Source organism: Jatrophihabitans lederbergiae, assembly GCF_031845305.1.
Taxonomy (GTDB): Bacteria; Actinomycetota; Actinomycetes; order Mycobacteriales; family Jatrophihabitantaceae; genus Jatrophihabitans_A; species Jatrophihabitans_A lederbergiae.
In genome coordinates this window covers 1-115343 of the sequence record NZ_JAVREH010000010.1, presented here as the reverse complement: position 1 = coordinate 115343, position 115343 = coordinate 1, and the positions used below count along the sequence as shown (strand labels likewise).

Sequence of the window (115343 nt, the reverse complement as noted above, 5' to 3'; positions counted from 1 at the left end):
CTGGCACCGACGGGGCTGTCCAGCGACTGGCGTGCCACGTCCACCGAGTTCGTCCCGGCCGGCCCGGACAGCGCGGCGACCTTCCGGATCGGCTACGTCAGCCCGAACGGGCAGTACGCCGAATTCCTCGAGGGCGGTGACGCCCCGGACGCCGTCGCGGCGCAGTACGGCCCGTTGTCGGTGGACGGCACGGCCACCATCGCCGGTGCGGTCTGGCAGCAGTACCAGACGGCGAATTCGCGGCGGCTGTTGCGGCGTACGGTCGGCAAGGTCACCGTCGTCGTGACCGGCAGCGCGCCGCAGGCCGAGCTGGAGCAGCTGGCGGCCTCGCTGCGCTGAGCGGGGGATCGCTGACCCGCTGCTGCTCCCGCCACGCGGCTGGCCTCAGCGCTTGCCCCGGTTGGCCGCGGCCGGTGCTTCGTCGGCCGCGTCCGTGGCGGCGATGGCGGCGTCCAGCCGTACCCTCGCGCCATCCAGCCACCGCTGGCACAATCCCGCCAGTTCTTCGCCGCGCTGCCACAGCGCCAGGGACTCTTCCAGCGGCTGGCCGCCACTTTCCAGCGCCTGGACGATCTCGCGCAGCTCGGCGCGGGCCTCCTCGTAGCTGAGTTCTGGCTCGGGATTCTCGGTCATCGTCGCTCAGATTAGCCTTCCGCCGGGTTATCTGCAGTTACCAGGCGTCCGCGCATCCGATGTCATGCCAACGACACGGGGGCCTGCCAAACGGTGAAGGTCACGCGAAGACCGTCTCCCAGCTTCGATTGGATCATCTCTGATCGAGCGACGCGGTATCGGTCGGAAAGTGAACAGGCCCTTCCATAGGCTCTGTTCTCGGCCTGCAAGTGGGACGAGTCGAAACAGGTGAGAGAATTCGTCCCGCGGTGTCCGCGGTGTCACCCAGCGGTCTCGGCTCAAGTGCCGACTGCGCTGACATAGGCCGCGAGGTGCTCGCCGGTGAGGGTGCAGCGGGCGGCGACGAGGTCGGCGGGTGTGCCCTCGAAGACGATCCGGCCGCCGTCGTGGCCGGCGCCGGGGCCGAGGTCGATGATCCAGTCGGCGTGCGCCATGACCGCCTGGTGGTGCTCGATGACCAGAACCGACTTGCCGGAGTCGACGAGCCGGTCGAGCAGGCCGAGCAGGTTCTCGACGTCGGCGAGGTGCAGGCCGGTGGTCGGCTCCTCCAGGACGTACACGCTGGGGGCGCCTCCCTTCTCGGCCATCCGGGTGGCCAGCTTGAGCCGCTGCCGCTCGCCGGCCGACAGCGTGGTGAGCGGCTGGCCCAGGCTGAGGTAGCCGAGTCCGACGTCGGCCAGTTGGGTGAGGATCCTGTGGGCCGACGGCGTCTTGGCCGCGCCGTCGCCGAAGAACTTCTCGGCCTCGGACACCGACATCGCGAGCACCTGGCTGATGTCCTTACCGCCGAAGGTGTACTCGAGCACGTCGGCCTGAAACCGCTTTCCGTCGCATACCTCGCAGACCTCTGCCACCCCGGCCATCATCGCCAGGTCGGTGTAGCTGACGCCGGCGCCGTTGCAGTTCGGGCAGGCGCCCTCGGAGTTGGCGCTGAACAGCGCCGGCTTCACGCCGTTGACCTTCGCGAAGGCCTTGCGGATCGGATCGAGTAGTCCGGTGTACGTTGCCGGGTTGCTGCGCCGCGAGCCCTTGATCGCGCCCTGGTCGACCGACACCACACCGTCCCGGCCGGACACCGAGCCCTGGCTGAACCTGCCGTTCGCTCCGCAAGCTTCGCGAATCAGCGAGCTCTTGCCGGACCCGGCCACGCCGGTCAGCACCACCAGCACGCCGAGCGGTATGTCGACATCGACGTCCCGCAGGTTGTGGGTGCTGGCCCCCCGCACCTTCAGCACTCCCGACGGTGTCCGCACGGACGGCTTCAACGAGGCCCGGTCGTCCAGATGCCGACCGGTGAGCGTGCCGCTGGATCGCAGCCGGTCGACGGTGCCTTCGAAGACCACCTCACCGCCCTCGGTGCCGGCGCCGGGGCCGAGGTCGACGACGTGATCGGCGATCGCGATCGCCTCCGGCTTGTGCTCCACGACCAACACCGTGTTGCCCTTGTCGCGTAGCTGCAGCAGCAGGTTGTTCATCCGCTGGATGTCGTGGGGATGCAGGCCGATCGTCGGCTCGTCGAAGACGTAGGTGACGTCGGTGAGCGACGAGCCGAGGTGCCGGATCATCTTGGTGCGCTGTGCCTCGCCGCCCGACAGCGTGCCCGACGGCCGGTCGAGCGAGAGGTAGCCGAGCCCGATCTCCACGAACGAGTCAAGGGTGTGCCGCAGCGACGCGAGCAGCGGCGCAACGGATGGTGCGTGCAGAGCACGCAACCACCCGGCGAGGTCGCTGATCTGCATCGCACAGGCGTCAGCGATGCTGATCCCCTCGATTTTCGAGGACCGGGCCGCCTCGGACAGCCGAGTGCCGCCGCACTCGGGGCAAACGGTGAAGGTCACCGCCCGCTCCACGAAGGCGCGGATGTGCAGCTGCAGCGAGTCGACGTCCTTGGAGAGCATGGACTTCTGAATCTTCGGGATCAGCCCCTCGTAGGTCAGGTTGATGCCGTCGACCTTGATCTTCGTCGGCTCCTTGTGCAGCAGGTCGTGGAGCTCCCGCTTGGTGAACCTGTGGATCGGCTTGTCCGGGTCGAAGAAGCCGCAGCCGCTGAAGATGCGGCCGAACCAGCCGTCCATGCTGTAACCGGGGATGGTGAGCGCACCGTCGTTGAGGGACAAGCTGTCGTCGTACAACGCAGACAGGTCGATGTCGGTGACCGAGCCCCGGCCCTCGCAGCGTGGACACATTCCGCCGGTGATGCTGAAGCTACGACGCTCCTTGACGGTCTGTCCGCCGCGCTCGATGGAGACCGCACCCGCCCCGCTCATCGAGGCGACGTTGAACGAAAACGCCTGCGGGGAGCCGATGTACGGCTGCCCGAGTCGGCTGAAGAGGATGCGCAGCATCGCGTTGGCGTCGGTGGCGGTGCCGACCGTGGAACGGGCGTTGGCCCCCATCCGCTCCTGGTCGATGATGATCGCGGTCGTCAGCCCCTCGAGGACGTCGACGTCCGGCCGCGCCAGCGTCGGCAGGAAGCCCTGCACGAAGGCGCTGTAGGTCTCGTTGATCATCCGCTGCGACTCCGCGGCGATCGTGCCGAACACCAGCGAGCTCTTGCCCGAGCCGGAGACACCGGTGAACACCGTCAGCCGGCGCTTCGGGATCTCGACGCTGACGTCGCGGAGGTTGTTCACGCGCGCGCCGTGCACGCGGATCCAATCGTGGCTGTCGGCAACGTGTAGCGCAGACGACTGCGGGTCCGTCCTGGTGGCCATGCTCATCGTGTCTCCATCTGTTAGGCGGGGCCGCCTTCGTTGGCCGTTCGTCTAACCGGGCCCAGCCCGGTTAGAGCAGGAGGACCACCGGGACCACCTCCGGGCGGTCGCGATAGAAGGCCCGGGATGCGTCCGGGTCGTCGTGCGGGAGAAAGCTCGCGGAAATGATGATGTCCATGGCGGTCAGGCTAGTTGCGGCTCGGTGACCGGCGCTTCTCGATTCCTGATCGACTCGCGTATCCCGTCGTCAGCACGTTCGTAGACCACGACGCGTTTCGCGGCGGCGGACGGCAGAGCGACCATCCACAACAGAGACCCGCGACGCTCAAACGCTCTCTCGTCGTCGTTACAGTCGACTATCCGTTGGTACCGGATAAGCGGCGACGGTGACGCCGAACTCGCCCTGAGCGACCCGGACCTGCAGCAACTCATCGGCCGAGACGTCGGACGCTGCCCGGACGAGCGCGCCGTCGGTGTTCCACAGCACCGCATAACCCCGGTTGAGCACGGCCTGCGGTGACAGGCTGACGACCCGCGCCAGCAGTTGGGCATTGTCGGCCTCAGCCAGCTGCAACATGTTCGCGAGGCGGCTGCGCATCCGGGTCACCGAACGCTCGCACTCGTCCTCGCCGGCGGAGATCAGCCGGCTGACGCCCTGGCGCAACCGCTCCGGCAGGCCCGCGATCAGCTGCTCCTCGGTGTCGAGGCGGCGGTGCACGCTGGCTCGGAGCCGGGTGCGGAACTCCGCGACGTGCGCCAGTTCGGCTTGCAGGTCCGGCACGATCCGCTTGGCCGCGTCGGTGGGAGTGGACACCGCCAGATCCGCGACCAGGTCGAGCAGCGGCTGGTCGGTTTCGTGCCCGATGGCACTGACCACCGGCGTCCGGAGCGAGGAAACGGCTCGTAACAGTGCTTCGTTGCTGAACGGCAGCAGGTCCTCGACGCTGCCGCCACCGCGGGCGATCACGATCAGGTCGACGTCGGGATGCGCGTCCAGCCGGTGCAACGCCGCCACCATTTCGCTCACCGCGGCGTTGCCCTGGGTGGCGGTGTTCTCGATGGCGAAGATCGCCCCCGGCAGTCGGCGCCGGGTGTTCTCCACGACATCGCGCTCAGCCGCGCTGGCGCGTCCGGTGATCAGGCCGATCGTGTGCGGGAGGAACGGCAACCGCAGCTTGCGGTGCGCGGCGAAGAGTCCCTCAGCAGCGAGCACCTTCTTCAGCCGCTCGATCCGAGCCAGCATCTCGCCCAGGCCGACCTGCCGGATCTCGGTCGCCCGGAGGCTCAGCGTGCCGCGCTCTGCGTAGAAGTCCGGCCGCGCCCGGAGCACGACCCGGGCCCCCTCAGCGAGCGGCTCCTGCAGCACCGACCGGTGGCAGGTGACCTGGATGGAGAGGTTGGCGTCGGTGTCGCGCAGCGTGAGAAAGCAGGTGGGGACGCCTGGGCGCTGGACGAACTGCGCCACCTGGCCCTCTACCCACACCTCGCCGAGACGGCCGATCCACTCGGCCAGCGCCTGGCTGATCCGGCGGAGTGGAAGCGGGTTCTCCGGGCTGGAGTCGAGCCTGCTCACTCGTCGGTGGAGTCGGCCTCGTGGGCCTGCACGATCTCGGCGGCCATCGTGGACGGGGTGGGCCGGGTCGCGCGCCGAGCCTTCTTCGCGGCGACCTCGAGTGGCTCGCTGGTGCGGCCGGCCCGCTTCTTGGCCGGCGCCTTCTTGGCGGGTGCGGCCGTGGGAAACTCCTGCTCGGCCGGGCCGACCTGGGCCGGGGCGGTCTTTTTCGCCGGGGCTGTCTTCTTGGCCGGGGCTGTCTTCTCGGCTGGTGTTGCCTTCTTGGTCGGAGCCGGCTCTGCCGCGACAACCGCCGTAGCGGGCGCGGGAAGCAGATCGGTCGACTCCGACTCGCCCGGCGCCCCATCCTCGGTGACGGAGCTGAGGTCGTCCGGAAGGTCGGTGAGGCTCGCGTTCTCCGCCAGCGCACCGGTGACCTTCTCCTGTACGAGCACTTCGGCGATCCCGAGGGCTACCCCGGTAACGCCTGACCCCGCGCCGACGGCGTCCCAGCGGCCATCCTCGTCGTCGTCGCTCTCCACGAACCCGGTGGCGTCGTAGTCGATGCGATCGAACGCGGCCAGCGGCTGCTCCGAGCCGCCACTGTCCGCTTCGCCGTCTGCCTCGTCGTCTGCCTCGTCATCGAACGTCGCCCACGCGGGCGGTTCGGACGGCGTGCCGCGGAACTCGCTGAGCACCTGATCGCCCTTGGCTGTCAGCGTGGCGATGCGCTGTTGCATCCGCATGGAGGCCCGCATAGCTAAAGACACCGCGACCACAGGCACCGTGGTCACTGCCTGCGGCAGCGTCTCAGGGAGTTTCCGGGCCTCTTCCACAGCTGTGGCGGCGAGTCCGAGGGCTGCTCTGATGGGGATCGGAATGTTCGGCATCTCCTCAGCCTGCCCGAACACCTAGGCGGATGCGAGTGACAGCGTCAGATAGGTGCGCTGATGTGGGATGGGACAAAGGCGGCCACGGGCGCGGCTGGCATGGTCGGGAGTCCGTAGGATTGGGGTATGCCTCAAGCCGCGCACGCCTCCGAGCCCGCGAAGCGGGTGCTGCTCGCCAAGCCCCGCGGCTATTGCGCGGGCGTCGATCGTGCGGTGCAGGCCGTCGAGTTGGCGCTGGCGCACTACGGGGCGCCCGTCTACGTGCGCAAGCAGATCGTGCACAACGCCTACGTGGTGCGCACGCTCGAAGCGGCGGGTGCCGTCTTCGTCGAAGAGACCGACGAGGTGCCCGAGGGCGCCGTGGTCGTGTTCTCGGCACATGGCGTTGCGCCGGAGGTCCACGCGGAGGCGGCGACCCGCAACCTCAAGACGATCGACGCGACGTGCCCTCTGGTGACGAAGGTGCATCACGAGGCGCGCCGTTTCGCTGCTGAGGACTACGACATCGTGCTCATCGGCCACGACGGGCATGAAGAGGTCGTCGGCACGACCGGCGAGGCTCCGGACCACGTCCGCCTGGTTGACGGACCGGCCGATGTGGCTGCTGTGAGCGTCCGCGATCCGGAGCGGGTGGTCTGGCTCTCGCAGACGACCTTGTCGGTGGACGAGACGATGCAGACGGTGGACGCGCTGCGAGAGAAGTTCCCGTCGCTGCAGTCGCCACCGAGTGACGACATCTGTTACGCGACGCAGAACCGGCAGGCCGCGGTGAAGGCGATCGCGCCGCAGACGGATCTGTTCCTGGTGGTGGGCTCGCAGAACTCGTCCAACTCGGTGCGGATGGTCGAGGTGGCCAAGGCTGCGGGGGCGCGGGCGGCGTACCTGGTCGATGACGTCCACGCCGTCTCGCCGGAGTGGTTGAGCGGTGTCACCACGGTCGGACTGTCTTCGGGAGCGTCGGTACCCGAGATCCTGGTGCGAGAGGTCGCGGGCTGGCTGGCCGAGCGCGGCTACGGCGAGCCGGAAGAGGTGGCGCACACCGAGGAGCGCCTGACGTTCGCACTGCCGCAGGAACTGCGCCGGGACCTGAAGCTGTCCGCCAAGTCCTCCTGAGCCGTTACCTGCTGCGCAGCGATCCGTCCTGCTGAGCGGTCCGTCTGGCTGGTCGACGCGCCCTACCGCCGGACGGCCAGCCGGATTCCGGCGATGACGAGCACCACCGCTGTGGCACCGGCGATCGCCGGGAACCCGTAGACCACCCAGTTCGTCGCGGCGTCGTACAGCTTGCCTCGGTTGTGTAGGCCGCCGGTCCGCACGTAGAGCAGGCCGGCTGAGGCAACGAAGTACACCAGCGGCGGCGCCACGATGACGCCGAACATCTTGGACCGTTTGACGGCGAGGATCGCCACCAGCGAGGCGAAGACCAGGCCGTAGTTGAAGGCGCCCTTGATGACGGTCCCGCTGATGGAGTCGATCAGGCCGCCGACTCCGGCGATCGCGATGAGCAACAGGACTGCCGCCCAGCCGGGCAGTCCCCGCTCCCTGCTCGACCGCTGGTCCCGGGCGTCGCCGGAGTCGTAGGGCAGCGGCTCACTTCCGCGGCGGGTGCCGCGGGACGGCTCCGACGACGGCGGCTGACCAGCGACGCGGGAATACGACGTCTCTGGTTGATCCGGCACGAAAGTGGCTCCGTTCGCAGGTTGCACGGAGGCTTACGGTACCTGGCTGGCGAACTCCTCCGAGGTAAGAGCACGGGTAACTGCCAGGATCTGATCCGCTTCGGCCAGCTCGCCGTCGGTTTTGGGATCGGCGACGGCAAGATCGGACAGCCGTCGCGCGCTGACCATGACTCGCCGCTCCAGGGTCCCCACCGTGCTGTTGAAACTTTCCACCGACGCGTTGAGGGACCGACCCAGCTTGTCGAGGTGGCTGCCCATGGTGGCCAGGCGTTGGTACAGCTCCCGGCCGAGCTTGCTCACCTCGGCGGTGTTGCGGGCCAGGGCTTGCTGGCGCCAGGTATAACCGATGGTTCGCAGCATGGCGACCAGGGTGCTGGGCGTGGCGAGCACGACGTTGCGGGCGAAAGCGTGCTCGAAGAGGGCCGGGTCCTCTCGCAGAGCGGCGTCGAGAAAGGTGTCGGCCGGAATGAAGCAGACGACGAACTCGGGTGAGGGCGTGAACCGACTCCAGTAGTCCTTGGAACCGAGATCGTCCACATGGCGACGCAGGTGGCGGGCATGTGCCTTCAGGCGGTTGGACCGGATGGTTGCATCCGGTGCCTCCATCGCTTCCAGGTAGGCCACGAACGCCACCTTCGAGTCCACCACGATGTTCTTGTCGCCGACGAGCTTCACGACCAGATCCGGGCGCAGGGTGCCGTCCTCGCCGGTGGAACTGGCCTGCGTCACATAGTCGATGTGCTCCACCATCCCGGCGGCCTCGACGGCCCGTTCGAGCTGCAGCTCGCCCCAGCGGCCGCGGATCTGCGGAGAACGCAGGGCGGTCACCAGCTGCGCGGTCTCGGTGCGCAGGCCGGCAGCGGACTCGCGCATGGCAGAAAGGTGCTCGTCCAGTGCGGCAGAGGCGGCGAGCCGGTCCCGCTCGGAGGCGTGCAACTGGGTCTGGACCCGCTCGAGGGTGTCGCGGATAGGTGAGACCAGGGACTCGATGGAGTGCTGGCGTTCGTTGAGATCGGCGGCGGCCGAGCCGCGAGCGGCATCGACCTGTGCTTGTCCGAGCGCGGACAGCGCGGCCCTGGTGCGTCCGAAGAGAAAGCCTACGGCGGCGCCCAGAACGAGCCCGATCAGGAGCAGCAAGAACGAAGTGGCGGTCATGGCGCCATGGTGCGGGATGCCTCCGACAATTCTGACTCGCCGGGCGTGATGAGGGCCTGCAGAACCGGTCCGTACCAGGTGGCGACCTCGGCTGCGGAGGCCTGGGCTAACGGCTCGATCTGCAACACGTACCGCAGACTCGCCATCCCGATCAGCTGTGAGATCAGCAGGCTCGCGCGGAGCTCCCGCTCCTGGTCGCCGTCGATGGCATTGGCGAGCGTCACCAGCACCACGCCCCGCAGCACCTTCAGCATCGGGGCGCTGCGGTCCGCGGAGGCGACCGTGGTGCGGATGAGGCCGGTGAAGACGTCTCGGTGCGCGTCCCAGGCGTTGAGGAAGGCGGTCACCAGGCGCTCGCCGAGCCTGTCGGTGCCGCGCTCCAGCAGGCTGCTCAGCAGGTGGACGAGGTCGACAGGGAGTTGCATGGTGGCCACCAACAGCCCCGACTTGTCGCCGAAGTAGTGCCGGATGAGGCTGGCGTCGACGCCCGCGTCGCTGGCCACCGCCCGTAGCGAGGTGCCGTCGAAACCGTCGTCGGCGAAGCGCTGCCGCGCCGCGGCGATAATCTGGCCTCGCGTGTCGGCGTTGCTGTCGGCGCGGGGACGGCCCCGTCCGCGACTGCGGTTGGGTCTCGATGAGCCATCCGGCCGGTCAGGCGCCGCCTGCATGGAACTTAATGTCAACTTAACCTCGCGCATGCGGTCATTGAAGCGCACATTGAATTCGCGCGCAGCCGATGGGCCAAAATCGGTGGCACTCGAACGCCGTAGACTGCACGTCCGTGGCTCTCACTATCGGCATCGTCGGTCTTCCCAACGTCGGCAAGTCGACGCTGTTCAACGCGCTGACGCGCAACAACGTGCTCGCGGCGAACTACCCGTTCGCGACGATCGAGCCCAACGTCGGCGTGGTGGGTGTGCCGGACGAGCGGCTGGACGTGCTCGCCAAGATCTTCTCCTCCGCTCGGATCTTGCCCGCGACCGTGAGCTTCGTCGACATCGCCGGCATCGTCCGGGGCGCGTCCGAGGGCGCCGGTCTGGGCAACAAGTTTCTGGCCAACATTCGCGAGGCCGACGCGATTTGCCAGGTGATCCGCGCGTTCACCGATCCCGACGTCGTGCACGTCGATGGAAAGGTGTCCCCGGCCGACGACATCGAGACCATCAACACCGAGCTGATCCTGGCCGACATGCAGACCGTCGAGAAGGCGCTGCCGCGACTGGAAAAAGAGGCGCGTACGGCCAAGGACCGGCTGCCCGCCGTCGCCGCCGTCAAAGAGGCGCTCAAGGTGCTCGAAGAGGGCCGGACCATCTTCGGTGCCGGCTTGGACCTCGAGCCGCTGCGCGAGCTGCACCTGATGACAGCCAAGCCGTTCCTGTACGTCTTCAACGTCGATCCGGACGAGCTCGAAAACGAGGAGTTCATCGGCTCGCTGCGCGCCATGGTGGCACCCGCCGAGGCGATTTTCCTCGACGCCAAGACCGAGGCCGAGCTGGTCGAACTCGAGCCGGACGAGGCCCTGGAGCTGCTCCAGTCCATGGGTGTCGAGGAATCCGGGCTGGACAAGCTCGCCCACGTGGGATTCGGCACGCTGGGGCTGCAGACCTACCTGACGGCGGGGCCCAAGGAGGCTCGCGCGTGGACCATTCCCAAGGGGGCGACCGCGCCGCAAGCTGCCGGAGTGATTCACACCGACTTCGAGCGGGGCTTCATCAAGGCCGAGGTGGTCTCGTTCTCCGACCTGGTCGACGCCGGTTCGATGTCCGAGACCAAGGCGCGCGGCAAGGTTCGTATCGAGGGTAAGGACTACGTCATGGCCGACGGCGACGTCGTGGAGTTCCGCTTCAACGTGTGAGGGGACTCAGAACCCACGCCGCGGACCACGCGGCGCATAGATATGTGAGCGTGTCCTGGCGATTGCCAGCATCACACCCCTAGGATGTAGTTAGATGTACTACAAATAGGAAGGCGGTTATGGCTACCGTTACCGCAGCTGAGTTCAACCAGCGCCCGAGCCAGGTCAAGCGCGCGGCTGAGGAAGAAGCGGTGGTGATCACAGAGCACAGCCGTCCGTCCTTCGTGCTGTTGACCTACGCCGAGTATCAGCGTCTCCTTCGCACGCCCGGCGACCTGGCCGAGTGGCTGGAGATGGACGAGGACATCGAGTTCGAGATCGACCCGATCGGCCTGGACATCCGACCCGCGAACGTGTGATGTACCTGCTCGACACCAACGTCGTCAGCGAACTCCGAAAGCGGCGCGGCGACCCCGGGGTCAAACAGTGGGTGGCCAAGCAGAGCGCGGCTGACCTTGCCATCAGTGTCGTGACTGTCATCGAGATCGAGACCGGGATCCTGCGGAAAGGGCGGACCGACCCCGACCAGGCCCGGATCCTGGCCCGATGGTTCGAGCAGAACGTGCTCACCGGATTCGCGGACCGTATCCTCCCCCTCGATCTGCCCGCCGCCCGCCGCGTCGCTTCGCTTCACGTACCCGACCAAGCGCCCCCGCACGACGCGCTGATCGCGGGCACGGCGCTTGCCCGTGCCCTGACCGTGGTCACCCGCAACACCCGAGACTTCGAACGCGCCGGCGTCGAGTACCTCAATCCCTGGTCAGATAGTTGACTTCCGGCAGCCGCTGCGCCCAACCGTTCCGCGGGAAGCGTGCGACGATGGGCTCCTAGTTCCCCACCGTCCCCCGGGACTGGTGGGGCATTTTCGTTGGAACCGATCGAAAGGACGGCGTTGGCCACACCGGCAGGGTTCGAGAACAAGGTCGCGTTCATCTGGAAGATAGCCGACAAGCTGCGCGGTCATCTGAAGCCGCATGAGTACGGCTCGGTGATGCTGCCGACGCTGGTGCTGTTCCGGCTGGACGCGGTGCTGGAGCCGACGAAGCCGGCGGTGCTGGCCCGCAAGGACGGCCTGGACTTGAACAGCCCGGCGGCAGATGCGCTGCTGAAGCGGGCCGCGGGTGGGCTGCCGTTCTACAACACCTGCCCGCTGTCGATGAAGACCATGCTGTCTGACGACAAGAACATCGCCACCCAACTGCAGACCTACGTGGCCGGGTTCAGCCCCGCGGCGGCTGATGTGCTGGACGCATTCGGCTACCAGCAGACGATCGCGAGGCTCGACAAGGCCGGCGTGCTGTACGCGGTGCTGGGCGACTTCGCCGACGTCGAGCTGCACCCGGACGTCGTGTCGAACGAGGCCATGGGTTACATCTTCGAGGCACTCCTGCGGAAATTCTCCGAGATGAGCAACGAGACGGCGGGTGAGCACTACACGCCGCGCGAGGTCATCCGGCTCATGGTCGACCTGCTGTTCGACGAGGACGCCGACGCGCTCACCGGGCAGTCCCCGGTCCGGACCGTCTACGACCCCGCAGCCGGCACCGGCGGCATGCTCACCATGGCCGACCAGCGGCTGCGCGAGCTCAATCCGGCCGCGACGGTGGAGATGTCCGGGCAGGAGCTGAACCCCGAGACGTGGGCGATCGCCTGCTCGGAGCTGATGATGCGCGGCGTCGCGCCGGAGCGGATGGCGCCGGGCAACTCACTGGTCGACGACGCGTTCCGCGGGACGCGCTTCGATTACATCCTGGCCAACCCGCCCTACGGCGTGGACTGGAAGGCCTACGCCGACCCGATCAAGTTCGAGGCGCTGACCGCGGGTGGGTCGAACCGCTTCCATGCCGGGCTGCCGCGGATCAGTGACGGGTCGTTCCTGTTCCTGCAGCACATGATCAGCAAGATGAAGCCGGCCTCTGCGGCCGGTGGCGGGTCGCGATTGGCGATCGTGCTGTCGGGTTCGCCGCTGTTCTCCGGTGGCGCAGGTTCGGGGGAGTCGGAGATCCGGCGCTGGATCATCGAGAACGACCTGCTCGAAGGCGTCGTCGGCCTGCCCGACCAGATGTTCTACAACACCGGCATCTCCACGTACGTGTGGATCGTGACCAATCGCAAGCCCGCCGAGCGAGCGGGCACTGTGACGCTGGTCGACGCGCGAGAGCTGGGTACAAAGATGCGCAAGTCGCTCGGCGGCAAGCGCAAGGAACTCACCCGCGACGCGATTGACGAGATCGCCCGGCTGTTCCGCGACGCTGTTGAACTCGACGGCTCCGACGTGCGGGTGAAGGTGATGCGCAACGAGGACTTCGGCTTCGCGCGACTCACCGTCGAACGGCCGATACGACGGACCTGGCGGGTGGACGAGACGACCACCGCCGCGCTGTTACCGGAGCTGGCGGCTGCCGTTACTCCGCTGCTCGGCACGTCGTGGACGGACGAGAAGAAAGCACGCATAGCAATGTCGGCACGTGGTCTGGACACGAAGCAGATCGCGACCGTCCTGAAGTCGATCGCCGTGTTCGACGCAGAGGCCGACCCGATCAAGGCCAAGAAGGGCGGCGGCTACGAGGCCGACGCCGACCTGCGCGACCAGGAGAACATCCCGCTGCCCGACGGCTATCTCGGGCTGTCGCTTGCCGAGCAGGTCAATGCTGTGCGCGCGGCGGCCGAGAAGCACCTGGTCGACGAGATCCACCCCTACGTGCCCGATGCCTGGATCGACCACGACAAGACCAAAATCGGCTACGAGATCCCCTTCACCAGGCAGTTCTACGTCTACACGCCGCCACGCCCGGTAGCCGAAGTCCGCGCCGAAATCGACGCACTCGAAATGCAGATCCAGCACTGGATGAACGGGCTTGCCACGTGACGAAAGTTGCCTGGGCGACCTCACGTTGGCCGCTTGCGCCGGTGGGGTCGATGGCGCGCCTGGAGAACGGGTATCCGTTCGACAGTGAGCTCTTTTCCGCTGAAGGGGACGTGCCCCTTGTGCGGATTCGTGACCTCACGGCAGATACTTTCGAGACGTTCGTTCCGGCGCCAGTGTCACCGCGAGTGATGCTGCAAGACGGTGACATCGTCATTGGCATGGACGGCGACTTCAACGCCGTGCGATGGGGCCGGGGCCCGGCGGCGCTAAACCAGCGCTTGTGCCGCCTGCGGCCGGCGCCTGGTTCGGATATTCGGTTCGTGGAGTACACTCTGCCGACGCCGCTGAAGTGGATCAACGAGGCCCAGTATGCAACAACGGTCAAGCACCTGTCGTCTGGCGAGGTGCTCGCCGCGAGGATCCCGTGCCCGCCATACGAAGAGCAGCGGCGGATTGCTGACTTCCTCGACGACCAGGTCGCCCGCATCGACAACATCATCACCGCCCGTCGTCGTCAGTCATCTGCGATTCGTGAAGCGATTCGTGAAGCGATCGCAAGTGGAGTGGAAGCCGATGCAAGCGCGTACGGATGGATCCCGCTGCGCCGGTGGGTCACCGCTGTAGATCAGGGCTGGAGTCCGCAGTGCGACAGCGTTCCGGCTGGTCAGGGTGAACCTGGCGTGCTGAAGCTGAGCGCGGTCCGTGATGGACGTTTCGACCCCACCGAGAACAAGGCGATGCTGCCCGAGTCGGAGCCTGATGCGCGCTACCTCGTTCGCGCTGGAGACTTGTTGATGAGCCGGGCAAATACCCCTGAGCTCGTTGGCGACTCGGCCGTTGTGAGCGGTGAATGTCGTGACCTGTATCTGCCCGACCTCCTGTACCGGGTAGCCCTGAGCATCAACGAGCCAAGCTATGTTTGCGGCGCTCTTCGCACGCCAAGAGTGCGCGGCTTGCTCCGCGTGATCGGCCGAGGTACCTCGTTGTCGATGGCGAAGATCCGCGGAGAGGACATTCGTGCTCTTCCGGTGCCAGCTGCGCCACCGGCGGTTCGAGTCCAGCGCGCACATGAGTTCGATCTTGCCGAGCGGGACTCAATGGAGGGAATTGCGCGCCTCGCGCTTTCGATTGGGCGGCTTGCCGAACTGAAGCGGTCGTTGATCACGGCGGCGGTGACTGGGGAGTTTGACGTCTCGGCCGCCGATGGGTCGCGAGCGCAGGCATGACTGTTGCCGGACCTGCACACAGCGTGCCGCCGGGTGATCCAGCAAGTATGGTGAACGGTATGGATGCTCCGAAGGCGAAGATCACGATCACGCTGCGACCTGAGGTGCTGGCCGACATCCGTGAACGTGTGGCGGCGGGGCAGGCCCGCAGCGTCTCGGCGTACGTCGAGCACGCGATCGTGGGGCAGTTGGCTGCCGAGGCCGACTTCGACGCCCTTCTCGCTGAGGTGCTGGCCGAGACCGGCGGCCCGCTGACCGACCAGGAGCGTGCGTCCGCGCGGCGGGTGCTGCACGGCGGCGCCGCGTGACGGCCTGGACCGGCTCCGGTGCCGTATTCGACACCGGAGCCCTGATTGCGTTGGACCGCCGCTCCCGGGAGGTCGCCGCGATCGTGGACGAGGCGCGGCGCGGCAACGCCAGGATCTCGATCCCGGCGGGATGTGTTGGGCAGGCATGGCGTGATCCCGCTCGGCAAGCGCGGCTTGCGTCGCTGTTGCGGTTGTCGAACGTCGACATCGTCGCGCTCGATGACGCCGAGGCACGGCGGGTCGGTCTGCTCCTGGCGGCGCGACGCGGACGCGATGTGGTGGACGCCCACGTGGCGATCGTCGCGTCCCGGCTGCGGCAGACAGTGGTCACCAGCGACCCGGACGACATTGCGCGGCTCGCGCCCTCGGTCCGCACCCACCGGGTCTGACGGGACTGCGATGGCCAAGGTGACGTCGGAGTTGGCGTTCGAGGACTCGATCGAATCACACCTGCTCGCGAACAGCTGGTTGAAGGGCGACCCGTCCGGCTACGACCGCGCCCTCGGGCTCGACCCGGCCCAGCTGGTCGCGTTCCTGAAGGCGTCGCAGCCGGATGAGTGGGAGCAGCTGACCCAGCGGCTCGGGGGTGTGGGGAGCGCGGAGGAGCGGGTCGCCAAGTACGTCGCCGATCAGCTCACCCAACGTGGCACGATCGATGTGCTGCGCGGCGTGACGAAGATGAACGGGGTCTCGTTCCGGCTTGCCTTCTTCGCCCCGGCGAACGGGCTGACCGCGAGTCTGTGGGAGCGGTACCGGGCGAACCGGCTGACGGTGGTTCGGCAGCTGCATCACAGCGAGTCGAACCCGGCAGACTCGGTCGACCTGACCTTGTTCGTGAACGGCATCCCGACAGCGACGGCCGAGTTGAAGAACCCGCTGACTCAGCAGCGCGTCGGCCACGCGATCCGGCAGTACCAGCGTGATCGCAATCCGTCCGATCTGATTTTCCGGGCGCGGACCGTCGTCCACTTCGCCGTCGACCCGAACCAGGTCTACATGACCACCCGGTTGAAGGGGGAGCAGACGCGGTTCCTGCCGTTCAACCAGGGCTCCGGGGGCGCAGGCCAGAAAGGTGGTGCCGGCAACCCGGCCAACGCCGACGGCTACGACACCGCCTACCTGTGGGAGCAGGTGTGGCAGCCCGACGCCTGGCTCGGCCTGCTCGGTGAGTTCGTCCACGTCGAGGACGTCTACGACGCCGGCGGGGGAAGGCAGAAGACCGGCGAGACCACGACGCTGTTCCCGCGCTATCACCAGTGGGACGCGGTGCAGCAGCTGCTCGCGGCGACGAGGCAGGCCGGCCCGGGAACGAATCGGTTGGTCCAGCATTCGGCCGGGTCGGGCAAGTCGAACACCATCGCCTGGACGGCGCACCACCTGTCGCGGCTGCACACCTCGTCGTGGCACGGCGAGCTGACCGACGCGGTCAGGGCGGCCGGGTTGGGCGTCGACCAGCCGATCTTCAACAAGGTCATCGTCATCACCGACCGCGTCGTGCTCGACCGGCAACTGCAGTCGACGGTGGCTGGATTCGTGCACACGCCGGGCACGTTCCTGAAGATCGACGAGGACTCCGCGCAGCTGCGGGCAGCGCTGGCAGGCAACACCGCGCGGATCATCATCACCACGCTGCAGAAGTTCCCCGTGGTCGCCGAGCAGGCCGGCTCGGTGGCTGGCAGCCGGTTCGCGGTGATCGTCGACGAGGCGCACTCGTCCACGTCGGGCGAGGCCATGAAGGACATGAAACGCGTTCTCGGCGCAGCGTCGACGCTGGTGGCGGCCGACGCCGATCCGCTAACCGTGGCCGAGCAGGCCGAAGCGAAGATCGAGTCCGAGACCGACGACACCGTCGACTTGATCGCGTCGTCGATGACCGCCCGCGGCGCGCAGGGCAATCTCGCGTTCTTCGCGTTCACCGCCACCCCGAAGCCGAAGACGCTGGAGTTGTTCGGCGACCTCGTGACCGGCGCCGACGGTGAACCCGTGCGGGTGCCGTTCCACCTGTATTCGTTGCGGCAGGCGATCGAGGAGGGCTACATCCTCGACGTCCTCGCCAACTACACGACGTATGACACCTACTACCGGCTCGCCAACACCGAACCGTCCGAGGACCCGGACGTCCCCACCAGCAAGGCATCCGCTGCGCTGGCCCGGTTCGTGTCGCTGCACCCGACCAACCTGGCGCAGAAGGCCGAGATAATCGTCGAGCACTTCCGGCAGAAGACCGCTGGCAAGATCGGTGGCCGGGCGAAGGCGATGGTCGTCACCCGGTCGCGGTTGCATGCCGTCCGGTACAAGCAGGCGATCGACGCCTACATCGCCGCGAAGGGCTACGACCGCGGGCCGGGCCGGATCGCTGCGCTGGTGGCGTTCTCCGGAACCGTCGTCGACCCGACCGATCCGGCGGTCAGTTACACCGAGCCGATGATGAACGGCTTCGGTGAGGGGAAGTTGCCGAAGCGGTTCGCCTCCGACGAATACCAGGTCCTCGTCGTCGCCGAGAAGTACCAGACCGGCTTCGACCAGCCGCTACTGCACACGATGTACGTCGACAAGAAGCTCGCCGGGGTGAAGGCTGTGCAGACTCTGTCGCGGCTCAACCGCACCCACCCCGGCAAGACCGACACCTTCGTCCTGGACTTTGCGAACAAGGCCGAGGAGATCCAGGACGCCTTCGAGCCGTTCTTCGAGCAGACCTCGGCCGCGCCCACGGATCCGAACCTGCTCTACACGCTGGAGCACACCATCGCGGCCGGGCACGTCATCCACCCCGACGAGCAGAAGGCCGCCGTCGACGCGCTGCTGGCCGGCGGCTCGGTGAACCAGAAGATCGTCTACGCCAACGTCAACCCCGCGGTGGGGCGTTTCGTCGGGCTCGACGAGGAAGCGCAGGACGTGTTCCGCGACGCCTTGAAGGCATTCGTGCGGACGTACTCGTTCCTGGCCCAGGTGATGCCCTGGACCGACCGTGACCTCGAATCGCTCTACCTCTACGGTCGCGCGTTGCTGCCACTGTTGCCGACCGCACCCGGGGAGCCGCTGCCGCAGATCAGCGAGTCGGTGCTGCTCACCCACCTGCGCACCGAAGCCCAGGGCGAGGAGGAGAACCTGTCGCTGACGACGGGCACCGACGAGCCGGGCGTCGCGCTGCCCGGCGGCGGCACCGGCAAGGCGTACGAGTCGCCGATGGAGAAGCTGTCGCAGCTGATCGAGCACCTCAATCAGCGCTACGGCATGAACCTCGACGACGCCGACCGGGTCTGGTTCGAGCAGCAGAAGCAGGCCATCAAGTCCGACGAACAGATGCGCGTCGTGGCGCTCAACAATGACCGCGACCAGTACGGCGTCGTGCTGCAGAAGAAGGCCGAGAGCATGATCGTCGACCGGCACGAGGCGAACGGGCAGCTGTTCAACGCGTTCTTCGAAAAGCCCAGTTTCCGCGAGGCGCTGCTGAAGTACCTCGCCGAGTCCTACGACGAGATCCGCGACGAGGACGTGTCGTAGGTCGGCGCCGGTCAGCAACGATCGCTTCTCGCGCGATCCCTGCTCCGGGGGATCGGCTTGTTGCCGAAGCCGCGGGCGTAGTCGATCTCCGGTGGGCGAGGCTGCGCCGGCTTCGGTTCATCGACACGAGGGCGCGCAACGACGCACAGGGTCCGCGCGGGCACAGTCTTGTCCGCATCGACGTCCCGTTTGGTCTTGCTCGCGGCGATGGCGTCGACGAGGCGCCAGCGCAGCGCGGCGGCGGGCTGGTCGTCGGATAGCGGCCGGGCGGGCGCCCGACGGGTGCGAGCGGCGATGTCGTGGCCGTCGCGATGCGATGTCGAGCTGCCGCTCCAGCGCGGGCCAGTGTGCGTCCCGTGTTACCCGGGGATCGATGGTGTCGGCCAGTTCTCGCGACGAGAATTGTGGTTGGGCGGAGCAGCGAGGACACCTCTTTCGGCTTCCCGGTCGAGGTGGGTCTGGCTGCGCCAGCCGGCCAGGTCGCGGTCGCGTCCGGCGAACCGAGCGGCCCACGCTGGTGCGGTCTCGGCTGTCCACACCGCCGCCTCGGCCCGGCACCGGTCAGCGTCCCGGACCAGCAGCTCGATGCGTCGCCCGAAGTAGCCGCCCCAGTCGGGCGCTGGGCAAGCGTCGTGGGCACGGGCGGCAGGCCGCGGGCAACGGTCCGGGCGTGCGGGACTCCTCGTACTGCAGCCGCCAGGCCAGCACCGCCGTGGTGTCGGTGGCAGTCTCGACTCGAATCCAAGCTGGCGCGGATCGAACTCGAGGCGGCCTGGGGTAGTTCCGATGGCCGCCACACCGGAGGCGACTCTCTCCGCCGACGCGTTCCCCACCAATTTCGCATCTTGTATCTGGACGAGGTCGAAGCAAACCGTCCGGACTCACTCTGCGATTCACAGCAACATCGAGACGACGATCGCAGCCTTCGGCCGGACGAGACAGCTGCTGCTGCTGTTGGGCTGGTCGAGCGCGCGGGATGCTCCCGGGTGGTCAGCGCGTGCTTGGCTACTCTGGCTATCGGTGTATCGGGGCCGTGCGCGTTTAGCTGGCTTGAATGGGACAGACTTCGGCGTGTGCCGGCCGATTGATCTTGGGGCCTCGGAGGACACTGCCCTCATGGCGATCAGCGACGACATTCCCATGCGGCCCGAGCTCGCGTACTACTATCCGGAGCCCTACTGGGTGGCCCACGAAAGCTCGTGGATCAAGTCGCTGTTGCTGTTCTTTGACGGCGTGGCGATTCTCCTGCCGAATTACATGACCGGACGGGAGTTGGTAGCCGACCCTTCGCTGGCCGAGCCGCTGGCCGACCTCGGCTTGCTGACTGTGCTCGAACCAGAGTGGTTCGTTGACGACCAGCTCTCCAACCGTCTTGCAGAGGGCATGGTCGAACTCATCACGGGCGGCGCATTCGACGGCGGCACCGGGGATCCGGCTCCGTTTGACGCCCTCTCGATGAGCCGCATGGGCTTCGCTGAACTGTCCATGTCACGCATGGGCTCTCGCGATCGCGGTGTGTTCGACATGATCCACGACGAGCTGAAGGCGCGAGGCCTCGCCCGCGATACGGAGGATGGACTGTCGATCCCCCTTCGGCGCGACGTCAGACAGGTCTACCTTCTGCTGCTCGCTCAGGAGGCACGGGAGGCCGGTCAGAGGCAGGGCCTGGATCTCCAGCCGATAACCAACGGCAGAAACATGGAGGAGGTGATCCGCAGATTCCTTGAGCTGGCGCCGATGCCCTCGCGCGAGGACGTCGTGGCGTTCGATTTGGCAACCGCATCTATCGATCTTGATGCCGTTCCGCTCGATGAGGTGCTTGACTTTCGGAGCCGACACCGCGATGAGCACCGTGACTACATGCTGAACCTGCGGCTGTTCATCGCCGACGTTTCTGCCGCTGATCCGGCTGACAGAAGTCGCCTGCTGCAACAACGGCAAGCGCGCCTCAACGACCAGGCGCGAGGTCTGACAAAGCTCACCTTCGCTGCATTTAAGAGACCAACCGACGCTGGTGGCTTCGGTCTCGGACTCACTGGAGCCGCCTGGAGTCTCGCGGCAGGCAACCCTGTGCCAGCTGGGCTCGCTGCACTCGGCGCAGCGCTCCGGATCGCTCCAAGCCGGGAAGCTGGCTCGGCATACTCCTACATCTTCCGCGCACACAGGCAGTGGGGCTAACCGGGCTGATGGTGGGTAAGGTTCAGCTCTCTCGTGACGGTCAGGATCTACAACAGCGAAGCGTCGCGCTAATCGGCTCGTGGCTCCGTCCGTTGCGTCGTCGTCGCTGGGCTCGTCGACCCCTATCGGCGGCGCACACCGACGGCCACGGCCTGTCGCGCATCTCGCCGCAAGGCGCGCCGGTGCGATTCACTGTGGCACCGTAGCTGATCCTTGTCGGCTGCCGTGCTGAACGGCATTTGTCGATCGCAAGCAGCGAGCAGTTGGTCTCTCTGGATCATGGTTAGTCCGCAGCTAGTTCACAAAATATCCGAGAAATGCTGGCGGCAACCAGCGCAACCAAACGCATCTAGCCCAGCAAAACATGCGGGATTTCTGCGTCGATCTTCCTGGCTAAACGGGGTCGTCTAAGTTCCGCTTCAACGTGTAGAGATCGCTCGGACGCCGTAGGCACCTTCGCCCCAGCGCTTCTGGATAACTAAAAACGCAGCAGGGCCACCTTCCAGTCGCGAAGGTGGCCCTGCTGCGTGCTGTGGTTTGACTTAGATTCGACCCCGACCGGTGCCAGAACCGCTGTCGTCTCCGTCGTCGTGACGGCTGGCCAGGCCCATGCCGAGGACGGCGGTCTGAACGAGGGCGGTGAGCAGACCGAGGATCAAACCGATCTGGACACCCACCTTACTGCCGGAGTCGGGGCTGATGCTGCCCTTGCCGAGGTAGACACCTACCGCGAGCAGCAGGCTGGTAGCGGCCAGGGCGGTCGGGATGGCGCTGGGCACGCCTCGGCCGCGGCGCCGCTCGGTGGCCCCGAGAAGGGCCAGCAGGCCGGCTGCTAGCGAGAACCCGATGATGGCGGTGGTCGGCATCTGGAAGGCGTAGCCGGAGTACTTGTGTGCGCTATCGCCGTCGCCGAACTTCAGCCACTTCAGGAACCCCCAGATGAACATCAAGATCCCGAGGGCGCCGGCGACCATAGACAGCATGCGCTCGCGCTGCATTGTGGAGCTGGAACCACGTGACGGTGAATCGTGAGCGGACATGGCTGAACCTCTCTTCGTTACACGGGCTTGTTTGCCGTTGCACATAGAAGTATCTCAGAATCAGCTGAGAGCGGTGGAGGCACGCGGTCGTCGCCTTTCCGGAGGTCGGCAGGGCTAACCGCTTGGCCCGTACTGCGTTGTATAGAGGCATTCGACCCAGCGGGCGGAGTCAGCCGTCGAGCACCTGGTTCTTCTAGTCGCAGCGCAGGCCCTGCTTCGCCGTCCGGCGTGCTGCCCGTCCATACTTTGCGCGTGGCCATCGTCGACCAGGCCGCCAGCTGCCCACCCGAGGAGTGCCCGTGCCCGACGCCGAGCAGTTGACCGACCCGGTCGCCCACCACGCCGAAGGCCCGGTGTGGTTTCCCGATCCGGGGGAGTTGCGGTGGGTCGACATGCTCGCCGGGGATGTGCTGAGCCTCGGTGCCGACGGTGCGATCAGCCGCCGGGACGTGGGAACGATCGCCGCGGTGGTGCGGCCGCGGGCCCGGGGCGGATTCATCGTCGGGGTGGAGCGCGGCTTCGCCCTGGACGACGGGGACGGCTCGTCGCTGCGCACCCTGCCCGAGTTGTGGCAGGACAGCGGGGTGCGGATGAACGAGGGCGGCTGCGATCCGGACGGCCGGTTCTACTGCGGGTCGATGGCCTATGACCAGGCAACCGGTGCCGGGTCGCTGTACCGGCTCTCGCCCGACGGATCCGTCGATGTCGTCCTGGACTCGGTGTCGGTGTCCAACGGCTTGGAGTGGAGCCCGGACGGAACGCGGGCCTATTACAACGACACCCCGACCCAGCGGGTTGACGTGTTCGACTACTCCACCGAGCAGGGGCTGCACAATCGCCGTCCGCTCGTCACCATCTCCTCCGATGATGGTTCGCCGGACGGCCTGACCGTGGACGCTGACGGGGGTATCTGGGTGGCTCTGTTCGGCGGATCCGCGGTGCACCGGTACTCCCCTGACGGCATCCTCGACCACGTGGTCAGCGTGCCGGCGAGCCAGGTGACCGCCTGCACGCTCGGTGGAACGTCGATGGACACGTTATTCATCACCACCTCGGCGGATGGCCTGCCTGAGGGCAAGGAGCCGCTGGCCGGCTCGGTCTTCCAGCTGCCGCACGCCGCCCCCGGACGGCCGGTCCGGCCGTTCCACGGCTGAGTCTCACGGCGGTGCGTGGTTACGTTCCATGAAAAATCGCACACGTGCCATGCAACTCGGTGTGCGCGTGCTCGCCGCACCAGACAAGTTCCGTGGCACGGCCACGGCCGACGAGGTGTGCGCGGCGATCGCGGCGGCGGTCGAGAGCGCCGGCGGTACCTGCGTCACCCAGCCGATGGCCGATGGCGGCGAGGGAACGCTGGCGGCGTTCGGCGGGGCGAACCGGTCAGCGGTGGTCACCGGCCCGCTGGGCTACCCGGTCACCGCCGGCTGGCGGCTACGCGAGGACGGCCTCGCCGTGATCGAGGCCGCGCAGGCGAACGGGCTGCTGCTCGCCGGAGGCAGTCAGGGCAATGACCCCGTCGCCGCCACCAGCCGCGGCGTCGGCGAGTTGATCGCGGCAGCCATCCAGGCCGGGGCCGCCCGGGTGCTCGTCGGACTCGGTGGCTCGGCGTCGACGGACGGCGGGATGGGAGCGGTCACGGCGCTCACCGAAAGGGGCATGCTCAGCGCTGCCACGGTCACCCCTATCGAGGTGTGCTGCGACGTGGACACCCGGTTCACCGACGCCGCCAGGATCTTCGGCCCGCAGAAGGGCGCGGATCCCACGCAGATCGCGCAGCTGACCGTCAGCCTGCGCAACCAGCGATCCGAGTACCTGCGGCGCTTCGGGATGGACGTGGAATCGCTGCCGGGTTCCGGGGCGGCAGGCGGCCTGGCCGGGGGACTGGCCGCGATCGGTGCCACCCTGGTCAGCGGGTTCGACCGGATAGTCGACGAGCTCGGACTGGACGCCCTGATCCGGAACGCCGATGTGGTCATCACTGGCGAGGGCAGCTTCGACGCGACCTCGCTGACGGGCAAGGTCGTGGGTGGCGTCGCTCGACTGGCGCAGGCCGCGGGCGTTCCGGTGGTGGCGGTGGTCGGAGTGGTCGACGAGCGGAGCGCTGCGCAGCTACCGGACGAGCTGCGCGTCGTCTCGTTGACGGGCCTGTTCGGCAAGGACCGGTCTCGCACCGACACCGCCGCCGCTGTTCGGGATGCGGTGGCCGGCTACCTCAGCGAGCTCCGGCAGCGGTGAGGTACAGCACCGTCCAGGGGTGCCGATCAGGTCACTGACCTGCAGCGCCGATCAGGTCGGCGACGCGGCCATCCGGCGTTGCTCGCGGCGCAGCTCGCGTCCAGTTCGGGCGTACCACTGGGCGAGCAGAGCCACCGCGAGCAGGATCTCGACCACGTCGCCGCCGTAGAACAGCAACTGGGCGCCGGCTCGCAGCCCCGCGGCGCTGTCCGCGCCCACCGGGAAGGCGTGGGCGTACATCAGCTTCGCGAGCACATCGTGGCTGCCGGCGGCGAGCAGCAGCACCACCAGCGGCCCCCGGGCGGATCGCGGCCGAGGGAGCGGATCGCGGCCGACGAGGTACCAGCTCAGCAGGCAGCCGGCCAGAAACATGTGCAGGTGCAGCAGCAGGTGCAGCCAGGCGTTCCGCTCGGCCGCGGCGAAGAGCGGGGTCAGGTAGTAGGCGTACAGCCCGCCCACGTCCAGCAGCAGGACCACCGGGCCGAGGGTCAGCAGACGAGCGAATCTGCTGTGTACAACAGCCAATACTCGATCGCGGGCACCGCGGGGCAGAGTGCGCAGCGCGAGCGTGACCGGAGCGCTCAGCGCCAGGCCGAGCGGCGCGAGCATCGCCAGCAGCAGGTGCTCGCTCACGTGCGCCGGAAAGGACTGCGCTCCCACTGGCAGCAGGCGCGCCGGCGGGAACAGCAGCGCGGCGCTCAGGCACCCGATGCCGACCGCGCCGGCCACCGTCCGGCCGACCGGCCACCGGTCGCCGCGGAGGTGCAGCTGCCGCAGACCCAGCCCGTAGCCGAGCACCGGCAGCACCAGGCAGGCGAGCAGCACCAGCTGCCCGGCTGGATTTACAGCGGCGTCAGCCATCACGCCACGGGCTGTGTCGAGGATCGTTGCGCTGCCCGGCGCAGCAGCAGCAACCCGATGAGCACCCCCGCCCCGCCTGCGACGTTCCACACCACGTCGTAGGGCAGCACGTCCACGTGGTATCGGATCTGGTGCAGGCCGAACACCTTGTGCTGGATCAGCCCGTCGTACAGCTGAAACGCACCCCAGCCGAGAAAGCCGCCGCCCCACAGGCGGTTTCCGGAGGCCGCCCGCCGCCGCTGCAGATCGGCGAACAGGAACAGCCCCACCACGATCGCCAGCCAGCCACCCGCATGGAAGAAACCGTCCGAAACCAGCCCGACGTCGGCGGTCGACTTGTCGTAGAAGTGGTGCCAGTGCAGCAGCTGGTGAAAGACGGTCTCGTCCACGAAGGCCGCCACCCCGACGCCTATCAGGACCCCCGACCAGATGGAGCGGCGGGTCGCGATGGCGGGCGTGTCCACAGCCGGCTCCCTCGGGCAGGAGGCAGGCCGGTGCTGGGCCGCCCTCAGGGTAACGCCGGCTGCTCCCAGCGCGTGACTGTGCCGTCTGCTCGCACTGTCCCAGCGCGTGACTAGGCTGCATCGAGGGCCGCCGAAGAAACGCGAGCCCGACCTCGGTTGGGACGGCCCAGCCGACCGCGCAGTCGCGTAAGCCGATCCGGGGATGTACATGACACAGGCGACACCGTTGACCTCGTCGACGCTCGAGCAGTTCGCTGCCCAGGTTCCGGTTCCCGGCTACGACCGCGCCGCGGTGAGCGTCGGCATCGTCCACTTCGGTGTCGGCGGCTTTCACCGCGCGCACGAGGCGATGTACCTCGACCGCCTGATGAACCAGGGCGAGGCCCTGGACTGGGGCATCTGCGGCGTCGGTGTGCTGGCCGGCGACAAGCGCATGGAAGAGGTCCTCAGCAGCCAGGACGGCCTGTACACCCTGATCGCCAAGCACCCGGACGGAACGCTCGAACCACGCGTGATCGGCTCCATCGTCCGGTACCTGTTCGCGCCTGAGGACCCGGAGGCGGTGCTGGATGTGCTCACCGACGAGCGCACCAAGATCGTCTCGCTGACGGTCACCGAGGGCGGCTACAACTTCAACCCGGTCACCGGGGAGTTCGACGAGACGAATCCGGGTGTCGCCGCGGATCTCGCGCCCGGCGCCCTTCCGAGCACCGTGTTCGGGTTCGTCGTCGAGGCGCTGCGCCGCCGGCGCGCTTCGGGAACGGCGCCGTTCGCGGTCATGTCGTGCGACAACATCCAGGGCAACGGCGCGGTCGCGCGGTCGATGTTCAGCGCGTTCGCCGACCTCAAGGACACGGAGCTGGGTAAATGGCTGCGCACCGAGGTGGCCTTTCCGAACTCCATGGTCGACCGGATCACGCCCGTCACGGCTGAGCACGACCGGGCACTGCTGGCCGAGCGCTACGGGATCAACGACCAGTGGCCGGTGGTGTGCGAGCCGTTCACCCAGTGGGTGCTGGAAGACCACTTTCCCGGCGGCCGGCCGCGCTGGGAGGACGCCGGTGTCCAGGTGGTCACCGATGTCGAGCCCTACGAACTGATGAAGCTGCGGCTGCTCAATGCCAGCCACCAGGCCATGTGTTATTCGGGCTACCTCACCGGTTACCGCTACGCCCACGAGGTTGCCGCCGACCCGGTCTTCGTCGAGTTCCTGCTGCGCTACATGCGCACCGAGGCGAGCCCGACGCTGGCCGAGGTGCCGGGGGTGGACCTGGCGGCCTACCAGCAGACCCTGCTCGAGCGCTTCGCCAATCCTGAGGTCCGCGACACCGTGGCGCGGCTGTGTGCCGAGAGCTCCGATCGGATTCCGAAATGGCTGGTGCCGGTCATCCGGGCCAACCTTGCCACCGGCGGCGACATCGCGTGCTCGGCGACGGTGGTGGCCAGTTGGGCCCGCTACGCCGAGGGGGTCGACGAGCAGGGTGGTGACATCGTCATCGTGGACCGGCTCCGAGACGAGCTGATGGACCTCGCCCGGAAGCAGCGGAGCCGTCCGCTGGCCTTCCTCGAGAACCCCGAGCTCTTCGGTGATCTGGCGGCCGACGAGCGTTTCGCCGCGGCCTATCTCGACGCGCTGGCGTCCTTTCACGAGGTCGGCGCGCGCCGGACGTTGGAGAAGATCAACACCGCTGGCTGACCCCGGACGGGCTTGCGGCGTGACCTGCTGGAGCTGGCCCGTGCCGCGGCGGCCGCGCCCGGCGGAACGGGGTTGGAGCAGCTCGTGGTGGCAACCTGCGAGCTCCAGGCGGCGGCACCTGGAACTGCTGCTGGCAGGGCTTCGGCCAGCTGGCTTCGCCGACTCAACGGAACTACGTGAGCAACCGCTGACGGACGAGCAGGCCCACCAGATCATGGTCGGCGTCCGCTGAGCGCTGAACCGGACGATTCTCGCTGGCGGGTTGTCGTACCCCGTTATTAAGCTTTCGCTTCATGACTGCTGCCCCGGGTTACCTGCGCTTTCCGCATATCGTCGGCGACCAGATCGTCTTCACCGCTGAGAACGACGTCTGGCTGGCTGACACGACCGGAGGCCGGGCCCATCGGCTGACGGCGGAAGGGGTTCCGGTCAGCTCGCCGCGGCTCTCGCCCGACGGCGCGCAGGTCGCGTGGGTGTCCGAGCGAGCGGGTGAGCCCGAGGTCTTCGGAATGCCGACAGCTGGTGGCGAGCCCCGCCAGCTCACCTTCTTCGGCCAGCCCCGGACGCGGGTGCTGGGCTTCGACCGGGACGGTAGGCTCCTCGTCGTCTCCGATGCATACCAGCCTTTCCGCACGCATGCCTGGGCCTATGCCATCGATGTCCGCGAAGGCGCGGACGCCCGGCCGGAGCGCCTGCCCTACGGCTCGGTGAACTCGCTGACCGTCTCCGAAGCCGGCGCTGTGGTCCTCGGTACCGGCAGTGCGCAGGACTACGCGCACTGGAAGCGGTACCGCGGCGGGACAGCGAGCAGGCTGTGGCTGGACTCCGACGGCAGCGGGCAGTTCACCGAGCTGCTTGCTTCAATCCCCGGCCCGAAGATGGCACCGAATTGGACCGGGAACCGGCTCGCCCTTCTCAGCGACTTCGAGGGGCACGGCAACGTCTACTCGGTGGCGGCTGACGGTGGCGACCTGCGCCGGCACACCGACCACGAGGCCTTCTACGCCCGCCAGCTCAGCGGCGACGGCAGCCGGCTGATCTATCGCCACGCCGGTGACCTCTGGTTGCTCGACAGCCTCGACGCCGACTCCCGGCCGCGTCAGCTCGACATCTGGCTGGGCAGCTCGCGCGCCGGCCGTGCCGTCGCCCCGGTGAAGGCCGAGGACTTCCTCGGTGACCTGAGTGTCGACCGGACCGGTCGCGCCAGCGCGCTGGAGGTCCGCGGCAACATCGTGTGGCTGACCCACCGCAACGGCCCGGCCCGGACGGTGGCCTCGGTCGCCGGGGTCCGGCACCGGCTGCCCGTGGTGCTGGAGCCGAGCGCGCCCGACGCCGACCCGTCGGTGGCGTATGTGACCGGGGCGGAGGGACCGGACGCGCTCGAGATCGCGGCCCCCGACGGCTCCACCCGCCGTTTCGGCGCAGGCGAGATCGGCCGGGTGCTCGAACTGGTTGCCAGCCCGGACGGCAGCACCCTCGCGGTGGCCACCCACGACGGGCGGCTGCTCGCCATCTCGACCGCCGACGGCGGGATCCGGCAACTCGAGCGCAACGCCAGTGGCGATCCCAGTGGGCTCTCGTTCTCCCCGGACTCCAAGTGGCTGGCCTACTCCGCTCCGGAGGCAACGCGCGAGCTGCGCAGCATCCGGTTGGCCGAGCTGGCGACCGGGGCGGTGACCGCTGTCACCTCGCAGCGTTTCGAGGACACCAGCCCCACCTTCAGCGAGGACGGCAAGTACCTGACCTTCCTGTCCGCCCGCACCTTCGACCCGGTGTACGACGCCCACGTATTCGACCTGGCATTCCCGCTGGCCACCCGGCCGTACCTGGTCACCCTGGCCGCCGACACTCCGTCGCCGTTCGAGCCGGAACTGCACGGCCAGGCCGACCCCGACACCGAGGCCGCGGCGCTGGCGACCGCCCAGCCGGAAACCGCCCCGGCCGATTCGGACAGTGCTCCGGCCACGACCGCCGCCGTCCGGGTAGACGTCGAGGGCATCGACGCGCGCGTCGTTCCCTTTCCGGTGGCGGCCGGTCGGCTGGATGAACTGCGGGCGGTCAAGGGTGGCGTGATCTGGCTGAACTCACCGATCACCGGCGAGCTCGGCGAGTCGCGCAACCCCGGGGACGAGACCCGCCCCTCACTCCAGCGCTGGGACTTCGGCAAGCGCAAGCTGGTCGAGTTGGCCGAGCGGGTCGACGCTGTCGAGGCGTCCGGCAACGGCACCAAACTGGTCGTGCGTGACGAGCACGCCCTGAAGCTCGTCCCTGCCTCGTCGAAGCCGGCGGAGGACGGGTCCGACACCGTCGAGATCGACCTCAGTCGCATCCAACTCACCGTCGACCCGCCCGCCGAGTGGCGGCAGATGCTCGACGAGACCGCGCGGCTGATGCGCGAGCACTACTGGATCGAGGACATGGCCGGCATCGCCTGGGATGCCGAGGTCGACAAGTACCGGCCGCTGCTGGACCGCGTCACCACCCGGGACGATGTGTCGGACCTGCTGTGGGAGGTCAACGGCGAGACGGGGTCCTCGCACGCCTACGAGTCCAAGCCGCCCGGTGAGAAGAATCCCCTGCTGAAACCTGCCTATCTGGGCGCCGACTTCGAGCGGGACGAGAACGGGCGCTGGGTGATCACGCGGATCGTGCCGGGCGACAACTCGGCCCGCAACGCCCGGTCGCCGCTCACCGCTCCGGGAGTAGCGGTCCATCCCGGTGACGCGATCCTGGCTGTAAACGGCCACCCGGTAGGCCCGAACGGGCCGGCGGAGTTACTGCGCGGAAGCGCCGACAAGGCGGTCGAACTGCGGGTGCAGACGCCCGACGGCGAACGCTCCACGGTGGTCATTCCCCTTGCCGACGAAGCGGATCTGCGCTATCTCGATTGCGTGGCGAGCCGGCGCGCCCAGGTGCACGCCCTCGGTGGTGGCCGCATCGGCTACGTCCACGTGCCGGACATGATGTCACGCGGCTGGGCGGCCTTCCACCGCGACCTGCGGGTCGAGATGGCCAAGGACGCCCTCGTGGTGGACACCCGCGAGAACGGCGGCGGTCACACGTCGCAGCTCGTCATCGAGAAGCTCTCTCGCCGGGTGCTGGGCTATGACACCTCTCGCCACTACTCGACCACCTCCTATCCGGACAGTGCACCGCGCGGACCGCTGGTGTCGCTGGCCAACGAGTGGGCCGGCTCGGACGGCGACATCGTCAACGCCGCGTTCAAGGCGATGCGGCTGGGCCCGGTGATCGGCACCCGCACCTGGGGCGGCGTCATCGGCATCGACGGCAGGTACCAGCTCGTCGACGGCACCCGGGTCACCCAGCCCCGGTTCTCGTTCTGGTTCGAGGAGTTCGGCTGGAGTGTCGAGAACCATGGCGTGGACCCCGACCTGGTGGTGGAGCGGCCGCCGCAGGCCTGGGCCGCCGGCGAGGACCCGCAGCTGGAGGCCGGGGTCCGTTACCTGCTCGACGAACTGGCCGGCCGGCCGGCTCCCGCCCTGCCGGACGTCTCGCAGCGCCCGCTGCGGCGTGCCCCGGCGCTGCCTCCGCGCCCGTAAGCGCCCTGGCCGGCGCACGCTGATCACGCCGGGCCAGGCCCGGCGCCGGGAGGGCGCCGGCGAGAGTTGGTCATGCGGGCGCGCCGCGGCCGCTAGAATGGTGTTATTCACCTTTGGCGCGGCTTCGACTCAGAGAAGCGCGCTGGGCTCGTTTCACAGATTGCCGCCGCGGCTGCACGCCGTCCGCGGATCGTCGAGACGTGCCATCAGTCTCGACGGGAAATTTTGTGACTTCGTATGCCCAGCGGCCTTCCGCTGGCTCGCGCTCCTCGCGCAATGACCTGCATTCCGGCGCAAGCCGCTACAGCAACTCCTCCAGCCGTCCCCGTGGCGGTTACTCCCGCGGCAACAGCAGCCGTCCCGCCAAGTCGGCCGAACGCGGCCCCTTCGACGACATTCCGCTGACCGTCCTCGACGCCGACAACCTGCCGAGCTTCGCCGAGCTGGGGCTGCCCCGCTCGCTGACCCAGGCGCTGGGCCGGGCCGGTATCGAGACCCCCTTCCCGGTTCAGGCCGCCACCATCCCCGACGCCCTCGCGGGCCGGGACGTGCTGGGCCGCGCCGCCACCGGTGCCGGCAAGACCCTCGCCTTCGGGCTGCCCATGATCGCCCGGCTCGAGGGTGACAAGGCCCGGCCGCGCCGTCCGCGCGGGCTGATCCTGGTCCCGACCCGGGAACTGGCCATGCAGGTCGTCGACAGCCTCGCGCCGCTGGCGCAGGCACGTGACCTGTCGTTGCGCCTGGTGGCCGGCGGGTTGCCGATCCACAAGCAGATGCAGGGACTGATCCGCGGCACCGACATCGTCGTCGCCACCCCGGGCCGCCTGGTCGACCTCATCGAGCGTCGCGCCTGCGACCTGTCCGACGTGCAGGTCACCGTGCTGGACGAGGCCGACCACATGGCCGACCTCGGCTTCCTGCCGGTTGTGCGCAGCCTGCTCGACATGACCCCGGCCGGCGGCCAGCGGCTGCTGTTCTCGGCCACCCTGGACGGCGATGTCGCGAGCCTGGTCACCCAGTACCTGAGCGATCCGGCCATCAAGGCGCTCGCTTCACCCCGCGCCGCGGTGGACACCATGGACCACCACGTGTTCCGAGTGCCGGCCGGCCTCAAATGGCAGTTGATCACCCAGATCGCCGTCCGTGAGGGGCGCACCATCCTCTTCGTCCGGACGAAGTTCGGCGCCGAGCGGCTGGCCGACAACCTGAACCGGGCCGGCGTGGCAGCCAGCGCGCTGCACGGTGGCCGCACCCAGGCCCAGCGCACCAAGGCGCTGAACGGCTTCAAGAACGGAACCGTCTCCGCGCTGGTCGCCACCGACGTCGCCGCGCGCGGCATCCACGTCGACGACGTGTCGCTGGTACTGCATGTCGACCCCCCAGCAGATTCCAAGGACTACCTGCACCGCTCCGGCCGCACGGCGCGCGCGGGTATGGCGGGCCTCGTCGTGAGCATCGTCACCCCGAACGAGGACCGAGCCGTCCGCAGCCTGCTGTCCGGTGCGGGGGTGCACGCCGAGCAGCGCGACACCATTCCTGGTGACCCTGCGATGGTCGCGCTCACCGGCGCGCGCGAACCGTCCGGAATCGCTCTCGTCGAGCCGACCGTACCGACCCGCAACCGCGACGGTGGCCGGCCCGAGCGGTCCTGGCGCGACCGCACCGGAGCCGAGCGCCAGCCGCGCCCGTCGTCCTGGCACGGCAGGTCCCGCACCGAGCCCGGCCGGCCGGCCGGGCGCTCCGCCTCGTCCACGCCGGCGGCACGCCGCTCGCACGGATAGCTGCTTGCCCGGATAGAGATGTGATGATGTGCGGTGATGACCACCGAGCAGTCCACCCCTGAGCAGTCGCACGAGCGGCGCTCGGCGAGCTATCTCGCCGAGGCGTCCGGCGATCTGGTGGCGATGTCCTTTCCGGGCGCCCGCCGGGTTGCCGGCTGGCTGTTCTGGGTGGTCTTCCCGGCCCTGTGCCTGGCGGCACTCGTCCTCGCCGTCCTCAACGTCGCCCATCACGTGGGCAGCAAGCCGGACGGCATCCGAGGCTCGTTCGTCGTGGCGGCGCGCTCCTGCAGCCAGGGAATCTGCTCGTTCGGTGGATCGTTCACCAGTGACGACGGCAGGTTGAAGAACCTGCCGTTGCTGGGTGATCCGAGGTGGCACTCGACCGAGGTGCACCGGGTGGTCTTCGATCCCAAGAGTGTCGAGGTGACCGCACTGCCCGGTCACTGGGACCCGACCGGCTCGGTGATCGCCGGTGTCGGCGCCGCCACGTACCTGGGACTGGTGGGCTACTTCGTCCGCGGCACCCGGCGAGGCAGGCAGGACTAGACCAAGATCTACCTGGACGTCGGCCGCCGAGCACCATCAGGCAGCACCATCAGGCCGAGCACCATCAGGCCGAGCGTTCCCAGCAGTTGTCAGGCCCGCACCAACAGTGACCGGCTCCGTCGGTCGAGAAAACCGACAAGCAGGCGGACATCGGTCCGCACGCAACGAGAGAAGAGTCATGTCCGACCACAGCGCTGCCGAGATCGGCAACGACACCATCCGCTCCTCGATCCGCAACGTGGCGATCGTCGCCCACGTCGACCACGGCAAGACCACACTGGTGGACGCGATGTTGTGGCAGTCCGGCGCCTTCGGAGCCCACGACCACGTGGACGAGCGGGCGATGGACTCCAATGACCTCGAGCGCGAGAAGGGCATCACCATTCTCGCCAAGAACACCGCGGTCAACTACGTCTCGCCCGACGGCGAGAAGATGATCATCAACATCATCGACACCCCCGGCCACGCCGACTTCGGTGGCGAGGTCGAGCGCGGACTGTCCATGGTGGACGGCATCGTGCTGCTCGTCGACGCCTCCGAAGGCCCGCTGCCACAGACCCGGTTCGTGCTGCGCAAGGCGCTCGACGCGAAGATGCCGGTCATCCTGCTGATCAACAAGGTGGACCGTCCGGACGCCCGCATCGCCGAGGTGATCGACGAGACGTACGAGCTGTTCCTCGACCTCGACGCCACCGAGGAGCAGATCGACTTCCCGATCGTCTACGCCTGCGCGCGTGATGGCAAGGCCTCGCTCAAGCGTCCCGAAGACGGCACCATGCCGGACTCCGCTGACCTGCAGCCGCTGTTCAGCACCATCCTCGAGACCATTCCCGCGCCGGCGTACCGCGAGGGCGCCCCACTGCAGGCGCACGTCACCAACCTCGACGCCTCGCCGTTCCTCGGCCGCATCGCGCTGTGCCGGGTGTTCCAGGGCACCATCCGCAAGGGCCAGCAGGTCGCCTGGTGTCGTCACGACGGCACCATCTCCCAGGTCAAGATCACCGAGCTGCTGATGACCGAGGCACTGGAGCGCAAGCCCGCCGAGTCCGCCGGCCCCGGCGACATCATCGCGATCGCGGGCATTCCCGAGATCATGATCGGTGACACCCTCGCCGATCTGGAGAACCCGGTTCCGCTGCCGCTCATCACGGTGGACGAGCCGGCCATCTCGATGACCATCGGCACCAACACCTCGCCGCTGGCCGGCCGGGTGAAGGGCTCGAAGGTCACCGCCCGTCTGGTGAAGGACCGCCTCGACCGCGAACTGGTCGGCAACGTGTCGCTGCGCGTTCTCAACACCGAGCGCCCCGACGCCTGGGAGGTGCAGGGCCGTGGTGAGCTGGCGCTGGCCATCCTGGTGGAGCAGATGCGACGTGAGGGCTTCGAGCTCACCGTGGGCAAGCCGCAGGTCGTCACCAAACTCATCAACGGCAAGGTGCACGAGCCGGTCGAGCGCCTCACCGTCGACGCGCCGGAGGAGTACCTCGGCGCGATCACCCAGCTGCTCGCGATCCGCAAGGGCCGGATGGAGACGATGACCAACCACGGCACCGGCTGGGTCCGGATGGAATTCCTGGTGCCCTCGCGTGGCCTGATCGGCTTCCGTACCGAGTTCCTCACCGACACCCGCGGCACCGGCATCGTGCACCACGTCTTCGAGCGCTACGAGCCGTGGTTCGGCGAGTTGCGCACCCGTAGCTCGGGCTCGCTGGTGGCCGACCGGGCCGGCGTCGCGACGCCGTTCGCCATGATCAACCTGCAGGAGCGCGGCACGATGTTCGTCGAGCCGACGACCGAGGTGTACGAGGGCATGCTGGTCGGCGAGAACTCCCGCGCCGACGACATGGACGTCAACATCACCAAGGAGAAGAAGCTCACCAACATGCGGCAGTCGTCCTCGGACGAGTTCCAGCACCTGGTGCCGCCGCGCAAGCTGTCGCTGGAGCAGTCGCTGGAGTTCTGCCGCGAGGACGAGTGCGTCGAGGTCACCCCTGAGACGGTGCGGATCCGCAAGGTGATCCTGTCCCAGACCGACCGGGCACGCAGCCGCGGCAACCGCCTGAAGGCCGGAGTCTGAGCGACACCACCGTCCGGTGCGACCCGGGCGCGGCCTGACCTCCTCGTCAATCGTTACGGGAGGTCGGGCCGCGTAACACGCGTACGGGTCTTATGGTGGGCCGGTGACCCCATCGGACAGACCAGCCCGCCTGGACGCGTTCGGAACCACCATCTTCGCCGAGATGTCGGCGCTCGCGGTGGCGACCGACAGCATCAACCTCGGCCAGGGCTTTCCCGATGTGGACGGGCCGTCGGCCATCCTGGAAGCTGCCGTTCGCGCGATCCGCGAGGGCCGCGGCAACCAGTACCCGCCCGGCCCGGGCATTCCGGAGTTGCGGCACGCCATCGCCGCCCACCAGCGGCAGCACTACGGGCTCGCCTTCGATCCGGACTCCGAGGTGCTCGTCACCGTCGGCGCCACCGAGGCTCTCGCGGCCAGCATCCTGGGCCTCACCCAGCCCGGTGACGAGGTGGTGCTGTTCGAACCGTTCTACGACTCCTACCCGGCCTGCGTCGCCCTGGCCGGTGCCGAGCACCGAGCCGTGACACTGCGGCCCGGGCGCGGCGGCTGGACCTTCGACCAGGACGAGCTCCGCCAGGCCATCACCAGCCGGACGAGGATGATCCTGCTCAATACCCCGCACAATCCCACCGGCGCGGTGCTCGGCCGTGACGAGCTGAGCCGGATCGCCGAGGTGGCTCTCGAGCATGACCTGATAGTGGTGTCCGACGAGGTCTACGAGCACCTGGTCTTCGAGGGTGCGCATGTGCCCATCGCGACCCTGCCGGGCATGGCCGAGCGGACCGTGACCATCTCCAGCGCGGGCAAGACCTTCAGCGTCACCGGGTGGAAGGTGGGCTGGGTCTGCGCGCCGGCCGGCCTGCTGGCCAAGGTGCGGTCGGTCAAGCAGTTCCTCACCTTCGTCGGCAGCGGCCCGTTCCAGTACGCGATCGCCGAGGCACTGCAGTGGTCCGGCGACTTCTACGTCGAGGTGGCCGCGGCGCTGCGCGCCAAGCGAGACCTGTTCGTCAATGGCCTTGTCGAGCTGGGCTATTCGGTGCTGCCGCCGCGGGCCGGGTACTTCGCCACGATCGACGTCGGCGACGACGCCGAAGCCTGGTGCCGGTCGCTTCCGGAACGGGCCGGGGTGGTGGCAATCCCGTCCCGGGTGTTCTACGACTCGGACATCGATCGCTACGTCCGGTTCGCGTTCTGTAAGAAAGTGGACGTGCTGGACGAGGCGCTGGCGCGGTTGGGCAAGATGTCCTCATGAAGATCGCAGCGATCCAGCACGACATCGCGTGGGAGGACGGCGCGGCCACCCGGCATCACCTGGTGCCGCTGATCGCCGAGGCAGTGGGTTCCGGGGCCGGTCTCGTGGTGGTGTCCGAGATGTATGCCACCGGCTTCTCCATGGAACCCGAGCGGGTCGCCGAGGAACCGGGCGGCCCGAACGAGCAGTTCCTGGTGCGGCAGGCTGCCGAACACGGCGTCTGGATGATCGGCTCCATCGCCCAGTGGGCCGAGGCCGCCGATCAGGGCTTGGGGCGGCGGGCTGCCAACGTCGCGGTCGTCGCCGGCCCGGCCGGACAGCTGCACCGGTACGCCAAGATCCACCCGTTCAGCTACGCCGGCGAGCACGAGCGCTACCGGGCGGGTGAGAAGTTCCTGACGGTACCCATCGGCGACCTCAACGTCAGCGTCTTCATCTGCTATGACCTGCGCTTCGCTGACGAGTTCTGGGCACTGGCCGCGAACACCGACCTGTACGTCGTGGTTGCCAACTGGCCCGCTGCCCGGCGCGAACACTGGCGGACGCTGCTGCGTGCGCGGGCGATCGAGAACCAGGCCTACGTCCTCGGCTGCAACCGGGTGGGCTCGGTGGACCGGCTGCACCACACCGGCGACTCCGCGATCATCGACCCGTTGGGCCGGACCCTCGTCGAGGCCAGTGAGGTCGAGTCCGTGCTGCGCGCCGAGGTGGACCCGGGCGAGGTTAAGCGGGTGCGGGACCGCTTCCCGTTCCTCGCCGATCGCCGATGACCGCGGCGCAATGACCGCTCGCCGGACCGCTCCCGCCTCGGGACGGGTATACCGCGTCGCTGAGTTGATCGACGCCGACCCCGATCGCGTGCGGCAAGCGGTCCGCTCGCTGCCGGGCCGGGTGCGCCCGATCGTCGCCGAGGTGCCTGCCGGTGTGCTGCTCACCCTCGAGGTTCGCCTGCCGTGGTGGGACCGCAGAGCGCGGCGTACTGCGCTTGTCAGGTTGAGCCGAACGCTCCGGAACATCGAGCGCCGGACCCAACGCCGGACGGTGGTCGCGGCGGCCCTCATCGTTGATCGGAAGGTGCTGGTGGCGCAGCGTGCCATGCCGCCCCAACTGGCAGGCCAGTGGGAGTTCCCAGGTGGCAAGGTCGAGCGGGGCGAGACCCGCGCCGCGGCGCTGATGCGGGAGTGCTGCGAAGAGCTGGGTTGCCAGGTCGCGGTGGGACCGGAGCTCGGCCGCGGGCCGCTGGCCGATCGTGCGGAGCTCGTCCTGTTCCACGTGAGCTTGCTGCCGGGGTCGCCGCAGCCCCGGGCGCTGGAAAACCAGGACGTTCGATGGCTCTCGGCGCGGGAGCTCGAAGGTCTTGACTGGGTAGGGAGCAATGGCCGATATGTGACCGAGGTGACAGCTCGGTTATAGCTGTCGGCTAAAGTCCGCCTCCGTAGCAACGGCGCGCTCGCGTGCCGTCCCGACCTGAACCAACGACTGACAGCGCAGGGAACTCTCAGATGCTGAAGTTTATTGCTCGCCGCTTCCTGAACTACTTGGTTCTGGTGTTCATCGCGACCAGCTTGGCTTACATCCTCGGCTCACTGACCTTGGATCCGCGTGCCCGGTACGAGGGCCACAACCCGCCGATACCGGCAGCGGTGATCCACGAGAACCTGCAACAGCGCAACGCCGACCCCGCCACCCCGGTGCTGCAGCGTTACGGCCACTGGCTCAAGGGCGTCGTACACGGTGACTTCGGCACCCAGATCGTCGGCGAGGACAAGGTCTCGACCGAGATCGGTCGCCGCGCCGGCGTGAGCCTTCGGCTGCTGTTCTTCGGAACCGTCTTCGGTGCCGTCGGTGGCGTGCTGCTGGGCGTCTTCGGCGCGGTGCGGCAGCGAAAACCGTCCGACGTCGCCGGAACGGTGGTGTCCTACGTCTTGCTGGCCTCGCCCACGGTCGTGGTGATCATCGTGGTACAGACACTCTTCGTCTGGCTTTATCACAAGGGCGGCTCAGCCTGGCTCTTCCCGGCCACCGGTGAGTACAACTCCAACCTGCACGGATTGGCCTTCTGGGCCAACCGTCTCAAGCGGCTGGTGATGCCCACGCTGGTGCTGGGCCTGTTCGGCGTCTCGTTCTTCAGCCGATACCAGCGCAGTGCGATGCTCGACGTGCTCGGCAGCGACTTCCTGCGGACGGCCCGGGCCAAGGGGCTGACCCGGCAGAAGGCGCTGTTCAAGCATGGCGTCCGCACCGCGCTCATCCCGATCGTGACGTTCTTCGCCTACTCCTTCGGCCTGTTGCTGACCGGCTCGATCTTCGTGGAGAACCTGTTCGGCTGGCACGGTATGGGGGAGTACCTGGTGTCCTCGGTGCAGTCCCATGACGTGAATGCCGTCGCCGGGGTGGCCTGCTTCACCGCGGTGCTGGTGTTGCTGTCCGGGTTGCTGTCCGACATCCTGTATGCCGCGCTCGATCCGCGCGTCCGGTCCAAGTAGGGGGTGCGGTCATGTCAATGTCGCCTCAGGAGATCTTCGAGGTCGCGCCACCATCGGTAGACGACCCTGATGCCACCACCCAGCACATCGGCGCGCCGGAATCGCTCAGCCGCGGGAAGCTGATCTTCAAGCGGTTCGTGCGGCAGAAGGCGGGCGTGGCGGCGGTGGTCGTCCTCGTGGTGATCTTCTTGCTGGCCTACCTGGGCCCGTACCTCTCGCACTGGAAGTACAACGACTTCGACCAGGACAACATCCTGGCCGGTCCGAACGGCAGCCACTTCTTCGGCGTCGACGACATCGGCCGCGACGTGTACGCGCGGACCCTCAAGGGCCTGCAGAAGTCGCTGATCATCGGTCTCGTCGCCGCCCTCATCACCACGGCGATCGCCGCGGTGGCGGGTTCGGTCGCCGGTTACTTCGGCCGGTACGTCGACATCGGCGTGGTCTGGATCATCGACCTGCTGCTGGTGCTGCCGAGCTTCCTGATCCTCGCGGTACTCAGCCCGGTGCTGTCCGGGCACAGCTGGCTGTGGCTGGTCGGGCTGCTGTCGGTGTTCGGCTGGATGGTCACCGGCCGCGTGGTACGCGGCATGGCCATGAGCCTGAAGGAGCGCGAGTACGTCCAGGCGGCGAAGTTCATGGGTGTCGGCTCGTTCACCATCATCCGGCGCCATCTGCTGCCCAACATGGCGTCGCTGCTGATCGTCGACGTCACCATCAACGTCGGCGGCACCATTCTCGCCGAGACCGGCCTGAGCTTCTTCGGCTTCGGTGTGCAGCCGCCCGACGTCTCCCTCGGCACCGTGATCAGTGATTCGCAGTCGCTGGCGACCACGTACCCGCATGTTTTCATGTTCGCCGGGCTGTTCCTGGTCCTCACTGTCCTCTGCGTGAGTGTGATCGGCGATGCCCTGCGAGATGCCATCGACCCATCGTCAGGATCGAGCAAACTGTGACCACCCCCACCACCCCGCTGCTCGAGGTGAGCAACCTCAACGTGAGCTTCCGCAGTGAGGCCGGCCGGGTGCGGGCCGTACGAGGCGTGTCCTATTCCGTTCAGCCGGGCGAGACGCTGGCCATCGTCGGCGAATCGGGCTCCGGCAAGTCCGTGAGCTCGCTGGCCGTGATGGGACTGCTGCCCTCCAACGCCCACGCCACCGGCACCATCAAGTTCAAGGGTGTCGACCTGCTGACGCTGAAGGACCGAGAGCTGTCCAGGCTGCGCGGCTCGGGCATCTCGATGGTGTTCCAGGACCCGCTCTCGGCGCTGACACCGGTCTACACGATCGGTGACCAGATCGCCGAGGCGGTCAGCATTCACCAGAACGTCAGCAAGTCCCGGGCCATGTCCCAGGCCGTGGAACTGCTCGATCTCGTCGGCATTCCGAACCCGGAGCTTCGGGCGTCGTCGTTTCCACACGAATTCTCCGGCGGTATGCGGCAGCGCGCCATGATCGCCATGGCCATCGCCAACGACCCGGATCTGATCATCGCCGACGAGCCGACCACCGCGCTGGACGTCACCATCCAGGCTCAGGTGCTCGATGTGCTGCGCAAGGCCAAAGAGGTCACCAATGCCGCCACCGTACTGATCACCCACGACCTCGGCGTGGTGGCCGGGTTCGCCGACCGGGTGATGGTCATGTACGCCGGCAAGGCGGTCGAGCTGGCCGGAGTCGACGACACCTTCTATCAGCCCCGGATGCCTTACACCATGGGTCTGTTGGGATCGATTCCCCGAATGGACGTGGAAGAGAAAGAGCCGCTGATCCCCATCGAGGGCGCCCCGCCGTCGCTGGTGAACCTGCCGGTCGGCTGTCCCTTCGCGACCCGCTGCCCGCTGGTGATCGACCAGTGCCGGGCGGTGGAGCCGATGCTGGACCCGACCGACCGGCCTCACCACGTCGCCGCCTGCCACCGCAGCCTGGAGATCGCGCAGAACCACTGGAGCGCCGAGGACGTGTTCGTCCGGCCGGAGCTGCCGACGGAGGTTGCCATCCGGGCGCCTCGGGAGGAGCGCGACGTGGTGTTGAGCCTGGACAATCTGCACCGGGCGTTCCCGATCCGTAAGGGCGCGGTGATCCGCCGGACGGTCGGCAGCGTCCGGGCGGTCGACGGCGTGTCACTGGAGATCCGCCAGGGTGAGACGCTCGGCCTGGTCGGTGAGTCCGGCTGCGGCAAGACCACCACGATCATGGAGATCATGAACCTGTTGAAGCCCCAGCGGGGCAAGATCGTGGTGCTGGGCAAGGAGACCGACCACCTCAAGGGCGAGGACCGCCGCAGGATGCGCGCGGACCTGTCCATCGTGTTCCAGGACCCGATGGCCTCATTGGACCCGCGGATGCCGATCGGCGACATCCTCGCCGAGCCGATGTGGGTGCAGAAGTTTTCCGAGCAGCGGATCAAGGCCCGCACCGCCGAGCTGCTCGAGTTGGTCGGCCTCAGCCCCGAGCACGCCAGCCGCTACCCGGCGGAGTTCTCCGGCGGTCAGCGCCAGCGCATCGGCATCGCCCGGGCGCTGGCGCTGGACCCCAAGGTCATCGTGCTGGACGAGCCGGTATCTGCCCTGGACGTCTCGATCCAGGCCGGCGTGATCAACCTGCTGGACGAGCTCAAGCTCAAGATGGGGCTGAGCTACCTCTTCGTGGCCCACGACCTCTCCGTCGTGCGCCACATCGCCGACCGGGTGGCGGTCATGTATCTGGGTCGCATCGTCGAGATCGGCAGCACCCGCGACATCTTCGCCGCGCCGTCGCATCCCTACACCCAGGCTCTGCTGTCGGCCATCCCGCTGCCGGACCCCGAGAAGGAGCGCACCCGCAAGCGCATCCTGCTCACCGGTGACCTGCCCAGCCCGGCCGACATCCCCAGCGGATGCCGGTTCTCGTCCCGCTGCTTCGTCTTCGCCGAGCACCTCAATGCCGAAGAACGGGCAAAGTGCAAGAACGATGATCCTGATTTATACAGTTTGGATCGAGACCATCGCGCAGCCTGTCACTTTGCTAGAGTTCGCGAGGTCGTGTGACACCACTGGGGCGTGTCAGCAGCATTTCGGAGGGTTCGGTTTGCTCTCTGGTACATACCGATTCAGCAACGGCTATGGCCCTGCGGCTTTGAAGTGCGTAGCAAGTACCAGGAACTGCGACATATTTCGTGGGTCCGCGAATCGAATTTTTCTGAGGAGGAAGTGTGAGGGTTTTCGGCAAGGTGGGCATCGCGACTGTCGTCGCGGCGTCCCTGGCCCTGACCGCCTGTGGGGGCTCGAGCAAATCGGGTACGGGCAGCAATAATTCCGGCAAGAAGGCCCAGGCGGTCTCGACCGCCAACGACGTGAACCCGATGCCGTACGACCAGGTGCCGGCCGGCGGAACGCTGCGCTGGCCGATCGACAGCTACCCTGCGAACTTCAACATCAACGAGATCGACGGCAACGAGAGCGGAATCAACGATCTGATGTGGTCGACGCTGCCGTTCGTGTGGCACTTCGACGCGGGCAGCAAGCCGATACTGGACACCGACGTGGTGGACAAGGCGGAGCAGACCTCCGCCAGCCCGCAGACCATCGAGTACCACATCAATCCGAAGGCCGTCTGGAGTGATGGCAGCCCCATCACGTACAGGGACTTCGCGGGCCTGTGGAAGGCGCTGAACGGCAAGAACAAGGGGTACAAGGCGGCCAGCACGAATGGCTACGAGCAGATCGGCAGTGTCGAGAAGGGCGCGACCGACCAGGACGTCAAGGTCACCTTCAAGACTGTCTACCCGGATTGGAAGGCGCTGTTCAGCCCACTGCTGCCGGCGAGCCTGAACGAGACTCCCGCCTCGTTCAACAGCAGTTGGGTCAACGGGCCGACGCTCTCGGGTGGGCCTTTCAAGATCGCGTCGATGGACAAGACCGCCAAGACGATCACGGTCGTACGCAACGACAAGTGGTGGGGTCCCAAGGCGAAGCTGGACAAGATCCAGTACATCGTGCTGGACCAGTCCGCGCAGGCCAAGGCGCTGCAGTCCGACCAGGTCGACTTCGTCGACATCGGCTCCAACGTCGCCAGCTATGCGACCGTCAAGGCGACTCCGGGCGTCTCGATCCACAAGGCCGGTGGCCCCAACTGGCGCCACATCGACCTCGGCAGCACCGGTCCGATGGCGGACGTCAAGGTGCGCCAGGCCGTCATGTTGAGCATCAACCGCGCCGGCGACGCCAAGACCCTGCTCAGCCCACTGGACTGGCCGGCGACCGTGCTGGACAGCCACATCTGGATGAACAACCAGAGCCAGTACAAGGCTACCTGTGGTGCCTTCTGCAACCAGGACGTAGCCAAGGCCGGCACGCTGCTCGAGTCGGCCGGCTACAAGAAGGGCTCGGACGGCTTCTACGCCAAGAACGGCAAGGTCCTCAACCTGACCTTCGTCATCCCGGCCGGCGTGAAGACCTCCTCGGACGAGGCCGCGCTGCAGCAGAAGGCGCTGGGGACCGCGGGCATCAAGGTGACCATCAAGTCGGTGCCCTCGGACCCGTTCTTCCCCGAGTACGTCGAGGTCGGCAAGTTCGACCTGACCATCTTCAGCTGGATCGGCACGCCGTTCCCGGTCTCCTCGGCGCAGTCGATCTACACCTCCACCGGCGGCCAGAACTACGCCAAGATCGGCACGCCGGAGCTCGACGCTCTGTACAAGCAAGCTGTCACCGAGCTCGACCCGCAGAAGGCCACGGACCTCACCTACCAGATCGACCAGAAGATCTGGGAAGAAGGCCACTCCGTAGCGCTGTACCAGCGCCCCGACCTGGTGGCGTCGAAGTCCAACCTCGTCAACCTGGGCTCGTTCGGCTTCGCCGACCGGGTGTACGAGAACATGGGCTTCAAGAAATAGGCAAAGGCCCCATAACTCTAATGCAAGTTATTGAGGGTTTGTGAGTCTCGCGGAAGGTGGGGGTCTGCACCGTAACGATTGAGGCAGCCCCCCCATCCTTCGTGAGCAGCGTCCGCGGCATCGACTAGTGTCCGGAACCGCTGGACGCATTTGCATCACGATCTGGTCGCAAACGTGCCACCGTATTCACGACGTAACCCGCGACCCATAATGTTGCCGGTTGGCGGAAACCGCGTAGCCGCGGGGTTCCGCGAAGAGAAGGAAGAGAAGGAGGCCGTCCGCCCGATGTCGCTGTCCCAAGGTGAACTTGAAGTCGCCACCACCGAGCTGGCGATCGCACCGGCTGAGGAAGCAATCCAGGGTCGGTCACTGCGCCAGATCGCCTGGCGACGGCTCAAGCAGGACAAGGTCGCGATGGCCGGCGGTGTGGGCATCGTCGTCATCACCCTGGTGGCGGTCTTCTCCTCGGTGCTGGTCAAGCTCTACGGCCAGCCGCCGGGCAAGTTCAACTCCGACCTCACCAGCATCGACACCAACATGCCGATGGGCGCCCTCGGTGGCGCGTCATCGAGCCACTGGCTGGGCATCGAGCCGGTGAACGGCCGCGACATCCTGTCCCGCCTGATCGCCGGTTCTCGGACGTCGCTGATGATCGCGGTGTCCGCCATGATCCTGTCGCTGATTCTCGGCCTGGCCGCCGGCATCCTCGCCGGCTATTACCGCGGCACCGTCGACGCGGTGATCGCCCGGGTGCTCGACGTCCTGCTGGCATTCCCCACTCTGCTGTTCGCCCTGGCCCTGCTGGCCATCTTCGGCCAGTCGTCCGGGTTCCTCGGCATGACGGGCCAGACGCTCAACTTCGCGGTCGTCATCTTCGTTCTCGGCTTCTTCGGCTTCGCCTACCTGGGACGGATCGTGCGCGGCCAGGTGCTCTCGCTGCGCGAGAAGGAGTTCGTCGACGCCGCGCGGAGCCTGGGCGCCAGTGACTGGCGCATCATCACCCGCGAGATCCTGCCGAACCTGGTCGGCCCGGTGCTGGTCTGGGTGACGCTGACCATCCCCACCTACATCCTCGGCGAGGCCGGCCTGTCCTTCCTCGGAGTCGGTGTCCAGGAGCCGACCGCGTCCTGGGGCAAGATGCTCTCCGACGCCGGTGGCTTCTTCCAGATCGACGTGATGTACCTGGTCTGGCCCGGCCTCGTGCTGTTCCTGACCGTGCTGTCGTTCAACCTGTTCGGCGACGGGTTGCGCGACGCACTCGACCCGAAGTCGACTCGCTAGCCGGGTCGGCCTCACCGCAGTTGCCCTCGGCGTCGTACGGGGGTATTCACAACGGCACCTGCCGTAGCCGGCCGTGACAGGCCGGCAAGAAGTTCCGATCGCCTAGGAGGATGAGAGAAACCAATGCTGAGAAAAAGGAGAGTCGCATTCGCGGTGGGCCTGACGGCCGTCGCGGCGATGGTCGTCACCGCATGCGGTGGCGGCAGTTCTAACAACACCGGCGGTCCCAAGAGCAGCGCGAGCAATGCCAACGGAACCACGGCCGGAGTCGCCGCGGCGTTCAACGCCGCCACGATCGGCTTCGTCAACAAGAGTGACAAGCCCGGCGGCAGCCTGAACCTCGTGGCCACGGGTGACTGTGACTCGTGGGACCCGGCCAACACGTACTACGGCTGGTGCTGGAACATGCAGCGGCTCTTCACCCGTACGCTCGTCGGCTACTCCTCGATTCCCGGCGCCAACAACATCGCCATCGAGGGTGACCTCGCCACCGGGCTGGGCCAGCACAACGCCGACTTCACCCAGTGGACGTACAAGCTCAAGAGCGGCGTGAAGTGGGAGAACGGCACGCCCGTCACGAGCAAGGAAGTCAAGTACGGCATCGAGCGCGTCTTCGCGACCGACATCTTCAGCCAGGGACCGGCCTCGTACTACCTGACGCTGCTGAGCCCGGTCGACGCCAAGGGCAACCCGACGTACCAGGGCCCGTACAAGGACAAGACCGGTGGCCTCGACAGCATCACCACGCCGGATGACAACACCATCAGCTTCAAGCTGAACTCGTCCACTCCGGACTTCGACTACCTGATGACGCTGCCGGCTTCGGCGCCGGTTCCGCTGAAGGAGAACGGCGCCTTCACCGGCTCGAAGTACACGCTGCACCCGCTCTCGAACGGGCCGTACAAGTTCTCCAGCTACACGCCGGAGCAGAAGGTCGTCTGGGTTCGCAACAGCCAGTGGAGCCAGGACACCGACAAGATCCGCAAGCCGCTGGCCGACAAGATCACGTTGAACATCAACACCAACGCCGACGACAACGACAAGCAGCTGCAGGCCGGCGCCGCCGACGCGATCGCCGACAACGGTGTGGCACCGGCGTTCCAGACGGCCATCGTCTCGAACCCGAACCTGAAGAAGAACGCCGATGACCCGGTGTCCTCGTACACCCGGTACTTCGACCTCTTCTCCAAGGTCAAGCCGCTGGACAACGTGCACTGCCGGCGCGCGGTCTTCTACGCGATGAACAAGTCCGACCTGCAGCGCGCCCGCGGTGGGACATACGGTGGCGACATCGCCAACACGATGGCCCAGCCGACCGTTCCGGGTCACGACCCGAACGCCAACCCGTACCCGACCGGCCCGGACAACACCGGTGACCTGGCCAAGGCCAAGGACGAGCTCAAGCAGTGCGGTCAACCCAACGGCTTCAGCACCAAGGAAGCCTTCGCCAACGTCTCGCGCGGACCGGCGGTGTTCAGCGCCTCGCAGCAGGCCTTGGCCCGGGTCGGCATCAAGCTGACCGCGGCGCCGCACTCCCAGTCCGGCTACTACGGCGCCTACATCGGCAAGCCCGAGACGGTCAAGAGCGTCGGCATCGGCATCGCGCAGGCCGGCTGGGGTGCTGACTACCCGACGGGTGGCGGCTACTGGACCTCCATCGTGGCGAGCAATGCTCCTCCCGGTGGCGGTAACTACAACCAGGTGAACAACCCGAAGATCGACGCGGCCCTGAAAGAGGCGGCCAAGAGCACCGGTCGTCACGATGACCTGTTCAAGCAGCTCGACGCCGACCTGATGCAGGACGCGACGAACCTTCCGTTCGTGTACGACAAGACGCTGTACTACCGCAACCCGCGTCTGACCAACGTGCGTAACAACTTTGCAATCGGTTCGTACTACGACTTCGTCAACATCGGGACGAGCGACGGCAAGTAACGTCTCGCCCCACGCAGTACCGCTCTTCGGCTGACTAGAGAGGTGACCGGTCCGGTGGCCGGCTCGAAGCGATTCGAGCCGGCCACCGGCACCCAAACACGATGATCAGATACATCATTCGCCGTTCGCTAGGCGGCGTGCTGGTGCTGTTCGTGACCAGCTTCGTGACGTTCTTCATCTTCCAGGTGGGACCGCGGGTGGCACACGTGTCGCCGGCGCTTTTCTACGTCGGCAAGATTCCGCCGACGGCAGAGGGCCAGAAGCTGATCGAGCACCGCTTCGGCTTCGATCTGCCCATCTGGAAGCAGTACTTCAACTGGGCGGGCGGGATCCTCTTCGGTCGCGACCTCGGCGACGGCACCGGGGCGACCGTGCACTGCGCGGCACCGTGCCTGGGCTACTCGTTCCGGCTTCAGCTTCCGGTCACGCACATGATCTGGACCGCCCTGCCCGTCGAACTGAGCCTGGCGGCAGGTGCCGCGATCCTGTGGCTGGTCGGCGGCCTCGCCGTCGGATCGCTGTCCGCCCTCAAGCGGGGCTCCATCTTCGACCGCAGCGCCATGACGATGGCGCTCGCCGCCGTGTCGCTGCCCATCTTCTTCACCGGCCCGATCCTGCTGCTGATCTTCAAGTACAAGCTGAAGTTGTTGACGAACACCGGCTATGCCTCGCCGTTCACCGATCCGGCGCAGTGGTTCCGGTCGATGGTGCTCGCCTGGATCGCGCTCGCCTTCATCTACGCGGCGCTCTACGCCCGGCTGACCCGCGCCAACATGCTCGAGACCATGAGCGAGGACTACATCCGGACGGCGCGAGCGAAGGGTTTACCGCGTCGTACTGTGGTGGTCAAGCACGGTCTTCGAGCGGCTCTGACTCCGATCGTCACCATCTTCGGCCTGGACATCGGGCAGTTGGTCGGCAGCGCGGTGATCACCGAGCAGGTGTTCAACCTTCGAGGGCTCGGGCTGATCTCGATCCAGGCCATCAACAGCCAGGACCTGCCGGTGATTCTGGGGGTGACGATCGTTGCTACGTTCGCGGTCGTCTTCGCCAACATCCTGGTCGACATCGCGTACGGGTTCGTTGACCCGCGCGTGAGCTACAGCTAGAGACCGGAGACATCCACACGTGAGTGCACAGTCCCTCGACCTGCGAGTCGACGAGTCCATCCCCTCCGACGCCTATCTCTCGGTGCGTGACCTGCGGGTGCATTTCCCGACTGCCGACGGCTTGGTCAAGAGCGTGGACGGGTTGTCCTTCGACGTCCGCCGCGGCGAGATCCTCGGCATCGTCGGGGAGTCGGGCTCCGGCAAGTCGGTGACCTCGCAGGCGATCCTCGGACTGCACAAGGGGTCGCGAGCCCGGATCACCGGCGAGGTCTGGCTGGACGGCAAGGAGCTCGTCAGCGCCTCGGAAGAAGAGATGCGCGCCCTGCGTGGCGACAAGATGGCGATGATCTTCCAGGACCCGCTGTCGGCGCTGCACCCGTTCTACCGGGTGGGTGACCAGATCACCGAGGCCTACCGCGTGCACAACCACGTCTCGAAGGCGGTCGCGCACAAGCGAGCCATCGAGATGCTCGACCGGGTCGGCATCCCCAACCCGGACAAGCGATTCAGCGACTACCCGCACCAGTTCTCCGGCGGTATGCGTCAGCGCGCGATGATCGCGATGGCGCTGGTCTGCGATCCCACCCTGCTGATCGCCGACGAGCCGACCACAGCTCTGGACGTCACGGTGCAGGCCCAGATCCTGGACCTGATGAAGAGCCTGCAGACGGAGTTCAACTCCGCCATCATCCTGATCACCCACGACCTGGGCGTGGTCGCCGAGACGTGTGACCACGTGGTGGTCATGTACGGCGGCCAGTGCGTCGAGGCCGGCACGGTGAATGACCTGTTCTACGAGCCCGAGATGCCGTACGCGTGGGGCCTGCTGACCTCGATGCCGCGTCTGGACCGGACCCGGCAGGACCGGCTCCAGCCGATCCCCGGCCAGCCGCCGTCGCTGATCCAGGTTCCGTCCGGCTGCGTCTTCAACCCCCGCTGCCAGTACCGCAACCACGTCGAGGGCGACCGGTGCCGGACCGAGCACCCAGAACTGCTGATCACCTCGGGCGGCTCCGCCGGCCACTCCGTGCGCTGCCACATCCAGCCTGATGAGCGCCGTCGGTTGTGGGCCGACGAGATCCAGCCCACGCTGTAGTCGACGAGGAGACCTTCGCTATATGAGCACCGCTGCCGAACTTCCCGAGCAGGGAACCACCAGCACGGCAACCACCAGCCCGGCCGGCATCAGCCCCGCTGCCGATGACGCCGACGCGCTGCTGCGCGTCAACAACGTCAGCAAGCACTTCCCGATCAAGCAGGGCATCCTGATCCAGCGCCAGGTCGGTGCGGTCAAGGCCGTCGACGGAGTCTCCTTCGCCGTCCGTGCCGGTGAAACCCTCGGTCTGGTGGGTGAGTCGGGCTGCGGCAAGTCGACCACCGGGCGAGTCGTCACCAAGCTGCTGGAGCCGACGGCCGGCGAGATCTATTTCGGTGGCCGTGACATCGCCAAGTTGAGCCGCGGTGACATGCGCTCGCTGCGGACCGACATCCAGATGATCTTCCAGGACCCGTACTCGTCACTGAACCCGCGGCACACCATCGGCACCATCGTCGGGGCGCCGTTCCACATCCAGAACACCAAGACGGAGCGGGGCATCAAGGCCGAGGTCCAGAGCCTGATGGAACGGGTGGGCCTGAACCCCGAACACTACAACCGGTACCCGCACGAGTTCTCCGGCGGCCAGCGCCAGCGCATCGGCATCGCCCGCGCGGTGGCCCTGCGTCCGAAGCTGATCGTCTGCGACGAGCCGGTGTCCGCGCTCGACGTGTCGATCCAGGCCCAGGTCGTCAACCTGCTCGAAGATCTGCAGAGTGAGTTCGGCCTCGCCTACATCTTCGTGGCTCACGACCTGTCCGTGGTGCGCCACATCGCCGACCGGGTCGCGGTGATGTACCTCGGCAAGATCATGGAGCTCACCGACCGCGACAGCCTGTACACCACGCCGGTGCACCCGTACACGCACTCGCTGATGTCCGCGGTCCCGGTGCCGGACCCGAAGAAGGAGAACCGGCGCGAGCGGGTGCTGCTGATCGGTGACCTGCCGAGCTCGATCAACCCGCCGTCGGGCTGCGTCTTCCACACCCGCTGCCCGAAGTTCCGCACCGCCCTGTCCGAGAGCGAGCGGCAACGCTGCGTCAGCGACGTGCCGGCACTCGAGATCAAGCGTCCCGCGCACTTCGCGGCCTGCCACTTCCCCGAGGTGCGGGCCGACATCGCGGCTGCCGAAGATGGTGTCGCGGACCGGAACCTCGCTCCGACGGACTAGCCGCAGCGCCTCGTGCCGTCCGGTGGGCCTCATGTGCCGCGTTCGGTGCGCACGGTGCCGGCGGTAGGTTTGGGGCTGTGACTGAAACCCAGCCGGACGACACGGGCCGCCGTCTTCTGCTCGTGCATGCCCACCCCGACGACGAGACCATCGGCACCGGCGCGACCATGGCACGCTACGTGGCCGAAGGCGCGCAGGTCACCCTGGTCACCTGCACCCTCGGCGAGGAGGGTGAGGTGCTGGTTCCGGCCCTGGCCCAGCTCGCCGCCGACCATGCCGACCAACTCGGCGGCTGGCGGATCGCGGAGCTCAACGCGGCGATGGCTGAGCTGGGCGTGACGGACCGCAGGTTCCTCGGCGGCGCCGGGCGGTTTCGCGACAGCGGCATGATGGGTACCCCGGCGAACAGCAGGGAGCGAGCGTTCTGGCGCGCCGATACCGACCGGACGGTATTCGCGGCCGCGCTGGGCGAGCTGGTCGCGGTCATCCGCGAGGTGCGCCCGCAGGTCGTGGTGACCTACGACGACTTCGGCGGCTACGGCCATCCCGACCACATCATGGCGCACCGGGTCGCCACCGCGGCTGTGCGGGCCGCTGGTGACGCGGCGTACTCGCCGTTCGCCGACGAAACCCCCGCCCGCTTATCAGACTCTGTTCCGTGGCGGGTGTCGAAGCTCTATTGGACGGCGATGCCCCGGTCGGTGATGGCCGAGCAGCTGGTCGCTGTTCGCAGCGCGGCAGGCGAGGTGCCCTTCGCTGCCGAAACCGTCGATGACCTGCCGTTCGTGGTGGCGGACGAGCTGGTGACCACCAGGCTGGACTGCTCCGACTTCGGGGACGCCAAGGCCCGGGCAATGGCCGCGCACGCCACTCAGATCACCCTGGACGGCCCGTTCTTCGCGCTGTCCGACAACCTCGGCCGCAGGGTGGCGACAACGGAGTACTTCCGGCTGAGAGTGGGCGAGCTGGGGGAATTGGACCAGAACGGTCACGAGACGGATCTGTTCGCCGGCCTGGGCCTGGACGGTCGGGCGGCGGCTGAGTGAGCCACCCATGGGCGGCTCGAGAGTCAGTCGGCGCGGTGCCGCGGCAGCTGGCCGCCGGGAGGATTCACCCCGCGCTGCTCGCGCTCGGCTACCTGGTCTTCGCGCTCGCGGGAATGCTCACGGCGGCGATCGAGGTGCTGCTGGTGCCGTCGCGGCTGGGCGTCACGCTGGTTCCGATCGCGCCGGTGCTGGCGGTGCTCAGCAACATCGCCCTGCCGGCGATCTCTCGCGGCCTCACCGACAGCCGGCTCTCGGTGGCTCCGCCGGTGGTCGGCTGGATCGTCACCGCGCTGCTGCTCGCAAGTTCCACGCCCGAAGGGGACGTCCTGCTGCCCGCCGGGGGCGAGTCCTACATCTCTTACTCGCTGCTGGCGCTCGGCTTGCTGACCGGCGTTGTCATGGTGCTGATCTCGAACGGCCCGATGGCCTGGACCGGTTCCTGGCTCAGGACCCGGTGGGCTCGGCTGCTCCCGGCTCGATCCGGTAGTGATAGCGGTGGTGCTCGGTGAAGCCCAGCCGCTGGTAGAGCGCGGTGGCCGGGGTGTTCGCCGAGTCCACCTGCAGGTAGCAGCGGCTCGCGCCCTCGCCACCGGCCCAGGACTGCAGTGCGAGCATCAGGTCGGTGGCCACGCCGGCGCGGCGGTGCTCCGGCGCCACCTCGACCGCGGTCACCCCCAGCCAGCCCTCGTCCACGGTTCCCCGGGCGATGCCGACGACCCGGCCATCGCGGGTGACGGCGGCGAAGCGCACCCGGTCGTGTCTGGTCAGCAGTTCGATCGCGTGCCCCGGCAGCCGGCCGCCGCGGTAGTGGTAGGCCGCCAGCCACTCCGGGGAGGGCTCGGCGTGCAACTCTGCCGTGCTGGCGAGGGGCTCGTCCGGCCACCGCTGGGTAAGCGAGCGGGTCAGCATGATCGTCGGACGCTCGATCCTCCAGCAGCGTCCCGCCAGCTCGGCGTCCAGCAGGCCCCTGGCGGGCAACGGCAGCTGCACCTGTAGCGGCAACCCCCGCTCGGCGTAGAACCGGCCGGCCTCCGCCAACAGCTCGGCCACCGGCCGGCCCGGCGTACGCAGCGGCAGCACCGAGTTCGCCCGGCCCGTCCAGCCGCGATCGGCATGCAGCTCCCAGCCGTCGAGGTCGGTGACCTCCCGGGCACGCCAGCCGCGCCGGCTGATCCGCTCGAGTTCGAGGATCTCGCCGCGGTTCGCGGCCACCGCTCGGACGACGGCGATGTCGGAACGTCGCAGCGTGACCTGGCCGCGGCGTGCGGACACCGTGGCGGTGTCGTCCTCGACCGAGATCAGCTCACCGACCACGTCCGAGAACGCCGGGCCGGCCGTCGCGGCGGTACGGCGGTAGCGCAGCACGACCCGCTGACCCACAAGACTGTCCAGGAGCATGACCGGCATACTATTCAGCAACGCGGAAAACAGCGCCGAGCCGATGGCAGCAGCAGCCGTACCAGCAGTAACCCGTACCTGGAGGATTTTCAGTGACCTACGTGATCGCCGAGCCGTGCGTCGACGTTCTGGACAAGGCGTGCATCGAGGAATGCCCGGTCGACTGCATCTACGAGGGTGGCCGGATGCTCTACATCCACCCGGACGAGTGCGTGGACTGCGGCGCGTGCGAGCCGGTCTGCCCCGTCGAGGCAATTTTCTACGAGGACGACCTGCCGGACAAGTGGCGCGAGTACACCCAGGCCAACGTGGACTTCTTCGATGACCTCGGCTCACCGGGCGGTGCCTCGAAGGTCGGCAGGACCGAGGCCGACCCGGCGTTCATCCTCGCGTTGCCGCCGCAGGCCGCCGAGCACTGAGCCGGCCGGCTCCGCTTCGTACGTCAGGTCAGCGCGGCACGTCCGGTCAGGTCAGCGCAGTCGCGTCAGGCCAGCGCAGTCGCGTCAGGCCAGCGTCGCGCTGACCTCGGTCGTCGGGGCGGCCCCGTGTGCCTTCCAGCCCTTGGTCCGGCTCCACCGCTTGCCCGAGTACGCGACGGAATCGATGCCGAGCCGGTCGGCATTGCAGACGAACCACGCCGCGGTGGCCCAGCCCGCACCGGGGACGGTAACGGTTTTTGCGCTGGCCTTCGGGGCGCTCACCGGAAGGTCCAGCTGGACAGCTTCGATCAGCTGGTTCGCGGTAGCCACCTTGCTCGGTTCGCCGAAATGACAGGACACGCCAGCCGGTGCGGTACCCATCAGGGCGTCGGTGATCGCGGTTGCCTCGGCCTCATGGCGGGCGTACGCCGCGCCGTCCGCTGAGATCTGCACGGTCTGGACCACCGCCGCCAGCGAGTCGTGCTGCCAGTCGGCCACCTTGACGACGGCATCGAGGAACTTGCCGGTGGCATAGCGGACGTCCGAGATCTGCTCGGCGGTACCCCAGCCCTGGGACGGCCGCTGCTGCAGGATGCCGACCGAATCCCGGTCGCCCTCGCCCACGGGGAGGTTGCGCAGCTTGGATTCCTGCAGGGCCGCGCCGATGGTGAGTACGGCGGCACGCGCCGGAAGGCGTCGCCTGAGCACCACACCCGTCACCTCTGAGGCGATCGCGGCCTGTTCGGTATCGAGCGAGTACGACCCGAAGTCGCAACCATCGGCCCTCACCACCGTCTGCGCGGCGTGCCAGAGCGACCTGACGCCGAGGGCGATGCCCGCGAACGCCACGAGCACCACCAGCAGCGCGACGCCGACTCGACGCCTCGCGCCCGCCACCCGTCGCCGCTTCCGGTTCGCGCTCAGTTGGCGTGCAGCGCGGGGTTGAGGGCGATGCCCTCGCCCGTGCGTTGCCGGACCTCGAGCGAGCCGGTCACCGAGTTGTGCAGGAACAGCAGCCCTGACCGGCCGGAGAACTCGGCGGCCTTGCGCACGGTTCCGTCCGGCAGCACCAGCTTCGACCCAGCGGTGACGTACGCGCCGGCGGCCACCACGCAGTCATCGCCCAGCGAGATGCCGATTCCCGCGTTGGCGCCGATCAGGCACCGCTTGCCGACCGAGATCACCTCTTTGCCGCCGCCGGACAGGGTGCCCATGATGGATGCGCCGCCGCCGACGTCCGACCCGTCATCGACAACCACGCCGGCGGAGATACGCCCCTCCACCATGGAGTTGCCCAGCGTGCCGGCGTTGTAGTTCACGAAACCCTCGTGCATGACGGTCGTTCCCGGCGCGAGATGGGCCCCGAGCCGGACCCGGTCGGCGTCGGCGATCCGGACCCCGGCGGGCAGCACGTAGTCGACCATCCGCGGGAACTTGTCGACGCCGTACACGGTCACCGGCCCGCGGAGCCGCAGCGCCATCCGCACCCGCTCGAAGCCCTCCACGGAGCAGGGGCCGTAATTCGTCCAGACCACGTTGCTGAGTAGGCCGAAGATGCCGTTGAGGTTCAGCCCGCGCGGCTGCACCAGCCGATGCGACAGCAGGTGCAGCCGGAGGTACCCGTCAGCGGCGTCGCGCGGATCGGCGTCGAGATCGACAACCCGCCGGACGACCTCGGTACGGACGGCGCGCAACTGGTCGGTGCCGGCCAGGGCGCTGAGTTCGGGCGGTGCGCTACCGGTGGTGGCCGGCGCGCCGAGGCCGGGCTCGGGGTAGTAGACGTCGAGGGTCGTCCCATCGGCGGCGATGCTCGCCAGACCGAATCCGTACGCGGCACGGCTGTCTGCACTGTTGGTCACCGGACAACCCTAACGACCCGCTCACGGACTAGCGTCCTCGCCGTGGCACTTCCCTCAGCTCAGCACCCGAACTCCGCATCGCGGGCCGCTCCGGTGCGGCTCGACCTCAGCACGCCGGCCACCGAGCTCACCGCCGCCCTGGTGGACCTCGAGTCGGTATCCGGTAACGAGGCGGCCATCACCGACGCCGTGGAGACCGCGCTGCGCCGCTATCCGTCGCTGTCCGTCCAGCGGCTGGGCAACGTGGTGGTCGCCCGGACGGAGCTCGGCCGGTCCGAGCGGGTGGTCCTCGCCGGCCACCTGGACACCGTGCCGATCGCGGGCAACCTGCCGTCCACGGTGGTGGACGGCAGGCTGTTCGGCTGTGGAGCCTCGGACATGAAGTCCGGCGTCGCGCTGCAGCTGCGGGCAGCGCACCTGGTCGGCTCCGGTGCCCTGGAACCCGCTGTCGACCTGACCTGGTTCTTCTACGACTGCGAAGAGATCGAGGCCGAGCGCAACGGCCTGCGGCGGGTTGCGGCCGAGCATCCCGAGCTGCTGCGCGCCGACCTGGCGATCCTGCTGGAGGCGACCAACGGCGTGGTCGAGGGCGGGTGCCAGGGCACCATGCGGGCCGTCGTGAGCCTCACCGGCCGGCGCGCGCACAGTGCCCGATCCTGGCTCGGCGTCAACGCCATCCACCTGGCCGCACCGGTGCTGCGGCGGCTGGCTGACTACGCCCCGGCCGTGGTCGACGTCGAGGGGCTGACCTATCGCGAGGGACTGAACGCGGTCGCAATCTCGGGTGGGGTCGCGGGCAACGTGATTCCGGACGGCTGCCAGATCACCGTCAACTACCGCTTCGCCCCGGACAAGTCCGAGGCCGAGGCCGAGCGGCAGCTGCGCACGGTATTCGATGGTTTCGCGGTCGAGATCGTGGACTCGGCCCCCGCGGCCCGGCCGGGCCTGGACCAGCCGCTCGTACGGCGGGCGGTCGCTGCCTTCGGCGGCCAGGTCGAGGCCAAGCTGGGGTGGACGGACGTCGCCCGGTTCAGCGGCCTCGGAATTCCGGCGCTCAACTTCAGCCCCGGTGACCCGAACCTGGCCCATCGGGCGGACGAGTCGGTCGACCTGGCGCTGGTCGAGCGATCCGAGCGCGCGCTGCTGGAGTTCCTGACCGCGCAGCCGGCCTGAACCTGCTTCCGGCGGCCCCGCTACGGGTGTCAGGACCGCGCTGCCGGGACTGGCCTAGGGTGGCGACTATGACAAATGGACGTCCGGCCCCCCGGCAGGTCACCGAGCGCCACCGGGGCCCGGTGACCCTGCGGCGGTCCCAGAACCCGGCCGAGGCGGAGACGACGGACCAGCGGCTGCTGGATTCGCGCGGATCCACCGACTGGTTGCACACCGACCCGTGGCGGGTGCTGCGCATCCAGTCGGAGTTCGTGGAGGGCTTCGGCCTGCTGGCCGAGCTGGGCCGCGCGGTGTCGGTATTCGGCTCGGCCCGGACGGCTGTCGGCACGCCTGAGTACCAGGACGCGGAGCGGCTGGGCGCGGCGCTGGCGAAGGCCGGCTACGCCGTGATCACCGGAGGCGGCCCGGGCTCGATGGAGGCAGCCAACCGCGGCGCCAGCCAGGCCGACGGGGTGTCGGTGGGCCTGGGCATCGAGCTGCCGTTCGAGCAGCGGCTCAACGACTGGGTGGACCTTGGGCTGACCTTCCGCTACTTCTTCGCCCGCAAGACGATGTTCGTCAAGTACGCGCAGGCATTCGTGATCATGCCCGGCGGCTTCGGCACCCTGGACGAGCTATTCGAGGCACTCACCCTCGTCCAGACCCGCAAGGTGACCCGCTTCCCGGTGATCCTGTTCGGCACCGAGTACTGGTCCGGCCTGCTCGAATGGATGCGCGCCACACTGCTGCCCGAGGCCAAGATCGGCACCGCGGACCTCGACCTGATCCACCTCACCAGCAGCGTCGACGAGGCCGTGTCCATCATCGTCGAGGCCGAAGCCGAGCGCTCCTCGCAGGAACGGGCCGAGGCGGCGGTGCAGGCCGCGGCGCGGGCGATGGGTGCCGGCGATGCGCAATAGGGACTGGTAGCGGTGGCAGCGATCTGTGTCTTCTGCGCGTCGTCCCCCGGGATCGACGAGTCCTACCTGCGGCTCGCCGGCGACGTCGGCGCCCGTATCGGGAACGGCGGCCATCGGTTGGTCTCCGGCGGTGGTCGGGTGTCGATGATGGGCGCGGTGGCCGTGGCCGCGAGGGCGCACGGAGCGCACACTCTGGGCGTGATCCCGAAGCACCTGATACCGCTGGAGGTCGCCGATTCCGACGCCGACGAGCTGGTCGTGGTGGACACCATGCGCGAGCGCAAGGCTGTGATGGACGAGCGCTCCGACGCCTTTCTGGTGCTGCCGGGCGGCATCGGCACCCTGGAGGAGTTCTTCGAGGTGTGGACGGCCGGATCGCTGGGCATGCACCCCAAGCCGGTGGTGGTGCTCGACCTGGACGGCTTCTACGCGCCGCTGTGGAACTTCATCGGCTCGCTCGTGGAGCGTGGATTCGTGCGGGACGCGGCCTGGACGGGACTGCACCGGGCGACCAACCTGGACGAGGCCTTTGCGGTGATCGAGGCTGTGCTGTGAGTGCGGCCGCGGTCGCACTGCTGTCAGCACCTCGTGTGAGGATCGACGAATGCTGCTGATCGGGTACCTGCTGCTGGCGCTCGTCGTGGCGGCGCTGCTGTTCTACGGCGTGGTGGCGCTGCTGCCGAACGGGTTGTCATTGACGCCGCAGCGGGACAACCCGCCGTTCGAGCTACCCGCTGATCGCCGGATGGTGCGGGAGGACCTGGAACGGGTGCGCATTCCCATCGGCCTGCGGGGGTACCGTTTCGCCGAGACCGACGACCTGATCGACCGGCTCGCCGCCGAGATCGTGGTTCGTGACGAAGAGATTGCGCGCCTTCGCTCGCCGCTGCAGAACACCGGCGAGGGTTCAGGCCAGGCCGCCGAGTCGCACCGGGACGTCTGAGTGAGCGAAGCGAATGCTGAGCCCCGCCGGTGCGATTGGGGCAACAGCACTCACGATTACGCGGTCTATCACGACGAGGAATGGGGCGTCGAGGTCCGCGGTGACAACGCCCTGTTCGAGCGGCTGACTCTCGAGGCATTCCAGTCCGGGCTGTCCTGGCTGACCATCCTGCGTCGTCGCGAGACCTTCCGTACCGCGTTCGGGCATTTCGACGTGGCGACGGTGGCCGCTTTCGGCACCGAGGACCGAGCCCGACTGCTGGTCGATCCCGGCATCATCCGCAACCGGGCGAAGGTGGACGCCGCGATCAACAACGCACGTGCCATCACCGACAACGTGCCCGAGGGGCTTACCGAGCTGCTCTGGTCGTTCGCGCCGGAGGTGCACCCGCGACCCGCCGTGCTCGCCGACATTCAGCCCATCACCGCCGAGTCCCGAGCCATGGCCAAGGAGCTCAAGCGACGCGGCTTCGCCTTCGTCGGCCCCACGACCGCGTACGCCCTGATGCAGGCCACCGGGATGGTGGACGACCACGTCGGGTACTGCTGGCGGGCGGACTCCGCCGACTGAGCACCGGCACGCACGCGCACTCCTCAGTGCCCGACGAAGACCGGCTTCTCTTTGGCGACGAACGCCGCCACCGCGGTCCGGTGGTCAGCGGTCGCGCCCGCAGCGGCCTGCTGAACCGCCTCGTTCTCCAGCGACTCGGCAAGGCCGTGCGCGGCCGAGAAGTGGATCGCCTGCTTGATGGCGGCGTACGCGGCGGTGGGTCCAGCGGCGAGCCGGGCGGCCAACTCCTGGGCCACCGGCAGGACCTGCGCCGCCTCGACTACCTGGGTGGTCAGGCCGTACTCGGCCGCCACCTGCGCGGTGATCGGCTGGGCCAGCATGGCGAGCTCCACCGCGCGGGCGGAACCGATCAGTCGCGGCAGGGTCCACGAGACCCCGCTGTCGAGACCGAGCCCGACGTTGGCGAAGGCGAGCAGGAACTTGGCGTCGCGCGAGACGATCCGCAGGTCGCAGGCGAAGCTGAAGGACGCGCCGGCGCCCGCGGCGGTGCCGTTCACGGCGGCGATGACCGGCTTGGGCATCTGGGTGAGCGCCAGCGCGATCGGGTTGTAATGCTCGCGGACCGTGCTCAGCGGCGCCGGGTCCTCGGCCTGCAGCAGCCGGATGTGCTCGGCCAGGTCCTGGCCGACGCAGAACCCGCGTCCGCTGCCGGTCAGCACCACGGCCCGCACCGACAGGTCGGCGGCGATGTCGCCGAGCGTGCTCACCAGCGCGTCCTTCAGCTCGACCGAGAGCGAGTTCAGCGACTCGGGCCGGTTCATCGTCAGCGTCACCACACCGTCGGTGCGGTCGGTCAGGAGTACGTCAGCCATCGCTGCAGCCTAGGACATCAGCTCGACCAGCCGGTTCAGTGCAATGCATGCGCAGCGGCAGCATCTCACCTGCTACCCGCTGAGAACATCTCAAAGCGGCGGACAGTGGGCGTGCTGCGGGCCGCTTTGGCTTGATCATCGCCTATGCGAGACAATATGAATCAGCACTACCTGACCCGCGCTGATCGGGCGGGCGTGACGATGCAGTTCTGACCGCAAGAGGAGGCACGGATGGCGGCGATGAAGCCGCGGACGGGTGATGGTCCGCTCGAAGTCACCAAAGAGGGGCGCGGCCTGGTAATGCGCGTTCCGCTGGAAGGCGGCGGCCGTCTCGTCGTTGAGCTTTCCGCTGACGAGGCGAGCGCGCTGTCAAAGGCGCTGTCGGCTGCCGTCAGCTAGCGGCTCAGTGGCCCCGGCCGGCGCTGTCCAACTCGCGAAGTGCGAGCCGGTCAGCACCGGCCGGGGCTTATGCAGGGGGTGAACCAGCCGCCTGTGTAAACCGGCACTGATCAGAGCGTCGATTGCATCGTGACCCGCGTTTTCAGCTCGTCGATCCGAAGAGGCCGCCCGTGATCCTGTTGCAGATTCCAGAACTCCGCCAGCCGGCTGACGTGGTGGTGATCGGCCTGATCGGCTCCGAGCTGCAACTGCCCGAGGTGTCCACCACCGTCCTGCCGGTGCCCGCCGCCCAGGCGGCCGCGCGCTACGCCGCCGACGAGCAGCTCGACGCCGCAGCCGGCTCGTTGCACACGCTGGCGATCCCCGGAGCGGTGCCGTCCACCGTCCTCATCGCCGGGCTCGGCGCCGCGTCCGCCACTGAGCTTCGGGTCGCGGCGGTCGCCGTGGGCCGCCGGATCGCGGCGCTGCCGGAAGGCAAGCGCGTGAGCGTGGCGCTCGATGCTCCCGCCGAGCGGGACAGCGCGGCCCTGGCCGAAGGACTGGTCCTCGGTGGGTACCGGTTCACGCTGCCGTCCGCGGCCGACCAGGACCCCCTGCACACCGTCAACCTCGTGGGCGACGTGGACCGGGCCGGTCTCACGGCCGGCGACGAGGCCGCTGACGCCGCCGGTTGGGCTCGCGACCTCGGCAACACCCCGGCAGCCGAGTTGACTCCGGCCCGGATGGGTGAGCTGGCGGAGCAGCAGCTGACGCCGGCCGGCTGCAAGGTCCAGGTGCGCGACGAGGCGTGGCTGGCGGCCCAGGGCTTCGGGGGAGTGCTCGCAGTCGGTGCCGGCTCCGCGTACGGGCCGCGCCTGATCGAGGTCAGTTACAAGCCCCGTCGTCGAGCCGGCTCCCCAGCTCTGAAGCACGTCGTGCTGGTCGGCAAGGGGATCACCTTCGACAGCGGGGGGCTGAACCTCAAGCCGCCGGCCGGGATGCGGATGATGCACACCGACATGTGCGGTGGCGCGGCGGTGCTGGCAGCGATCCAGTACGCGGCGATGCTGAAGCTGCCGGTGCAGGTGACCGCCCTGGTGCCCGCCGCCGAGAACGCGGTGTCCGGCACCAGCATGCGTCCCTCCGACGTGATCACCCAGTTCGGTGGCCGCACCACCGAGATCGGCAACACCGACGCCGAGGGCCGGTTGGTGCTCGCCGACGCCCTCGCCTACGCAGTCGCCAGGCTCAAGCCGGACGTGCTGATCGACATTGCCACGCTCACCGGTGCCATGCGGATCGCGCTCGGTACCGAGACGGCCGGCTTCTTCGCCAACGACGACGGGCTCTCCGGAGCGCTGGAGCAGGCGGCGGAGGACACCGACGAGCCGGTCTGGCGGATGCCGCTGGAGCACCGCTACGCCACGCTGCTGGAATCGCCGGTGGCCGACGCCCGCAACGACCCGGGCAGCCCCGGCGGAATCACCGCGGCGCTGTTCCTGCAGCCCTTCGTCGCCGACGTGGCGTGGGCCCATCTCGACATCGCCGGTCCCGCCCGGTCGGAGCAGGACGGCCCGCTGCTGTCGCGCGGCGCCACCGGGTTCGGCGCACGGCTGCTGGCCCGCTACCTCGAGAACGCTGCCGCCAGCTGAGCACCGGACGGCCGCCCAGCAGGCCGGTGACCAGCTAGGGCAGTGATCAGCTAGATCACCGAGCGATAGAGTTCCACGGTGCGTGCCGCGATCGCGTCCCAGCCGTAGTGGGTGACCGCCCGATCACGGCCGGCCAGTCCCATCGCCCGGGTCCGCGCCGGATCGGCGAGCAATCCGTTCACCGCTTCGACAAGGCCGGTGTGGAACGCGGCCTCGTCCTCGGCGGTGTAGTCCACCAGCAGGCCGGTCTCGCCCTCGACCACGACGTCGGGAATCCCGCCGACCCGCGAGGCCACCACGGCGGTCTCGCACGCCATCGCCTCCAGGTTGACGATGCCCTGCGGCTCGTAGATGGAGGGGCAGAGAAACACGTCGGACGCGGTCAGCAGCTGCAGCAGCTCCTCGCGCGGCAGCATCTCCTGGATCCACACCACGCCCTCTCGCGAGGACTGCAGCTCGGCCACTCCGGCCGCGATCTCGGCGGCGAGTTCGGGAGTGTCCGGAGCGCCGGCACACAGCGCGAGTTGCGCTCCCGGGGCGAAGCGGGCCGCGGCGGCCACCAGGTGCGCGACCCCCTTCTGGCGGGTGATCCTGCCGACGAACAGCACGATGGGCTGATCCTCGCGCAGGCCGTACCGCTCCAGCACGTCGCGGCCGGTAACCGGCGCGTACAACTCGGTGTCGATGCCGTTCGGAATGATCTGGACCTTCGCCGGATCGATGGACGGATACGCCGTCAGGATGTCCTGGCGCATGCCCTTGCTGACCGCGACCACGGCGGCCGCGCCCTCGTAGGCGGTGCGTTCGGCCCAGGACGAGAGCCGGTAGCCGCCGCCGAGCTGCTCGGCCTTCCACGGCCGCAACGGTTCCAGTGAATGCGCCGTGACGACATGGGGCACGTCGTAGAGCATCGAGGCGAGGTGACCGGCCAGGTTGGCGTACCAGGTGTGGGAGTGCACCACATCGACGGGGCCGCCCGCGCTGCCGATGCCGGCGGCGATCTCCAGGTCGACTCCGAACGTACCCAGGGCGGCGTTCGCACCGCTCAGGCCGGCCGGTGTCCGGTACGCGTGCACGCCGGGCTCGCTGCGATCGGCACCGAAGCAGTGCACCTCGATGTCGATCAGCTTGCGCAGCTCGCGCGCCAGGAACTCGATGTGCACCCCGGCGCCGCCGTAGACCTCGGGCGGGTACTCGCGACTGACCAGTGCTGCTCGCATATCAGCAGGCTAGCGGGCATTTCCGATGCTGTGACAGCCCCTATGATCCCGCTAGGGTAAGGCGCATGGCAGCAGCGGTACGGGTTCTGGGAATCGTCCTGGCCGGTGGCGCGGGCAAGCGGCTCTGGCCGCTCACCGCGGACCGAGCGAAGCCGGCGGTGCCCTTCGGCGGCAATTACCGGTTGATCGACTTCGTCCTGTCGAACATGGTGAACGCGGGATTCCTGCGGATCTGTGTGCTGACGCAGTACAAGTCGCACTCGCTGGACCGCCACGTCACCCAGACCTGGCGGATGTCGCAGTTGCTCGGCAACTACGTCACGCCCGTCCCGGCGCAGCAGCGGCTCGGCCCGCGCTGGTACACCGGCAGCGCCGACGCCATCCTGCAGTCGATGAACCTGATCACCGACGACAGGCCGACCCACATCGCGGTCTTCGGCGCAGACCACGTGTACCGGATGGACCCGAAGCAGATGCTCGAGCGGCACATCGAGTCCGGCTGCGGCGTGACGGTCGCGGGCATCCGGGTGCCGCGCGAGTCGGCCGACCAGTTCGGCGTCATCGACGCCGACGCCAATGGCAAGGTCCTGCAGTTCCTGGAAAAGCCGGCAGATCCGCCCGGCCTGCCCGATGACCCGAGCGTCTCGTACGCCTCGATGGGCAACTACATCTTCAGCACCGAGGCGCTGGTCGAGGCGCTGCGGGCAGACGCCGAGGACCCGACATCGGTGCACGACATGGGCGGCTCGATCATGCCGTGGATGGTGGAACGCGGCCGGGCGTCGGTGTACGACTTCAACGACAACGACATTCCCGGCTCCGAGGACCGCGACCGCGGCTACTGGCGCGACGTGGGGACCATGGACGCCTACTACGACGCCAACATGGACCTGGTCAGCGTCCACCCGATCTTCAACCTGTACAACTCGGCCTGGCCGATCTACACCTACCACGAGCAGCTGCCGCCGGCGAAGTTCGTCGACGGCGGTCTGGCCCAGGAGTCGATCGTCGGGGCGGGCGCCATCATCTCCGGCTCGACGGTGCGCGGCAGCGTGCTGTCTCCGAACGTCAAGATCCGCAACGGCGCCTACGTCGAGGGCTCGGTGATTCTGGACAACGTGATCATCGGCGAGGGTGCGGTGATCCGGCGCGCCATCCTGGACAAGAACGTGGTGGTGGCACCGGGCGCGCATATCGGCGTCGACCTGGACTCGGATCGGCAGCGCTACCACGTCTCCGACAGCGGGGTCGTGGTTCTGGGCAAGGGCGAGCGGGCCGGGCACTGACGGCCCCTGAGCGGCCGGACGACGAAATCTGGACGAAACGAGCCCTACTCCAGAAACAACCTGAGCCGCGATTACGGTTGCGTTGCGTACCTTCGGACCCGCCGCTGCCGCCTGAGCGGGGTGCCTTAGAGTCGCCTGCACCACCGCCTCTCCCTCGACTCGGAAAGAAGTCAGCATGCGACGATCTGCCATGGTTCTGACAGGACTGGCAACGGTGGGCGTGCTGGCGCTGACCGGCTGTGCCAAGAACACGCCGAAGGGCGCGGCGGGTCCCACCTCGACTGCCTCCATCAGCGCGGTGGCCAAGGACCAGAGCGCGGCTGATCTGCTTCCAGCCAGCGTCAAGTCCACCGGCAAGCTGATGGTCGGCATCAACATTCCGTATGCCCCGAACGAGTACAAGGACCCGTCCGGAAAGATCGTCGGGTGGGAGGTCGACTTCCTCAACACGGTCGCGACCAAGCTCGGCGTGACGGTGACCTACAACGAGTCCAGCTTCGACAACATCCTGCCCAGCGTGAAGGGCGGCAAGTACAACCTCGGCATGTCCTCGCTCACCGACAACAAGACCCGTGAGGCGCAGGTCGACTTCGTCAACTACTACAACGCCGGTAACCAGTGGGCGACGCCCGCCGGGAAGAAGGTCGATCCGGACAACGCCTGCGGCCTGAAGGTGGCGGTCGAGACCGGCACCACGCAGCAGACCGACGACGTCCCGACCAAGAGCAAGGCATGTACCGCTGCGGGCAAGAAGGCCATCACGATTCTCAAGATCGACAGTCAGGACGCCGTGAACCAGTCGGTCATCCTGGGTCAGGCTGACGCCTTCGACGCCGACTCGCCGATCACCGAGTACGCGGTCAAGCAGTCGAGCGGCAAGCTGACCCTGTCCGGCGACATCTACGGTGCCGCGCCGTACGGGCTTGCGGTGGCCAAGGACGGCGGCACCCTGAAAGAGGCGCTGCAGAAGGCGATCCAGTCGATGATCGACGACGGGACGTACAAGCAGGTCCTCGACAAGTGGGGCGTAAGCGCGGGCGCGATCAAGCAGGCCACGGTCAACGGCGCCCAGAGCTAGGGCGATGTCCGTACCTGTGCACGGGGGTGCCGAGCCGGTGGCGAGCGGGCCGGCTGTCGGGCGCGGCAACCGACCCGAGATGATCCAGGCGGTGCCGATGCGCCGTCCGGGCCGGCTGGTCGTGGCCGTCCTGATCGTGGTGCTGCTGGCCCTCTTCCTGTACGGCGCGGCCACCAACAGCGCCTATGACTGGGGCACGTTCGGCCGGTACCTGTTCGACCAGCGGGTCAGCCAGGCAGCCGCCATCACGCTGTCGCTCACCGCGCTGGCGATGTTCTTCGCCATCGTGCTCGGCGTGATCCTCGCGGTCATGCGGCTGTCGCCCAACCCGGTGCTGAAGTGGGTCAGCTGGGTGTTCGTGTGGTTCTTCCGCGGCACCCCGGTGTACGTCCAGCTGGTGTTCTGGGGGCTGCTGGTGGTCATCTACAAGCACATCGACCTGGGCATCCCGTTCGTGCACCAGTTCGCCCACATCAGCACCCAGAGCCTGTTCACCCCGTACTGGCTGGCGGTTCTCGGCCTGTCGCTGAACGAGTCGGCCTACATGGCCGAGATCGTCCGGGCCGGCATCAGCAGCGTGGACGAGGGCCAGGAAGAGGCCGCCCGGGCGCTGGGCATGTCCTGGGGGCAGAGCACCCTGCGGATCGTGCTGCCGCAGGCGATGCGGGTCATCATCCCGCCCACCGGCAACGAGCTGATCTCGATGCTCAAGACCACGTCCCTGGTGACCGCGGTGCCCTACACCCTGGAGCTGTACAGCCGCACCCGCGACCTCGCCGTCGAGACGTACAACCCGATCCCGATGCTGCTGGTGGCCTCGGCCTGGTACCTGTTCTTCACCTCGGTACTGATGGTCGGCCAGTTCTATCTGGAGCGGTACTTCGCCCGGGGCGCGTCGCGGAAGATGTCGGCCAAGCAGCTCCAGGCGCTTGCCAACGCCCAGAGTCTCGGCAGTATGCACGGGGGCATCTGATGGCGACGGACGAGATGGTCCGAAGCGACCAGGTGTGCAAGTACTTCGGGGCACTGGAGGTGCTCAAGGGCATCACGCTCACCGTGAATCGCGGCGAGGTGATGTGCCTGGTGGGCCCGTCCGGCTCGGGCAAGTCCACCTTCCTGCGCTGCATCAACCACCTGGAGCAGGTCAGCGCCGGCCGGCTGTGGGTGGACGGCGAGCTGGTCGGCTACCAGGAGCGTGCCGGCCGGCTGCACGAGATGCACCCGAAGGAGGCCGCCAAGCAGCGCCGCGACATCGGGATGGTGTTCCAGAGGTTCAACCTGTTCCCGCACCTGACGGCGCTGGAGAACATCACCGAGGCCCCGATCCGGGTGAAGAAGCAGAAGAAGGACGCCGCTGTCACCCGCGGCAAGCAGTTGCTGGCTCAGGTCGGGCTGTCGGAGAAGGCGCAGGCCTATCCCGCGCAACTGTCAGGTGGTCAGCAGCAGCGCGTCGCCATCGCGCGGGCGCTGGCGATGGACCCCAAGCTGATGCTCTTCGACGAGCCCACCTCGGCGCTGGACCCCGAGCTCGTGGGCGAGGTGCTCGACGTGATGAAGGAGCTCGCCCGCGGCGGCATGACGATGATCGTGGTGACGCACGAGATGGGCTTCGCCCGCGAGGTCGCCGACTCCCTGGTGTTCATGGACGCCGGCGTGGTCGTGGAGGCCGGGGACCCGGGGCGGGTGCTGAGTAATCCGGAGCATGAGCGCACGAAGGCGTTCCTGTCCAAGGTGCTGTGACCCCGCCGGACGTGGGCTGGGACGCGGACCCGGTGGTCGCCGGGCGTTCCGCGCTGGCGCCGCTGGCAGCCTCGGTCACCGGCGACGTGTGCGTGATCGGCCTTGGCGGGAGCGGTCTGGCCGCGGTCGGCGAGGCGCTGCGGCGGGGCCTCTCCGTGGTCGGCCTGGACGCCGGGCGGGTGGCGGCAGGGGCGGCCGGGCGCAATGGCGGCTTTCTCATCGCCGGTCCCGCGATCGCGCTGCACCAGGCCGCCGCGGGCTGGGGCGCCGAGGCCGCCTTGGCGCTGTACCGGCAGACGATGGACGAGATCGGCGCGCTGGCTGACCTGCTCGGCCCCGAGGTCATCCGCCGCGAGGGCTCGCTGCGGTTGGCGGGGCTGCCGGGTGAGCTGGCGGACGCCGCGGCGGCTGCTGACCGGGAACTGGAGCTGGCCGATTGCCTTGACCAGCAACGGACGCTGCAAGAGCACGGGATCGCGGTGGAGTCCTATGCCGGGCCGCTCGGTCAGGGGCTGTTCCTGCCGGATGACGCGGCGATGAATCCGGCGCGGCGCGCCCTGGGGTTGGCGGCGATCTACGGCCCCCGGGCGCGGCTGTTCGAGAACAGCCCGGTGCGCTCGGTCGAAACCGGCCGGGTGGTCACCGACGCCGGTGACGTCTCGGCCGGGCTGGTGGTCGTCGCGGTCGACGGCAAGCTGGAGGTGCTGCTGCCCGAACTCACCGGACGGATCCGCACCACTCGCCTGCAGATGCTGTCCACGGAGCCGCTCGCACCGGGCCCGTCCGGCGAGCCGCGGCTGCCCTGTCCCGTGTACAGCCGCTGGGGTTATGACTATGCCCAGCAGGACCGTGCCGGCCGGATGTTCATCGGCGGCGGCCGGGACCACTTCGCCGACGAGGAGTGGACGCTGGACACCACGCCGACGGCCGGCGTCCAGGGCTGGATCGAACACGCTGCCGCTAGGTTCGCAGGCGCCCCGGTGCGGGTGACGCACCGGTGGGCGGCGTCGGCCGGCTACACCCCCGACGCGCGTCCGCTGGTCACCGAGGTGCGTCCCGGGGTGGTGGCCTGCGGCGGGTACAACGGCACCGGCAATCTGGTGGGTCCGATCGCCGCCCGGGCCGCGCTGGCACTGGGCCTGGACGGCCAGCGCCCCGGCAACTACTTCGGGTGCTGACGTCATTGAGCGTCTCAGGAGGCTGCCGCGCACCGCTGCCCGAACCCCGGTCACATACGCGCCAGAGGTGACCTCCGGCGACGAACCTGACCGGATGCTAGAAACCAGACATACCCTTGACAAGGGTGTGATTTGACAGTAGAATTGACTTATCGCAATGTGCATCCTGCTGGGCCGAAAGACGAACCGCGCTGAGTGCGATGGCCTGCAAGGTTCTCTGGTGCACGCTAACCGAGAACTGCGAATGCGGATTCTGCGGCGGAGGGGCGTAAATGACGATAGAGGCAGACATCGAGCGTATTCCGCGACGGCGCACCGCCAACGGCAGTCAGCGAGCGGTGCTCCGCGCCGAGGCCAACCTTCCAGTCAACGGCAAGGTGATGAGGGTCATGGTTTTCGGATTGACGGGTATTGACGGCGCACGAGCAGAAGAGGTCGTTGCGCTGGTCAATTCGCGCGATCCCACGGCAGTGCCGTTGGTCAGAGTGCACAGTGCCTGCCTCACCGGAGACATCCTCGGATCTCAGAAGTGTGATTGCGGTGACCAATTGAAGGTGGCGCTCCGTCAGATTCAAGTCCGGCCGCACGGGATGCTGCTGTACATGCTGAATCACGAGGGTCGCGGGATAGGGCTCACGCAGAAGATTCGGGCCTATGCTTTGCAAGATGGGGGTGACAACACCATTGAGGCAAATCTCAACCTTGGTCTGCCTGTGGAGGCGCGGGACTTTATTGCCGCGGCCGAGGTGCTTCACCTGCTGAATTCAGACACGATCGATCTGCTCACGAACAACCCGCTCAAGATCGAGGGTCTTGAAACCCACGGAGTCACCGTGCGGCACCGCGTTCCAATTCAGGGCGACCTAACCGAGCAGAACGCCCAGTACCTGCTGGACAAAGACCAGCGGATGGGCCACATCGGCGCGCTGCCAGCGCACTATCTGCAAGGCCCGAAGGCCACCCAGGACGTTTCCTAGTCCTTTCCGATCTTACGAACAGGTTGTGTCAACCTACTAACCGCGATCGAGGATAATTCATGATCGAGCACACCGGACCCATCAGCGGGATCGCTGCGTACGAAGACCGATACGTCATCACAGCTGGCTACGATAACAACGTCATCCTCTGGGACCAGAGGACCAAGAAGTCGATTTGCCGCACTCAACACGACCACCTGGTCAATCAGGTCGCCTTTTCACCCGACGGTCAGTTTGCGGTCTCTTCGTCATCCGATTATAGTGCCCGCGTCTGGCAGTTGCCCGACATGAGGCTCTATTCGGTGCTTCGGGGGCATGACGATGATGTCGAGATGTCTGTGTTCCATCCCGGTGGCCAGCTCATTGCCACGGCGTCGAGGGATCACAACGTCCGCGTCTTCAATCTCGAGGGCGCCTGTTTGGCGACGTTCCTTGGTCACACCGCAGATGTCATATCAGTAGAATGGAGCCCTGACGGTACGCAATTGATTTCCTCCAGCGACGACGGCACGGTTAAACGATGGTCGCTCGACTCCCAAGCGCTCATCAAGGACATCGACTTGAACGGTGTCGAGACGGACACGATTGCCATCACCAAGAATGGCGTCATTTTCGCTGGCAATGACGAGGGCAAAATCGTCCGCGTTGCGGATGACACGACCTCGATTCAGGCCCACGACGCCGGCATCAAACGGGTCATCATCGACCCGGACAAGTCGCTGCTGGTGAGCCTCAGCTACGACCGGCGCATGAAGATCTGGGATGCCACAGACGACCGCTTGACCATCCTGGCGACCGCTGAGCTACCGGATGATGTCTGGCCTCGCTCGGCCGCCTTCGCGGGTCACTCCAAGCTCGTGTTCGCCACCTTCGGGTCCACCTACCGGACCTTCGACTACGGCGCACAGACTTGGTTGGCCGAGGACGTGCCTGCGACCGGCGGCGCCAACGCGGTGCTGGCGTCGAAACTCCATGGCATCGTCACCGTGGGTGACTCAGGAACCGTCAAGGCGAGCGGCCGGGAGCTGTGCGACATTGGCACGCTCTGCAACTTCCTGGTCGAGACGAGCGGCACCATTCTCACGGGCGGTCAACTGGGAATTCTCTATGACGCGGCCACCGGAAGGCCAATCCTGCAGCACCGCTCGCCACTGAACTGCGGTGTGACCTTCGAGCGTTCCGGGCGGGAGCACGTCCTGATCGGGAGCTACACCGGCGAGGGCCTGGTACTGGACATGTGCGGGGATGTGCCGCGGCATATCGAGACGATCCATCTCAGTGAGAACGCCATCAAGGGGGTGGCACACTCGGCCGGCACGCTGTTCTCGGTTTCGGCGGACGCGGCGGCGGCATGGTTCGACGCCGAGACCCTGACGCAGCGCGCTCTCCTTGAGGGCTCCCACGACAAGATTGCCAACGGATGCGCCGGCCTGGATGCCGGATTCTTCGCGAGCGTCAGCCGCGACCTCAAGCTGCGGATCTGGGACGGCCAGATGCAGGCCACGGTTGTCCCCACCCCGCACGACCACTCGATCAAGTGTGTCGCAGCTTCCGCCGACGGCAGATACATCGCGACCGGTGGCTACCACGGACGAATCGCTGTCTATGACCGGCGGCTTGATCGGTGGATCTCCGACGACCGCGAGACCAGCGCGGGAATTTCCTCACTGGCCTTCGATCGCGAGAACCAGGAGTTTCTCGGAAGCTCCTACGACGGGCGTGTCTACCGAGTCCCGGTCGCGTAGTGCTCAAGCGGCCTGCTGCACCCGCGCGCGGGGCGCCGGAGCGGTATCAGGTGGAGGCACTGAATGGCCGGGCTTCGGGTAGCGGAGATCCATTGGACCAGCCCGCCGGTCATCGGCGGCGTCGAGACGCACGTCGAGTGCCTGTCGGAGCAGCTTCGGGACTCCGGCACGCAGGTGGATATGTTCAGCGGAACGGCGGACTCCACGGCTGCTGTGTATCGCCAGGTGCTTGATATCGAGGCGGGGCAACCGACTACCGAGCACCTCACTGCCCTGGTGAGCGAGCTGTCCGGATACGACGTCGTCCACTGGCACAACCCGCAGTGGCACAAACCGGCTGTCACGATCGAGGTCTTGCAGCGCATCCAAGACGCGCCCGGTTCGGTGACGATGATGATCTGCGATATTCACAACCTTGCCGATGACGACACGCAGTGGCGCGTACTTGGGGACGACAGGTGGACCCACACCCTCGTCCACTCGGACTTCGTACGTTCCCACGTCGTCCAGCGGGTACCGGCGCGTCAGCCAGCGGTAGCTCCGCTCGCGCTGACCCGGACGCCAGACGCGAGCCCGCTCACCGCCTGGAAGGGAACCCTAGTACTGCAGCCGACCCGGCTCAGCCGATGGAAGGGATCGCACCTCAGCCTGCGAGCAGCCGGCGAACTTCTCGACGAAGGCCTGGATTTCACGTTCGTGCACGCCGGAGCGGTGAATCGGGTATGGGCGACGGACCTGGATGAAGTGCTGGAAGGCTGTGATCGCTGGATCAAGGCGGATCGCATCCGGATGATTTCCTACGGGTGGCGGCAGAGCTGGAGCGCCATCGCTCAAGCCGATCTCGTGTTGCACCCGTCGGCGGACCGCGGTATCCGGGGAGAGCCCTTCTCGCTGTCCGCCGCGCAGGCCGTGATCACCGGGCGCCCGCTCGTGGCATCCACGTCGGGCAATCTGCCTGAACTGTTGACGAGTTACCGGCCGAAGCGACTGGTTTCCCCGGGTGACTACGGTGAACTCAAGACAGCGGTTCGTGAGATGCTGACAGCCGGTTATGGGGTCGCCGCTGCGACCGACACTGCACTGGGCCGTGCGCTCGCCACGTCGTTCGCCAGCGCGGGACAGTGGCACCGGGCGGTGTTTGCCGAACTCGCGTCGGCATCGTCCCGGTCAGCCAGATGCTAGATCGGCCGAGGGGGCTGTCCGCCGACACCGGATCGGGGGCGCCCCGAACCACCCTGGGGCGAAGTTACTGGGTGTACGCCGGCCTCATCATGCTGTCCTTCGCCGGAAGCATCGCGCATGTGATTGCCATGACGTGGCTGTTGTTGCGAGGCGCGCACGGGCCGAGCTACGTCGCTTCGGCCTTTCTGCTGAGCGCCATACCGTCCATCATCCTGTTTCGCATCGTACGGCGACCGGTCGCTGACAACAGACTGCCTACGCGGCTGAGCGCGCTGGACGTTGCGCAGGCCACTCTCGCCGGGGCAGTGCCCTTGCTGGCCTGGGCCGGCGTCGAGATACCCCGGTCCGGCCTGCTGGTGCAAGAATTCCTCCTCTCCTGCTGCGGCGCCTTCGTCTTTCCGCTGTCCCGCGCACTGCTGGTGCGCACCGCTCCACCCGGCGGTGAGATGACGGCCAACAGCGCGTCGGCCGCGGTGTTCCAGATCGGGAACTCGCTGGGGGCGCTGGGTGGTGGAGTGCTCGTATCGGTGCTGGGGCCGTACCCAGCCATGGGGATCAATGCTCTGACGTTTCTGGTGTCGGCCGGCGGCGTGGGCTTCATCGTGCGGCCGGTACCCCGCGACGGCGTGGCGCACCGCAACGGCAGCGCAGCAGGATTGCACGACGAGGCCACCTCGATGTCAAGCGCCCGGGTGGTCGGCCTGCTGATCGTGGGGACGGTGGCGCTGTTGTCGGTGCAGCGGCTGTTCCTCGGTTCGCTCGGCCCCCTGGTCGCCACCCAGCTGGGTGGGTCGGCCCTGATGCAAGGCGGATTGCAACTCACCTTCACGGTCGGCGGGATTGCCGGCGGCCTGATCATCGGTCGCCATGCCGTGGCTCTAGGGACGCGGTCGTCGGTGCGAGTGATTCTGTTGCTCTGTGCGGCGGCTTTCCTTGCAGTAGCCACGCTTTCCTCGCTGCCCGCGATCTCGGTGGCCTGTTTCCTGCTCGGCCTCGCCGTCAGTTTCTGGTCGGTATTCCAATCGAAGCTGCAAGTGTGGCAGTCAGCGGACCAGCAGGCGGGAACTCTTGCGCGGATCGGCTTGTGGCAATCCCTCGTGGCTCTGGGCATCTTCGCGGTTCAGGCTCTGCTGAGCGTCCGGATGGCGGTGCACCTGATCACCGGTGGGCTGGGACTGTGCTTGGCCTTCGCGGGTCTGCTGGCGACGGGTGCCCTCGGCCGGCGATCAACTACTCAAGGAGTGTGATGTAATGTTCGCCGTCATCTACCGCTGGCGGATCGACCCAGACCGGGAAGCTGATTTTCTTGCCGGCTGGGAGCTGGTGAGCGGCGCGGTGCGGGATCGGTTCGGGAGCCTGGGCTCTCGGCTCCATCTTGCCGACGACGGGCTCTACGTTGCGTACGGGCGGTGGTTCCACCGCGACGATCGCCTGCCATATCGAGCGCACCTGGACTTCCACGACGAGGGATGGCGGCTGATGCAGTCGGCCATCATCGAAGAGCTGCCCGAAATACCCATGACGGTGGTCGAAGACATGCTGTCTGAACCGCCCAGTTCGCTACCACCTCGAAAGGGCCGCACCTCATGACGCTCAAGCCGACAGACTTCTACGACGATCCGGCCGTGCTCTCGCTCTACCTGGCGGGTCGTGGGCTGCCCGATGACGGCAATTCCACGATCGAGGAGCCGCAGATCCGGGTGATGACCGGGAGCGTTGCAGGTAAGCGCGTCCTGGACCTCGGGTGCGGCGACGGACGGTTTGCCGGCTACTCGGCAGTGGCGGGGGCGGCGAGCTTTCACGGGGTCGACGGCAGCGAAGCCATGCTCACCCGGGCACGCTCGGCCGTTGATTGGCCCGCTGCGACCTGGGAGTGCCGCAATCTCGAGCAGTGGACGGCAGAACCGGTGGCCTATGACCTGGTGATCAGCCGCATGACGCTCCATTACGTCACCGCCCTCCGCCGGTTGTTCGCTGAGGTACGCCGGTCACTGAACGAGGGTGGTGCCTTGGTTTTCTCGGTCGAGCACCCGATGGTGACAAGCAATGACAACGGCGATTTCCGCGATCAGGTCCCGGGCCGTTGGATCGTCGAGAATTACTTCAGCCAGGGAGCCAGACAGCGCCATTGGCTCGGCACCGACGTCTGGAAACAGCATCGGACCATCGCCGATTACATCACGGCGCTGCATGCCGAGGGGCTCCAGCTCGAGTCGCTGTCCGAGGGGGAGCCCGACCCCGGCCGGTTCACCGACCCGGCAATCTATCGCTCCCGTAAGTCCATTCCGATGTACCTGCTGATGAAGTCCGTGGCTGTCTGATGAAGGGCCACGGAACACTGCAGCATCGCGAGCTGCTGGACAAGACGATCCGGTGGTGCGATGTACCGGCACAGCGGATGGTGCTGGGTACGCCGGAGGAGACAATCGACGAGATCGTCGCGCGGCATCAGGACCTTGAGATACCGGGGCCTTGGTTCGTGAAGGAGTGCCCGGCGCATGAGGTGCAGGTCGAGGCTTTCGCCATTGCCGAGAACCTGGTCACGAACCGGCTGATGGGGGTGGCCGCCGCGGAGCTTGGCCTCGACTGGTCCGCCGATCGCGGTCCCGACCATCCGGCGGCGGTGAGCCACAACGAGGCTGTGGCGTTCTGCGAGTGGACGGCCGGTCAGCTCGGCATTTCCATCCGCCTTTCCGCCGAAGCAGAATGGGAACTGGCGGCCAGGGGCACCGATGGTCGCGTCTTTCCGTGGGGTGATCGGTTCTCGAGTTCCATGGCTAACACTCGCGAGTCCGGTACCGGAGGGACGGTGCCGGTCGGCAGCTTTCCGGCCGGCCGGAGCCCGTTCGGGCTGCTGGACGCCAGCGGCAACCTCGACGAATGGACATCGACTGTCTATTCGCCCTATCCAGGTGCGCCGGCTGAGGTACCCGAGGTCGAAGACTGGGCGCTGAGCCCGATGGTGACCCGAGGAGGCGGCTTCAATCACACCCGTGACGCCGCCCGCTGCACCCGCCGCCACGGCCTGTACGAGCCTGGGCCGGTGGGCTTCCGGGTGGTCCGTTCCAGATAGCCCGCCGCCGTTCCCAAGTGGTGGCCGGATCGCCGCCCCCTGACGGGCAGCCGGGGCCAGCGCGGGACAATGGGCCGGTGAACCCCGAGACGCTGGCTGACCAACTGCGCCGGGCGGGTATCGCCGACGTCGACGCCTCGACCCGCCGCCGGGCCGAGTACTCCACGGACGCCTCCAACTACCGGGTCGTGCCCGAGGTGGTGGTGTTTCCCCGGCACGCCGACGAGGTGGCCTCCGCCCTACAGGTCGCCCGGGACATCGGCTCGCCGTTCACCGCGCGCGGAGCGGGCACGTCCTGCGCCGGCAACGCCGTCGGCAGCGGCATCGTGCTGGACTTCTCGCGGCACCTGAACCGGCTGATCGAGCTCGACCCGGACGCGCGCACGGCCACCGTCCAGCCGGGCGTCATCCTCTCCGATCTGCAGCGCGCCGCCGCGCCGCACGGCCTGCGCTTCGGCCCCGACCCCTCGACCCAGGCCCGGTGCACCCTCGGCGGCATGATCGGCAACAACGCCTGCGGGGCGCACGCGCTGGCCTACGGCCGCACCGCCGACAACGTCGCGGCCCTGTCGCTGCTGCTGGCCGACGGGCGCACCGTGCAAGCCGGCCGGCTCGGCGACCTCGCCGATCCGGTCGGCGCCGAACTGTCGTCGCTGGTAGCGGGCAACCTGGGCGTGATCCGCACCGAGTTCGGCCGGTTCCCGCGGCAGGTCTCGGGTTACTCCATGGAGCAGTTGCTGCCCGAGAACGGCGGCAACCTCGCACGCTTCCTGGCCGGCACCGAGGGCACCCTGGCCGTGCTGACCGAAGCGACCGTCAACCTGGTCGAGGCGGCTCCGTTCACCGCGCTGGCGGTGCTGGCCTACCCCGACATGGCGGTGGCCGCCGACGCGGTGCCGACGGTGCTGCCGCTGCGCCCGCTGGCCCTGGAAGGCATGGACGCCCGGCTGGTCGACGTGCTGCGCACCCGGCGCGGACCGGCCGCGGTGCCCCCGCTGCCCGCGGGCGGCGGCTGGCTGTTCGTCGAGACCGGCGGAGCGAGCCTCGACGGGGCGATCGCAGCGGCCCGCCAGGTGGTTGCCGCCGCCGACCCGCAGGCTTCGGCCGTGGTGACCGGTGAGGACGCCCGCAGGCTGTGGCGCATCCGCGAGGACGGCGCCGGCCTCGGTGGGCGTACCTCCGCGGGCGCTCCGGCCTGGCCGGGCTGGGAGGACGCGGCGGTGCCACCGGAGCGCCTGGGCGACTACCTGCGGGACTTCTTCAAGCTGCTGGACCAGCACGGGGTTGACGGCTTGGCGTACGGGCATTTCGGTGACGGCTGCGTGCACGCCCGGCTGGACTTTCCGCTTGCGCAGCGACCGGCCGCGTTCCGGTCTTTCCTGCTGGACGCGGCCGTTCTGGTGGCCTCGCACGGTGGCTCGATGTCGGGTGAGCACGGCGACGGCCGGGCCCGCGGCGAGCTGCTGCCGGCCATGTACTCACCCGAGGCGATCGGGCTCTTCGGTGCCGTGAAGGCCATCTTCGATCCGGCCAACCTATTGAACCCGGGCGTCATCGTGGACCCGGCGCCCGTGGACGCTGACCTGCGGCTGCCGCTGGCTCGGCCGGTGAAGGGCGCGCGCGGCTTCAGCTACCCCTCCGACGGCGGCTCGTTCAGCACCGCGGTGCACCGCTGCGTCGGGGTGGGCAAGTGCCGGGCCGACACCACTGCCACCGGCGGCGTGATGTGCCCGTCCTACCTGGCCACCAAGGACGAGACCCACTCCACCCGGGGACGTGCCCGGGTGCTGCAGGAGCTGGCCAATGGCAGCCTGGTCAAGGGTGGCTGGAAGTCGCCTGAGCTGATGGAAGCCCTGGACCTCTGCCTGTCGTGCAAGGGCTGCAGCTCCGACTGCCCGGCGGGCGTCGACATGGCCACCTACAAGGCCGAGGTGCTGCACCAGCGCTACCGCCGTCGGCGCCGGCCGGCCTCGCACTACTCCCTCGGCTGGCTGCCGCGCTGGGCCAAGCTCGCCACCAGGACGCCGCGGCTGGCCAACGCCGCGCTCAAGCCCAAGCCGCTCGCGGCGCTGGTCAAGCGGATCGGCGGCATCGACCAGCGCCGGCCACTGCCGGACTTCGCGAGGCAGTCGTTCCGGCAGTGGTTCGCCGAGCATCCCGTCGCCTCCGGGAAACCGGTGATGCTCTGGGTCGACACCTTCACCAACGGCTTCTCGCCCGAGGTCGGCAAGGCCGCCGTCCAGGTTCTGGAAGCCGCCGGCTACTCGGTGCGGGTTCCGGCCGGTGAGGTGTGCTGCGGGCTGACCTGGATCTCGACCGGGCAGCTCGACGGCGCGCGCAGGCAGCTAGCCAGGAGCCTCACCGCGCTGCAGCCCGCGATAGACGAGGCGATGCCGGTGGTGGGACTCGAACCGTCCTGCACGGCGGTGTTCCGCTCGGACGCCGTCGAGTTGCTGCCCGACGACCCGCGTGCCGAGCAGGTCAAGGCCCAGATGCGGACGCTGGCGGAGCTGCTCACCGAACGCGGCTGGACGCCGCCGGCGCTCACCGGCGTGCGTGCCGTGGCGCAGCCGCACTGCCACCAGCACGCGGTACTGGGCTTCGATGCCGACGCGGCCCTGCTCCGGGGCGCCGGCGCGGAGCTCAGCACCGTCGGCGGCTGCTGCGGCCTGGCCGGCAACTTCGGCGTCGAGAAGGGCCACTACGAGGTCTCGGTGGCGGTGGCCGAGCAGTCGCTGCTGCCTGCCGTCCGCGTCGCCGGTGCCGACACGGTGGTGCTGGCGGACGGGTTCTCGTGCCGGACCCAGCTCGACCAGCTGTCCGACCGAACCGGCATCCACCTCGCCGAACTGCTGGCGTCAAGGCTGCCAGAACAGGCCACCAGCCCACTCCAGCCTGCAAGCCAGCCCGAGCCCGTCAACCCGACCCAGCCAGGAGGAGCGTCATGAGCGCCGGTTTCGTCCCCCCGCCCTACCCGTACGAGCGGCTCGGCGAGATCAAGGCGATCGCCGACAAGCTGGACGGCGGCGCGGTGGACCTGTCCATCGGCACGCCGTGTGATCCGCCGCCGCCGGCCGTCATCGCGGCCCTGGCCGATGCCAGCAAGGCTCAGGGCTACCCGCCGTCCATCGGCACGCCGGCCCTGCGGCAGGCCGCGGCCCGCTGGATCTTCCGCCGGCTCGGCGCGGAGGTCGACGCGGACACCGAACTTGCCGCGTGCGTCGGCACCAAGGAGTTCGTGGCGTCCACGCCGCAGTACCTGAAGCTGCGTACCCCCGACCGGGACACGGTGCTGTACCCCGCGATCAGCTACCCGACGTATGAGATGGGCGCGACGCTGGCGGGGCTGCGGGCGGTGCCCTACCGCGAGCTGGCGGACATCAGCGCCGAGGACGCCGGCCGGGCGCTGTGCGTGTGGGTCAACTCGCCGAGCAACCCGACCGGTGAGCTGCTCGACCTCGCCGCCGCCGCGGCGTGGGGGCGCCAGCATGACGTGCCGGTGCTGTCGGACGAGTGCTACGCCGAGTTCAGCTACGCGACCGGACCGACGACCATCCTGCGCACCGGGACCCAAGGCGTGCTGGCGCTGCACTCGCTGTCCAAGCGGGACAACTTCGCCGGTGCCCGGATCGGCTTCTACGCCGGGGACGCCGAGCTGGTGCACTACCTGCGCGAGGTCCGCAAGCACGCCGGTCTGATGCCGCCCGGGCCGGTGCAGCAGGCCGCCGTCGTGGCCTTGGACGACGACGTGCACGTCGACGCGCAGCGGGACCGGTACTGGCGCCGGATGCAGCGCCTGCGCGACGTCCTCGCCGCTGTCGGCCTGGCCTGCGAGCTGCCGGCCGGGGCGTTCTACCTCTGGCTGGTAGCTCCGGACGGCGACGCCTGGGGCTGTGCCCGGATGCTCGCCGAGCGCGCCGGCATCGTCGGCTCACCGGGGGAGTTCTACGGCACGGTGTCGGCAGGCAACCTGCGGCTGGCAGCTGTCGCGCCCGATGAGCGCATCGAGCTGGCAGCACGCAGGGTCGGCCTTAGCTGAGCCATTCCCTTAGAACAGAGGTGCCTCAGACGAACTCGACGCCCTGGGCCAGCGGCAGCTCGGTGGAGTAGTTCACCGTGTTGGTGCTGCGCCGCAGGTAGGCCTTCCACGAGTCCGATCCGGATTCGCGGCCGCCGCCGGTCTCTTTCTCGCCACCGAAGGCTCCACCGATCTCAGCACCGGACGGGCCGATGTTGACGTTGGCGATGCCGCAGTCCGAGCCGGCGGGGGACAGGAACTCCTCGGCCTCGCGGATGCTCTGGGTGAATACCGAGGACGACAGCCCCTGGGTCACGCCGTTCTGCAACGCGATGGCCTCATCGAAGGTGTCGTAGGTCAGGACGTACAGAATCGGCGCGAATGTCTCGGCCTTGACGATGTCGCTCTGCGCCGGCATCCGGACGATGGCCGGCTGGACGTAGAAGGCGTCGCTGGCCTCGTCGGCCAGCACCCGCTCACCGCCGACGATCAGCTCGCCGCCCTCGCCCTGAGCGGTCGCCAGCGCCTTTGTGAAACCCTCGTACGCCGTGCCGTCGATGAGCGGGCCGACCAGGGTGCCTTCCTGCAGCGGTGAGCCGATGGGCAGCGAGGCGTAGGCCTTCTTCAGCCGGGCCACCAGCTCGTCGGCGATGGAGGAGTGCACGATCAGCCGCCGCAGGCTGGTGCAGCGCTGGCCTGCCGTCCCGGCGGCGGAGAACACGATGCCGCGCACGGTGAGATCGAGCTCGGCGCTCGGCGCCACGATCGCGGCGTTGTTGCCGCCCAGTTCGAGCAGCAGCCGACCCAGCCGGCCGGCGACGATGGGAGCCACCGTCTTGCCCATCCGGACGGATCCGGTGGCCGAGACGAGGGCGACCCGGGGATCGCTGACCAGGGCCTGGCCGACCTCGGCCCTCCCGAGTGCGAGCTGGGAGACGGCCTCGGGTGCACCGACGCGCCGCGCGGCCTCGGCCATCAGAGCCTGGCACGCGAGGGCGGTCAGCAGGGTCTTCTCCGACGGCTTCCAGATCACCGGATCGCCGCACACGACCGCGAGCGCGGTGTTCCAGGACCACACCGCCACCGGGAAGTTGAAGGCCGAGATGAGCCCCACGACGCCGAGCGGGTGCCACTGCTCCATCATCCGGTGGCCGGGCCGTTCGGTGGCGATGGTCTGGCCGTACAGCTGGCGGGACAGGCCGATGCCCAGGTCACAGATGTCGATCATCTCCTGCACCTCGCCGAGGCCCTCGGAGATGATCTTGCCGGCCTCTATGCTCACCAGCGCACCGAGATCGGTCTTGTGCTCGCGGAGCAGGTTGCCCAGCTCGCGGACCAGTTGGCCGCGCACCGGGGCCGGTACCAGCCGCCACTGCTCGAAGGCGGCGGACGCCCGCTCGACGAGCTCGCCGACCTGGGCAGGTGTGTGGGCAGTGATCCAGCCCAGCTCGCCGCCGGTGATCGGGGACCGCGAGATCAGCTCGCCCCCATCGGTGAACGGGTCCCGCACGCCGAGGCGGTCAAGGATGGCGAGCGTGCGCGTACGCAGCTCGTCGTGGTTCAGCACAGCTGTCATGTCAGACCTTTCCCAGGTTGCCGAAGAGGGCACCGCTCTTGGTGGACAGCAGGTCGGCGAAGCCGATGTCTTCTTGCTTGATGAATCCGGTCTGGGGCAGGCGCTCGTCGGCGACCAGCTCGACCACCGCGGCAGCGGCGGCGGCGGTCGTCCACGAGATCGCTCGCCAGGTACGGCCGTTGATGTCCAGTGGCTGGTACGCGCGCACGTACTGCTTGCGGTACGGCAGGCCGCCGGCGGCCTCGTCGGTCCGGCCCTCGACCGCGGCGTGCAGGTAGACCACGTCGTCATCCACCGGCGGCTTGGCGTCGACCAGCAGCTCGCCCGCCAGCTCGCGCCGGTTGCGCAAACCCAGCTCGTCGAAGAAGAACCGCATCAGCTCGAAGTGCCCGGGATAGCGCATGGTCTTGTAGTCCAGCCGCTGCACCCGGCCGTCGTAGGTCTCGCACATGGTGCCGAGGCCACCGGAGGTCAACGACGCTTCGAGTTCGATGCCCCCGATGACGACCCGCTCCTGCTCGGTCATCGCGGGCACCATCTGCCGGCGGCCGCCGCGCAGCACCTCGCAGTCGTTGAGGTACTCGTTCACCACGCCTTCGGCCGACCAGTTGAAGGCGTAGCCGAGCAGGCCGGCCGGATGCCGGGGCAGCGCTCCGACCTTCAGTTCGATGGAGCGGATCTCGTCGAACTGTGCGGTGAGGGACGAGCCGATGATGCCGATCAGCCCTGGCGCCAGGCCGCATTGCGGCGCGTAGACGTTCTTGGGGTTTTGCGCGGCGAGTTCCAGCACCCGGTTCGTGGTAGGCACGTCCTCGGTCAGGTCGAAGTAGTGGACGCCGCAGTCGTGCGCGGCCTCGGCCACACCGAGGTTGAGGTTGTACGGCAGGCAGGACACCACCGCGTCGGCCCCGGCCAGGGCCTCACGCAGCGCACCCGAGTTGCGCACGTCGAGCGCCTTGCTCGCGAAGGAAAGGCCGCTACGCTCGCGGGCGTCGTAGGCGGTGACGGCGAAGCCGGCATCGGCCAGCAGGGTGGCGACCAGTTCGCCGACCTTGCCCAGGCCGACGACCCGAACATCGTTGATGTAGCGTGCCATTCAGTGCTTCCTTCCGGTCGAGCTGAAGCCGGCTGTCACGGGCGTCGGCAGCTGTGCTTACGTTAGTCTGCCAGTCAGCATTAGAGAACCTGACGGCCCGGCGGCATAGCGGGATAGCACGATAGGGGATGGCGAACAGCAGTGGACGCGGGACTGGACGTCAGCCGGCTGCGGCTGCTGCGCGAGGTGGCGTTGCGCGGCTCCATCGCCGCGGCGGCCCGCGAGCTGGGGCTCACCCCGTCGGCGGTATCGCAGCAGGTGGCGATTCTCGAGCGGGAGGCCGGGACGACGCTGCTGGACCGGTCGCCGCGCGGCGTGCTGCTGACCGGGGCCGGTCGGGCTCTGGTGCGCAGGGCCGGCGCGATCCTGGAACTGCTGGAACAGGCCCGGGCCGACCTCGACCGGCTCAGCGGCGAGCTGGCCGGCCGGGTCCGCATCGGCACGGTCGCGTCGGCTGCGGTGGCGCTGGTGAGCGAGGCCGCGTCCCGGCTCGCTGCCGAGCACACCGAGCTCGAACTGCTGGTCACCGTCGCCGAGCCTGCCCGAAGCATCGATGCCCTGCTCAACGGGGATCTCGACCTGGCCGTGGTGGACCTGTACGACGGCGTGCCGGTGCGGGTGCCCGACTACCTCGTCGCCACCGAGCTGTGCACGGAGCCGCTGGTGGTGGTGAGCGCGCCGGGTGCCCTCGATGGACTGGGCGCCTCGGCCCGTTCTGCCGGCTCGGCAGGGATTCGGCTGGCGACGCTCGCCGACCAGCACTGGGTGATGCCGCCGCTGGACGCGGCCTGTGGCCAGGCCGTCCGGTTCGCCTGCCGCGCCGAGGGTTTCGAGCCGACCGTCCGGTGGGAGACCGACGACATGCTGCTGCTCGTCCGGGCGGTTGCCGCCGGTCACGGGATCACGGTGCTTCCCCGGCTGGCGGTCGCGGATCAGGTCGCCGACGTGGTTCTCCAGCCGCTGGCGGAGCCGGTCATGAACCGGCGGTTGCTGGCGCTCACCCGGACGTCGAGCCAGGACCGTCCGATCATCCGGGCCGTCCTGACGGAACTGGGCAAGGCGGCCGGCTGAGCGAGTACCGCTGAGCGGCGTCAGTGCTTGGCGGCATCAGTGCTGAGCGGCGTCAGTGCTTGGCGGCCACCAGCACGCCGTCGCCGACGGGAAGCAGCGCGGACGTCAGCCGGGAGTCCTCACGGACAGCCTTGCCGAGCTCGCGCAGTGCCACCGTGTCGGTGTCCCGGGCGTTCGGGTCGGCGACCCGGTCGTGCCACAGGACGTTGTCGAAGGCCACCACGCCACCGGGACGCAGCAACCGTACGGCCTGCTCGTAGTAGTCGCTGTAGCCGGTCTTGTCGGCGTCGACGAAGACCAGGTCGTACGCGCCGTCGGTGAGCCGGGGCAGCACCTCGCCGGCCGCGCCGTTAATGAGCCGGTACCGGTTGGGGCCGACCCCGGCATCCCGAAACGCCTGCTTGGCCGCGCGCTGATGCTCGGCCTCGGTGTCGACGGTGGTGAGCACGCCGTCCTCGCGCATGCCGCCGAGCAGCCACAGGCCGGACACGCCTGCCCCGGTGCCCACCTCGACGACTGCCTTGGCGCTCACCAGAGTGGCGAGGAGCCGCAGTGTCGCGCCGCCGGCGGGGCTGATCGGGGTACACCCCATTTCGGTGCCCCGGGAGCGGGCGGCGGCCATCACCTCGTCCTCGGCGAGAAAGTTCTCGGCGTAGGCGAGACTGGGCGGAGTGAGGTACGCGTCGGCCATGGTGCAGGACTCTACCGAGCCGCCTGGCGCATCGAATTCAGGATCTGGCGCAAGTCGTCCACGGTGGTGGTCGGGTTCACGATCGCGAACCGGGTGCAGACCTTTCCGTCGTGCTTGGTGGGGGTCACGAACGCGAAGCCGTCGTTGAGGACCTCCGCGCTCCAGGTCACGTAGTCCGAGGCGCTCCAGCCGATCCGCTCGAAGATCAGGACGGACAGATCCGGCTCGGCGAGCAGCCGGACGTGCTCGGCAGCCCCGATAAGATCCCGCCCCGCTCGCGCCACCGTCAGGGTGTGCTCGATGGCGTCGGTGTAGGCCGCCGTCCCGTGCACCGCGAGCGAGAACCAGAACGGCAGGCCGCGAGCGCGCCGGGTGAGCTGCACCGAGAAGTCGCTGGGATTCCACTCACCCTCGACGTTGACCGGGTCGAGGTAGCCGGCCTTCTGGGTGTGCGCGGCGCGCGCCAGCACCGGGTCGCGGTAGATCAGGGCGCAACTGTCGTACGGGGCGAACAGCCACTTGTGCGGATCGACGATGAACGAGTCGGCGTGCTCGATTCCGGCGTAGAGATGCCGCACGGACGGGGCCGCCAGGCCCGCGCCGCCGTACGCGCCGTCGATGTGCAGCCACCAGCCGTGCTCCTGCGCGACGGCGGCCACTCCGGCGATGTCGTCCACCACGCCGAGGTTCGTCGAGCCCGCGGTCGCCACGACGGCGAAGATGCCATCGCGCTCGGACTCCGACAGCTCGGCCAGTCGCTCCCGCAGGGCCGTCCCGGTCAGCCGGCCACGCTCGTCGCCGGGAACCGAGATCACCTCGGCATCCATCACGACCTGGACGGCGTGCTTCACCGACGAGTGCGTCTCGTCGGTGACCAGCACCGCCCACCGCCGCGGCGGCGAACCCACGCGGTTGTGCCGGGCCGTCTCGCGGGCCGCGACCAGGGCCGACAGGTTGCCGATGGTGCCGCCCTGGACGAACACGCCGCCCGCACCCTCACCGAAGCCGACCAGGTCAGAGATCCAGCGCAGCGCCTGGTTCTCGGCGTAGACGGCGCCGGAGCCCTCGAGCCAGGAACCGGCGTACACGTTGGAGGCGCCGACCAGCATGTCGAAGGCCGCCGAGGCCTTGGACGGGGCGCCGGGGATGAAGGCGAGGTAGCGCGGGTGGTCCACGGAGAGGCAGGCCGGGGCGAACACGTGCTCCCACAGTCGCAGCGCCTCATCGTGGCCGATCCCGCTCTCGGTGACGGTCTCGCCCGCGATAGCGCCGAGTTCGTCCGGGGTGAGTGAGTTGTCCAGCGGCGCGTGCATGGACAGCCGGTCCAGGCACAGGTCCGCCAGAGCGCGCGCCGTTGCGGCACTGACGTCGGTGTAGGTATGCACGGAAGGTCAGCCTAGACAGCCTTTCCGGTCCCTCACACCTGTCGCGCGTCTCCCTCACACCTGGCGCGCGTCGCGGGAACGTGAGAGCGTCCTGAGGCGTTCCACCAACACACAGCTGGACCTGCGAGGGTTTCTATGCCACATCAAGAGGATGCGGCACGCTGTAGGAATGGGTGATCTTGTCGATGTCCACGCTGAAGCTCGGTGTGGCTAGTTCGATGGGTGGGCAGGCCGCGTCGGATGCTGAGAAGCGCTCGACCCCCGCGCCCGCGATTCCATCTGATCAGGCCGCGTGGGTTGCGCCGTCCTGGGATGACATTGTGCGTCAGCACGCCGACCGGGTGTACCGGTTGGCCTACCGGCTTTCGGGCAACCGCTCCGATGCCGAAGATCTCACCCAAGAAACCTTCGTACGGGTGTTCCGGTCGCTGGCCGACTACACGCCGGGGACGTTCGAGGGCTGGCTGCACCGCATCACCACCAACCTCTTCCTCGACATGGTCCGGCGCCGACAGAAGATCCGGTTCGATGCTCTAGCCGAGGACGCCTCCGAGCGCCTGGCCTCGGACGAGCCGGGACCGGAGCGGGCGTACGAGCAGAACAACCTCGACCCCGAGATTCAGCGGGCACTCGATGCGCTGCCGGCCGACTTCCGTGCCGCGGTGGTGTTGTGCGACCTCGAGGGCCTGAGCTATGAAGAGATCGCGCTGACCCTGGACATCAAGGTCGGCACCGTGCGGTCCCGGATTCACCGCGGCCGGGTGCTGCTGCGTGAGGCGCTGGCACATCGCGCGCCTGGCACCCGTCCGGTCGAAGCCGAGCCTGAACCTGGAGTGTGAGTCAACAGTGACTGTCCCGCGCGTGTTTGGGCTGCCGCATCTGTCAGAGGACGCCGTGGCGGCTTTCGCCGACGGCGTTTTGACACCCGCGGCCACGGCTCGCGCGCGGCGGCACTGCGCTGAGTGCGGCGAGTGCGCCGAGGCCGTTCGCGGTCAGCGCGAGGCCGCGATGATGTTGCGGATGTCGGCGCCTCCGGCTCTGCCCTCGGGTCTGCTCGACCGGCTGGCCGGCCTGCCGATGTCGGCGAGCCTGCCGCCGCCGCGCAGCGGACTGCCCACCACGCTCGGCTCGGACGGCATTCCGGTCTTCGTGGCCCACGATCCCCGTAACCGGGCGCAGGACGCGCCCCGCTCCGATGGTCACCACGATCGGGTTGCCGCTGCGCCAGATTCGCGGGCCGGTCACCACCGCCGGGGGCTGCTGCCGGTGACCATGCTCGCCTCGGTCGCCGCCGTGGTCGCCGCCGGCACCCTGGGCGGCAATGTCGCCGCCACCGACCCGTCCAAGGACCAGTCCGGCGCGGCGGCAAGCGTCCCGTTCGCCGCCAACGGGGTGGTCAAGGCGGTCACCGGCCGACATGTCGATACCTTGCCGGCAGCGGGCCTGCTCGCCACGTCCCTGGAACAGCCGGCGCGCCTGCGGCAGTCAGGAAGCTTGACGCAGTCGGGAAGCGTGGCGCAGTCGGGAAGTGTGGCTGAGGCGGCAACCTCAGAACGGTCTGCGGCCCTCGGCTCGGTGGCCCTGCCCGTCGGCGTGCACCGGCGTGCCATTCCCGCACCGTGACACCGGCCGCCCCGGATGCGGTGGTGGCTGCGCCGATCGACCCACCGGTGGTCCTGGCAGGCGCGCTGAGGCAGACTTCAAGGTGGTAGTGGGTCAGTTGCCGGTTCCACCTACAAGACGATCAATTCCGGAGGGCATGTGAGCGACGAGGTCGACGCGTCGCCGTTCGCCCGCCCGGGTGGCTTGCAGGGTCCCTTCGGCCCTCGTCCTGACCAGTCCGCGGAACAGCGCGGCGCCGACGATCCGGCTGTGTCCCGGCGCCCGGTGAGCCCGGCCGACCGGGATGCCTACGGCGCTCCCAACGGTGAGCCCGAGTCCTTCGCACCTGCGCCCGGGGACCGGCTGTCGCCCCGGCACGAACCGCTGCGGCAACCGGTACCGGCCGACCTTGCCGAGACCTTCGCCGGCAATGGCTCGGGGCAGGCCTTCGACGCGGCGCCCGGTGACCGGTTGACCGCTACGGAGCCGGGCCCCGGCTCGCCGTGGTGGAAGACGGACGCCGCGACCGACCCGTGGCGCGATCCGCAGTCGCCGTTCTGGATCGCCGGACCGCCGGTGTACGCCGAGGACGAGGTCATCGGCATGGCGGAGCCTCCGGTGGAAGAAGAAGAGTCCGAGAAACCACCCGCGAAGCGCGGTAAGCGCGCCAAGTTCGGGCTGGCCGCGCTGCCGCTGCTGCTGGTGGCGGCCCTGGTCGCCGGGGCGATCGGGGGCGGCGTCGGGTACTGGCTGTCCCAGCGGGCGGACGCCGTCCTGACCGACCCGAACCTCAAGCTCGCCAAGACGGACACGCCCGCGAACCGCCCGCCGGGTTCGGTCGCCGACATCGCCGAGCGGGTCAGTCCGGCGGTGGTGTCGATCGACGTCCGCACCGCCGACGCGGCTGGGTCAGGCTCCGGCGTGATCATCGACAAGACCGGTTACATCCTGACGAACAACCACGTGGTCGCCTTCGGCGGGACGCCGTCGATCCGGGTCGTGTTCGCCGACAAGTCCTCGGCTCCCGCAAAGGTCGTGGGAACCGATCCACGCAATGACCTGGCGGTCATCAAGGTCGCCAAGACCTCGCTCACGGTAGCCACCCTGGGCGACTCGGACACCCTCGCGGTCGGTGACCCGGTCGTGGCGATCGGTGACCCGCTCGGCTTGCGGGGCACGGTCACCGCCGGCATCGTGTCCGCCCTCAAGCGGCCGCTGCGGCTTCCCGGCGAGAACGGCGAGCCGGACGCCGTGATCGATGCCGTGCAGACCGACGCCTCCATCAACCCGGGCAACTCCGGGGGTGCGCTGGTGGACGCGGCAGGCGCCGTGGTCGGCATCAACACCGCCATCGCCTCGCTGGGACAATCCGCCAGCGGAGGTCAGAGCGGCAATATCGGCGTCGGTTTCGCGATTCCGATCAACACCGCGCGGGGCATTGCCGAAGAGCTGATCCATACCGGCAAGGTTCAGCACGCCGACCTCGGTGCCAGCAGCCGCAGCGTCACCGACGGCAGCCGGGACGGCGCGTACCTGGTGCAGATCCAGCCCGGTGGCCCCGCCGACAAGGCCGGCCTGAAAGAGGGCGACGTCGTCACCCTGTTCGGCCAGAGCCTGATCGATTCCGGGGACGCCCTGACGGTGGCCGTGTCCGAGTCGAAGCCGGGAACGACGGTGACGATCCACTATGTCCGAGGTGGGGCTTCGGCTCAGGCCAAAGTCATACTGGGCTCCAGCTGACCCGAGGCTTAGGCTGACGCTGTGTTCAACATCGGTCCACTCGAGTTCGTGGTGCTCGCCGCTCTTGCACTGGTCGTCTTCGGACCGGAGAAGCTGCCCGATCTGACCAAGGACGCCGCCCGGATGATCCGCACGCTGCGGGATCTGGCGCAGGGCGCCCGCACTCAGCTGAACTCAGAGCTGGGCCCGGAGTTCGCCGATTTCGACCTGGCCTCGCTGAATCCCCGGACGGCTATCAAGAACGCGCTGCTGGGCGATGACGACTTCAGCTCGATCAATCCCAAGGATGCCATCTCTCGAGCGCTGCGCGGTGAGGACGACCCGGTCCGCGAGCCATCGGCACCCAGCCAGGGCGGTGTGGGCGGTGGTGCTGGTGGCGGCGGTGCCGCATTCGGGGACCGTACTGGCGGCGGTGCTACGGCGATGCCTGCCCCCGGCACTCCGCTGGCCGAGGGCGAGCGCCCGCCGTTCGACCCCGACGCCACCTGAGCCCTGCCTGCCCCGTCCACTTCGGCGCCCGTCCCCGTCCGCCGCAGGTTGGTATGCCGCTGAGCCGCCATAGCGACCGCTCGCTATACCAACCCGGCAGGTTCAGCGGGACGCGACGGACAGCCCGAGCGGACGGCCGACCAGACTCCGCTGCCGGGCCGCCAGCATGTCCGCAACGCCCGAGAAGGCTCGCGCTGCCGCCGACCCAGGATGGGTCAGCACGATGGGAGTCCCCTCGTCCCCGCCCTCGCGGATCGCGACGTCCATCGGGATCTGGCCGAGCAGGCCCACCTTCGTCCCGGTCGACTCCGCGAGCGAGGTTGCGACCGCCTGGCCGCCGCCGGCTCCGAACAGCTCCATCCGAGTGCCGTCGGGCAGGTCCAGCCAGCTCATGTTCTCGACCACGCCGACGATCTGCTGGTGCGTCTGCAGGGCGATGGAGCCGGCGCGCTCAGCGACCTCGCGGGCGGCGAGCTGCGGCGTGGTGACCACCAGCAGCTCCGCCGAGGGAACCAGCTGGGCGAGTGAGATTGCGATGTCACCGGTGCCGGGAGGCAGGTCCATCAGCAGCACGTCCAGGTCGCCCCAGAAGACGTCAGCGAGGAACTGCTGCAGCGCGCGGTGCAGCATCGGCCCCCGCCACACCACGGCAGTGTTGCCGGGGGTGAACATGCCGATCGAGATGACCTTCACGCCGTGCGCCTGCGGCGGCATGATCATCTTCTCGACCTGGGTGGGCTTGCCGGTCACCCCGAGCATCCGCGGCACCGAGAAGCCGTAGATGTCGGCGTCCAGCACCCCGACCTGCAGCCCGCGCTGAGCGAGGGCCACGGCCAGGTTGACCGTCACCGAGCTCTTGCCGACGCCACCCTTGCCCGAAGCCACCGCGTACACCCGCGTGCGAGACCCGGGCTGGGCGAACGGAATCTCGTTCACCGGGTTGTCGCCGCGCAGCTTCGTCCGCAGCTCGGTGCGTTGCGCGTCGTTCATGACGCCCAGGTCCACAGTCACCGAGGTCACTCCCGGTACCGCCGAGACGGCGGCGGTCACGTCGGTCGTGAGCTTCTCGCGCATCGGGCAGCCGACGACGGTCAGCAGCACTCGGACGGTGGTTGCCCCATCGGGCGAGACGGTGACCCGCTCCACCATGTCGAGCTCGGTGATCGGCTTGTGGATTTCGGGATCGTTGACACCGGCCAGCGCGGCAGAGATCGCCGCCTGCAAGGTGGTCGGGTTCCGCCGGGAATCTTCGATAGTCACGATTCGATCGTACGGCCGTGCTCGTGGTCACTATCATGTGCGGTGATGTCCACCTCCGCCCTGCCTGCCGAAACTGCCGCTGAGCGGGTGCCAGCCGCTGAGCTGTCCGCTCGCGCGCAGGATTGGCGGCTCGCCTCCTGGCGCAGCTTCCTGCGGACACACACGCACCTGCTGCGGATCCTCGAACAGGACCTGCAGGTCAACCGCAAGATCGCCATCGCGAGCTACGACGTGCTGGTGCAACTGGCCGAAGCTCCGGACCACCGGTTGCGGATGTCGGAGCTGGCACAGGCGGTGCTGCTCTCGCGCAGCGGCCTGACCAGGCTGGTCGACCGGTTGCAGAAGGACGGTCTCGTCGAGCGGCACCCGGACCCCAGCGACGCGCGCGGCCTGTACACGGTGCTGACCGCCAAGGGCCGCGACACCTTGCGCGACGCCGCCTCCGTCCACCTCGCGGGCGTATCCAAGCTGGTGCTGGACCGGCTCACCGACGACGAGCTGCGCCAGCTGCACGCGCTGATGGTGAAGCTCGACCCGGTGCAGGACCAGACCGAGAACCCGGACGAGATCTGCGGCCTGGACTGAGCGCGAAGAAGCGGTGATCGAGATTCTCGGCTTAATGTGATTCGGGACGGTGCGTACGGCACTGGACCGAATGCCAACCAGCCGAGAAGCCCGGGAGCCATCCGCATGAGCGAGCCAGTGTCCACCTCCGATGCCGCCGGAACGGCCCAGATCGGTGTCACCGGACTTGCCGTGATGGGGCGCAACCTCGCTCGCAACCTGGCCCGGCACGGTTTCCGGGTCGCGTTGCACAACCGGACGAACGCCCGCACCGAGAGCCTGATGCATGAGCACGGCGACGAGGGCGACTTCGTACCGAGCGAGTCCCTCACCGATTTCGTCGCCTCGCTCGCGAAGCCCCGCGCCATCATCATCATGGTCAAGGCCGGAAGTGCTACCGACGCCGTCATCGAGGAACTCGTGCCGCTGCTGGACGAGGGTGACATCGTCATCGACTGCGGCAACGCACACTTCGCCGACACCCGCCGCCGCGAGCACGACCTAGCCGAGCGTGGTCTGCACTTCGTCGGCGCCGGCGTGTCAGGTGGTGAGGAGGGCGCGTTGAACGGGCCGTCGATCATGCCCGGCGGCTCGGACGAGGCCTATCAAAAGCTCGGGCCGATCTTCGAGTCGATCGCCGCGGACGTGGACGGGACCCCCTGCTGTGTGCATGTCGGCCCGGACGGCGCCGGCCACTTCGTGAAGATGGTGCACAACGGCATCGAGTACGCCGACATGCAGCTCATCGCCGAGGCCTACGACCTGCTGCGCAGCGGTCTGGACGCCACGCCCGCCGAGATCGCCGACATCTTTCGCGACTGGAACTCCGGCGACCTGGAGTCCTTCCTGATCGAGATCACCGCGGACGTGCTCGCGCACATCGACGCCGAGACCGGCAAGCCGTTTCTCGACGTGGTGCGGGATCAGGCGGAGCAGAAGGGAACCGGACGGTGGACGGTGCAGAGCGCGCTGGACCTGGGCGTGCCGATCACCGGTATCGCCGAGGCGACGTTCGCCCTGTCGCTGTCCGGGCATGCCGACCAGCGCAAGGCGGCGGCGAAGACCTTCGGTGACGACGGCAAGGCCGGCACGCTCGGCTCGGACCGGGACCAGTTCATCGAGGACGTCCGCAAGGCGCTGTACGCCTCCAAGGTGGTCGCCTACGCCCAGGGCTTCGACCAGATCCGCGCTGGCAGCGACGAGTACGGCTGGAACATCGACCGGGGCGCGATGGCGACCATCTGGCGGGGCGGCTGCATCATCCGGGCTCGGTTCCTGAACCGGATCGTCGAGGCCTACGACGCCGATCCGGACCTCAGCAGCCTGCTGGTCGCCCCGTACTTCGCCGGGGCGGTGTCCAACGGCGTCAATTCCTGGCGCCGGGTGGTGGTGGCCGCCGCGCAGGCCGGCATCCCGACCCCGGCATTCTCGTCCTCGCTGGCGTACTTCGACGGTTTGCGCCGGACGCGGCTGCCGGCTGCCTTGATCCAGGGGCTGCGTGACAACTTCGGCGCGCACACCTACCAGCGTGTCGACAAGGAAGGTTCTTTCCACACGATGTGGGGCGCGGACAAGTCCGAGGTGCCGGCCTGATGGCCAACCTGCTCGGTGCTCGGACAACGCTGCTGGACGACAGCCCCCGCTCGTCACCCACCCGAGGAGCCGCCGCCGGCGGGATGCTGATCGTCGCGGTGGTCTTCGTCGTGGTGCTGCTCTGGGCGAAGTGGATTCCCTACGCGGCCAGGACCGCGCACGTGAGCGGCACCCACACCTGGTCCGGTTCGAGCATCCTGGCCGTCGGGGGAGTGCACGCCGGGAATGCCCCGAGCTGGCACGCCGCGACGACGTTCACCCGCGCGTACGTCAAGGCGATCTGGAAGGCGCTGGCCGCGGCCGTGCTCATCAGCGCCGCGATCCAGGCGTTGCTGTCACGCGCCTGGCTGCTGCGGATGATGAACCGTCGCGGCCGGGTGCAGTCGGCGGTGATCGGCGGGCTGGTCAGCACGCCGTCGATGATGTGCACCTGCTGTACCGCTCCGGTCGCGTCGACGCTGCGCCGGGACGGAGTCTCGTCCTCGGCTGCGGTGGCGTACTGGCTGGGCAACCCGCTGCTCAACCCCGCCGTGCTGGTGTTCCTGGCGTTCGTGGCGCCGTGGCAGTGGACGGTCACCCGGCTGGGAATGGGCGTCGCCCTGGTGGTCGGCGGCTCCGCGCTGGTGTCCCGGCTCACCGACCGGCCGGCTCCGGCCGCTGCTGTCGAGCAGCTGACGGGCTCTTCACCGCTGGATTCGCCGTCGGGGCCGGCCGACTGGTTTGCCCAGGCACCGGCGCGGTTCGCCCGGGCGCTGCTGCGGCTGACGCTCACGTTGCTGCCCGAGTACCTCGTCGTGGTGATGCTCATCGGCGCGTTCCGGGGCTGGCTGTTCCCGCTCGGCCGGGATCACCTGCACACCGGCGTCCTGGTCGTACTGATCGCGGCCGTCGTGGGAACGCTGCTGGTCATTCCGACGGCCGGCGAGATCCCGATCCTGCAGGGTCTGGCGGTGGCGGGGCTGTCCCTCGGTGGGGTCGGGGCGCTGCTCGTCACGCTGCCGGCCGCCAGCCTGCCCGGCATGGCAATGGTGTGGCGCGCCTTCGGCTGGCGGCTGACGCTCAGCGTGGCCGCGCTGGTCGCTGTGGGCGGCGTGCTGGCGGGGGCACTGTTGTCCGCGCTCTGACATCCCGCCGCCTGCGCGACCGGCACAATGACCTCTCGTGCGATCTAACGCGAGGACGTCCCTGGGCCGCCCCTTCTGGCTGGTGTGGACCGCGTCGACGGTGTGTCCTCGCTCGGCGACGGTATCCGGTTCGTGGCGTTCCCACTGCTTGCGGCGGCGCTGACCCGGGATCCCCGAGCGGTGGCGCTGGTGTCGGCCGCCGGCTTTCTGCCCTGGCCGCTGTTCGGCCTGCTGGGCGGTGCGGTGGTCGACCGGGTGGATCGCAGACGGCTGATGTGGCGCACCGATGTACTCCGCGCGATCGTGGTGGGTTGCTTCGCGCTGCTGGTCGCGAGCAACCGCGCCCCGGTGGCCGGTCTTGCGGCGGTCTCCTTCGTCCTTGGTGTGGCCGAGACCTTCTTCGACAACGCGGCCTCGGCGCTGGTGCCGATGCTGGTGGCCGACCCCGTCATCGAGCGGGCCAACTCCTGGCTGCTGTCGTCCCAGACGGTGATGTCGGTCCTGGTCGGCGGCCCCCGTCGGCGGCGCCCTGTTCGGGTTTGCCACCGTGCTGCCCGTGGCCTTCACCGCCGCGAGCTTCGCTGTCGCCGCCGCGCTGGTGGCGGCCGTGGCTGGCGGCTATTCAGCGAGACGGACCGGCTCCCGGCAGCCCGCGACCTCGCTCTGGGATGACATCGGTGAGTGGCGATACCTCAGGGCCTGAGCAGGTCGAGGACGTAAGCGCCGCAGACGGGCCAGTGCGGGCGCGGAGTGGGGTGGGACGCCAGCGGCGCTAGGCACCTTCGGCGCGACGTGGCACGATCTCGCAGGTGACCAGCAGACTCGCCGCGGCGCAGCACCTGCACGACCTCGCGCGGCTGCGCCGGGTCCGCGACCGGATCGACCGGGAGTACGCGCGGCCGCTGGACGTCGAGGCGCTGGCCCACGGCGCGCACATGTCGGCCGGGCACCTCAGCCGCGAGTTCCGGCGCGCCTACGGCGAGTCGCCGTACGGCTATCTGATGACGCGGCGCATCGAGCGCGCGATGGCGTTGCTGCGTCGTGGCGACCTCAGCGTCACCGAGGTCTGTTTCGCTGTCGGCTGCTCGTCGCTGGGCACCTTCAGCACTCGCTTCACCGAGCTGGTCGGTGTGCCGCCCAGCACCTACCGGCGCCACGCGACGCGCGCGACGGCGGGGATGCCGTCGTGCGTGGCGAAACAGGTGACGAAACCGATCAGGAATCGAGAAGCGCGGGTCACCGAGCCGCAACTAGCGTGACCGCCATGGACATCACCATTCACGCGAGCTTCCTCCCGCAGAACGACCCGGACGCATCCCTGGCCTTCTATCGCGACACCCTCGGCTTCGAGGTCCGCAACGATGTCGGATACGGCGGGATGCGCTGGATCACGGTCGGCCCCGCCGACCAGCCCGGCACGTCCATCGTCCTGAATCCGCCGGCCGCTAACCCCGGCATCACCGACGACGAGCGCCGCACCATCGCCGAGATGATGGCCAAGGGCAGCTACGCCATGCTTCTGCTAGCCACCGAAGACCTCGACGGCACGTTCGAGCGGCTGCAGGCCAGTGGCGCCGAGGTCGTCCAGGAGCCGACCGAGCAGCCGTACGGCGTTCGCGACTGCGCCGTCCGCGATCCCGCGGGCAACCTGATCCGCATCCAGGAGCTGCGCTGAGCCGTCCGGTGATCGCAGCAGCCATGACCTGCACAGACGGCACCGTGAGGCCCACGCACGACGCCGACGGTGACCACGAAGGCGACCCGGCCTAACAGATGGAGACAGGATGAGCATGGCCACCAGGACGGACCTGCGGTCGCCTGTCGTCGAAGCGGTACCCGCCCGGGGTTGCGGGAACGGGCGGTTCGGACGGTGGTCGAGTGCCGCCATGAGGGCTTTACGAACTTAGCCAGGCAACCGGGATTACTCAGCAGTCTTCTAGCTCGCTTCGCGGTCCTCGCGGCCTCGGGGGCTCGGCCCGTCCAGCTTCGACAGCTCCGAGCGCAGGTAGTCACGGGTGACCACATCGCCCAGGGCGATCCGGATGGCGGCGATCTCGCGGGCCAGGTACTCGGCGTCGGCGATGGCGCGCTCGTCCCGGGCGCGGTCGGCCTCGGACTGGATCCGGTCGCGGTCGGCCTGCCGATTCTGGGCCAGCAGGATCAGCGGCGCGGCGTACGCGGCCTGCGTCGAGAACGCCAGGTTGAGCAGGATGAACGGGTACGGGTCGAACTTCCAGACGCCCAGCGCCAGGATGTTGAAGGTGATCCAGCAGATCACCAGCACGGTCTGGATGAACAGGTAGCGAGCGGTACCGAAGAACCGGGCGATGCCTTCGGCGGCGGTGCCGACGGCGTCCGCGCTGAGCTTCGGCGCGCGCAGCCCACGAGGAGTCTTCGGCTGATCAAGCCGACGGCGCGGTTCGGTCATCGGGAGCTCTTCGCGCAAGCGCTCATCGAAGAGTTCGCTCCGCTCCGCGCTCGTTCCTCGCTGCGATGCTCACTCTGTGCTGTATTCGCTCCGCTCCGCGCTCGTTCCTCGCTGCGATGCTCACTCACTCGGCTCTCCGGCGGGTGATGGCGGCGTCCGCCGGAAGCTCGTCCCGGTCCCGCCAGTCCTCGGGCAGCAGGTGGTCGATCACATCGTCCACGCTGACCGCGCCGAGCAGCCGGTCGTTGTCGTCCACCACCGGCACCGCGACCAGGTTGTAGGTCGCCAGATGCCGGGTGACCTCTTGCAGCGTCGAGGACGGCACCAGCGGGTCGATCCCGTCGTCCAGAACACCTGAGACCAGCGAGGACGGCGGCTCGCGCAGCAGCCGTTGGAAGTGCGCCACCCCCAGGTAGCGCCCGGTCGGAGTGGCCTGCGGCGGCCGGACGACATACACCTGCGCCGCGAGCGCGGGGCTGAGGTCGGGGTTGCGCAACCGCGCCAGCGCCTCGGCGACGGTCGCGTCCGGCAGCAGCACCACCGGCTCGGAGGTCATCATGCCGCCGGCGGTGTACTCGCCGTAGGTCATCAGCCGCCGGACCGGAGCCGCCTCTTCGGGCTCCATGAACTCCAGCAGCCGCTCCTGGTCACCGGTCGGCAACTCGCGCAGCAGGTCGGCGGCGTCGTCATCGTTCATCTTCTCCAGGACGTCGGCCGCACGCTCGTCGGTCAGCCCGGTGATGATGTTGATCTGGTCCTCTTCGGGCAGCTCCTCCATCACGTCGGCGAGCCGCTCGTCGTTCAGGGCCTCGGCGACCTCTTGCTGGCGCTTGTCCGGCATTCCCTGCAACTGCGCGGCGAGGTCGGCGGGGCGCAGGCCGGCCAGCACGGCGAGCAGCGACTCCGCGCCCTGGCCGTTCTCGGTGGCCGACAGGCCGTCCACCTCGTTCCAGTCCATCTGGTTGAGGACCGCGCGGCGCCGGCCGAGCTTGCCAGGGGTGGGCGAGCGGACCGCCAGCCGGGTGATCACCCAGTCGCGGGTCCGGCTCTGCTCCATCGCGGCGTCGACCACGACCAGCCGGGCACCGTCCTCGATGCGGACCACGGTCCGGTCGAGCACCTCGCCCAGCACCAGCAGCTCGTTCTGCCGCTGCTCGAAGCGCTTGATGTTCACGCTGCCGGTGGTGAGCACGACCGCGTCCGGCTCGATCCGGGTGACCCGTCCCATCGGCACGAAGATCCGGCGCCGATGCTGTACCTCGACCACCAGCCCCAGGATTCGCGGAGGCAGCCTGCCCACTCGCAGCGTGGCCACGGCGTCGCGAACTCGCCCGAGCTGGTCGCCGTTGGGGTCGAACACTCCGAGGCCTGCCAGCCGGGCGATGAAGACGCGCGTCCCGGTACTCACCGGGCAAGCTTAGTGGGCGTGAGGTCGAGGCCGCGCACCTGATGGTGGTCAACGCTGCCCGGCCGAAGGATGCCGGCTCAGGCCGCCGGGGTCAGTGCCTCGCGCGCCACCCGGGCCGTCATCCGGACCGCCACCACCCCGAGCACCCCGGCGAGCGCGGCGAACGTCGGCAGCACCCACAGGGCGACGTGCACGGACGTGGCGCTGGCCAGCGGCCCGAGCGAGGCGGGGCCGAGCAGGAAGCCCAGATAGCTGAAGCTGGCTACCACGGCGATCTTCGGACCGGCCGCGCCCGGGCCGTCCGCGGCGGTGGAGAAGAACACCGGCACCAGCACCGACAGGCCCAGGCCGAGGCAGGCGAAGCCGAGGGATGAGCCGATCACGGTGTTGTTGACGAGCCCCGCCGCCATGCCGACCGAGCCGATCGCGGCCAGCACGGTGATGCTGCGGCTTCGTCCCAGCCGTAGCACGAGCTTGTCGCCGATCAGCCGGCCCACCGTCATCATGATCGTGAAGGCACCGAAGGCGAATCCGGCGTGGCCGGGGGACACGTGCAGGTCATCGCGCAGGTACACCGGAGACCAGTCACCGGCGCTGCCCTCGGCCAACAGCGCGCAGACCCCGGCAAGGCCGAGCAGCACTAACCGCAGCTCGAAGGTCTTGCGGCCCTCGGCGTACTCCTCGGCGCGGTGGTCGGCGATGAAGTTGCGGACGAAGGTTCCGGTGATCAGCGCCAGCACCACCGCCAGCACCGCCTGCTGCCGGACCAGCGACACGTTCAGCCCCGCGCCAACGCTGCCGACGACCGTGCCGAGCACCGTTCCCACGCTCCAGAACGCATGGAAGCTCGACATGATGGGACGTCCGTAGCTGGTCTCGATCTGCACCGCCTGGGCGTTCATCGCCACATCCAGGCCGCCGGTCACCATGCCCCACGCCATCAGCGCCAGAAACAGCTCGGGCAGGTTCGCGGCAAGACCGGGGCCCGCGATCACCAGGAACGACACGAAGGTCATCACGGCGGTGACCGGACCGCTGCCCCAGCGCGTCGTGGCGCGCGAGACCAGCGGCATCGCGATCACCGATCCGACGGCAGGGCCGAGCAGCGCCAGCCCCAGTGAGGCGTCCGACAGTCCGAGGTGGTGCTTCACCTCGGGGATATGCGGAACCCAGGCCGCGATCAGAAAGCCGTTGAAGGCGAACGTCAGCGCGGTCGCGGCCCGGGCGGATCGCAACTTCGGATCTGTCACGCCGGGACTGCCTCCTTGACGCCGCATCCGTGCGACTCTCTACGATCGGCTCACTGTGGCTCGGCCTTTGAGGCTCGCGCTTCGCACGCTCGATGGTCACAAACCTATAAGCACCCACCGGCAGACGGGAAACCACCATGGCAGCCGAGAGCACCTACGAACTCGACCGCGAGTACGTATTCCACTCCTGGAGTGCGCAGGCCGCCCTGAAGCCCCTGGTCATCGCCTCGGCCGCCGGGTCCTACGTCACCGACGATGCCGGCAACCGGCTGCTCGACCTGAGCTCCCAGCTCGTCAACACCAACATCGGCCACCAGCATTCGAAGGTCGTCGCCGGCATCAAGGCCCAGGCCGACCTGCTGTGCACCGTCGCGCCCCAGCACGCCAACGCCGCGCGTGGCGAGGCCGCCCGGCTGATCATCGAGCGCTCACCGGACAACATGCGCAAGGTGTTCTTCACCAACGCCGGTGCCGAGGCGGTCGAGTACGCCGTCCGGATGGCCAAGCAGCACACCGGACGCAACAAGGTGCTCGCGACGTACCGCAGCTACCACGGCGGCACCCAGACGGCGGTGAACCTGACCGGTGACACCCGGCGGTGGCCGAACGACCTGGGCACCAGCGGCGTGGTGCACTTCTTCGGCCCATTCCTGTACCGGTCGGCCTTTCACGCCAGCACCGAGGCCGAGGAATGCGAGCGGGCGCTGGAGCACCTGGAGCAGGTGATCAGCTTCGAGGGTCCCGCCACCATCGCCGCGATCATTCTCGAGACCATTCCTGGAACCGCCGGGATCATGCCGCCGCCGCCGGGCTACCTGGCCGGTGTCCGCGAGCTGTGCGACCGGTTCGGCCTCGTCTACATCGCCGACGAGGTCATGTGCGGCTTCGGCCGGACCGGAAAGTGGTTCGCCTTCGAGCACTACGACGTCACCCCCGACCTGATCACCTTCGCCAAGGGCGTGAACTCCGGTTACGTCCCGCTGGGCGGCGTCATCATCTCGGACGAGATCTGCCGGACGTTCGCCGAGCGGGCGTTCCCGGGTGGGCTGACGTACTCCGGCCACCCGCTGGCCTGCGCCGCCGCGGTGGCCAGCATGAACGCCATGACGGACGAGGGGATCATCGAGAACGCCGCCCGGATCGGTGAGACGGTGCTCGGCCCCGGTCTGCGCGAACTCGCCGAACGGCACCCGATCATCGGCGAGGTCCGCGGCGTCGGGGTCTTCTGGGCGCTGGACCTGGTCAAGGACCGTGCCACCAGGGAGCCGCTGGCGCCCTACGGCGGGACGTCAGTGGCGATGGGCGAGCTGGTCGGCGCGCTCAAGGCCAACGGCGTGCTGCCGTTCACGAACTATCACCGGCTGCACGTGGTGCCACCGTGCACCATCACCGACGACGAGATGCGCGAGGGCCTGGCCGCGATCGACAAGGCGCTGACCGCCATCGGGCAGCACTACGAGGGCTGAGCGGTCAGCCGGTTTCGGTCGGGCTCGAGCCGCCCGGGGTCCGGCCTGTCAGGACCCCGGCAGGATGTTGACCGCGCGGGCGGCGATGAGCGCGACCGTCACCAGCGAGATCGCGGACTGCGCCATGAACAGCGCCTTCGCCCAGCGCGACAGCGGCAGGGTATCCGTCGGCGAAAACGCGGTGGAGTTGGTGTACGACATGAACAGGTAGTCCATGAAGATCGGCTCCCAGTTCGCCGCCAGCTTGTCGTCCGTCATCTGCGGAAACAGGAAGTCGGGTATCTCGGCGTCGCCGCGAGCACGGCTGGCCGGGCCGCCGCGGTCGTACTCCCAGTACCAGAGCGCGAACACCATGGCGTTGGTGAACCAGATCTCTGCGCCACCCAGCAGCAGCTCGGTGGCCGGGATCTTCCCGCCGGAAGTGATCTGATGGATCAGCAGCACCACCGAGATCACGTTGGTCACGGCGACGAAGGCCAGCAGCGCCTGGCTGGCGGCGCGAACACCCTTGGTGCGTTTGGACATCCGCTCCGGATGGGTCACCACCAGCGCCACCAGCGCCGCGAACTCGATGGCCTGCAGCAGGAACCGCGGATGGATGGTGAACCGCTGCGGAAGCAGTGACTGCAGCACCACCACCAGCAGGATGGACAGCGCCACCCACCAGCGCTGCTCGCCCTCGGTGCGCCGTCGCCAGGCCGGAGACCTGTCCGTGCTGGAATGCAAGCCGGTGGCCACGCCGGTGAGAGGGCCCTGAGCCGGAGTAGGGCGTTCGTCGGTCACCTCCGGCATTCTCCACCCGCCGGATCACACGATTAGGGAGGGCACGCAGTGTCTGTCGCACAGCACCATCTGAGTTGGCTCGAGGCGGGGGTTGTGGGGGCGATGCAAGGGGTCGCCGAGCTGTTCCCCATTTCGAGCCTGGGCCACAGCGTGTTGTTACCAGCCGTGATCGGTGGCTCGTGGGCTCGCGACCTGAATGTGTCCACGCCCGAGTCGCCGTACCTGGCGTTCATCGTCGGCTTGCACGTCGCGACCGCCATCGCGTTGATCATCTATTTCTGGCGGGACTGGGTCCGGGTGGTCCGCGGCCTCGTCACCTCGATCGCGCGGCGCGAGGTGCGCGACGCCGACCAGCGGCTGGCCTGGCTGCTGGTGCTCGGCACCATCCCGGTGGGTCTGGTCGGCTTGGTGGGCGAGCACTGGTTCCGGACGACCCTGGCCAAGCCGGTGCCGACGGCGATCTTCCTCATCGTCAACGGCCTGGTGCTGTTCGTCGCCGAGCAACTGCGCCGCTCCGATCCCAGCACGGACGTCGAGTACGTGGACGAGCGCGTCACCGGGCCGGAGTCCGACGTCAGGCTGGCGAAGCAGTCCACCGGCCAGGCGGTGCTGATCGGCTCGGCGCAGATCCTCGCGCTCGCCCCGGGCATCTCGCGTTCCGGCGTGACGATGGTCGCGGGCATGGCGCGGGGCCTGAACCGTGAGGACGCCGCCCGGTTCTCGTTCCTGCTCGCCACCCCGGTCATCCTGGCGGCCGGCGCGCTCAAGCTGGGGGACCTCACCGGTCCGCTCGGCGCCGGCATCCGGCCCCAGGTGATCTTCGGCGCGGTGCTGTCCGGAGTGGGGGCATACCTGTCGGTACGGTTCCTGACCCGTTACCTCGCCGGACGGTCACTGCGTCCGTTCGGGATCTACTGCATGGTCGCCGGCGCGGCCAGCCTCGCCTGGTTCGCCATCCGCTAGCCGGGTCCTGGTATGCCGGCCGTGGAGCTGAGTAGCGTCGGAATCAGTCAGCGAAGTGATCCACGAACAGGAGGCAGATGTGACTGATCCACAGGTTCCCGACGATCTGGCGGAGCGCGCCCGCGAGCGGGTCGATGAGATGCCGGCCGAGTCCGTCACCGGTGAGCGTGACCCGCAGGGCGGCGGCCAGGGCGACCCGGCGGACTACAAGAACGTCCAGAACGACAACGACGCCCAGAACTGACGTTAAGTCCGGCGTTCGGACGGCTTTGCCGTCCGGGCGTGCGAAAGCCGGCGCATCATCCGCGCAGAGCGGTCGGTGCGCCGGCTTCATTCTGTGTGGCGACGGTTCAGACGGTTCAGACGGGAAGCTTCTCGCGCACCGTGTGACCGGCCGACAGCAGCGCAAGCTCGGTGTCGCGGCGCAGCCCGGTGGCCGTGTGCGAGACGATCGCGGGAGCGCGCCGCGCCCACCAGCCCAAGGACGGGCGGCCCTCGGTGTCGACGGCGGCAAGTAGCAGGCCACCCAGCATGCCGGCGTTCTTGAAGAAGTGCAGGCGCTGCTGGGTCCGCTGGGCCGGGTCGCGCTCTTGCCAGAACGGGTGGCCGGCGGCCGTGGTCGGGATGATGCTGGCGACGAGGACCGTGGCGGACAGCCGTGGCACCCGGCCGATGGCCAGCAGACTCCCGGCCACCACCTTGACGGCGGCATCGATCTTGACGACCTGCTCGGTGTTGGACAGTTGCGGAACCCGGTCGACCAGGGGCGCCAGCACGCGGTCGGCGGCGGCCACCCTGGACGCGGGTTTGCGCAGGGTGTCGATGCCACCGGAGATGAAGGTGGCTGCGAGCAGTGGACGGGCGATCCTGCGGACTAGAGACATAGGGCCATCATGCCAAGGTGCTCCGATAATTGTCAGGTCCGAAGATCGTCGATACCGGGCAGGCTCCCGTGGCCAGGCGACAGCGGACCGGGTGAGTCAGCCGTAGCGGGCAACCAGGGCCGTCCCCAGAGCGATGCCGGACAGGTACGCGGCCTCGACCCGCGGCTTGTCCGACCAGCCGTCGCCGCACGCGCCGATGCCGTCGTCGGTGAGCAGGTACCGCTCGGACCGGGTGCCGGTCGGACGGGCATACGTCCAGCGCTGCAGCTGCGTCCAGGTTGGCTCGTCCCGGATGCTCAGGATCCGGCGCAGGGCCCGGAGCATCGGCGCCGTTGCCTGCTCCGGCTCGTGGAGGTGGGCCGCCGCGGTGGCGGGTGTCGAGTGGGCGACCAGCACCGGCGCCCCGTCACCACGCCGCCGGCCGTCGTCGGCGATCCAGGACAGCTGGTCGTCGCCGTTGACGAACAGGCCGTCCAGATTGTCGTCCCAGCCGCGGGATGGCCACGCCGCGGTCAGCGCGAGGACGGGCTCGAACCCGGCGCTGAGCGCGGCGGCCTCGACGGTCAGGTCCGGGTGCAGCAGCCGGCGTCCCTGTGGATCGGGCATGGCGAGCACGGCCGCGAGCACCGGGTCACCGTCCACGGTCGGGCCTGGCCCGACCCCGGACACCAGCACCTGCCGCACATCTAGGCCTTCGGCAAGGTTCTCGACGAGCGAGCGCAGTCCGCGGCTGCCGGCCCACCGCATCGGCCCGGTGCTGGCGCGCAGTGCTGCGCCCCCACCAGCGGAGCCGGCTTCGTACACGCCCAAGGTGTCCGTCCACGGACGAGCCAGGCCCCGCTCCACCCAGTCCCGTACCACGGCGTCGAAGGCCGGGTCGGCGACGGTGAAGTACGACGCCCCGACGTCCACCGGGCGGCCGTGGTCGGTCCGCACCGCCATCCGGCCGCCGAGATGACGGCCGCGGTCGAGCACCACCACGTCCATCCCCGCGTCGGCTAGCGTCCGGGCGCAGGCGATTCCCGAGATGCCGGCACCGATAACCGCGACCTGAGTTGCTTCCATCCGCTCAGCGTGCCACCCACCGCCGACATTTCATCCGCACGCGGACCGCATCCGCACGCACAATGGCTGGATGGCACAGCGCACCACACAGCCCGGCCCGTGCCCGTGCGCCTCCGGTCAGCCGTACGGGGCGTGCTGTGGCCGCTACCACCGGGGCGACGCTTCCCCACCCACCGCGGAGGCGCTGCTGCGGGCGCGGTTCAGTGCCTTCGCGCTCGGCGATGTGGCCTTCCTGCGTCGCACCTGGCACCGCAGCACGCGGCCCGCGATGCTGGAACTCGACCGCGGCCAGCACTGGACCCGGCTGGAGATCCTCGGCCGCACCGGCGGCGCCCTGTTCGACGCCGAGGGCACCGTCGACTTCCGGGCTCACTACCGGATCAACAGTCTGGACGGTGCGCAGTCGGAGAACAGTGCGTTCGTCCGCGACGGCGGCGAGTGGCGGTACCGGGGACGCGCGCCGCGGGGACCAGTGGCACGCTAGGGCTATGCCCATCGCCACGCACACCTACGCACACGTCCGCCTGACCGTCACCGACATCGAGCGCTCGCGAGCCTTCTACGACGCGGTCTTCGGCCTGCCGGTGGCCTTCGAGGTGCCAGCCGACGCCGACGAGGCGACCCGGCAGCAGCTGTCCTTTCTGTACGGCGGTGTCATCTACAAGCTCGGCGACTCACTGTTCGGCCTGCGTCCGGTGGCCTCCGACACCTTCGACGAGAACCGGGTCGGGCTGGACCACCTGAGCTTCGCGGTCAGCTCGGTGGACGAGTTGCACAACACCGCCCGGGCGCTGGACGAACTCGGCGCGCGGCACGGGGATGTCAAGGACATCGGCGCCGGCTACATCCTGGAGTTCCGCGATCCCGACGGCATCGCGCTGGAACTGTTCACCCCGAAGCCGGCCCCCGAGGACGACGTCACCACGGTCTGAGCGGTCACTGATCAACCGCTGTGCGGGCGCTGCCGGTGGCTGACGCGCGCATAGCGCCACGACGTACCGTGATGGCGTGTCCGAGCGTCCGAGCAAGCTGCGACTGCTGCACCCGAAGTGGCTGCTGCTGCACGTCGTCGTGATCGCGGTCTGCTGCGCGATGGTCTGGCTCGGCCGGTGGCAGTGGCACGCCGCGATCCGGCACCACGGCGAGCTGCGCAACTATGCCTATGCGCTGCAGTGGTGGGCGTTCGTGATCTTCACGCTGGTGATGTGGGTGCGGGTCGTGGGGGACTTCCTGCGCGGCGGTGAGCCCCGCGAGAAGACCGTCCAGCCGGCCCCCACCGGAAACTATGTCGCCTACCGACAGGCGGCCTCGGCACCGACCGTCGAGACCGACCCGGAGCGCCAGCGGCTCAACGCCTACCTTGCACAACTGAACACCGCGGACGCTCAGTTGAACACCGCCGACCGAGAGGCTGCTGAGTGACCAGCACTGTCCAGAAGGGGCTGTCCGGCGCCTTCCTGCGCTACCGCATCCTCGCCTTCACCACCGGCGTCCTGCTGATCCTGCTGGTCTTCGTCGCCGTCCCGCTCAAGTATTTCGCGCACAATGACGGTCCCGTCGGGCTGATCGGCACCGCGCACGGCTTCCTGTTCATGGTGTACCTGCTGACCGCTCTCGACCTCGGTATCCGGCTGCGCTGGCCGTGGCTGAAGCTCGGCTTGATCATGATCGCCGGCACGGTTCCGTTCGCGTCGTTCTTCGCCGAGCGGCGGGCGCACCAGGACGTCCAGGCCCGCGGCGCCGCCTGAGCTGTCCGGGCTCAAAGCCAGAAAGTCAGCCGAGCTTGCGGTTGGAGCGGCTACCGTCGCCCAGGCCGGTGACCAGGGCATCACGGGCCCGCGCGACCCGCGAGCGGATGGTGCCGACCGGGCAACCGATGACGTCGGCAGCCTCGGGGTAGGACAGGCCCAGGATCTGGGTCAGGACGAAGGCCTCGCGGAACGGGGCGTCCACCGAGTCCAGTAGCAGCCGCAGACTGACCGTGTCGGCCGGGTCGGACCCGCGCTCGCGCGGCTCGATCTCGGCCATCGGGCTGACCGGCTTGCGGCTGCGGATGGCGTCCGCGCAGACCCGCCGGGCGATGGACAGCAGCCAGGTACGGGCCGAGGACCGGCCGGCGAAGCGGTGCAGCGACGCGAAGGCGCGGGCGAAGGTTTCCTGGGTCAGGTCCTCGGCGTCGCGCCGGCTGCCCAGGTGCGCGCAGAGCCGCCACACATCCGACTGCGAACCCCGGACGAAGCGAGCGGCGGCGTCGGTGTCCCCGGCGCGAGCCTGCAGCGCCGCGAGCGTGAGGTCGTCGAACTCCGGTTCCTGAGTCTGCACCGCTGCCTCCCTCTTCCTCGAGTTGTTCGTCCTGCTGCCCTGTTCGGTTTGGCGAGTGCCAAGCTGTACGGCGCACGGTGACCCGGCGCACATGCCCGGAACCGAAACGCCATCGCAGCCGACTTGACTGGCATGACCTGTGACGGCTACCGCGAGGCGGCCTCCGGGCGACTGGACGGCGAGCCGATCGGCATGTCCGCGTCCGCGCTGGACGCCCACCTGGCTTCGTGCACCCAGTGTGCCGGATGGCTGCAGACCGCCATTCGCGCCGGTCGGGGGCTGCGGATCACCGGCGTGACGCCGCCGGACCTCAGCGAGGCGATCCTGCAGCGTGTCGTGCTGCCCGCGACCCGGCTGAGCCGCCGCCGGTGGCGGGTGCGGATCGCGCTGGCGGGTGTCGGCCTCGTGCAGTGGGCGCTGGCCATGCCGGCCTTGTTCGGGGACAACGTGGCCATGCGCGGCGCGATGGCGATGGGCGCGCACGCCGCGCACGAGAGCGCCGCGTGGAACCTGGCCATGGGCGCGTCCTTCCTCGCGGTGGCGGTGAAGCCGGTACGCGCCATCGGGACGCTGCCGATCCTGGCCACCTTCGTCGGGGTACTTGCCCTGCTGAGCATTCCCGACGTGCTGTCCGGCGCGGTCGAGGGCGCCCGGCTGGCCAGCCACGCCGGAATCGTCGTCGGCCTGGTGCTGGTCGCGCTGATGTCGCGCTCCGAGCGGCTGCCCGGCCCGGCTGAGGACGCGGGCATCGACAAACGCGGGCCGCGGTGGATCAGCCGGCCGCGACGGCACCGCGGTGCCGCGTGAACCGGGCCGCGCGGCTACTGCTGTCGCTGGCGGGGCTGCTGTCCGTCCTGCTGTTCCTGGCTCCGCAGGCCTCCGCCCACGCCGTGGTGGTCAGCTCCGATCCGGCGGACGGCGCCAGGCTGGCCAAGGCCCCGGCCACGGTGACGCTGCGCTTCGACGAGGCCGTCGGCCTGGACCTGGGCTACCTGCGGATCGTCGACGGCACCGGTCGACGGGTCGATGCGGGCACCGCCAGCCATCCGCGGGGCGACCCCACCTCGGTTTCGGTGGCGCTCAAGTCCAGTCTCGGGGACGGGACGTACCTGGCGAGCTACCGGGTCACCTCGGCGGACTCGCATCCGGTTGCGGGCTCGTTGCGGTTCGTGGTCGGCAACGGCGCCCTGGCGATCGGCGCTGCCGCGTCCGGCTCCGCTCCGGTCAACAGCGGAATCTCATCCGCACTGGCGGTCAGCCACTGGCTCAGCTTCACCGGAGTCGGCCTGCTCGGCGGCAGCTGGCTGATCTTCACGCTCTGGCCGTCCGGACAGCGGCGAAGCTCGATCCGGCGGCTGGTGTGGTCCGGCTGGACGCTGGCCGTCCTCGGGGCGGTGGGGGAGTTCCTGCTGCAGGGCCCGTACGCGGCCGGCAGCGGCTTCGGATCGCTGCTGCACACGGGACTGCTGGACGACACGCTGCACGTCAACGCCGGGCAGCTGCTGTCGCTGCGGCTGGTGCTGCTCGGGTTGCTCGGCGCGGCGCTCACCGCGCTGTTGGCTCCGAACCTGCGCCGCCGGCTCAGCTGGGCGCCGGAAGCCGCCGCCATCGTGGTGGTCGGCATCGTCGTCACGTTCGCGGCGTCCGGGCACTCGCAGTCGGAGAACCCGCGCTGGCTGGCGGTGCTGGTCGATTCACTGCACCTGGTGGCCATGATCGTCTGGCTCGGGGGACTGGTGACGCTGCTGGTGGCGGCCCTGACCCGGCTGCGGCCGGCTGCGGTAGACGACGATGAAGCGGATTTCGCCGAGTCGGAGCGGGAGTCCGACACCGCCGAGCTGGCGGCCGGGCTGCCGATCTTCTCGCGGATCGCGATGGGCTGTGTGGCGACGCTGGCGGTGACCGGCACCATCCAGGCCTGGCGCGAGATCGGCACCCTGGACGCGATCACCACCACCCGGTACGGCCAGCTGGTGCTGTTCAAGGTGGTGCTCTTCGCGGGCCTGGTGGTGCTGGGGTACTTCGCGCGCAACGCCGTCCAGAACCGTCCGGTGCGGTCTAGGCCGACTCAAGCGGAATCCAAGCAGGTACGGCCCGAGCGGAGCACGCTCGGACGGCTCCGCCGGACGCTGCTCACCGAGGTCACCATCGGTGCGGTGGTGCTGGGGGCGACCGCGGTGCTCATCTCGCAGCCGCCCGGCAAGGTGGCCCTCGCCGCGCAGCGGAGCAAGCCGCAGCACGTCACGGTGGCGCTGACGTCGTCCTCGCGGGCGATGGTCGAAGTGAGTCCCGCCGCCCACGGCAATGTCGGGTTCGCGGTTCAGGTGATCGGCGGCACGAAGCCGACCAGCGTGACGGCGACGGCGAGCGTGCCGTCCAAGGAGCTCGGCCCAATCCCGATTCCGCTGCACGCGGACGGGTCGCTGGACTACACCGCCTCGGGGGTGCTGCTGCCGGTTGCGGGCAGCTGGCAGGTCACGCTTACCGTCCAGACCTCGGAGTTCGACTCGACCACCGCCGTCGCCACCCTGAAGGTGTCGTGACAGAGCCCGCTCACAGCGCTAACAATCAGCAGTTGGGATACTTGATTCCGTGATCCGTCCCCCGATGTCACTTATCGCCGCCGGGCTCGTGGCGCTCGTCGGCGCCGCCGGCCTGGTCCGCGGGGCCCTGCCACAAGCCACTCCGGCCAGCGCCTCCCCGGCGGGTGCCCCGATGGTGGTGAGCGGCGCCTACGTCCGCGAGCCGGCCAATGGCATCAACGCCGCCGCATACTTCACCGTGTACAACACCACGGCCGACGCCGACGTCCTGACGACCGTCAACTCGGGGGCCGGTGCCGAGACCACCCTGCACGCCGAGACGGACGGTTCGATGAGCGCCAGCGCGGCAGGGCTGACCATTCCGGCGCACGGCAGCGTCACGCTGTCACCGGGGAAGGGGCACGCCATGATCGAGAAGCTGTACGGCGCCCTCAAGCCGGGCCAGACGGTGAACCTGCAGCTCGACTTCGCCAAGGCCGGTGAGATGCTGGTGACGGCTCCGGTGATCGCCATCAGCGCTCCGGCTCCGACGGCGGGAGCGCCGAAATGACCAAACGCCTTCTCACCGGCTTGGCCGCCGCGATGCTCGTGGTGACCGGCTGCTCAGGAACCAGCGCCCAGCCGGCCCCGTCGGCGACCCGGAGTGAGCTGAACGACCACACTGACCCGACGTACTCCGGGCTCCGTCTGACGCCGCCTCAGCCCCGTCCCCAGTTCACGCTCACCGACGAGGCCGGCAAGCCGTTCAAGTTCGGCAGCGTGACCGCGGGCAAGCCGACGCTGCTGTACTTCGGCTACACCAACTGCCCGGACGTCTGCCCCACCACGCTCGCCGATATCGCCACCGCGCTGCGCCGGGTGCCGGCGAACGTGCGGACCGCGACGCAGGTGGTGTTCGTGACGACCGACGTGAAGCACGACACCGGGCCGGTGCTCAAGAGCTACCTGAGCAAGTTCGACGCGGGGCTGGGAAACAAGTTCGTCGGCCTGACCGGGACACAGTCCGAAATCGACGCCGCGCAGGCTGCCGCACATGTGACACTTGCCCAGGATGAGGGGCAGACCCACTCCGCGCAGGTGTTGCTCTACGGTTCCGACGACTACGCGCGGGTGGCTTTCCTGCAAAGCAATGACGAGGCCGGTCAGGTCGTGCATGACCTGCCGCTGGTCGCTGGCATCAAGTGAGGGGTTCGTATCAGTGAGGTTCGCAGCCTTATCGGCTCACCGTGAACGGCTCGGCTGGGCCGGTCTGATCGTCCGGGTGGTGCTCGCGGCGGTGTGGTTCTGGGCGTCGCTGTCCAAGATCGGTGACCCCCGGACGTTCGTGCAGGCGGTCCGGGCGTACGACGCGACACCGGAGTGGCTCAGCCAGGCGATCGGGTACGGCCTGCCGGTGCTCGAGCTGGTACTGGCCATCCTGCTGCTGATCGGGCTGATCACCCGGTACGCGGCCGCGGTGAGCGCGTTGCTGTTCGTGGTGTTCCTGGTGGGCATCGCCCAGGCGGCGGCTCGCGGCATCAAGATCGAGTGCGGTTGCTTCGGCGGCGGCGGCCAGTCCAGCGCCACCAGCTACACCCTGGACATCCTGCGCGACCTGGCGCTGCTTGCGCTGGCGGCGTTCCTGATCCGGTGGCCGCTGACGAAGTGGTCGGTGGACCAGGCGATCATCTCGTCCGAGATGGTGCCGGAGCTGACGCCCAAGCAGGCCAAGCTGGAGAAGAATGTCCGGCGCTACCGGGCCGCCCGCGCCGCTGCCGAGGTGGAGCTGCGGCACAAGCAGCGCTACATCGCAGCAGGCACCGCGGTGGCCGTGGTGCTGGTCAGCTTTGTCGCCATCGGCGTGCAGGGCAGCCGCGCCAAGATCGCCCCGAACGTCGATACCGCGAATGCCACCACGGCGACGGGCGTGAAGGTCGGCAACCAGCAGGCGCCGGTGCCGGTCGACGTGTACGAGGACTTCCAGTGCCCGATCTGCAACGACCTGGAGCAGAGCGGCCTGACCAAGGACCTCGATGCCAAGGTCAAGGCCACCACGATCAAGGTCAACTACCACGTGATGTCGTTCCTGGACTCGCTGTCCAATGGGAACAAGTACTCGTCCCGGGCCGCGAACGCCGGCTACTGCGCGGCCGACCAGAGTCCGGCGGACTTTCAGAAGTTCCACGACATCCTGTACGGCAAGACGTCGGGCAAGAACAACCAGCCGGCCGAGAACGGCAACGGCGTGCCGGACTCGCAGCTGATCGCCTGGGGCAAGCAGGCGGGCATCACCAGCGCGGACTTCTCGACGTGCGTGACCAGCAACCAGCACAAGGACCTGGTGGCCGGGGTGACCGACGCCGCGTCCAAGAAGGGCGTCAACGGGACGCCGACGGTGTTCGTGGCCGGGACCAAGCTCGGTGGCACGAACGATGCCGTGACGGTGGCTCAGGTTGACAACGCGATCCAGACGGCGCTGTCGAAGGCCAAGTCCACCGCGGCGCCGTCGCCCACCGCGTCCCCTTCGGCTACCAGCCGGGCTGGGACGAGCTCGTCGCCGAGCGCTGCGGTTTCCCCGTCTGCTTCTGGTTCTACCAAGAAGTAGCGCTTTTCGTAGGCAGAAGGGCCGGTTCCCCAAGCGGGGAACCGGCCCTTCTCTTTGCTCTGTGCTTGTTTCTCGCTTGGCTTGTGTTGCGGGTCGTGCTGGTGTGGCTGTGCTGGTGGGGCCTGGCTTACTTGTTGGCGGCATCCTTGAGGGCGCTGCCGGCGGTGAACTTGACGGTGTTGGCAGCGGCGATCTGGATGGTGTCGCCGGTGGCGGGGTTGCGGCCTTCGCGGGCGGCTCGCTGGCCGACCGAGACGGCGAAGAAGCCGGGGACGCTGACCTTGTCACCCTTGGCGACGGCGTCCTCGAGGGTGGCCTGCAGGCTGCGCAGCACCGCGTCCACGGTCTTCTGCTCCAGGTCGGCGTGCTCGGCGACCGCGGTCACCAGTTCCTTGCGGTTCACGGATGTCTCCTTAAGTGTTGTCCTCGCCGCTCCACGGGGGCCTGCGGTTGGCGCGAAACCTCGGCGGCTCGCTTCAAGTATGGCCGAGGACACTGTAAGTCAGGAAATTCGGGGGGTCTCGGCGTGTTGGATGCTCCTTGTGCGCCCGTCTCGCTGGTGCGCCAGGGGCTGGTTCGGAGGGGGTTCCGAGGTTTGTGTAAACTCATCACGGCTCGCTGGAAACGGGGAGTTGATCGGTTAGGGGCTGTGGCGCAGCTGGTAGCGCACCACACTGGCAGTGTGGGGGTCAGGGGTTCGAATCCCCTCAGCTCCACCCATCTTTACAGGGCTAGAGGCACTTGGCCCTCCGTCCGAAATCCGCGTGGCAGCCACTTCGGTAGCCAGTTGGCGCGGGTGGCGTCATCCGACTGTTGAGCAGCGCGTAGTTCAGCATGAGCGAGTCTCGGGGTGACCGCTCCTATCTGACCCGCAAGTGAGCTTCAGAGCTGCTCTAAGCAACCGAAAGTCAAGATCATTACTTAGCGCATCCGTGGGCCGGTGCTACCGGAGCTACTTCTGATCCCAGTTAGGTCGGTTCCTGCCTCCAACTTCCGTTGCATGTGGCCCAGGAACATCCAAGTCTGGGACCTCAGATTTGGATCGAGCCGCGGTACCTACCCCCAGCGTCGGAGCAGGGCCTTCACGTGATCTCTAGGCTGGCGGCATGTTCGGGTCCGAGGCCAGCTTCCGTCCGGATGGCTCGTGCGGCGTGGCAGACGTGGTCGAGGGGACGGAAGTCAGCTGGCCTAGCGTGGCTGCCTGGGCGGCGGACTGGTTCAGTGAGTGGCGGGCCGGTGAGCACGGTGGGGCATGTGAATTCATTCAGGTCGCCTGCGTCGATGCCGTTCAGGGTGTGGTAGACGCTTTGATCGTGTTGGCCGAGACCGCCGGTGGCGATGCGGAGTTGCTCGGCTGGGTCGGGGTGGGGCCGTTGGAGGATCTTGTCTCGCACTCGGGCAACGGTCTTGATGTTCTGGCGGAGGTGGATCGGGCTGCGCGACAGAATTCGGCCTTCCGGACCGCGTTGGCCAACGTTTGGCTGAGCGCAGATGCTCCGCTAGCGGTTCGGAGCGGTTCGGAGCCGTCTTGCGGAACTCGGTGCTCAGGTCCTCACCCAGGGCTGACATCGCGGCCCGGTCAACTGGTCCGCTTCGGCCGGGAACCGGTTCTGCTATCCGCCGTTGGTCTTATCGGAACCCGCGTTCTGATCGGATGCTTGCGGGCCCGACGATCGGCGGTCCGTATACGTGGCCGACGTATAATTTCATTTACTTAGCTTCTGAGCGTACTGTTAACGGATGGTTTCAGCACCGTGGCCGGCCATTGGAACGGAAGCGCGGGCCTGGCAGTCGACGATCTCGCCGGGGTTGGTGTCCAACCGGGTGCGGCAGCGGCACTCCGGGCCGTATCGGGCGGCAGTCGTCTCAGAGATCGCTGACCAGACGCTTGCGCTTCCAACTTCCGTCGCGGCGCTGGCCGAAGATGCCTCGGTCGAGATCGCCCGGTTCGACGCGGAGTTGGGTGCGGAGGTGGCGCCATTCGCCTCGGTGTTGCTGCGGTCGGAGTCGGCATCGTCCTCGAAGATCGAGAACCTGACGTCAGGTGCGAAGTCGATCGCGCTGGCCGAGCTCGGAAGCAAGGACAAACGCAACGCGACCGAGATCGTCGGCAACGTCGCCGCGATGGTCGCCGCGATGGTCGCCGCGCTCGCGCTCGCCGACCGCCTCGACGAAGACGCCATTCTGGCCATGCATGAGGCCCTGCTGGTGGACGTCCAGCCCGAGATCGCCGGCCGATGGCGCGAGGAACAGGTATGGATCGGCGGCGACTCGTTCGGACCGCACGGAGCTGCGTTCATACCGCCTCATCACGACCACGTGCCTGCCTTGATGGCTGACCTGGTCAATTTCACCCGGCGCGCGGACCTGCCGTTGCTCAGCCAAGCCGCGATCGCTCACGCCCAGTTCGAGACGATCCATCCCTTCCCTGACGGCAACGGCCGCACCGGCCGGGCGCTCATCCATGCGATGCTGCGCGGTCACGGACTGACCAGGAACGTCACCGTGCCGGTGTCAGCAGGCTTGCTGACTGACACCAACGGGTACTTCGACTCCTTGACCGCCTACCGCCAAGGCGACCCATCCGCGATTGTCGAGAAGTTGGCGAACGCTGCCTTCGCGGCGGCGGCCAACGGTCGCCAGCTGGTGCTCGACCTCAGAGAGATCCGGCAACGTTGGGAAGACACGATCAAGGCCCGGCGAGGAGCGACGGCCTGGAAGCTGGCTGACGTCCTGATCCGCCAACCAGTCATCGACACACCGACTGTGGCGCGCGAACTTGCCGTCACCCCCCAAAACGCGCTGCGCGCCGTCGCGCCACTCGTAGAGGTGGGCATCTTGGAGGAGTTCACCGGCTTCGCCCGCAACCGGATGTGGCAGTCGCGGGACGTGCTCGACGCACTTGACGATTTCGCAGCACGGGCCGGTCGTCGAGGATGAATACACCCTCGAGCGACGCCGAACGCCGACTCTGCGCGGCGTTACTGATCCTCGGGCGGTAGATATGCGTAATCGAACACCGATATACGATCTCGAGCCGGCGCGCTGCACTCGACTCGCGCCCGCAAAATGTCTATGCCGTTCAATGTGAACCATCGGAGGTGGACGGAACCATGTGCCGACTCCTGGCTCAGGGTCGGCACACGCGCGCTCACAATCGATTCGGCACTTAGTGCTGCGTTTTTATGCCCAGACTCGGCCGGCTGTCCCTGCAGCCGAGACAGCCGCTGCCGCGTCAGGCATCCGCTCTCACGTCCGCCGACCGACTATCGCCGTTTGGGGTTGAGGCTCACGCTATTGTTCGCGAGGGGGCCCGCTCCGAAGCTGGTCCAGCACAGGAGGGCAGCAGCATGACTGAGCAGCGAAGCATCCCGATGAGCCGAGCACGGCTCTACGTCCTCATAGACTCGTTCGAGCGTGACATCAGGCAAATCCTCGCCCGATACGTCGTCTCCGAGATAGGAGAATCTGGCACTCTCGGCGAGAAGGTGGCTAAGTGCGACCAGCGAAGAGCCGAGGACGCGGCGGCTTCAGAGTCGAGTTCATTGGTAGATTACCTCGATCTCCGTGAGGCCTACGACCTTCTAAATGCGCACCGTGGTCTTCTTCCAGAAGAACTAGGCAAGGAAGCGAGAGAGCTCACGCCAAATCTGGACCGGGTTGTGGCAATCCGCAAGCGTGTGATGCATGCCCGTCCGCTTGCCGAAGGAGACAGCGACGCCGCAATCTCCTTGCTCACCTCCTTTCGAACGAGGTGGTGGGCCGAGACGCAGCGAACGATTGGTCAATTGGACACGGATCCCTCGTGGGAACCATTGGTTGAGATTCGCGAAAGGAACGCTCATACGCTACACAATCTGCCACTTCCCGAATATGACGAGACGGGACTAGTCGGCCGGTCGAAGGAGGTGGGCGAGCTCGTAGCCCTTCTAAAGCGACGTCGAGAGCCTGTTATCACAGTCACGGGAGAAGGTGGCATTGGTAAGACGGCACTCGCAATTCAAGTCGCGTTCGATCTCGTGGACGATATCGACAGACCGTTCGACGCAGTCCTTTGGACATCACTGAAGAGTGAACGCTTAACAGCCAATGGAGTTCGCGAGATCGCTGACGCCGCTCGCGATTTGGCCGGCGCGATGCGACCGCTTGGTGCGACATTCGACTCCAACTTCGTCGGCACGGTCGAAGAACTCGCGCAAGTCCTGAATGGTCTCAAGGTATTAGTGGTCTTCGACAACCTCGAGAGTCTGGGCGGCGCGGAGTTTTCTACCCTCTATAACGCACTGCCCGACGACGTGGCTTACCTTGTGACCAGTCGGCTTGGCATAGGTGAGTTCGAGCGGCGATATCCGCTCAATGCGCTCAGCGAACGCGACAGTATTCACCTACTCAATGATCTGGCACGATCGCGCAGAATTGAACATCTGCAACGGGTATCAATGGATACACGTCGGATCGTAGTCGAGAAGCTAAGGTACAGCCCGCTCGCCATCCGATGGTTCGTCCTTGCTACCGAGGCTGGGCGTGACCCTCTGCAATTGATAAAGGATCAAGGCGAACTCCTCGAGTTCTGTGTTCGCTCTGTGTTCGACGCCCTTTCTGGGGAAGCCCAAGCAGTCCTAGTGTCGCGTGAACGATGATCTTTGACCGCTGGTTGCTTTGGTGAGGATTTCGTCGGCGGTCTTGGTCCAGGTGAACGGCTGGCAGCGTTCGTTCCAGGCGTCGATGTAAGTCTCGATTGCGGCGATGAGGTCCTTGACGCTGGTGAAGGTGCCGCGG

The 115343-nt window shown here is 68.2% G+C and carries 108 protein-coding genes, 1 tRNA gene and 2 pseudogenes (1 of these 111 running past the window's edge); 81 read left to right on the top strand and 30 right to left on the bottom strand.

Annotated elements, in window-relative coordinates:
- Positions 1–339: the 3' portion of a DUF4245 family protein gene (locus RM423_RS10515; protein WP_311422983.1), read on the top strand. 201 nt of this gene lie to the left of the window's left edge; the window shows 339 of its 540 coding nt (coding positions 202–540); the start codon falls outside the window, past its left edge; the stop codon is at positions 337–339.
- A gap of 45 nt (positions 340–384) precedes the next feature.
- On the opposite strand, the gene RM423_RS10510 is transcribed toward RM423_RS10515, so the two are convergent.
- The 5 genes and pseudogenes from RM423_RS10510 to RM423_RS10495 form a co-directional block, all read right to left on the bottom strand.
- Positions 385–633 carry an exodeoxyribonuclease VII small subunit gene (locus RM423_RS10510; RefSeq protein WP_311422982.1) on the bottom strand — a complete coding sequence of 83 codons (249 nt, stop codon included), beginning with the start codon at positions 631–633 and terminating at the stop codon, positions 385–387.
- 278 nt (positions 634–911) lie between these two features.
- Entirely contained in the window at positions 912–3353 is a 2442-nt protein-coding gene (locus RM423_RS10505) for an excinuclease ABC subunit UvrA (RefSeq protein ID WP_311422981.1), read from the bottom strand.
- A gap of 100 nt (positions 3354–3453) precedes the next feature.
- Positions 3454–3534 (bottom strand): annotated as a pseudogene (locus tag RM423_RS25575) (VOC family protein); the annotation flags it as partial.
- Between the two features lie 159 nt (positions 3535–3693).
- Positions 3694–4920: an exodeoxyribonuclease VII large subunit gene (gene xseA, locus RM423_RS10500; protein WP_311422980.1), complete on the bottom strand. Its 1227-nt coding sequence runs from the start codon at positions 4918–4920 to the stop codon at positions 3694–3696.
- The gene (locus RM423_RS10495) at positions 4917–5789 is read right to left on the bottom strand and encodes a hypothetical protein (protein ID WP_311422979.1); all 873 of its coding nucleotides are present in this window, start codon (positions 5787–5789) and stop codon (positions 4917–4919) included. Before RM423_RS10495 ends, xseA begins: the two co-directional genes overlap by 4 nt.
- 126 nt (positions 5790–5915) lie before the next feature.
- Here RM423_RS10495 and RM423_RS10490 point away from each other — a divergent pair, with 126 nt between their 5' ends.
- Positions 5916–6902, top strand: a complete 987-nt coding sequence (locus RM423_RS10490; RefSeq protein ID WP_311422978.1) for a 4-hydroxy-3-methylbut-2-enyl diphosphate reductase — start codon at positions 5916–5918, stop codon at positions 6900–6902.
- Between the two features lie 62 nt (positions 6903–6964).
- Here RM423_RS10490 and RM423_RS10485 read toward each other — a convergent pair whose 3' ends face one another.
- The 3 genes from RM423_RS10485 to RM423_RS10475 are packed head-to-tail and all read right to left on the bottom strand — an operon-like array spanning position 6965 to position 9321.
- Positions 6965–7468 (bottom strand): DUF6542 domain-containing protein, encoded by a 504-nt coding sequence (locus tag RM423_RS10485; protein ID WP_311422977.1) that lies wholly within the window; start codon positions 7466–7468, stop codon positions 6965–6967.
- A 33-nt stretch (positions 7469–7501) separates the two neighbouring features.
- Positions 7502–8623: a DNA recombination protein RmuC gene (locus tag RM423_RS10480; protein WP_311422976.1), complete on the bottom strand. Its 1122-nt coding sequence runs from the start codon at positions 8621–8623 to the stop codon at positions 7502–7504.
- Complete coding sequence (locus RM423_RS10475; protein WP_311422975.1) at positions 8620–9321, bottom strand: TetR/AcrR family transcriptional regulator; 702 nt, start codon at positions 9319–9321, stop codon at positions 8620–8622. Before RM423_RS10475 ends, RM423_RS10480 begins: the two co-directional genes overlap by 4 nt.
- Before the next feature lie 83 nt (positions 9322–9404).
- On the opposite strand from RM423_RS10475, the gene ychF reads away from it, so the two are divergent.
- From ychF to RM423_RS10430, 9 genes are all read left to right on the top strand, one after another.
- Positions 9405–10478 (top strand): redox-regulated ATPase YchF, encoded by a 1074-nt coding sequence (ychF, locus tag RM423_RS10470; RefSeq protein WP_311422974.1) that lies wholly within the window; start codon positions 9405–9407, stop codon positions 10476–10478.
- Between the two features lie 119 nt (positions 10479–10597).
- On the top strand, positions 10598–10837 hold the full coding sequence (locus RM423_RS10465; RefSeq protein WP_311422973.1) for a type II toxin-antitoxin system Phd/YefM family antitoxin: 240 nt from the start codon (positions 10598–10600) through the stop codon (positions 10835–10837).
- The gene (locus tag RM423_RS10460) at positions 10837–11250 is read left to right on the top strand and encodes a type II toxin-antitoxin system VapC family toxin (RefSeq protein ID WP_311422972.1); all 414 of its coding nucleotides are present in this window, start codon (positions 10837–10839) and stop codon (positions 11248–11250) included. The genes RM423_RS10465 and RM423_RS10460 overlap by 1 nt, the downstream gene beginning before the upstream one ends.
- 120 nt (positions 11251–11370) lie before the next feature.
- Entirely contained in the window at positions 11371–13347 is a 1977-nt protein-coding gene (locus tag RM423_RS10455) for a type I restriction-modification system subunit M (protein WP_311422971.1), read from the top strand.
- Between the two features lie 50 nt (positions 13348–13397).
- Entirely contained in the window at positions 13398–14573 is a 1176-nt protein-coding gene (locus tag RM423_RS10450; RefSeq protein ID WP_311422970.1) for a restriction endonuclease subunit S, read from the top strand.
- Between the two features lie 59 nt (positions 14574–14632).
- Positions 14633–14881, top strand: coding sequence for a hypothetical protein (locus tag RM423_RS10445; RefSeq protein WP_311422969.1), 249 nt, complete (start codon positions 14633–14635; stop codon positions 14879–14881).
- Positions 14878–15270: a PIN domain-containing protein gene (locus RM423_RS10440; protein ID WP_311422968.1), complete on the top strand. Its 393-nt coding sequence runs from the start codon at positions 14878–14880 to the stop codon at positions 15268–15270. The genes RM423_RS10445 and RM423_RS10440 overlap by 4 nt, the downstream gene beginning before the upstream one ends.
- Positions 15271–15280: 10 nt before the next feature.
- Positions 15281–18385: a type I restriction endonuclease subunit R gene (locus RM423_RS10435; RefSeq protein ID WP_311422967.1), complete on the top strand. Its 3105-nt coding sequence runs from the start codon at positions 15281–15283 to the stop codon at positions 18383–18385.
- A gap of 1116 nt (positions 18386–19501) precedes the next feature.
- Complete coding sequence (locus RM423_RS10430) at positions 19502–20563, top strand: hypothetical protein (RefSeq protein WP_311422966.1); 1062 nt, start codon at positions 19502–19504, stop codon at positions 20561–20563.
- A 542-nt stretch (positions 20564–21105) separates the two neighbouring features.
- Here the strand turns inward: RM423_RS10430 and RM423_RS10425 are convergent.
- Entirely contained in the window at positions 21106–21546 is a 441-nt protein-coding gene (locus tag RM423_RS10425; RefSeq protein ID WP_311422965.1) for a DUF5336 domain-containing protein, read from the bottom strand.
- Positions 21547–21902: 356 nt separating this feature from the next.
- Here RM423_RS10425 and RM423_RS10420 point away from each other — a divergent pair, with 356 nt between their 5' ends.
- Positions 21903–22757: an SMP-30/gluconolactonase/LRE family protein gene (locus tag RM423_RS10420; protein ID WP_311422964.1), complete on the top strand. Its 855-nt coding sequence runs from the start codon at positions 21903–21905 to the stop codon at positions 22755–22757.
- A gap of 28 nt (positions 22758–22785) precedes the next feature.
- Positions 22786–23838: a glycerate kinase gene (locus tag RM423_RS10415; protein ID WP_311422963.1), complete on the top strand. Its 1053-nt coding sequence runs from the start codon at positions 22786–22788 to the stop codon at positions 23836–23838.
- A gap of 51 nt (positions 23839–23889) precedes the next feature.
- On the opposite strand, the gene RM423_RS10410 is transcribed toward RM423_RS10415, so the two are convergent.
- Both RM423_RS10410 and RM423_RS10405 read right to left on the bottom strand, forming a co-directional pair.
- Entirely contained in the window at positions 23890–24699 is an 810-nt protein-coding gene (locus tag RM423_RS10410; protein ID WP_311422962.1) for a cytochrome c oxidase assembly protein, read from the bottom strand.
- Positions 24699–25163 (bottom strand): DUF2243 domain-containing protein, encoded by a 465-nt coding sequence (locus RM423_RS10405; protein ID WP_311422961.1) that lies wholly within the window; start codon positions 25161–25163, stop codon positions 24699–24701. The genes RM423_RS10410 and RM423_RS10405 overlap by 1 nt, the downstream gene beginning before the upstream one ends.
- A 208-nt stretch (positions 25164–25371) precedes the next feature.
- Between RM423_RS10405 and RM423_RS10400 the strand changes: the two genes are divergently transcribed.
- The 19 genes from RM423_RS10400 (at position 25372) to RM423_RS10310 (ending at position 51586) form a co-directional block, all read left to right on the top strand.
- A complete protein-coding gene (locus RM423_RS10400) occupies positions 25372–26859 on the top strand; it encodes a mannitol dehydrogenase family protein (RefSeq protein WP_396327675.1) in 1488 nt (495 codons plus the stop codon).
- Between the two features lie 293 nt (positions 26860–27152).
- Positions 27153–30419, top strand: coding sequence for a S41 family peptidase (locus RM423_RS10395; RefSeq protein WP_311422959.1), 3267 nt, complete (start codon positions 27153–27155; stop codon positions 30417–30419).
- A gap of 227 nt (positions 30420–30646) precedes the next feature.
- Positions 30647–32200 (top strand): DEAD/DEAH box helicase, encoded by a 1554-nt coding sequence (locus RM423_RS10390; RefSeq protein WP_311422958.1) that lies wholly within the window; start codon positions 30647–30649, stop codon positions 32198–32200.
- Positions 32201–32236: 36 nt separating this feature from the next.
- Positions 32237–32746, top strand: a complete 510-nt coding sequence (locus tag RM423_RS10385) for a hypothetical protein (protein WP_311422957.1) — start codon at positions 32237–32239, stop codon at positions 32744–32746.
- A 178-nt stretch (positions 32747–32924) separates the two neighbouring features.
- Entirely contained in the window at positions 32925–34823 is a 1899-nt protein-coding gene (typA, locus tag RM423_RS10380) for a translational GTPase TypA (RefSeq protein ID WP_311422956.1), read from the top strand.
- A gap of 103 nt (positions 34824–34926) precedes the next feature.
- On the top strand, positions 34927–36078 hold the full coding sequence (locus tag RM423_RS10375; protein ID WP_311422955.1) for a pyridoxal phosphate-dependent aminotransferase: 1152 nt from the start codon (positions 34927–34929) through the stop codon (positions 36076–36078).
- Positions 36075–36848: a nitrilase-related carbon-nitrogen hydrolase gene (locus RM423_RS10370; RefSeq protein WP_311422954.1), complete on the top strand. Its 774-nt coding sequence runs from the start codon at positions 36075–36077 to the stop codon at positions 36846–36848. The genes RM423_RS10375 and RM423_RS10370 overlap by 4 nt, the downstream gene beginning before the upstream one ends.
- 10 nt (positions 36849–36858) lie before the next feature.
- Positions 36859–37491, top strand: a complete 633-nt coding sequence (locus RM423_RS10365) for a (deoxy)nucleoside triphosphate pyrophosphohydrolase (protein ID WP_311422953.1) — start codon at positions 36859–36861, stop codon at positions 37489–37491.
- Positions 37492–37580: 89 nt separating this feature from the next.
- On the top strand, positions 37581–38564 hold the full coding sequence (locus RM423_RS10360) for an ABC transporter permease (protein ID WP_311422952.1): 984 nt from the start codon (positions 37581–37583) through the stop codon (positions 38562–38564).
- A gap of 11 nt (positions 38565–38575) precedes the next feature.
- Positions 38576–39520 (top strand): ABC transporter permease, encoded by a 945-nt coding sequence (locus RM423_RS10355; protein WP_311422951.1) that lies wholly within the window; start codon positions 38576–38578, stop codon positions 39518–39520.
- Complete coding sequence (locus RM423_RS10350) at positions 39517–41592, top strand: ABC transporter ATP-binding protein (protein WP_311422950.1); 2076 nt, start codon at positions 39517–39519, stop codon at positions 41590–41592. The genes RM423_RS10355 and RM423_RS10350 overlap by 4 nt, the downstream gene beginning before the upstream one ends.
- A gap of 164 nt (positions 41593–41756) precedes the next feature.
- The gene (locus RM423_RS10345; RefSeq protein WP_311422949.1) at positions 41757–43439 is read left to right on the top strand and encodes an ABC transporter family substrate-binding protein; all 1683 of its coding nucleotides are present in this window, start codon (positions 41757–41759) and stop codon (positions 43437–43439) included.
- Between the two features lie 285 nt (positions 43440–43724).
- Positions 43725–44720, top strand: coding sequence for an ABC transporter permease (locus RM423_RS10340; RefSeq protein ID WP_311422948.1), 996 nt, complete (start codon positions 43725–43727; stop codon positions 44718–44720).
- Positions 44721–44873: 153 nt separating this feature from the next.
- Positions 44874–46655, top strand: a complete 1782-nt coding sequence (locus RM423_RS10335) for an ABC transporter substrate-binding protein (RefSeq protein WP_311422947.1) — start codon at positions 44874–44876, stop codon at positions 46653–46655.
- Positions 46656–46756: 101 nt separating this feature from the next.
- Positions 46757–47764 (top strand): ABC transporter permease, encoded by a 1008-nt coding sequence (locus RM423_RS10330; protein ID WP_311422946.1) that lies wholly within the window; start codon positions 46757–46759, stop codon positions 47762–47764.
- Between the two features lie 19 nt (positions 47765–47783).
- Positions 47784–48860 (top strand): ABC transporter ATP-binding protein, encoded by a 1077-nt coding sequence (locus RM423_RS10325; protein ID WP_311422945.1) that lies wholly within the window; start codon positions 47784–47786, stop codon positions 48858–48860.
- A gap of 22 nt (positions 48861–48882) precedes the next feature.
- The gene (locus RM423_RS10320; RefSeq protein WP_311422944.1) at positions 48883–50031 is read left to right on the top strand and encodes an ABC transporter ATP-binding protein; all 1149 of its coding nucleotides are present in this window, start codon (positions 48883–48885) and stop codon (positions 50029–50031) included.
- 77 nt (positions 50032–50108) lie between these two features.
- A complete protein-coding gene (mshB, locus tag RM423_RS10315) occupies positions 50109–51077 on the top strand; it encodes an N-acetyl-1-D-myo-inositol-2-amino-2-deoxy-alpha-D-glucopyranoside deacetylase (RefSeq protein WP_311422943.1) in 969 nt (322 codons plus the stop codon).
- Positions 51078–51112: 35 nt separating this feature from the next.
- On the top strand, positions 51113–51586 hold the full coding sequence (locus RM423_RS10310) for a DUF6113 family protein (protein WP_311422942.1): 474 nt from the start codon (positions 51113–51115) through the stop codon (positions 51584–51586).
- Here RM423_RS10310 and RM423_RS10305 read toward each other — a convergent pair.
- A complete protein-coding gene (locus tag RM423_RS10305) occupies positions 51522–52475 on the bottom strand; it encodes a GNAT family N-acetyltransferase (protein ID WP_311422941.1) in 954 nt (317 codons plus the stop codon). The two genes, RM423_RS10310 and RM423_RS10305, sit on opposite strands and share 65 nt — an antisense overlap.
- Positions 52476–52567: 92 nt before the next feature.
- Here RM423_RS10305 and fdxA point away from each other — a divergent pair, with 92 nt between their 5' ends.
- The gene (gene fdxA, locus RM423_RS10300; RefSeq protein ID WP_311422940.1) at positions 52568–52894 is read left to right on the top strand and encodes a ferredoxin; all 327 of its coding nucleotides are present in this window, start codon (positions 52568–52570) and stop codon (positions 52892–52894) included.
- 84 nt (positions 52895–52978) lie between these two features.
- On the opposite strand, the gene RM423_RS10295 is transcribed toward fdxA, so the two are convergent.
- Complete coding sequence (locus RM423_RS10295) at positions 52979–53791, bottom strand: hypothetical protein (RefSeq protein ID WP_311422939.1); 813 nt, start codon at positions 53789–53791, stop codon at positions 52979–52981.
- A gap of 23 nt (positions 53792–53814) precedes the next feature.
- A complete protein-coding gene (gene dapD, locus RM423_RS10290; RefSeq protein ID WP_311422938.1) occupies positions 53815–54753 on the bottom strand; it encodes a 2,3,4,5-tetrahydropyridine-2,6-dicarboxylate N-succinyltransferase in 939 nt (312 codons plus the stop codon).
- A gap of 42 nt (positions 54754–54795) precedes the next feature.
- Here dapD and dapE point away from each other — a divergent pair, with 42 nt between their 5' ends.
- From dapE to RM423_RS10265, 5 genes are all read left to right on the top strand, one after another.
- Positions 54796–55926, top strand: coding sequence for a succinyl-diaminopimelate desuccinylase (gene dapE / locus RM423_RS10285; protein WP_311422937.1), 1131 nt, complete (start codon positions 54796–54798; stop codon positions 55924–55926).
- Between the two features lie 68 nt (positions 55927–55994).
- Positions 55995–56825, top strand: a complete 831-nt coding sequence (locus tag RM423_RS10280; RefSeq protein ID WP_311422936.1) for an LOG family protein — start codon at positions 55995–55997, stop codon at positions 56823–56825.
- Positions 56826–56837: 12 nt separating this feature from the next.
- Complete coding sequence (locus RM423_RS10275) at positions 56838–57380, top strand: LOG family protein (RefSeq protein WP_311422935.1); 543 nt, start codon at positions 56838–56840, stop codon at positions 57378–57380.
- Positions 57381–57429: 49 nt separating this feature from the next.
- Positions 57430–57768, top strand: a complete 339-nt coding sequence (locus RM423_RS10270) for a hypothetical protein (protein WP_311422934.1) — start codon at positions 57430–57432, stop codon at positions 57766–57768.
- Positions 57769–58338, top strand: coding sequence for a DNA-3-methyladenine glycosylase I (locus tag RM423_RS10265; RefSeq protein ID WP_311422933.1), 570 nt, complete (start codon positions 57769–57771; stop codon positions 58336–58338).
- A gap of 23 nt (positions 58339–58361) precedes the next feature.
- Here RM423_RS10265 and RM423_RS10260 read toward each other — a convergent pair whose 3' ends face one another.
- The gene (locus RM423_RS10260) at positions 58362–59150 is read right to left on the bottom strand and encodes an enoyl-CoA hydratase-related protein (RefSeq protein WP_311422932.1); all 789 of its coding nucleotides are present in this window, start codon (positions 59148–59150) and stop codon (positions 58362–58364) included.
- A 231-nt stretch (positions 59151–59381) separates the two neighbouring features.
- Between RM423_RS10260 and RM423_RS10255 the strand changes: the two genes are divergently transcribed.
- The gene (locus tag RM423_RS10255) at positions 59382–59549 is read left to right on the top strand and encodes a DUF3117 domain-containing protein (protein ID WP_311422931.1); all 168 of its coding nucleotides are present in this window, start codon (positions 59382–59384) and stop codon (positions 59547–59549) included.
- Positions 59550–59719: 170 nt separating this feature from the next.
- Positions 59720–61180: a leucyl aminopeptidase family protein gene (locus tag RM423_RS10250; RefSeq protein ID WP_311422930.1), complete on the top strand. Its 1461-nt coding sequence runs from the start codon at positions 59720–59722 to the stop codon at positions 61178–61180.
- 50 nt (positions 61181–61230) lie between these two features.
- Here RM423_RS10250 and glgA read toward each other — a convergent pair whose 3' ends face one another.
- Entirely contained in the window at positions 61231–62400 is a 1170-nt protein-coding gene (glgA, locus tag RM423_RS10245; RefSeq protein WP_311422929.1) for a glycogen synthase, read from the bottom strand.
- Between the two features lie 65 nt (positions 62401–62465).
- On the opposite strand from glgA, the gene glgC reads away from it, so the two are divergent.
- From glgC to RM423_RS10175, 14 genes are all read left to right on the top strand, one after another.
- Positions 62466–63686, top strand: a complete 1221-nt coding sequence (gene glgC / locus RM423_RS10240) for a glucose-1-phosphate adenylyltransferase (RefSeq protein WP_311422928.1) — start codon at positions 62466–62468, stop codon at positions 63684–63686.
- A 190-nt stretch (positions 63687–63876) separates the two neighbouring features.
- On the top strand, positions 63877–64764 hold the full coding sequence (locus RM423_RS10235) for an ABC transporter substrate-binding protein (protein WP_311422927.1): 888 nt from the start codon (positions 63877–63879) through the stop codon (positions 64762–64764).
- A gap of 79 nt (positions 64765–64843) precedes the next feature.
- A complete protein-coding gene (locus RM423_RS10230; protein WP_396327674.1) occupies positions 64844–65737 on the top strand; it encodes an amino acid ABC transporter permease in 894 nt (297 codons plus the stop codon).
- Between the two features lie 14 nt (positions 65738–65751).
- Complete coding sequence (locus tag RM423_RS10225) at positions 65752–66504, top strand: amino acid ABC transporter ATP-binding protein (RefSeq protein WP_396327673.1); 753 nt, start codon at positions 65752–65754, stop codon at positions 66502–66504.
- Positions 66501–67682, top strand: a complete 1182-nt coding sequence (locus tag RM423_RS10220) for an NAD(P)/FAD-dependent oxidoreductase (protein WP_311422924.1) — start codon at positions 66501–66503, stop codon at positions 67680–67682. The genes RM423_RS10225 and RM423_RS10220 overlap by 4 nt, the downstream gene beginning before the upstream one ends.
- Before the next feature lie 272 nt (positions 67683–67954).
- Positions 67955–68659 (top strand): GTP cyclohydrolase II RibA, encoded by a 705-nt coding sequence (ribA, locus tag RM423_RS10215; RefSeq protein WP_311422923.1) that lies wholly within the window; start codon positions 67955–67957, stop codon positions 68657–68659.
- 59 nt (positions 68660–68718) lie between these two features.
- Entirely contained in the window at positions 68719–70404 is a 1686-nt protein-coding gene (locus RM423_RS10210; protein ID WP_311422922.1) for a WD40 repeat domain-containing protein, read from the top strand.
- Between the two features lie 63 nt (positions 70405–70467).
- Complete coding sequence (locus RM423_RS10205; RefSeq protein WP_311422921.1) at positions 70468–71586, top strand: glycosyltransferase family 4 protein; 1119 nt, start codon at positions 70468–70470, stop codon at positions 71584–71586.
- Positions 71580–72833: an MFS transporter gene (locus RM423_RS10200; RefSeq protein ID WP_311422920.1), complete on the top strand. Its 1254-nt coding sequence runs from the start codon at positions 71580–71582 to the stop codon at positions 72831–72833. Before RM423_RS10205 ends, RM423_RS10200 begins: the two co-directional genes overlap by 7 nt.
- 4 nt (positions 72834–72837) lie before the next feature.
- Positions 72838–73176 carry an antibiotic biosynthesis monooxygenase family protein gene (locus RM423_RS10195; protein WP_311422919.1) on the top strand — a complete coding sequence of 113 codons (339 nt, stop codon included), beginning with the start codon at positions 72838–72840 and terminating at the stop codon, positions 73174–73176.
- Positions 73173–73907: a class I SAM-dependent methyltransferase gene (locus tag RM423_RS10190; RefSeq protein ID WP_311422918.1), complete on the top strand. Its 735-nt coding sequence runs from the start codon at positions 73173–73175 to the stop codon at positions 73905–73907. The genes RM423_RS10195 and RM423_RS10190 overlap by 4 nt, the downstream gene beginning before the upstream one ends.
- The gene (locus RM423_RS10185; RefSeq protein WP_311422917.1) at positions 73907–74659 is read left to right on the top strand and encodes a formylglycine-generating enzyme family protein; all 753 of its coding nucleotides are present in this window, start codon (positions 73907–73909) and stop codon (positions 74657–74659) included. Before RM423_RS10190 ends, RM423_RS10185 begins: the two co-directional genes overlap by 1 nt.
- Before the next feature lie 77 nt (positions 74660–74736).
- Positions 74737–77607, top strand: coding sequence for an FAD-binding and (Fe-S)-binding domain-containing protein (locus RM423_RS10180; RefSeq protein WP_311422916.1), 2871 nt, complete (start codon positions 74737–74739; stop codon positions 77605–77607).
- Entirely contained in the window at positions 77604–78698 is a 1095-nt protein-coding gene (locus RM423_RS10175) for an aminotransferase class I/II-fold pyridoxal phosphate-dependent enzyme (RefSeq protein ID WP_311422915.1), read from the top strand. The genes RM423_RS10180 and RM423_RS10175 overlap by 4 nt, the downstream gene beginning before the upstream one ends.
- 25 nt (positions 78699–78723) lie before the next feature.
- On the opposite strand, the gene amaB is transcribed toward RM423_RS10175, so the two are convergent.
- Complete coding sequence (amaB, locus tag RM423_RS10170) at positions 78724–80253, bottom strand: L-piperidine-6-carboxylate dehydrogenase (protein WP_311422914.1); 1530 nt, start codon at positions 80251–80253, stop codon at positions 78724–78726.
- A 1-nt stretch (position 80254) separates the two neighbouring features.
- The gene (locus tag RM423_RS10165; RefSeq protein WP_311422913.1) at positions 80255–81349 is read right to left on the bottom strand and encodes a saccharopine dehydrogenase family protein; all 1095 of its coding nucleotides are present in this window, start codon (positions 81347–81349) and stop codon (positions 80255–80257) included.
- A gap of 141 nt (positions 81350–81490) precedes the next feature.
- Between RM423_RS10165 and RM423_RS10160 the strand changes: the two genes are divergently transcribed.
- Positions 81491–82420, top strand: coding sequence for a LysR family transcriptional regulator (locus RM423_RS10160; protein ID WP_311422912.1), 930 nt, complete (start codon positions 81491–81493; stop codon positions 82418–82420).
- 52 nt (positions 82421–82472) lie between these two features.
- Here RM423_RS10160 and RM423_RS10155 read toward each other — a convergent pair whose 3' ends face one another.
- On the bottom strand, positions 82473–83111 hold the full coding sequence (locus RM423_RS10155; protein WP_311422911.1) for an O-methyltransferase: 639 nt from the start codon (positions 83109–83111) through the stop codon (positions 82473–82475).
- An 11-nt stretch (positions 83112–83122) separates the two neighbouring features.
- Positions 83123–84496, bottom strand: a complete 1374-nt coding sequence (locus tag RM423_RS10150; protein WP_311422910.1) for a pyridoxal phosphate-dependent decarboxylase family protein — start codon at positions 84494–84496, stop codon at positions 83123–83125.
- 185 nt (positions 84497–84681) lie between these two features.
- On the opposite strand from RM423_RS10150, the gene sigE reads away from it, so the two are divergent.
- The 4 genes from sigE (at position 84682) to RM423_RS10130 (ending at position 88327) form a co-directional block, all read left to right on the top strand.
- The gene (gene sigE, locus RM423_RS10145; RefSeq protein WP_311422909.1) at positions 84682–85335 is read left to right on the top strand and encodes an RNA polymerase sigma factor SigE; all 654 of its coding nucleotides are present in this window, start codon (positions 84682–84684) and stop codon (positions 85333–85335) included.
- Between the two features lie 181 nt (positions 85336–85516).
- Entirely contained in the window at positions 85517–86119 is a 603-nt protein-coding gene (locus RM423_RS10140; RefSeq protein ID WP_311422908.1) for a hypothetical protein, read from the top strand.
- Positions 86120–86257: 138 nt separating this feature from the next.
- Positions 86258–87838, top strand: a complete 1581-nt coding sequence (locus RM423_RS10135; RefSeq protein WP_311422907.1) for a S1C family serine protease — start codon at positions 86258–86260, stop codon at positions 87836–87838.
- 21 nt (positions 87839–87859) lie between these two features.
- Positions 87860–88327 carry a sec-independent translocase gene (locus RM423_RS10130; RefSeq protein WP_311422906.1) on the top strand — a complete coding sequence of 156 codons (468 nt, stop codon included), beginning with the start codon at positions 87860–87862 and terminating at the stop codon, positions 88325–88327.
- Between the two features lie 102 nt (positions 88328–88429).
- On the opposite strand, the gene RM423_RS10125 is transcribed toward RM423_RS10130, so the two are convergent.
- Complete coding sequence (locus RM423_RS10125) at positions 88430–89581, bottom strand: Mrp/NBP35 family ATP-binding protein (RefSeq protein WP_396327672.1); 1152 nt, start codon at positions 89579–89581, stop codon at positions 88430–88432.
- A 51-nt stretch (positions 89582–89632) separates the two neighbouring features.
- Here RM423_RS10125 and RM423_RS10120 point away from each other — a divergent pair, with 51 nt between their 5' ends.
- From RM423_RS10120 to RM423_RS10095, 6 genes are all read left to right on the top strand, one after another.
- Positions 89633–90172, top strand: a complete 540-nt coding sequence (locus RM423_RS10120; RefSeq protein WP_311422904.1) for a MarR family winged helix-turn-helix transcriptional regulator — start codon at positions 89633–89635, stop codon at positions 90170–90172.
- 105 nt (positions 90173–90277) lie between these two features.
- Complete coding sequence (gene gndA, locus RM423_RS10115) at positions 90278–91744, top strand: NADP-dependent phosphogluconate dehydrogenase (protein ID WP_311422903.1); 1467 nt, start codon at positions 90278–90280, stop codon at positions 91742–91744.
- Positions 91744–92868, top strand: coding sequence for a permease (locus tag RM423_RS10110; protein ID WP_311422902.1), 1125 nt, complete (start codon positions 91744–91746; stop codon positions 92866–92868). The genes gndA and RM423_RS10110 overlap by 1 nt, the downstream gene beginning before the upstream one ends.
- An 84-nt stretch (positions 92869–92952) precedes the next feature.
- A complete protein-coding gene (locus RM423_RS10105) occupies positions 92953–93540 on the top strand; it encodes an MFS transporter (protein WP_311422901.1) in 588 nt (195 codons plus the stop codon).
- Positions 93541–93677: 137 nt separating this feature from the next.
- Positions 93678–94127: a helix-turn-helix transcriptional regulator gene (locus tag RM423_RS10100; protein WP_311422900.1), complete on the top strand. Its 450-nt coding sequence runs from the start codon at positions 93678–93680 to the stop codon at positions 94125–94127.
- 5 nt (positions 94128–94132) lie between these two features.
- Entirely contained in the window at positions 94133–94543 is a 411-nt protein-coding gene (locus tag RM423_RS10095) for a VOC family protein (protein ID WP_311422899.1), read from the top strand.
- A 261-nt stretch (positions 94544–94804) separates the two neighbouring features.
- Here the strand turns inward: RM423_RS10095 and RM423_RS10090 are convergent, their stop codons facing one another.
- From RM423_RS10090 to RM423_RS10080, 3 genes are all read right to left on the bottom strand, one after another.
- Positions 94805–95296 (bottom strand): DUF1003 domain-containing protein, encoded by a 492-nt coding sequence (locus RM423_RS10090; protein ID WP_311422898.1) that lies wholly within the window; start codon positions 95294–95296, stop codon positions 94805–94807.
- Positions 95297–95420: 124 nt separating this feature from the next.
- Entirely contained in the window at positions 95421–96704 is a 1284-nt protein-coding gene (locus RM423_RS10085; RefSeq protein ID WP_311422897.1) for a magnesium transporter MgtE N-terminal domain-containing protein, read from the bottom strand.
- A gap of 77 nt (positions 96705–96781) precedes the next feature.
- Positions 96782–97954 carry an MFS transporter gene (locus RM423_RS10080; protein WP_311422896.1) on the bottom strand — a complete coding sequence of 391 codons (1173 nt, stop codon included), beginning with the start codon at positions 97952–97954 and terminating at the stop codon, positions 96782–96784.
- A 137-nt stretch (positions 97955–98091) separates the two neighbouring features.
- Between RM423_RS10080 and RM423_RS10075 the strand changes: the two genes are divergently transcribed.
- Complete coding sequence (locus RM423_RS10075) at positions 98092–99420, top strand: aspartate aminotransferase family protein (protein WP_311422895.1); 1329 nt, start codon at positions 98092–98094, stop codon at positions 99418–99420.
- A 48-nt stretch (positions 99421–99468) separates the two neighbouring features.
- Here RM423_RS10075 and RM423_RS10070 read toward each other — a convergent pair whose 3' ends face one another.
- Entirely contained in the window at positions 99469–100203 is a 735-nt protein-coding gene (locus RM423_RS10070; RefSeq protein WP_311422894.1) for a hypothetical protein, read from the bottom strand.
- A gap of 102 nt (positions 100204–100305) precedes the next feature.
- Between RM423_RS10070 and RM423_RS10065 the strand changes: the two genes are divergently transcribed.
- Together RM423_RS10065 and RM423_RS10060 are read left to right on the top strand one after the other, a co-directional pair.
- Complete coding sequence (locus RM423_RS10065) at positions 100306–101166, top strand: undecaprenyl-diphosphate phosphatase (protein WP_396327671.1); 861 nt, start codon at positions 100306–100308, stop codon at positions 101164–101166.
- 79 nt (positions 101167–101245) lie between these two features.
- On the top strand, positions 101246–101410 hold the full coding sequence (locus tag RM423_RS10060) for a hypothetical protein (RefSeq protein ID WP_311422892.1): 165 nt from the start codon (positions 101246–101248) through the stop codon (positions 101408–101410).
- A 115-nt stretch (positions 101411–101525) separates the two neighbouring features.
- Here RM423_RS10060 and RM423_RS10055 read toward each other — a convergent pair whose 3' ends face one another.
- Together RM423_RS10055 and RM423_RS10050 are read right to left on the bottom strand one after the other, a co-directional pair.
- Positions 101526–102050 carry a DoxX family protein gene (locus RM423_RS10055; RefSeq protein WP_311422891.1) on the bottom strand — a complete coding sequence of 175 codons (525 nt, stop codon included), beginning with the start codon at positions 102048–102050 and terminating at the stop codon, positions 101526–101528.
- A gap of 96 nt (positions 102051–102146) precedes the next feature.
- Positions 102147–103115, bottom strand: a complete 969-nt coding sequence (locus RM423_RS10050) for an NAD(P)/FAD-dependent oxidoreductase (RefSeq protein WP_311422890.1) — start codon at positions 103113–103115, stop codon at positions 102147–102149.
- A gap of 70 nt (positions 103116–103185) precedes the next feature.
- Between RM423_RS10050 and RM423_RS10045 the strand changes: the two genes are divergently transcribed.
- The 4 genes from RM423_RS10045 (at position 103186) to RM423_RS10030 (ending at position 104863) form a co-directional block, all read left to right on the top strand.
- Positions 103186–103599: a YchJ family protein gene (locus RM423_RS10045; protein WP_311422889.1), complete on the top strand. Its 414-nt coding sequence runs from the start codon at positions 103186–103188 to the stop codon at positions 103597–103599.
- Between the two features lie 4 nt (positions 103600–103603).
- Positions 103604–104047, top strand: coding sequence for a VOC family protein (locus tag RM423_RS10040; RefSeq protein WP_311422888.1), 444 nt, complete (start codon positions 103604–103606; stop codon positions 104045–104047).
- Positions 104048–104123: 76 nt separating this feature from the next.
- Positions 104124–104537: a hypothetical protein gene (locus RM423_RS10035; protein ID WP_311422887.1), complete on the top strand. Its 414-nt coding sequence runs from the start codon at positions 104124–104126 to the stop codon at positions 104535–104537.
- Positions 104534–104863, top strand: a complete 330-nt coding sequence (locus RM423_RS10030; protein ID WP_311422886.1) for a DUF3817 domain-containing protein — start codon at positions 104534–104536, stop codon at positions 104861–104863. The genes RM423_RS10035 and RM423_RS10030 overlap by 4 nt, the downstream gene beginning before the upstream one ends.
- A 25-nt stretch (positions 104864–104888) precedes the next feature.
- Here the strand turns inward: RM423_RS10030 and RM423_RS10025 are convergent, their stop codons facing one another.
- A complete protein-coding gene (locus RM423_RS10025) occupies positions 104889–105437 on the bottom strand; it encodes a sigma-70 family RNA polymerase sigma factor (protein ID WP_311422885.1) in 549 nt (182 codons plus the stop codon).
- Between the two features lie 123 nt (positions 105438–105560).
- Between RM423_RS10025 and RM423_RS10020 the strand changes: the two genes are divergently transcribed.
- Genes RM423_RS10020 through RM423_RS10000 form a run of 5 tightly spaced genes read left to right on the top strand, consistent with a single transcriptional unit; the run spans position 105561 to position 110564 of the window.
- Entirely contained in the window at positions 105561–106244 is a 684-nt protein-coding gene (locus RM423_RS10020) for a hypothetical protein (RefSeq protein ID WP_311422884.1), read from the top strand.
- Positions 106241–107980 (top strand): copper resistance CopC/CopD family protein, encoded by a 1740-nt coding sequence (locus RM423_RS10015; protein WP_311422883.1) that lies wholly within the window; start codon positions 106241–106243, stop codon positions 107978–107980. The genes RM423_RS10020 and RM423_RS10015 overlap by 4 nt, the downstream gene beginning before the upstream one ends.
- Before the next feature lie 49 nt (positions 107981–108029).
- Positions 108030–108530, top strand: a complete 501-nt coding sequence (locus tag RM423_RS10010) for a copper chaperone PCu(A)C (RefSeq protein ID WP_311422882.1) — start codon at positions 108030–108032, stop codon at positions 108528–108530.
- Complete coding sequence (locus RM423_RS10005) at positions 108527–109165, top strand: SCO family protein (RefSeq protein ID WP_311422881.1); 639 nt, start codon at positions 108527–108529, stop codon at positions 109163–109165. The genes RM423_RS10010 and RM423_RS10005 overlap by 4 nt, the downstream gene beginning before the upstream one ends.
- 13 nt (positions 109166–109178) lie before the next feature.
- Positions 109179–110564, top strand: a complete 1386-nt coding sequence (locus tag RM423_RS10000; protein WP_311422880.1) for a MauE/DoxX family redox-associated membrane protein — start codon at positions 109179–109181, stop codon at positions 110562–110564.
- Positions 110565–110691: 127 nt separating this feature from the next.
- On the opposite strand, the gene RM423_RS09995 is transcribed toward RM423_RS10000, so the two are convergent.
- The gene (locus tag RM423_RS09995) at positions 110692–110967 is read right to left on the bottom strand and encodes an HU family DNA-binding protein (RefSeq protein ID WP_311422879.1); all 276 of its coding nucleotides are present in this window, start codon (positions 110965–110967) and stop codon (positions 110692–110694) included.
- A 240-nt stretch (positions 110968–111207) separates the two neighbouring features.
- Between RM423_RS09995 and RM423_RS09990 the strand changes: the two genes are divergently transcribed.
- The 4 genes from RM423_RS09990 to RM423_RS09980 all read left to right on the top strand — a co-directional run bounded on the left by RM423_RS09990 (position 111208) and on the right by RM423_RS09980 (position 115204).
- A tRNA-Ala gene (locus RM423_RS09990) sits at positions 111208–111280 on the top strand.
- A gap of 390 nt (positions 111281–111670) precedes the next feature.
- Complete coding sequence (locus tag RM423_RS25570) at positions 111671–112282, top strand: DUF6869 domain-containing protein (RefSeq protein ID WP_396327670.1); 612 nt, start codon at positions 111671–111673, stop codon at positions 112280–112282.
- A 22-nt stretch (positions 112283–112304) separates the two neighbouring features.
- On the top strand, positions 112305–113504 hold the full coding sequence (locus RM423_RS09985) for a Fic family protein (RefSeq protein ID WP_311422878.1): 1200 nt from the start codon (positions 112305–112307) through the stop codon (positions 113502–113504).
- Between the two features lie 410 nt (positions 113505–113914).
- Positions 113915–115204, top strand: coding sequence for an ATP-binding protein (locus RM423_RS09980; RefSeq protein ID WP_311422877.1), 1290 nt, complete (start codon positions 113915–113917; stop codon positions 115202–115204).
- Here RM423_RS09980 and RM423_RS25565 read toward each other — a convergent pair.
- Positions 115184–115343, bottom strand: a pseudogene (locus RM423_RS25565) (IS630 family transposase); the annotation flags it as partial. The gene RM423_RS09980 and the pseudogene RM423_RS25565 overlap by 21 nt on opposite strands.

Bases quoted from the DNA above. Each gene is read 5' to 3' on its own strand.
- RM423_RS10510 (WP_311422982.1), bottom strand. From the start codon at position 633: ATGACCGAGAATCCCGAGCCAGAACTCAGCTACGAGGAGGCCCGCGCC.
- RM423_RS10505 (WP_311422981.1), bottom strand. From the start codon at position 3,353: ATGAGCATGGCCACCAGGACGGACCCGCAGTCGTCTGCGCTACACGTT.
- RM423_RS10495 (WP_311422979.1), bottom strand. From the start codon at position 5,789: ATGCCGAACATTCCGATCCCCATCAGAGCAGCCCTCGGACTCGCCGCC.
- RM423_RS10490 (WP_311422978.1), top strand. From the start codon at position 5,916: ATGCCTCAAGCCGCGCACGCCTCCGAGCCCGCGAAGCGGGTGCTGCTC.
- RM423_RS10480 (WP_311422976.1), bottom strand. From the start codon at position 8,623: ATGACCGCCACTTCGTTCTTGCTGCTCCTGATCGGGCTCGTTCTGGGC.
- RM423_RS10475 (WP_311422975.1), bottom strand. From the start codon at position 9,321: ATGCGCGAGGTTAAGTTGACATTAAGTTCCATGCAGGCGGCGCCTGAC.
- RM423_RS10465 (WP_311422973.1), top strand. From the start codon at position 10,598: ATGGCTACCGTTACCGCAGCTGAGTTCAACCAGCGCCCGAGCCAGGTC.
- RM423_RS10460 (WP_311422972.1), top strand. From the start codon at position 10,837: ATGTACCTGCTCGACACCAACGTCGTCAGCGAACTCCGAAAGCGGCGC.
- RM423_RS10450 (WP_311422970.1), top strand. From the start codon at position 13,398: ATGGCGCGCCTGGAGAACGGGTATCCGTTCGACAGTGAGCTCTTTTCC.
- RM423_RS10445 (WP_311422969.1), top strand. From the start codon at position 14,633: ATGGATGCTCCGAAGGCGAAGATCACGATCACGCTGCGACCTGAGGTG.
- RM423_RS10435 (WP_311422967.1), top strand. From the start codon at position 15,281: ATGGCCAAGGTGACGTCGGAGTTGGCGTTCGAGGACTCGATCGAATCA.
- RM423_RS10430 (WP_311422966.1), top strand. From the start codon at position 19,502: ATGGCGATCAGCGACGACATTCCCATGCGGCCCGAGCTCGCGTACTAC.
- RM423_RS10425 (WP_311422965.1), bottom strand. From the start codon at position 21,546: ATGCTGTCTATGGTCGCCGGCGCCCTCGGGATCTTGATGTTCATCTGG.
- RM423_RS10415 (WP_311422963.1), top strand. From the start codon at position 22,786: ATGAAAAATCGCACACGTGCCATGCAACTCGGTGTGCGCGTGCTCGCC.
- RM423_RS10410 (WP_311422962.1), bottom strand. From the start codon at position 24,699: ATGGCTGACGCCGCTGTAAATCCAGCCGGGCAGCTGGTGCTGCTCGCC.
- RM423_RS10400 (WP_396327675.1), top strand. From the start codon at position 25,372: ATGACACAGGCGACACCGTTGACCTCGTCGACGCTCGAGCAGTTCGCT.
- RM423_RS10395 (WP_311422959.1), top strand. From the start codon at position 27,153: ATGACTGCTGCCCCGGGTTACCTGCGCTTTCCGCATATCGTCGGCGAC.
- RM423_RS10385 (WP_311422957.1), top strand. From the start codon at position 32,237: ATGACCACCGAGCAGTCCACCCCTGAGCAGTCGCACGAGCGGCGCTCG.
- typA (WP_311422956.1), top strand. From the start codon at position 32,925: ATGTCCGACCACAGCGCTGCCGAGATCGGCAACGACACCATCCGCTCC.
- RM423_RS10370 (WP_311422954.1), top strand. From the start codon at position 36,075: ATGAAGATCGCAGCGATCCAGCACGACATCGCGTGGGAGGACGGCGCG.
- RM423_RS10365 (WP_311422953.1), top strand. From the start codon at position 36,859: ATGACCGCTCGCCGGACCGCTCCCGCCTCGGGACGGGTATACCGCGTC.
- RM423_RS10360 (WP_311422952.1), top strand. From the start codon at position 37,581: ATGCTGAAGTTTATTGCTCGCCGCTTCCTGAACTACTTGGTTCTGGTG.
- RM423_RS10355 (WP_311422951.1), top strand. From the start codon at position 38,576: ATGTCAATGTCGCCTCAGGAGATCTTCGAGGTCGCGCCACCATCGGTA.
- RM423_RS10340 (WP_311422948.1), top strand. From the start codon at position 43,725: ATGTCGCTGTCCCAAGGTGAACTTGAAGTCGCCACCACCGAGCTGGCG.
- RM423_RS10330 (WP_311422946.1), top strand. From the start codon at position 46,757: ATGATCAGATACATCATTCGCCGTTCGCTAGGCGGCGTGCTGGTGCTG.
- RM423_RS10320 (WP_311422944.1), top strand. From the start codon at position 48,883: ATGAGCACCGCTGCCGAACTTCCCGAGCAGGGAACCACCAGCACGGCA.
- RM423_RS10305 (WP_311422941.1), bottom strand. From the start codon at position 52,475: ATGCTCCTGGACAGTCTTGTGGGTCAGCGGGTCGTGCTGCGCTACCGC.
- RM423_RS10280 (WP_311422936.1), top strand. From the start codon at position 55,995: ATGACAAATGGACGTCCGGCCCCCCGGCAGGTCACCGAGCGCCACCGG.
- RM423_RS10270 (WP_311422934.1), top strand. From the start codon at position 57,430: ATGCTGCTGATCGGGTACCTGCTGCTGGCGCTCGTCGTGGCGGCGCTG.
- RM423_RS10260 (WP_311422932.1), bottom strand. From the start codon at position 59,150: ATGGCTGACGTACTCCTGACCGACCGCACCGACGGTGTGGTGACGCTG.
- RM423_RS10255 (WP_311422931.1), top strand. From the start codon at position 59,382: ATGGCGGCGATGAAGCCGCGGACGGGTGATGGTCCGCTCGAAGTCACC.
- glgA (WP_311422929.1), bottom strand. From the start codon at position 62,400: ATGCGAGCAGCACTGGTCAGTCGCGAGTACCCGCCCGAGGTCTACGGC.
- glgC (WP_311422928.1), top strand. From the start codon at position 62,466: ATGGCAGCAGCGGTACGGGTTCTGGGAATCGTCCTGGCCGGTGGCGCG.
- RM423_RS10235 (WP_311422927.1), top strand. From the start codon at position 63,877: ATGGTTCTGACAGGACTGGCAACGGTGGGCGTGCTGGCGCTGACCGGC.
- RM423_RS10230 (WP_396327674.1), top strand. From the start codon at position 64,844: ATGATCCAGGCGGTGCCGATGCGCCGTCCGGGCCGGCTGGTCGTGGCC.
- RM423_RS10225 (WP_396327673.1), top strand. From the start codon at position 65,752: ATGGTCCGAAGCGACCAGGTGTGCAAGTACTTCGGGGCACTGGAGGTG.
- ribA (WP_311422923.1), top strand. From the start codon at position 67,955: ATGACGATAGAGGCAGACATCGAGCGTATTCCGCGACGGCGCACCGCC.
- RM423_RS10210 (WP_311422922.1), top strand. From the start codon at position 68,719: ATGATCGAGCACACCGGACCCATCAGCGGGATCGCTGCGTACGAAGAC.
- RM423_RS10205 (WP_311422921.1), top strand. From the start codon at position 70,468: ATGGCCGGGCTTCGGGTAGCGGAGATCCATTGGACCAGCCCGCCGGTC.
- RM423_RS10200 (WP_311422920.1), top strand. From the start codon at position 71,580: ATGCTAGATCGGCCGAGGGGGCTGTCCGCCGACACCGGATCGGGGGCG.
- RM423_RS10195 (WP_311422919.1), top strand. From the start codon at position 72,838: ATGTTCGCCGTCATCTACCGCTGGCGGATCGACCCAGACCGGGAAGCT.
- RM423_RS10190 (WP_311422918.1), top strand. From the start codon at position 73,173: ATGACGCTCAAGCCGACAGACTTCTACGACGATCCGGCCGTGCTCTCG.
- RM423_RS10185 (WP_311422917.1), top strand. From the start codon at position 73,907: ATGAAGGGCCACGGAACACTGCAGCATCGCGAGCTGCTGGACAAGACG.
- RM423_RS10175 (WP_311422915.1), top strand. From the start codon at position 77,604: ATGAGCGCCGGTTTCGTCCCCCCGCCCTACCCGTACGAGCGGCTCGGC.
- amaB (WP_311422914.1), bottom strand. From the start codon at position 80,253: ATGACAGCTGTGCTGAACCACGACGAGCTGCGTACGCGCACGCTCGCC.
- RM423_RS10165 (WP_311422913.1), bottom strand. From the start codon at position 81,349: ATGGCACGCTACATCAACGATGTTCGGGTCGTCGGCCTGGGCAAGGTC.
- RM423_RS10155 (WP_311422911.1), bottom strand. From the start codon at position 83,111: ATGGCCGACGCGTACCTCACTCCGCCCAGTCTCGCCTACGCCGAGAAC.
- sigE (WP_311422909.1), top strand. From the start codon at position 84,682: ATGTCCACGCTGAAGCTCGGTGTGGCTAGTTCGATGGGTGGGCAGGCC.
- RM423_RS10140 (WP_311422908.1), top strand. From the start codon at position 85,517: ATGTCGGCGCCTCCGGCTCTGCCCTCGGGTCTGCTCGACCGGCTGGCC.
- RM423_RS10120 (WP_311422904.1), top strand. From the start codon at position 89,633: ATGTCCACCTCCGCCCTGCCTGCCGAAACTGCCGCTGAGCGGGTGCCA.
- gndA (WP_311422903.1), top strand. From the start codon at position 90,278: ATGAGCGAGCCAGTGTCCACCTCCGATGCCGCCGGAACGGCCCAGATC.
- RM423_RS10110 (WP_311422902.1), top strand. From the start codon at position 91,744: ATGGCCAACCTGCTCGGTGCTCGGACAACGCTGCTGGACGACAGCCCC.
- RM423_RS10095 (WP_311422899.1), top strand. From the start codon at position 94,133: ATGGACATCACCATTCACGCGAGCTTCCTCCCGCAGAACGACCCGGAC.
- RM423_RS10090 (WP_311422898.1), bottom strand. From the start codon at position 95,296: ATGACCGAACCGCGCCGTCGGCTTGATCAGCCGAAGACTCCTCGTGGG.
- RM423_RS10075 (WP_311422895.1), top strand. From the start codon at position 98,092: ATGGCAGCCGAGAGCACCTACGAACTCGACCGCGAGTACGTATTCCAC.
- RM423_RS10065 (WP_396327671.1), top strand. From the start codon at position 100,306: ATGCAAGGGGTCGCCGAGCTGTTCCCCATTTCGAGCCTGGGCCACAGC.
- RM423_RS10055 (WP_311422891.1), bottom strand. From the start codon at position 102,050: ATGTCTCTAGTCCGCAGGATCGCCCGTCCACTGCTCGCAGCCACCTTC.
- RM423_RS10050 (WP_311422890.1), bottom strand. From the start codon at position 103,115: ATGGAAGCAACTCAGGTCGCGGTTATCGGTGCCGGCATCTCGGGAATC.
- RM423_RS10045 (WP_311422889.1), top strand. From the start codon at position 103,186: ATGGCACAGCGCACCACACAGCCCGGCCCGTGCCCGTGCGCCTCCGGT.
- RM423_RS10040 (WP_311422888.1), top strand. From the start codon at position 103,604: ATGCCCATCGCCACGCACACCTACGCACACGTCCGCCTGACCGTCACC.
- RM423_RS10005 (WP_311422881.1), top strand. From the start codon at position 108,527: ATGACCAAACGCCTTCTCACCGGCTTGGCCGCCGCGATGCTCGTGGTG.
- RM423_RS25570 (WP_396327670.1), top strand. From the start codon at position 111,671: ATGTTCGGGTCCGAGGCCAGCTTCCGTCCGGATGGCTCGTGCGGCGTG.
- RM423_RS09985 (WP_311422878.1), top strand. From the start codon at position 112,305: ATGGTTTCAGCACCGTGGCCGGCCATTGGAACGGAAGCGCGGGCCTGG.
- RM423_RS09980 (WP_311422877.1), top strand. From the start codon at position 113,915: ATGACTGAGCAGCGAAGCATCCCGATGAGCCGAGCACGGCTCTACGTC.